The organism is Sphingosinicellaceae bacterium, from assembly GCA_019285715.1.
Classification (GTDB): domain Bacteria; phylum Pseudomonadota; class Alphaproteobacteria; order Sphingomonadales; family Sphingomonadaceae; genus Glacieibacterium.
Map to the genome: position 1 here is coordinate 3,296,372 of CP079108.1, position 115,343 is coordinate 3,411,714.

A 115,343-nucleotide genomic window follows, 5' to 3' on the forward strand; every position below is an offset into this window, starting at 1 on the left:
CGCGCGCCTCGCCGTGCGCTACGAGCCCGGTGAGTGGACCATTGATGCGGGCGGCGTTGTCCAGGACATCAACAGCGAAGACGGCCAGTACGCCGAGCGCGGCCTGCCCCGCCTGACCCGCCGCACCGCGCTCGCCCAGCCCTTCGACAACGACTACCGCCTCGGGCAGTTCGTGATTTCGCGGTCGTGGGGCAAAACCAAGCTCGTCTCCGCCAGCGGCATTGTCGACCACGACGTTACTGCCAGCTACGACTTCACCCCGACCGGCGGCCCGCTGACGATCTTCACCCAGGACAACCGGATACTGCTGCTGTCGAACGAGACCCGGCTGTCGCACACCGGCAGCGACGGGCAGGGCTGGCTGATCGGCGCCAGCTTCATCCGCAACGACGAGCGCCTGACCCGCAACCTCGGGCCGGTCGAGGCACCCGTCCGCATCATCGGCGTGCGCAACATCGTCAACGAGGGTGCGGCCTACGGTGAGGGCACCGTCGGACTGGGGCACCGACTGTTGCTGACCGTCGGCGGCCGGGTCAGCTACGACCGGCTGGTCGGCAAGACACTCGACCGCATCGCCGACAACGACTTCGAGTCCGGCCGCACCGAACTCCGCTTCCTGCCCTCGGCGGCGCTGGCGTGGCGGCCACTGGACGGCCTGCTGGTATTCGCGCGCTACCAGCAGGGCTTCCGGCCCGGCGGGGTGTCGGTGGCAACCGGTGGCGTGACCGGCGGCAACGAGGTCCAGCGCTTCCTCGCCGACCGCATCCAGACTGCCGAGACCGGGCTGCGCTACGATCCCGACGACCGCAACTGGAACCTCGCCGCGACCCTGTCCTACGCGCGCTGGCGGTCGATCCAGGCCGATCTCGTCGACACCTCGGGCCTACCGTATTCGACCAACATTGGCACCGGCAGGATTTTTGGCCTCGAACTTCACGGCAGCTGGCAACCTGTGCCGTCGCTGCGGCTGGAGGCGGCGCTGTTCAGCAACGACACCCGCCTCGTCAGCCCCGACACCAGCAACGGCGCAGCCCCCGGCGACCAGCTCCCCAACATCGCCGAACTCGGCAGCCGCGCCGCGGTGCACTGGACGCGGGCGCTCTCGGGCGACACGAAACTGCTCGTCGATGCCAGCGCGCGCTACGTCGGTCGCTCGCGCCTCGGCGTCGGCCCGACCCTCGATATCCCGCAGGGGCGCTACCTCGACACCGCCGCCAGCCTGCGCCTCGAACGCGGGCGCTACGGGGTATCGCTGCTGGCGACCAACCTGTTCGACACCGCCGGTAACCGCTTTGCCTTCGGCGACCCGTTCGGAGTCACCAGCCGACTGCAGGAAACCCCGCTGCAGCCGCGCACCTTCCGCCTCGGCCTCGACGCGCGGTTCTAGCCGTAGGCGGCGATCGGCACCGCCTCAGGCACCGGCGCGACTGGCCACGTCAGCCCTGCGACCCCCGCCACGGCCCGCGCCGCGCGCTCCGACGACGGCTCGTCGGTGAGGTCGAAGCTGCGCGCGAACATCGCCTCCTGCACCGGGCGATAGGCGGCACGGTGGATGCCGCGCGCGGTGGCCAGCGCGAGGCCGAGCTCGCCGACGGTGTCGATCACCGGCCCGGCGTCCCAGTGCGCGTAATTCGGGTCGCCGGCCCAGTCGACGTGGTGGCTGTTGAGGAACACGCAGGGCCGCGGTCGGCGCAGGAACTCATAGACCTGGCTGCTCGCGTCGCCGAGGTAAATGTCGGCCCGGTCGGTGTAGGCCATCGTCGTCGAGGCGCGGCTGCCGAGGTCGATGTGGATATTCGGCGCGCGCAGGAACCGCGGCTCGATCGCGCCCGCCCGGTCGAGCCGAAGCGGGTCGACAGTCAGCACGAAGCGCCGCTCGAACAGCATGCAGTGCGGCGCGAAGATTAGCTGGTAGCCGTCGTTCGCGGCGAACCAGTCGAGCACCGCGCGCCCGTCGCGGTACCACGACGACAGCGCCGGCGAGACGTGCGGATTGTACAGCACCACCGGCCGTTCGTCGTCGAGCAGGGGATGGGGCGGAGCATGGCCCCGGCAGGCGTCGAACTTCGGATAGCCGACGACCGACACCCGCGCCGGGTCGAGGTGCGCCTCGCCGAGCAGCCGCTCGCGGACCTTGTCGCCCGAGCACAGGACATGGTCGAAGCCGGCGCTGGCCTTGTCGAAGCCGATGGCGCGGTCGCCGGCGCCGTGGCGGGTATGGACGATCTTGAGCGCATCGAGGCCGTAGCGCGACTTCAGGACCAGCGAGGTCTTCTCGGCGACGACAAGTACGTCGAGGCTGCGGAAGAAATCCAGGTTGTCACCGTAGACCAGCAGCTTGGTCGCCGGCACGACGCTTTCGAGCAGCGCCGCCGCGACCTTGGCGCGGGTGGACTTCAGGAACAACTCGACGAGGCGAATGCGCCCCGTGATCTGCTTGCCGCCGAGCCGGACGACTTCCGCCGTCAGCCGCGGGTTGGTCGTCGCGACGATGATCTCGATGCCGAGGTCGGCACGCGCCAGCGCCAGCGCGATCGGCAGGCTGTGCGCGACCTGGTGGAGCTGGTCGTGATTGAACAGGAACCCGATCCGCATAACCCGAGGACGCCGCGGCGGCTATGAAGCCGCACCGGGGGCAAAGGCGCGGCGCTAGCCCGCTGCCCCCGCCCGGTTCGCGACCAGGTCCGCGACCACCGAAGGGTCCGCCAGCGTCGAGATGTCCCCCAGCGCGTCGACCTGGTTCTCGGCGATCTTGCGCAGGATGCGCCGCATGATCTTGCCCGAGCGCGTCTTGGGCAGGCCCGGCGCAAACTGGATCACGTCGGGCGCGGCGATCGGCCCGATCTCGTGGCGCACCCACTTGACCAGCTCGGCCCGCAGCGCCTCGTCGCCGGTCTCGCCGGCGTTGAGCGTGACATAGGCGTAGATACCCTGGCCCTTGATATCGTGGGGAAAACCGACGACGGCGGCCTCGGCGACCTTGTGGTGGAGGACGAGTGCGCTCTCGACCTCGGCCGACCCCATGCGGTGCCCGCTGACGTTGATGACGTCGTCGACCCGGCCGGTTATCCAGTAATCGCCGTCGACGTCCCGCCGCGCCCCGTCGCCGGTAAAATACTTGCCCGGGTAGGTCGTGAAATAGGTCTCGAAGAACCGCGCATGGTCGCCGTAGACCGTCCGCATCTGTCCCGGCCACGAGTCAGCCAGCACGAGGTTGCCCTCGGTCGCGCCCTCCAGCACCTTGCCCTCGGCGTCGACGATCTCTGGCTGGACCCCAAAGAACGGCTTCATCGCCGAACCCGGCTTGAGCGCGTGCGCGCCCGGCAGCGGCGTGATCATCGCGCCCCCGGTCTCGGTCTGCCACCAGGTGTCCACGATCGGGCAGCGGCCCTCGCCGACGATCTCGTGATACCAGCGCCACGCCTCCGGGTTGATCGGCTCGCCGACCGTGCCGAGCAGCTTCAGCGACTTGCGCGACGTCCGCGTCACCGGCTCGTCGCCCTCGCGCATCAGGGCGCGGAGCGCGGTCGGCGCGGTGAAAATGGTCGTCACTTGGTGCCGGTCGACGATCTCCCAGATCCGCGACGCGGTCGGCCAGTTCGGCACGCCCTCGAACATCAGCACCGTCGCGCCGTTCGCCAGCGGGCCGTACACGACATAGCTATGCCCGGTCACCCAGCCGACGTCGGCGGTGCACCAGAACACCTCGCCGGGCCGATAGTCGAAGACGATCTCATGAGTCATCGCGGCGTACAGCAGATAGCCGCCGCCGGTGTGCAGAACGCCCTTGGGCTTGCCGGTCGAGCCGCTCGTATAAAGGATGAACAGCGGGTCCTCGGCCCCCATCGGCTCGGGCTCGCAGTCGGCCGAATTCGAGGTCGCGGCGCTGGCGTAATCCACATCGCGCCCCGCCACCATCGGCACCTTGGTCCCCGTATGAGCGACGACCAGCACCGTCTCGACCGACGTGCACTGCAGCAGCGCCTCGTCCACGTTGGCCTTGAGCGGTACCGCCTTGCCCGCCCGCATGCCCTCGTCGGCGGTGATCACCAGCCGCGAGTCGCAATCCTGGATGCGCCCCGCAATCGCGTCTGCCGAGAAACCGCCGAATACCACCGAATGGATCGCGCCGATCCGTGCGCAGGCCAGCATCGCCACTGCTGCCTCCGGGATCATCGGCAGGTAGATCGTTACCCGGTCGCCCTTCTTGACGCCGTAGGACTTGAGCACGTTGGCCATGCGGCAGACATCGTGATGGAGTTCGCGGTAGCTGATCCGGCGCTGGTTCGACGGGTTGTCGCCCTCCCAGATGATCGCGATTTCCTCGCCGCGCGCCGCGAGATGCCGGTCGAGGCAGTTGGCCGAGACGTTGAGCACGCCGTCGCTGAACCATTCGATGCGGAAGTCGTCGGCCTCGAACGACACGTCGCGGACGCGGGTGGCGGGCTTGATCCAGTCGAGCCGTTTCGCCTGCTCGCCCCAGAACCTGGCGCTGTCGTCGCGCGCGGCTGCGTACATGCGGTCATAGCCGGCGGCATCGACCTTGGCGCGGGCCGCCCACTCGGCGGGGACCGGGTAGCTAGCGGGGGCGGCGGTCGGATCGGCGGCGGCGGTCGCGGTGGTCATGGCGGTGCTCCCCAAGAGCGAATGTCTTGCGGGGATGCACCCGGCGGGGAGTGCGGACAAGCCGTTCTTAGGTCGTAGCGATGTGAGCGCCTGCCCCTTCCCCCTCGTCATCCCCGCCGATGACGGGAAAGGATCGCCCCCCTACCGCGCGCACGCCGTCATCGGCACGCCCACATAATCGAGCTTGATCTCCGATATCGCCACCGCCCCGCCGCTCGCCGCGACCACGAACGGCGACGCCAGCTTCGTCATGTCGACACCCAGCTTGCCGAAGCACTGGAGGGGGATCACCACGCTGGTCCACGCGCCCGGCTTCGCTGCCGCCAGCGTCGCCGCGACCGAAATCGCGCCGCGCTTGCCCGCGGTGTCGACCATCGCCAGCGTCACCGGCCCGGTGAACGGAGCATCGACCCGGAGCTGGACCGTGACGCTAAGCTCGCCGTTGGTTTCGCGGCCGAGATCGAGCGGCTGCGGCGGCGTCAAGCGGAGCTCCGCCGGGCCGATCCAGGTGAAGCGGCGCGCGTCTTCCTGCGCCAGCCGGTCGATCGACGCTGCGGTCAGCCTGCCGCCATCGCCCAGCGACGTCGTCCACCCGGTCGGCAACTTGCCCTTGCCGAAGAACGTCCCTGCCGCGCCGCTGTCGAGCCCGGCCGGGCGCGTCTCGTCGAGTTGCGGCACCCGCCCCGGCTTGGCGTAGCTCAGCCCGTAGCCGAAGGCGAACAGCGGGTCGTAAGGCTTGTCGCGGCGGTTGAGGACGTACTGGTCGGGGCGTTTCGGCCACGAGAAACTCAGTCTGCCGCGGAAGTCGTGGTCGACGCTGCCGTCCGTCTTGCGGAACAACACGCCCGCGACCGCAGCCCCTTCGCTGCCCGGCAGGAAGGCGGCGACGAAGGCATCGGAGGCGTTCAGCTCGGCGTTGACCCACAACGGCCGGCCCGACAGGAACACCGCGACGACCGGGATGCCCGCGGCCTTGAGCTTGCGCAGCAGCGCGAGGTCGGACTTGTCGCCGGGGCTGTATTCGAGGTTGGGGATGTCACCCTTGAACTCGGCGTAGGGCTTCTCGCCGAACACCACGATGGCGGCGGCGGGTTTCGCGGTGAAGCTGCCGTCGGGAGACAGCGTCGCGTGGCCGCCGGCGGCGGCGACGGTCGACTGGATGCCGCTCCAGATCGAGTGGCCGTTAGGGAAGTCGCTGTTCGGCAGGTCCGCGCCCTGCCAAGTCAGCGACCAGCCGCCGGCCTGCTGGGACAGGCTGTCGGCACCCTTGCCGGCGACCAGGAACTCGGCTTTCGGCGCGAGCGGCAGCACACCCTCGTTCTTCAGCAGCACCAGCGACTCGCGCACCGCCGTCTGCGCTACGGCGCGGTGCTCGGCCGCACCGATTAGCTCCATCTTTCCAGCGAGTTGCCGCGACGATGGTCGCCCCCGCTCGAAGGTGCCGGCGCGCAGCTTGACCCGCAGGATGCGCCGTACCGCATCATCGAGCCGAGCCGCCGGAATGGTGCCATTACGGGCTTCAAACAGCGTATTGGCGTAAAGTTTCTGCCAATCGGGGCCCGAATACATGAACATGTCGAGCCCGGCGTTGATCGCGGCGGGGCAGTCCTCGTTGCTGCAGCCGGTGACCTGGCCGTGGCTGTTCCAATCGCCGACGACGAAGCCGTCGAAGTGCATCCGGTCCTTGAGGACACCGGTCAGCATGCTGGCGTTGCCGCTCATCTTGGCGCCGTTCCAGCTCGAGAACGACGCCATCACCGACTGGGTGCCCGCCGCGATCGCTGCCGGATAACCGCCGAGATGGACGTCGCGGAGTTCGGTCTCGGGGATGTGCGCGTCGCCCTGGTCGCGGCCAGAGGTGCCGCCGTCGCCTAGGAAGTGCTTGGTCGTCGCGATGACGTGGTCGGGGCCGAGGAAATCGGCGGCGCCGACCTTGCCCTGCAGCCCCTCGATCATCGCGGCGGCGTATTCGGCCTGGATCTGCGGCTCCTCCGAATAGCTCTCGTAGGTGCGGCCCCAGCGGTCGTCCTGCACAACCGCCAGCGTCGGTGCGAAGGTCCAGTCGAGGCCCGCGGCGGCGGTCTCGGCCGCAGTCACCCGCCCGATGTCGCGGAGCAACGCCGGGTCACGCGCCGCACCCAGCCCGATGTTGTGCGGAAACAGCGTCGCGCCGAAGATGTTGTTGTTGCCGTGGACCGCGTCGGTACCCCAGATCACCGGGATCTGCGGGCGGCCGTCGCTGCGCTTCATCGAGGCGTCGTAGAACCTGTCCGCAAGCTTCAGCCACTCGACCGGCGGCGCGATGACGTCGTTGTTGGGGTCCGAATTGCCGCCGTTGAGGACCGCTCCGATCTTGAAGGTCAGCAGGTCGGCGGGCGTGATGCTGGCGATGTCTACCTGGAGCAGCTGGCCGACCTTGTCCTCGATCGACATGCGCGCCAGCAATGCCTCGATCCGCGCCTCGACCTTGGGGTCGCGCAGCGGGCGCGCCGCGACGGTCGGCCACAGCGCCGGATGGGCCACAGGCGACAGCGGAGCGGGCGCGGTGCCGGGAAGCGCGGCGACGATCAGCAGCGCCGCACCGGCGCGCCAGGGCAATCTCACTTGGGCGCGCACCAAGGTTCTCCGGCCGCCAGCTGCTTCGCGTCGAGCTTAGCGACACCGCTCAGCACCGCGTCACCGGCATGACGCCCGACGCTCAGGCGGTAGCTTCCCGCCGCAAGCCGCCAGCCGTGCGCGGCGGCATCGAACCGCGCGATCGTACGCGGATCGACCGCGACCGTGACCCGGCGGGTCTCGCCGGGCGCCAGCGTGACGCGGCCCCAGCCAGCGAGGCGGCGCGTCGTGGTGCCGCCGCTGCCGGTCGCCTCGACATAGAGCTGCGGCACGTCGGTGCCCGCGACCTTGCCGGTGTTGGTGACGTCGAAGCTGACGCTCAGCGCCGCGCCGTCCGTAACCTTGAGGGCCTTGTAGCCGAAGCTCGTGTAAGTCAGCCCATAACCGAATGGGAACAACGGCTTGCGGTCCTTCAACTGGTACCAGCGGTAGCCGACGTCGGCGCCTTCCGGGTAATCGACCGGGAACGACGCGAGGCCGCTGTTCATGCCGAAGTCCTTGGACGTCGCGGCGGCGTCGATCTTCGCCAGTTCCGCCAGTCCGACGGCGACGGGGCGCGGGGCTTGCTTCGCGCTTTCGGGGAAGGTGATCGGCAGGCGGCCGCCCGGGTTGACGTCGCCGAGCACAATGCGCGCAATCGCCTCGCCGCCGCGCTGGCCGGGATACCAGGCCTCGATCACGGCGGGCACGTCAGCCAGCCACGGCATCGTCACAGGGCCGCCGGTCTCGAGCACGACGAGCGTCCGACGGTTACTCGCCGTGACCTTGGCAATCAGCGCATCCTGGTTGTCGGGCAGGTCGATGGTTGCGGTGTCCATCGCCTCGGTCTGCCACTGCGTCGCGAACACGACGACGAGGTCGGCACCCTTGGCGGCGGCCGCAGCGGCGGCAGGGTCGCGCCCGTCGATATAGCTGACCGTCGCGCCCGGCAGCAGCGCGCGGAATGCTTTGAGCGGCGACGACGCATGCCACGTGACGCGCGCAAACGACATCGCCGCGCCGGAGGTCAGCGGAATCTCGACCGGCGCACCGCCGACCGAGCGGACCTGCGACGAGCCGCCGCCCGACAGCACGCCGACATCGGCGTGGCCGCCGACGAGCAGGATCTTGCGCGCCGTCCTGGCCAACGGCAGCAGGCCGCCGTCGTTCTTGAGCAGGACGATGCCGGCCTCGGCGGTGCGCTGCGCGACCTTGGCGTGGGTCGCGTAGTCGATGCGTTGCGGCGCGGTCGGGGTCGGATCATCCATCAGCCCGCTGGCGATGACGCCGTAGAGGATGCGCTCGACCATGTCATCGAGGCGCTTCGCCGGGATCGCGCCGGAGGCCAGCGCCGTCTCGAAAGGCTTGGCGAAGAAGATCTGCTTGTCGAGTTCCTGGCCCGACTCCTGGTCGAGGCCGCTCATTGCTGCCTTGACGGTCGAGTGGACCGCGCCCCAGTCGGACATCACCCAGCCGCGGTAGCCCCAGTCGCGCTTCAACACGTCGTTGAGCAGCGGCGCGTTCTCGCAGGCATAATCGCCCGCGACCTTGTTGTAGGCGCACATTACAGAGCCGGGCTTGCCGTGCTCGATGGCGATCTGGAAGGCCAGCAGGTCGCTCTCGCGCAATGCCGCCGGATCGATGCGGGCGTCGAGCACCATGCGCCCGGTTTCCTGCGAGTTGAGCGCGAAGTGCTTGATCGTCGAGACGATGTGGTTGGACTCGACACCGCGGATCGCCGCGCCGGCCAACGTCCCCGCCAGCAGCGGGTCCTCGCCGAGATACTCGAAGTTGCGCCCGTTCCATGGGTCGCGGGTCAGGTTGACCCCGCCCGCAAGCAGGACGTTGAAGGTCTTGGCGCGCGCCTCCGCGCCGATCATCGCGCCGCCGGCGTAGGCGATCTCGGGGTCGAAGGTCGCGGCGGTGGCAAGGCCGGCGGGCAGCGCGGTGGCGACGTCGCCCTTGCGCTGCTCGATCTGGTTGGCGACACCGAGGCTGGCGTCGCTCTCCTTCAGGTTGGGGATGCCGAGCCGGGGGATGCCGGGGACATGCCCCGCCGACGGGATCATGCCGCCTGGCTTCGGCTCCTTGGCGAGCGGCGGGAAATAGCCGCGGATGAGCTGGAGCTTTTCGGCGCGGGTCATCGCCGCGACCAGTGCTTCGGCCCTCGCCTCGGGTGCCAGCGTCCGGTCCTGCCAGCGTAGCGTCAGCGCGGAGGCGGCGGTGCCGGCGAGAAGCAGTGTCAGCGCGAGCAGCGCGGCTCGCTTCGATCCGAAAAGTGGCGGCGACGCAGCACTGGGCTGCGCCGCCGCCGAGGACGATGATGCTACAAGGGGATAGTCGGACATCATCGCTCGAACCTCGGTTGGATGCAGGTCAGAAGTTGACGCGGACCCGGCCACCGAACGTACGCGGGGCCTGGAGGTTGGACAGGAACACCGGCGCATAGCGCGTTGGGCCGAAGGTCGATGCGTTGGTGCGGATGTGGCCGTCCTCGACGTTCTGGACGAAGCCTTCGATCATCCACTTGTCCTCGGCGGGCGTGTAGCGCAGCGCGATATCGCTGCGGGTGTAGGCCTTCTGCTTGTCGAAGTCAGACCCGTAATAGACCGGCACACCGTTGACGACGCGGTTGGTCCGGTCGCCGTCGAAGAAGCTCAGCCAGCTGCGCGTCTCGTAGTGGATGGTGCCGCGCGGCGTGATCGTGCCGCCGTTCGCGAGGTGGAAGTCGTGCTCGTAGGTCGCGGTCATCGAGAAGCGCGGCGCGTGAGCGAGTTCGTTGCCCTTCAGGTCGCGCTGGTTGAGCACGTTGCCGGCATCGTCGAAGCGTCCGTCGACGGTGATCAGCGTCTTCAGCTTGGTCTTCTGCACGGTCGCCGACACCTGCAGGCGGTCGTCGTCGGTCAGGTTGGCGACGGCTTCGGCCTCGAAGCCGTAGGCGGTCGCGCCCTTGGCGTTCTCGGTGACGATCTGCGAGGCGATGGTGTTGCCCGCGCTGTCGAGCGTGTTGCGGACCTGGTTGACCTGGTAGCCCTTGAAGTCGGAATAATAAGCCGCGAGGTTGAGGGTCAGCTTGCGGTCGAACAGGCGCGACTTGAGGCCGACTTCGTAGTTGGTGATCGTCTCCGGCCGCGTCGTCTCGCCGCCGTCCTGGATGTTACCACCCTTGAAGCCGGTGCTGACGCTGGCGTAGCCGAGCATGCCCGGCATCAGGTCGGCGTCGACGCGGGCGAGCCAGCTAAGCTTGTTCCAGTGGCCCTTCACGTCGTTGCTGGAGATCGCGAACGCGCCGCCCTGCGCGTTGAGCAAAGCCACCAGTTCCTCCGCCGTGGCGTGCGGGAACTGGCCGAAGATGTTGACGTTGCAGGGGCCGGTGTCCGGGCAGCCGAACGCGGTCACGTTGCGTCCGCCGACGTCCTGCTTGGTGTCGTGGGTGTAGCGCAGGCCACCGGTGGCGCGCAGCCAGTCGGTCGCATGCCACGTCACCTGGCCGAAGCCGGCGAGCGAGTCGATCTCGCGGTCGGCCTGGATGAAGCTGCCGACGAAAGCGCGGGTGCTGCTGCCGCGGTAACCGTCGCGCTGGTCGACGTCGAAGCGGATCTTGTTCTTCTCGTGGCTGTAATAAGCGCCGGCGATCCAGTCGATGACGTTGTCGCCCGACGACTTGAGCTGGAATTCGTGGCTCATCGAATCGTAGCGCGAGTTGATCGTCGCGTTCTGGCCGAAGCCGCCGAGGTACAGCAACTTGCCGGTCTCGGGATCGAAGCCGCCGGTCGGCGGCAGGGCGCCGGCATCGGCGTCGGTCTGGGTGCTGCCGCCGAGGCGCGAGAAGCCGGCGATGTAGGTCGCCTGGATGCCGTCGCTGATCTGGTAGTCGATCGTGCTGCGCAGCGCGACCGAGTAGCGGTCGGTGTCGGGGGCGGTGTCAGACAGCGTCGACCAGCGCCTGGTGCCGGCGCGGGGCGTCTGCAGCAGGCCGATGACCGGCGCGCCGTTGTCGAGGAAGCCCTCGGCGCTGAGGTTCCAGGTCAGCCGGTCGGTCGGCTTCCACAGCATGCTGACACGGCCGGTCTGCTGGTCGCGGGCGTAGTAGCGCTTGCCCGAGGTGATGTAGGCGGCGGGGTCGATGCCGGGCACGTTCGGGGCCGGCTGGTAGCTGGCATAGCCGTCGTTACGCTCGGTCGCGAAGGCGATGCGGAAGGCCAGATTGTCGGTGACCGGCAGATTGATCGCGCCGCGGCTGCCGAAGCGCTTGTAGTCGCCCGCGACCGCCTCGACGTAGCCGTGGACGCCGTCGAAGTTGGGCTTGGCGGTGATGAAGCTCAGCGCGCCGACGGTGGCGTTGCGGCCGAACAGGGTGCCCTGCGGCCCGCGCAGCACTTCGACGCGCTCGAGGTCATAGGCGAGCAGCGAGGCGCCCTGGGCGCGCGGGCTGTAGACGCCGTTGATGTAGATCGCGACCTCCGGGTCGGCGACTTCGGTGTAGGCGCTGTCGTTGCCGATGCCGCGGAGCGTCAGCAGCACTGCCGACTGGTCGCCTTGCTGGGTGAACTGCAGGCTGGGAACGAAGCGCGCGAGGTCGGTGACGTCGCGGACCTGCTGGCGGTCGAGGGTCGCCTGGCTGAACGCCGACACCGCGATCGGGGTCGACTGCAGGTTGGTCTCGCGGCGGGTCGCCGTGATGATGATGTCGCCGGCGTCGGCAACGGCGACGTTGGCCGGCGTGGCCGGGTTTTGGGCCTCGGGCGGCGGACCGGCAGGAGCGACCGTGGTCTGCGCCATGGCGGTGCCCGACAGCAGCGAAGCCGTCAATGAAATCGCAAGAACTCGGTAATTCATTCTCAATTCCTCCCGGAAACGCCCTCGATGTGGCTTGCCGGCTTCATCTTTCGCTCCGACATCGATGTCAAACGTCAATGACAGCGATGTCACGAAAATTAGTAAGGTGTATTTCCGAAGCCACAGTCCCGCTGTAAGGCTGGTGTCATGGGGAGCGGGGTGGCGAGCGACACGGCGGCGGGGGATGGTGCGCGGGTCACCGCGCGCCTGTTCATGCTGTCGATCGGGGTGTTCTTCATCGGCGGCTTCCTGACCGCGCTGGTCAGCCTGCTGGTGCCGCGCTTCAAGGCGATCGCCGGGATCGGCTATGCCGAGGCGTTGCTGGTGCAATTCGCCAGTCACGCCAGCTACCTGGTGTTCGCGGTGCCGATCACGCTGGTCATCGTTCGCTCCGGCTATATGCGCTCGATCGCCACCGGGCTGGGCATCATGGCGGTCGCCTGCCTGGCGCTGGCGGCGGCGAACTCGGCGCAAGCCTTTGCGCTGGTGCTCGGCGCGCTGCTGCTGCTGTCGCTCGGGATCACTTTCCTGCAGATCGCAGCCAACACTGTCGTTGCTGTCGTCGGACCCGCGACCGGCTCGGCGGCGCGGCTGACGCTGCTGCAGGGCTTCAACTCGCTCGGCACGGTGCTCGGGCCACTGCTCGGCGCGTCGCTGCTGCTCGGCGATACCAGCGCAGGGGCGGTCGGCTTGCCCTTCCTGATCGGAGCCGGCATCCTCGCCGTGCTGGCGCTCGCGTTCCTCGCGCAGCGCAACCTGCTGCCCAGGTCCCCATCCGAAGCCGACCACCGCCCTAGCCCCCGCCACCTCCGCGCCGCACTCCGGGACCGACGGTTGGTCGGGGGGACCGCGGCGATCTTCGCGTATGTCGGCGCAGAGGTCACCATCGGCGCTCTGCTGGTCAATTACCTGATGCGCACGGATATCCTCGGGGTCGGCCCGGTCGCTGCGGGGCGCATGGTCAGCCTGTACTGGGGTGGCGCGATGGTCGGGCGCTTTGTCGGTGCGGCGCTGCTGCAGCGCGTGTCGCCGCCGCTGGTGCTGGCGGCCAGCGGGGTCGCCGCGGCGCTGCTGACCGGCGTGGCAAGTTTCGCCACCGGCTGGACCGGAGCCGGGGCGCTGCTCGCGGTCGGCCTGTGCAATTCGGTGATGTACCCGACGATCTACGCGCTCGCGCTGCCCGCCGACCGCCGTGCCGCCCCGGTCGCGTCGATGCTGCTGTGCATGGCGGTGGTCGGCGGCGCAGTCATCCCGGTGCTGACCGGAGTCGCCGCCGATGCTGCCGGCCTCGGCCCGGCGCTGCTGCTGCCCGCCGTCTGCTACCTCGGCATCGCTGCCTTCGCGCGCAGCTGCCGGGCATGAGGCCGATCACCCTCAAGGACGTCGCGCTGCGGGCCGGGGTCTCACCCAAGACCGTGTCCCGCGTCATCAACGGCGAGCAGCACGTCCGCCCGGAGGTCCGCGAGGCGGTGCAGCGCATCGTCGACCAGCTCGACTACCGCCCCAACGCCTTCGCCCGCAGCCTGTCGAGCTCGCGTTCATACCTGCTCGGCCTGTTCCTCGACGACCCCGGCTCGGGCTATGCCGCCGACCTGCAGCTCGGGGCGCTGCTGCGCTGCCGCCAGCGTGGCTATCACCTGGTGGTCGAGCCGCTCGACGTGTCGGCGCCGACGTGGACCAGCCAGGTTCTCGACAGCATTCGCGCGCTGCGCATCGACGGTGCGATCCTGACTCCGCCGATCTGCGACGACCCGGCGCTGCTCGACCTGCTCGACAAGGAAGGCCTGCCCTACGTGCGGATCTCGCCACGCGGCGACCCCGAGCGCTCCGGCCTCGTCGAAATGGACGACCGCGCCGCCGCCGCCCGGATGACCGAATATCTGATCGGCCTCGGCCACCGCGACATCGGCTTTATCAAGGGTGACCCCGCGCATTCGGCCTCGCTCAAGCGCTTCGAGGGCTTTGGCGACGCCATGGCCAGGGCCGGACTGACCCCCCATCCGGACCACATCCGCGAGGGCGATTTCTCGTTCCGCTCCGGGCTGAACCTCGGCAGCGAGATGCTGTGCGCAGCGACGCTGCCGACGGCGATTTTTGCCAGCAACGACGACATGGCGCTCGGCGTGCTGATCACTGCAATCCGCCTCGGCATCGGCGTTCCCGACCGGCTGTCGGTGGCGGGCTTCGACGATGCCCCGACCTCGCGCGCGGCGTGGCCACAGATCACCACCATCCGCCAGCCCAAGGCCGAGATGGCGGCGGGCGCGGTCGATATTCTGGTTGATCCGCAATACCGGACCCACCCGACCGATGCCATCTTCAAGCGCCGCCTCGACTACGCGCTGGTCGAACGCCTGAGCACCGCCCGCCGAGCCTGAGCCGGCCACAGCCTGTCACCCGCAAGCCACAGTCGACGCTCGTTACAGGTGCGTAAGCGGAACGCCCGACCCGTTTCGTTGGTGTAGTGGCACACGCAACAAATGTTGCGGAAAAAGCCGCGACCGGGTGATGGATGGAATGTCCGGGCCCGAGCACCAAGGGGTAGGACGATGCACAGCAGAACTCTCGCGCGCTATTTCGCCACCGTCGGGCTGATCGCCGCCGCGGTCCCGGCTTATGCCCAGCTGACCACCGGCATCATCCGCGGCAGCATCAGCAACGCCGCTGCGCCCGCGCCCGGCGCGACCGTCGTCGCCACCGATGTCAGCAGCGGCTTCACGGCGCGCACGACTGCAGGCGCGAACGGCAATTATGCCCTGCCAGGCCTGCGCCCCGGCACCTACGACATCGCGTTCGACGCCGGCGGCGTGAAGACCGCGCGCCGCGTCACCGTCGGCGTCGGCCAGTCCGCGACCCTCGATATCGACGTCGCGCCGACCACCAGCGGTCCCGACATCGTCGTCACCGCCGGGCAGCTGGTCGAGACCAAGACCTCCGAGATCGGCACCAACGTCACCACCCGCCAGATCGAGAATCTGCCCCAGTCGAGCCGCAACTTCCTCAACTTCGCCCAGCTGGCGCCCGGCGTGCGGACCAGCACCAACGAGCTCCGCAAGACCTTCTCGGGCGGCGGCGTCAGCGAGGACCCCAACGGCGAGAACCTCGCCAGCCCGCAAATCAACGTCTTCATCGACGGCGTCAGCCTGAAGTCGAACATCCAGCAGGGCGGCCTCGTCGGGCAGGATTCGAGCCGCGGCAACCCGTTCCCGCAATCGGCGGTGCAGGAGTTCCGCGTCCTGTCGTCGAACTACAAGGCCGAATACGAGGACGCCGGCACCACCGTCATTACCGCCGTCACCAAGAGCGGCGGCAACCAGTTCCACGGCGAGGCCTTCGGTTTCTACCAGGACAAGAACCTGCGCGAGAAGGATTATTTCCAGAAGAAGAACGACCTTCCGAAGGACGATTTCAAGCGCAAGCAGTACGGCTTGTCGCTCGGCGGCCCCATCATCAAGGACAAGCTCAACTTCTTCGTGTCGTACGAGGGCAACGACGAGAACCGCGTCCAGACGGTGCTGCTCGGCAACCGGACGCCCGATAACATCACGCGCTTTGGCAAGTACGAGGGCAGTTTCCTGCAGCCGTTCCGCGAGAAGCTGGCGTTCGGCAAGCTCAGCTTCCAGCCCGACGACGTTAACACCGTGGAGCTGTCCGGCAGCTTCCGGCAGGACAAGGAGACCGCGGGCTTCGGCGGCGCGACTGCGCAGGAAGCCGCGTCGCTGACCAAGAACGACGTCTACACCGGCAATCTGCGCTGGCAGTACAAGCGCGAGGACTTCCTCAATGAGGCGACGGTCGACTATCTCTACTACCGGTTCCTGCCGACCTCGCTGAACCCCGATCTGGTCGGCCAGGATTTCCAGGGCGTCGTCCGCATCGGCGGTCGCGATACGGTGCAGAACGTCGTCCAGAAGGGCCTGACGCTGCGCGACAATGTCACGCTGTCGAACATCGATCTGTTCGGCGGCAACCACGTCATCAAGTTCGGCGGCAAGGTCTCCTTCCAGAAATACAGTGTAAACAACGACATCAGCGGCAACCCGCTGTTCAGCTACCGCATCGATGCGACGCAGAACGAGGACTTCACCCAGCCGTTCGAGGCGAAGTTCGGGCTCGGCGACCCGCAGGTCACCGCCAAGGATACCCAGATTGGCGTCTTCGCGCAGGACGACTGGGAGATCACGGACAAGCTGACCATGAACATCGGCCTGCGCTGGGACTATGAGAGCAACGCCAAGAACAACGGCTATGTCACCCCGCCCGATGCGGTCACCGCACTGCGCTCGCTGGAGACCAGCCTCGCCGGCCAGGGCAGCAACTACCGCGCCGACGACTACATCTCGACGGGCAACAACCGGAAACCCTATCTGAAGGCATTCCAGCCGCGCATCGGCTTCTCGTACGACCTGAACGACGACCAGCGCACGGTGTTCTTCGCCGGCTTCGGACGCTATTTCGACCGCACGCTGTTCCGCAACGCTGCCGAGGAAAGCCTGCTGCGCCAGTTCGTGCTGCGCACCTTCGAATTCTCCAAGGACGGTCTGCCGCGCAACAACCAGCCGACCATCCTGTGGAACGACAGCTACCTCAGCCGCGAGGGCCTGGAGGGCCTGATCGCGACCAGCGTCGCCCCGAACGGCGAGCTCCGCGTCATCCGCAACGACACCCGGCCGCCGCGCACCGACCAGTTCAGCATCGGCGTCCGCCAGAAGATCGGGCGGCTGCAGACCTCGCTCAGCTACCAACACATCAACGCCGACGGCCAGGTCGGCTATTTCCCCGCCAACCGCTCGGTCGCACGTAACGCCAGCGGATTTTACGACTTTATCGCGGTGCCGGGCTTCTCCAACGTCGTCGCACTAACCCAGGCTCGCGCCAGCAAGTACGACGGCATCTTCCTGACCGTCGACAAGCCCTACACCCGCGCCTCCGGCTGGGGCATGAACGTCGCCTACACGATGGCCTTCTCGAAGGAGCGCGGCTACTCGTTCAACTTCGACTTCCCCGACGTCGCCAGCCAGCCGTTCCGGCCCAACGCCGGCGACGAACGCCACCGCGTCGTCTTCTCCGGCATCGCCGACCTGCCGTGGGACGCGCAGATCTCGACCCTGATGGTGATCGGCTCAGGCCAGCCGTTCTCGGTCACCGATGCGAGCCGGGGTTTTGGCGAGAACCTGGTCATCGGCAACTACGGCAAGCCCAAGAGTTTCCGGCAGGTCGACGTCCGGCTGGCGAAGAATATCCGCTTCGGGGCTGACAAGGACGGCGAGGGCGGGTATCGCCTGCAACTCACCGCGGAGGTCTTCAACCTGTTCAACCGAGCCAACTTCGGCGGCTACGACAGCTTTATCGGACCCGGCGGCAACCCGAGCTTCGGGACCCCGAACGCGCTCGACGGCCCGCCGCGCAGCTTCCAGTTCGGCGCGCGCTTCACCTTCTGATGCCACCAGCGAGCGCCGGTCCCTGGGCGCTCGACCGCCGTACATTGCTTTCCGGGCTCGCCGCGACCGGCCTCGCGGCGACGCTGCCCGGCTGCCAGACCGTCGGCGAGAGCCTCGGCGCGATCAAGCGGGTCGTGTCGGGCGGCGGCGAGGTGCCAAAGGGCCCGGAGGTCGACGCCTTCCTCGATGACGTCCAGCGCCGCACCTTCAACTATTTCTGGGAAACCACCGAACTCAATCGCGGCCTCGCGCCCGACCGTTTCCCGACGCCGTCGTTCGCCAGCATCGCCGCGATGGGCTTTGCGCTGACCGGCTTCGTCATCGGCGTCGAGCGCGGCTACGCTCCCCGCGCGGAGGCCGCCAAGCGCACGCTGGCGATGCTCAAGTTCCTGTCCGCCGCGCCGCAGGGCCCCGAGGCCGACGACCGTGTCGGCTATTACGGTTTCTTCTATCATTTCCTCGATACTCGCGACGGCATGCGCTTCGAGAAGTGTGAGGTGTCGACGGTCGACACGGCGCTGCTGATGATGGGCGTGCTGCTGGCGATGACCTATTACGACGCGCCTGAGGAAGCCGAGATCCGCAAGCTGGCGGACGACCTGTACCGCAAGGTCGACTGGCGCTGGGCGATGACCCGCGGCGCGGTAATCTCGATGGGCTGGACCCCCGAGGCCGGCTTCATCGCCTACGACTGGGAGGCCTATAACGAGGGCATGCTGGTCTACATTCTCGGGCTCGGCGCCCCGGTCTATGCGCTCGAACCCGCCAGCTGGACCGCATGGAGCGCTAAGCTCGCGACCTACTGGACCGACTCCGGCGACCTGTCGCAGCTCCGCTTCGGGCCGCTGTTCGGTCACCAGTACAGCCACGTCTGGATCGATTTCCGCGAGATCCAGGACGCCTTCATGCGCACAAAGGGCATCGATTACTTCGAGAACAGCCGCCGTGCCACGGTTCAGCACCGCAATTACGCGATGGCCAATCCCGACGGCTGGCGCGGCTACGGGGCGAACCAGTGGGGCCTGACCGCCTGCGACGGCCCGACCGACATCGAGCTCGAGGTCGACGGCGCGAGCCGCCGCTTCCGCTCCTACTCGGCCCGCGGCGTCGGTGATTTCGACGACGGCACCATCGCCCCGACCGCGGCCGGCGGCTCGATGCCGTTCGCACCGGAGATCTGCCTGCCCGCGCTGATGGCGATGAAGGCCCGCCACGGCGACGACCTGTACGGCGCCTACGGCTTCCTCGATGCCTTCAACGAGACGTTTGTCAGCGAAATCCGGCTCAAGCATGGCCGCGTCGTGCCGGACAAGGGCTGGTTCGACGACGATTACATTGGCATCGACCAGGGTCCGATCCTGGCGATGATCGAGAACCACCGCACCGGTCTCATCTGGACCATCATGCGTCGCAACCCTTACATTCGCGCTGGCCTGACCCGTGCCGGCTTCACTGGAGGCTGGCTCAAGACGTCGGCCGCGCCCGCACAGGCCGCGGCATGATCAGCCGTCGCAACATCATAAAGCTCGGTGGTGCCGCCGCCGTCGGTGCCGCCCTGTCCCGCCCCGCCTTTGGCCTCGCACTCGGCCCCGGCCCCGCCGTGCCCCCCGCCGTCGACGCGCTGATCGCGCGCATGACCATCGCCGAGAAGGCCGGCCAGCTTACCCTGATGCCCTCAGCCATCGGTGGCGGCGCGGCGACCAAGCTCAACCCCGGCATCCCGTCGAGCATCACCGGGCAGCTTGCCGCCGCCCGCGCCGGGCAGCTGACCGGCATCTTCAACGGCGCCGGCGTCGACTGGCACCGCCGTCTCCAGCGGGAGGCGCTGCGCAGCCGCCTCGGCATCCCGCTGGTTTTCGCCGCCGACATCATCCATGGCCACCGCACCGTATTCCCGGTCCCCTTGGGTGAAGCCGCCAGCTTCGAACCCGACCTCGCCCGCCGCACCGCGCGCGTCGCCGCCACCGAGGCCGCCGCCGCCGGCATCGACTGGACCTTCGCACCGATGGTCGATATCGCCCGCGACGCCCGCTGGGGTCGCGGCGTCGAAGGCGCCGGCGAGGACGTCTACCTCGGGCGGCAGTTCGCTGCCGCGCGGGTCGCCGGCTTCCAGGGCGACGCGCTCACCGACAACGACGCGGTCGCCGCCTGCGCCAAGCACTTCGCCGCCTACGGCGCGGCCGAGGCCGGGCTCGACTACAACGGTGCCGACGTCTCCGAGCGGACCCTGCGCGAGACCTATTTCCCGCCCTTCGAGAGCGCCTTCGAGGCCGGTGCCGCAACCGCGATGGCCGCCTTCAACGACGTCGCGGGCGTCCCCGCCACCGCCAACCGCTGGCTGCTGTCCGACGTGCTTCGCGGCGAGTGGAACTTCACCGGGCTGGTGGTCTCCGACTATACCGGGGACGAGGAGCTGATCGCGCATGGCGTCGCCGCCGACGGGCGCGACGCGGCCCGCCTCGCGATACTCGCGGGCGTCGACATGTCGATGGCCAGCGGCCTCTACCTCCAGCATCTGCCCGGGCTGGTCGCCGACGGCCTCGTCCCAATGGGCCGCGTCGACGAGGCCGTTCGCCGGGTGCTGGCACTCAAGGCGCGCCTCGGCCTGCTCGAGGACCCCTACCGCCGCCTGTCCCCGAGCCGCGAGAAATCGAAGGTGCGGACTCCGGCCAACCTGGCGCTCGCTCGCGACGCCGCGCGCCGGTCGGTGGTCCTGCTCAAGAACGAGGGCGACCTGCTACCGCTGAAGACCGAAAGCCAGCGCATCGCCCTGATCGGGCCGTTCGCGTCGGGCCAGCATGATCTGATCGGGCCGTGGTGCGTCTACGGCGACGACAACCAGTCGATCGACCTCGCGACCGGGATCCGCGCCGCGCTCAAGGACCCCAAGCTGCTCACCGTCACCGAGGGCTCGAAAGTCGACACCGCGACCCGCGAAGGTATCCAGGAGGCGGTCCACGCCGCCCGCCGCGCCGACGTCGTGGTGCTCGCGCTCGGCGAGACCGCGAGCATGTCGGGCGAAGCCCAGTCCCGGACCAGCGTCACGATCCCCGCCGCCCAGATCGCGCTTGCCGAGGCCGTCGCCGCCGCTGGCAAGCCCGTCGTCGTGGTCCTCAAGAACGGCCGCGCGCTGGCACTGGACGGTGCAGTACTCGGCGCGCCGGCGATCCTCGTCAGTTGGTTCCTCGGCTCGGCGACCGGCCCGGCGCTTGCCGACGTGCTGTTCGGACTCCACGGCCCCTCGGCCCGCCTGCCGGTCAGTTTCCCGCGCGAGTCCGGGCAGGAACCCTATTATTACGACCACAAGCCGACCGGCCGCCCCAACCCTCCCGGGCCGCTGGAGGCGTTCAAGGCGCACTGGCAAACCGGGCCGCACGAGGCGCTGTTCCCCTTCGGACACGGGCTGACCTATGGCCGGATCGGCTACAGCGGGCTCGATGTCGGCGGCGGCAAGCTAGCGGCCGACGGTCGCCTCGCGGTGTCGGTCAAGGTCGCCAACACCGGCACCCGCGACGCCGAGGAGGTCGTGCAACTGTACATCCGCGACCAGGTCGCCAGCACCACGCGCCCGGTCCGCCAGCTCAAGGGCTTTCGAAAGGTCGCACTCGCCGCCGGAGCCAGCGCCACCGTCGGCTTTACGCTGAGCCGCGCCGACCTGCTGTACGTCGGCCTCGACGAGAAGCCGATCGTCGAGCCGGGCCTGTTCGACATCTGGATCGGGCCGTCGGCGGTCGGGGGGCTAAAGGGCAGCTTCGAACTGCTCGCCTAGAAACGCCGGGGTTTGATCGCCCTTCCCGCTCCTAGAACAGCTTGAACTCGACCAGCCTGACCTGCTTGCCCGCCTGCGGCTGCAGCACCACGCGCACCCGTCTCGCCTCCCGCTCTGGCCAGGGGATCCCGGTCACGCCATTTGGGAGCGGCGGGGCGCTCGTGTCGGCGGGAACCGAGCGCCACGCCCCGTCCCGCCAGGTTTCGAGCCGGTAGCTGGCGGGAGTCGCGAACGCCTTGCCATCGCCGAAGAACGCCAGCTCCGCCCCGGCCACCGGCATCGCGCGCCCGAGATCGACCGCGAACCACGCCTCCCCCGACCCCGCCTTGGTTTTCCAGCCATTCGGGCTTTCCGGGAAGAACATCACCCGCCCGTCGACGGCGTCATGGACCATCTCGGCGCTCGCATCGTTCGACGCGCTCGGCTTCGGGAACTGCCCCCGCACAAGCTCGACCGCGAGGTCGATCGGACGCGCGATCGGCGGCGGCGCGAGGCGCGTCACCGGCACGACGATCCGCGACAGCGTCGCCGCCGACCCCGCCAGCGCGCCGTCGACATAGACCGCAAGCCCGGCGCGACCACCGAAGCGCGTGCCGCCGCGGTCGTAGACGACGGTCACCAGATGCCCATGATACGGCACGTCCTGCGCGATGAACCAGCTCATCGCGACAGGGTCGCGCGGTGCGTCGACGGCGAGCGGATCGACCTCCAGCACGTCGCCCTCGCGCGGCCGGATTCCGACGACGCCGCCCAAGATCAGGTCGTCGAACCCCGAGTGGAAATAATGGTGGCTGCGCGCCAGCCCGACGATCGGCTTGCCCGTGGCGGGGTCATAGTCCTCCTCTAGATCAAGGCGGTCGCCTTGGAAATGCAGCCGCGCATACTGGCGCAGCAGCCGGATATACTCAGACCGGGTGACATCGTGCTGCCGGTAGTCCCGGATCAGATTGCCCATCGCGAGGAGAACCTGGGTCGTCTGGAACGGCCAGACCGGGCCGTTCCACTGACACTCGCGCAGGCCGGTCGGCTTGTCGTAGCGATATTGGCGCATGTAATATCGATAGCTCGGCTCGACCGTCCGCAATCCAAAGGCGCCGCCGAGTTCGGTGGGTGCGAGGTGCTTCCAGGCCGCGGCGTAGCGCGCCTCGTCCGCCGGCAGCCCGAAGGTCCACGGCAAATAGCCGACGAGTTCGCGGCCACGGATCGGGTCCCAGGCGCGGACTTGATCGTTGCCGACCTGGTACCGGTCGATGAAGTGCGTCAGGCCGGGGCTCCAAAGCGACGCCTCGAGGTGGTCGCGGAGGCTGGCGGCGCGGGCCGCATAATCGGCAGCGGTCGCGCTATCGCCAGACAACGCCGAGAGCCGTGAGATCGCGCGCGCGTTGGCGAACATGTAGGCGTTGATGGAAGGCCGGAACGCCTGCCCGCCCCTGAAGCCGTCGATGCCGCCCGACGCATCGATCGAACTGATGGTGTACTCGGTCGCGTCGAGCAACGGCTCGATCCAGTAGAGCTGCCGGTCGAAGTCGAAGCGCTCGTCCCACAAGGCGTACGTCTGGCGCATGACGGGGAGGTGCCTTGTCGCCGCCGTGAGGTCGCCGTCGACGAGGAAGCGCGCATAGGTCGCGTCGGCGATCGCCTCGCTGAAGTGCCGATCATTGCCACCCTGCTCGTGGAGGAAGTCAATGTAATCGCCTGCGTATCGCCGGTCGCGGAGCCATCGTCCCTCGGCGATATGGAAGCCCGAGGCGTCGTTGAGGCTGGCGTAGGGCTCGCGCTGCCAGCCGACGTCGTCGAGGAATTCGGTGGTGATGAAGCCGAGCGTGCCGAGATCGCGCTGGTGCGCACGGAACACCGCCCAGCGGTAATAATAGACCGAGTCGAGGGTCGCGTCAGACGAGGCGAACAGCGGGATGTTGACGCGGTACCAGGCGGCGTCGTTGCCGAAGCGTGCGCTCAGCACCGCCTCCGGGTCGAGCCGCTGGGCCGACTGCCCGCCCGGTGCGGCGGCGGTTACGCCCAACGCGAGGAGTCCGAGCGCCATGGTGCGTACCCACAGACGGGCAGAGAGCGCAAGGCGCACCGAATGCTTCACTTCTCTCGTCTCCGGCGCACAGGGATGGGCAGCCCGCCCAGCATAACGTGATAAATTAACATCACCCACCAATTTCTTGTCGGAGTAGTTCTGCCTTTCCGCTTGTTCTTCCCCTGAACGCGCTCTAGCGCTTGTCCAAGTAATGCGTGGAAGCCGGTTCAATCGGCGTCGCGGCCATTGGGGAGATTCGAATGATCGACAACCGGCTCATGAGGTCCGTCTCGACGCTGGCAATGGTGCTTGCGGTGACCGCGGCAGGCGGCGCCGCCGCCCAGACCACCGGCAGCGTCACCGACACCGCCCCCTCGACTTCGGTCAGCGATGCCCCGGGAGCGGCGCCGGGCCGCACCACCGCCGCTCCCGCCGCAGCCGACGACGAGATCATCGTCACCGGCGTCCGCGCCAGCCTGAAGACCGCGCAGGCGACCAAGCGCAACTCCATCCAGGTCGTCGACTCGATCGCGGCCGAGGACATCGGCAAGCTGCCCGACAACACCGTGTCCGACGCCCTCCAGCGCGTCACCGGCATCCAGGTGACGCGTGCCAGCGGCGAGGCAACTTCGGTCCAGCTCCGCGGCCTCCCGGACATCGAAACCTACATCAACGGCCGCGAGACCTTCACCGGCACCGGTCGCGGCGTCGCGCTGGCGGACATCCCGGCCGAGCTCGTCGCCGGCATCGACGTCTACAAGACCAGCACCCCGGACCAGATCGAGGGCGCCATCGCCGGCTCGGTCGACATCCGCCTGCGCCGTCCCTTCGACTTCGACGGCCTCCAGGTCGCCGGCGGCGCCCGCGCCATCTACGGCGACCAGGCCAAGAAGTGGAGCTACATCGGCAGCGGCCTCGTCAGCAACCACTGGACCAGCAAGAGCGGCCAGGAGTTCGGCGTGCTGATCGGCGCGTCCTACAATCGTCGCAAGTACGAGGACCAGATCGCCTTCAACTTCGGCTTCAACCCGCTCACCAGCGCCGCGACCGGCAACGCCCCGTTGCTGATCCCCGACACCGTCGGCGGCCAGGTCATCGACGGCGACCGCCGGCGCATCGGCGGCAACATCGCGCTGCAATGGAAGCCGACCCCCGACCTCGAGATCTACGCCGATGGCCTGTTCACCGGCTACCGCAACAACTACGACATCGACTTTTTCGTCGGGCTGCCCAAGGCTGGCGACGTCGTCGCGACGACGGTCCAGGCCGGTTCGCCGGGCTCCGAGACGGTCAACGGGGTCGCCGCGACGGTCACGACTCGCAACAACTTCACGATCAGCAGCGAGCAGACCTTCAAGCAGAAGACGGACGGTTACCAGGGCAACGTCGGCGCCCGCTGGCACACCGGCCCGGCGACCCTGTCGACCGAACTCACCTACGACTACAGCAAGGTGACCAGCCAGCAGCTCGTCCTCGATACCGCCTATGTCGTGCCGCAGGTCGACTATAACTTCACCGGGCGGACGCCGAGCATCAACTTCAACGGCTTCGACGTCACCAACCCTGCCATCCTCAACCTCAACACGCTGTTCGACAACAGCAACGAGGCGACCAGCAAGCACATCGCCTGGCGCGGCGACCTCAACTACGATCTCGGCGACGGCTTCTTCCGCAACTTCAAGATCGGCGCGCGCTACTCACGGCGTACCGGCGAGTCCGGCGGCACCAACGGCACCGGTTTCGGGCTCGGCTTCCTGCCGGGCTCGCAGTTCCCGGACCTGGCCAAGAACTCCGCCGACAGCATTATCGACGGCAAGCTCGGCGTCGACAATTTCGCGCTCGCGAGCAGCGGTTTCCTTCGTGACAACATCGAGCAGCTGCGGACCCTTGCCGGTCTCCCGGTCGCCGGTCGCGCCTTCGACCCTGCACTGTCGTTCAGCCTCAAGGAGCGCGTCTATGCGGTCTACGGCGAAATCGGCTACGGCTTCGACGCCGGCTCGGTTCCCATCTCGGGCGTGTTCGGCCTGCGTGCCGTCAATACTGTCACCGGTATCGAGGCGACCGAGCTCGACGCGAACGGCAACGAATTGCCGATCAGTGGCCGTCGCAACGACCTCGACCTGCTGCCGAGTTTCACCTTGAAGGCACAGCTGCTCGATAACGTCGTCGGGCGCGTCATCGCCGGCAAGTCGATCCTGCGTCCGCAGTTCGCCCAGCTCAACCCGGCGACCAGCCTGACCCAGCTCGGCATCACCGGGGGCGCTTTCGGCAGCGGCACCGGTGGCAACGCCGAGCTCAAGCCGGTCACCTCAAAGAACCTCGACGTGACCTTGGAGTGGTATTTCTCGAGCACCGGGTCGGTGACCCTCGGCGGTTTCTACAAGCGCCTCGACAATTACATCCAGACCTATGCGTCGCAGGAAGTCTTCAACGACCAGAACGGCCTGCCGCAGACTTTCCTGGTGGCTCGCCCCCGTAACGCCGGCAAGGGGACCCTCAAGGGCATCGAAGCCGGCTACCAGCAGTTCTTCGACTTCCTGCCGGGTCCGCTCGCCGGTTTTGGCGCGCAGGCCAATTTCACGCTGGCCGACGGCAAGGTCGCGGCCCCGCCGACAGCGACCGGGGCTGCCGGTGGCAATCAGGCGATCACCTCGACGTCGAAGTACAGCTACAACGTCGTCGCGATCTACGAGAAGTACGGTTTCTCGGCCCGGCTCGCCTACAACTGGCGCTCGAAGTACACCGACAGCTATTCGGATGCCTATGCCGGCGGCAAGATCGTGGTCGAGCCGCTCAAGTACCTCGACTTCTCGGCGAGCTATGCGGTGACCCCGGCGATCACCCTAACCGTCGACGCGACCAACCTGCTCAAGGAAACCTACCACGACAGCTTCGGCACCTCGGGGTACACGCCGCGCGACACCCGCCAGTACGACCGGACCTTCGGCGCGGGTGTCCGCGTCCGCTTCTAGTCGGGGGACCTGAGCGGGGTGGACGGAGCCTGACGATGATGTCGACGACAAGACTGTGGGCGGTGGTGGCAAGCAGCCTCATCGCCCACGCCGCCCCTGCCGCCAGCGAGCCGGCGACGGCGGGCGACGTCACCCCGGTCCACGATCCGTCGATCATCAAGGCGGCCGACGCCTACTACGTCTTCTCGACTGGGCAGGCCGCCGACGCCACCGGGCTGCTCCCGATCCGGACGTCGAAGGACCTCGTCAACTGGACGCTCGCCGGCAAGGTCTTCGACCAGATTCCCGCGTGGGCGAGAGCGCAGATCCGCGGCGTGAAGGGGCTGTGGGCCCCCGATATTTCGCAGGTCGGCGGCGCCTACAGGGTCTATTACAGCGCCTCGACCTTCGGCAGCAACACGTCCGCGATCGGGCTGGCGACCGCGACGACGCTCGATCCAAAGGCTCCCGGAGCGGGTTGGACCGACCAGGGCGTGGTGATTTCGTCGGGCCGCAAGGACGACTATAACGCCATCGACCCGGCCTTGTTCGTCGACAGCGACGGCAGCGAGTGGATGGTTTTCGGCAGCTTCTGGACCGGCATCAAGCTGGTCCGCATCGACCCCGCCACCGGCAAGGTCTCGACCACCGACCCGACCGTCCATGCGCTCGCCCGCCGGGTTCGCCCGGGCGCGATCGAGGCCCCGTACCTCGTCCACCGCGGCGATTATTATTATCTGTTCGCGTCGTTCGACTTCTGCTGCCGGGGCGCGGCGAGCACCTACTACACCGCGGTTGGGCGGTCGAAGGCGGTCACCGGCCCGTATCTCGACTACGACGGGAAGCCGATGCTCGATGGCTTCGCGCAGATCGTCCTGCACGGCGACCTCGACAAGACCAAGCGCTGGAAGGGGCCGGGGGGCGGCACGGTTCTCCACGACGGCGACAAATGGTACATTGTCCACCACGCCTACGACGCGCAGAACAAGGGCGTGCCGGCGCTGCGGGTGACCCCGATCGGGTGGACGGCGGACGGCTGGCCGGCACCGCGTTAATAATCCGCGACCGGCCAACCGTCAGCGCCCCAGCTGACCGGCGCGACGCGCAGCGTCGGCGCTCCGTGATTCTGCTTGTCATAGGCGTGGTAGACGACATAGTCCTTGCCGTCGGTGTCGTGCAGGAAGCCGGGGTGGCCGGGGCCGCGAAAGCGCTCCTTCTCCTGCAGGTCGGCACGGAGGAAGATGCTCCCCTCGCCGTCCATCAGCTTGCTGCCGTCCTTGCCGAGATACGGCCCGCGGATGTCCTTCGAGCGGCCGACGACGGTGTAATAGGTGCTGTTCACGCCCTTGCAGCAATAGTCGTACGAGGCGAACAGGAAGTAATAGCCGCCGTGGTCGACGATGAACGGGGCCTCGACCGGGGCCGGGCCGCCGACAGGGGCGTGGCGGCGGACGAGCGAGAACGGCTTGGCGGCGGGGTCGCGGGGCTTGCCGGTGGCGGGGTCGAGCGTGAACAGCTTGATCCCGGTCCAGAAGCTGCCGAGCGCCAGCCAGTGCTTGCCCTGCCGGTCGATGACATGGTTCGGGTCGATGGCGTTGAAGTCGTCGCTCTCGTTCGACATCACGACCATGCCCTCGTCCTTCCAGCCGTAGCCGGGGGCCTTGGGGTCGAGCGTCGGGCTGGTGGCCAGGCCGATCGCCGAGCGGTTCGAGCCGAAAGTCGAGACCGAATAATACAGGTGATAGCGGCCGTTCCAGAACGAGATGTCCGGCGCCCACATGTCCTTGCTGCCGGGGATGGCCGCGAGGGCCCAGTCCGGAACCTTGGCGAACAGCGGTGCCTGCGCGGTCCAGTTGACCAGGTCGGGCGAGGTCTTCGACGACAGCCCGGTGCCGAAGACGTAGTAGGTCCCGCCCTCGCGCGCGATTACCGGATCATGCGTCGGCACCAGGTCGCCGGTCAGGCGGTCGTTGAGCTTGCCCGCCGGCTGGGCGTTGGCGGTCGTCGACAGCAACACAGCCGCAAGCGCGCCCCGGATGAGGTTACGGTAGGCCATCGTCGTCTCCCCAAGTGTCGCTTGCGTCAGCGCAGGTCGAGCATCACCACCGACTTCGGCGGCAAGGTCACGGTCAGCGTGCCGTTCGCGAGCTGCGCCCCGTCGAAGGGGGCGGGCTTGACCGCTCCCGGCAGCTCGAAGCTGTTGAGCGCGTTCATCGCCGGCGCGGTCAGCACCTGGCCAGTGACGGCGCTAGCGGTCACCCCGGCCAGCGTCGTGGTCACCGTCACTGCCTTGTTCGGATCGAGGTTCGCCAGACCGACATGGACCTTGCCGCTCGTGTCCCGCACCGCCGAGGCACTGACCGCGGGCATCGTCCACTGATCCTTGTTGTACCACGGCGACTTGAGCTCGATCGGCAGCACCGTCGCGCCCATGTAGGGACGGTACATCGCGAAGACATGATAGGTCGGCGTCAGCACCATCTTGTCGTCCTTGGTCAGGATCATCGCCTGCAGGACGTTCACCATCTGGGCGATCGCGGTCAGCTTCACGCGGTCGGCATGATGCGCGAAGATGTTGAGGTTGACCGCCGCGACCAGGGCATCGCGCAGCGTGTTCTGCTGCTGGAGGAAGCCCGGGTTGGTCCCCGGCTCACCCGCGAACCACGTGCCCCACTCGTCGACGGCAAGCCACAGCTTCTTCTGCGGATCGACCTTGTCCATCTCGGCGCCGTGCCTGGTGATCAGCTCGTCCATGCGGCCGGTCTCGGACAAGGTCTCGGCCCAGCCGGTCTCGTCGAACTGGGTGGCGGAGGCGCGCGGCGGCCAGTGGCCGGGGATCGTGTAGTAATGCAGCGATAGGCCATCGACCTGCTTGGCGGTTTCGCGCGCCATCACGGCGGTCCAGTTATAATCGTCGGTGTTGGCGCCGCTCGCGATCTTTAGGATCTTGGTGCCTATCGGGGTTTTGATGAAGGTCGCGTAGCGCCGCGTCACGTCGGCGGCGTACTCCGGCCGCATGTTGCCGCCGCAGCCCCACAGCTCGTTGCCGATGCCGAAGTAGGGCAGCTTCCACGGTGCCTTGTGGCCGTTCCTGGCGCGCTCGTCGGCAAGGGTACCGCTAGGCGAGGTGATGTACTCGACCCACTCGGCCATTTCCTGCGGGGAGCCGTTGCCGACGTTGCCCGAGATATAGGCTCGGGCGCCGATCTGCTCGGCTAAGTCCATGAATTCGTGGGTCCCGACCGCGTTCGGCTCGGTGACGCCGCCCCAGTTGGTGTTGATCTTGACCGGGCGCTTGGCGCGCGGCCCGATGCCCTCCCGCCAGTGATATTCGTCGGCGAAGCAGCCGCCCGGCCAGCGGATGACCGGCACCTGCAGCGCCCGCAGCGCGCCGACGACATCGTTCCTGAAGCCCCGCGTGTTGGGGATCTTCGAGTTCGGCCCGACCCACAGGCCGCCGTAGATGCCGGTGCCGAGGTGCTCCGCGAACTGTCCGAAGATCTCGCGGCTGAAGACCGGGCCGGGCTGGTCGGCGTGGATGGTTAGCGCGGCGGTTACGGGTGCCTGCGCGGTAGCGGGAGCGACGGCCAGGGTCGCGAGGCCGAGCGCGAGGGCGATGCGCCATCCCATTCCGTTCACGCCATCAATCATCGAACGCCTCCACGATGTCGCGCTTGCCGCTCAGGAAGGCGTCCGCGACCAGGCGCAGGGGCGCGGTGTCGACCTCGCTGCGATGCTCGTGGACCAGGGTCGCGAAGCGCTCGTACAGCTCGGGATACTCGCGCTCCTCGAGGTGCTGGGTGCCGGTCGGCAGGTCCAGAACCGCGCCGCCCGACGACAGCTTGCAGGTGCCGGCGTCGGTCTCGACGGTGATGTCCCAACTCTGCGGGCCGGTCTGGCGCCAGTCGAGATCCATGGTGATCGCGGTGCCGGCGGTGTCGCGGAAGGCGAGGTCGGCGGCGATCGGCGCGGCGCGGTTGGCGGGCAGCGACAGCGTCGCGGACTTGAGAAAGAACGGGTTGGGCAGGATGTGCGTCGCGATCGACAGCGCGTTGATGCCGGGATCGAAGACGCCGAGGCCGCCCGCTTCCCAGATCCACGCCTGCCCCGGATGCCAGACCCGGACGTCCTCGCGCCAGACGATCGCGACCGACTTCAGTTTGCGCTCTGCCAGCCACGCTTTGGCCGGCTCGACCCCGGGGGCGAAGCGCGAATGCCAGCTCGCAAACAGCGTCACACTGGCCGTGTCGGCGATCGCTTCCAGCGCCGCGACCTCAGCCAGCGTCGCGCCCGGCGGCTTTTCGAGGAAGACGTGGAGGCCCGCGGCAAGCGCGGCGGCAGCGATATCGTAGCGGACCTGCGGCGGCGTGCAGATCGCCACCGCGTCGATCGGCGGGCCGCTCGCGATCAGTGCCTCGAGGGTCTTCTGGTGCGGGATGCCGGGTTCGCCGGGATCGTGCGGGCTGACCGTCGCAGTGAAGACGAAGTCGGGGTCCGCCTTGATCGCCGGGAGATGCTGGTCGCGCGCGATCTTGCCCATGCCGATAATGGCGATACGGATCGGGGCCATCTTCAGAGTGTCCTTACCGCACCGCCCGCGTCGGGCGTGGCGACCGCGAGGCGGCTGCGCAGCGGCAGGGTGAACGGCGCGGCCTCGATCTCGAAGACGTCGCCGGGCTGGGTGCGGATACCATCGGCGAACGACAGCGTCGCGGTGCCGAAGAAGTGGACATGGACGTCACCGGGCTGGCGGAACAGCGGGTATTTGAAGTGGTGCGCCTCGAGGTTCGACAGGCTGTGCGACATGTTCGCCTCGCCGCTGAGGAAGGGCTTTTCCCACAGCACCGCGCCGTCGCGGCGGATGCGGCTGGTACCGGCGAAATGCTCGGGCGGCGCGCCGACGAGCAGCTCGGGGCCGAGCGCCGCCTGACGGAGCTTGGAATGCGCGAGCCACAGGTAATTGTGGCGCTCGGTGACGTGGTCGCTGAACTCGTTGGCGAGACAGAGCCCGAGGCGATAGGGCGTCCCGTCGGGGCCGATCAGGTAGATTCCCGCTAGCTCGGGCTCCTCGCTGCCGTCCTGCGCGAACGACGGCGAGGTCAGCGCCTGCTCCGGCCCGACGAGGCTGGTGCCGTCGCCCTTGTAGAACCACTCGGGCTGCTGGCCGGTCTCGCCGTCGCCGGGCTTGCCGCCGGCCAGCCCTTCCAGGAACATCCGCATCGAGTCGGTCTGGGTCTCGGCGGCAGCGGCGTTGCGGTGCATCTGGTCCCGACCTTCCGCTGACCCGAGATGGGTCAGCCCGGTGCCGGTCATGGTCAAATGCGCCGGGTCGTCGTGGTCGATCGGGGCGAGGATTTCGCCCGCCGCGAGCGCTGCCGCGATGTCGACCGACGCCCCGGTACCGCACGCCGCGACCGCCGCCGCGAGGCCGGTGCCGGCGGTGATGGCGCGCATCGCCAGCTCCCGCATCGTGGTGACGCCGCTGACGAACGCCGCGCCGTCATCGGTCGCGGCAATCACCGAACGCACGCCCGCCGGGCTGCGGTGCTGCAGAAGGCGCAAGGTCATGCCGTAGACTCCGAGATCAGTTCGCGGAAATGCCGTCGATCAGGCGCGGCAGGTCGCCGCCATCGCGCAACGCCGCAGGGAGCAGGTCGGCGGCAAGATTCTGGTAGGACACCGGGCGCAGGAAGCGCTCGATCGCCAGGCTGCCGACCGAAGTGGTGCGGCTCTCCGACGTCGCCGGGAACGGGCCGCCGTGGACCATCGCGTGGGCGACCTCGACGCCGGTGGGCCAGCCGTTGGCGAGGATGCGGCCCGCCTTGCGCTCGAGCAGCGGCAGCAGGCGCGACGCCATCGGAACGTCCTCGGCATCCATCTGCAGGGTCGCGGTCAGCTGACCCTCGGCGTTGGCGAGAACCGACCTTAGTTCGGCCTCGTCCTTGCAGCGGACGACCAGCGACGCGGCACCGAAAATCTCGTGGCCGAGGCTCGGGTCACCCAGGAACTCGGGCGCGCCGGTCGCGAACAGCGCGGCACGGCCCCGGGCGACGCCCTCGCCGACCTTGCCCTGCGCCAGCGTCTCGACGTTGTCGTGCTTCAGCAGATGCTCGGTGCCCTGCTCGTAGGCGGCGTGGATGCCCGGCGTCAGCATGGTCGCGGCGCTCGCCTCGGCCATCGCGGTACGGGCGGCGGTCTCGAACGCGTCGAGCCCCTCGCCCTCTATCGCCAGCACGAGGCCGGGGTTGGTGCAGAACTGCCCCGCGCCCATGGTCAGCGAGCCGATGAAGGCGGTGCCGAGCGCCGCGCCGCGGGCCGCCAGCGCGTGCGGGAACAGCACAACCGGGTTGACGCTGCTCATCTCGGCATAGACCGGGATCGGGACTTCGCGCTGCTGCGCCAGCTTGACGAGGGCGAGACCACCACCGCGCGAGCCGGTAAAGCCGACCGCGGTGATGCGCGGGTCCTGCACCAGCGCCGTACCGAGGGCGTTGCCGGGGCCCTGAAGGTGCGAGAACACACCCGCCGGGAGGCCCGAGGCGGCGACCGCGGCTTGTATCGCACCGGCGATCATCGCGCCGGTGCCGGGGTGCGCCGGGTGGCCCTTGACGACGACGGTGCAGCCGGCTGCGAGCGCCGACGCGGTGTCGCCACCGGCGGTCGAGAAGGCGAGCGGGAAGTTGCTCGCGCCGAACACTGCGACCGGCCCGAGCGGGATCATGCGAAGGCGGAGGTCGGGGCGGGGCAGTGGCGCGCGGTCGGGCAGCGCGGGGTCGATGCGCAGGCCGAGCCAGGCACCGCGCTCGACGACGCCGGCGAACAGGCGGAGCTGGCCGACCGTGCGCCCGCGCTCGCCCTCGAGGCGGGGACGGGGCAGGCCGCTCTCGAGCATTGCCTGGACGATCAGCGCGTCGCCGAGCGCCTCGATCTCGGTCGCGATGCGGCGCAGGAAAGCAGCGCGGTCGGCGGTGCTGGTCTCGCGGTAGGTGTCGAACGCAGCCTCGGCGGCGGCACAGGCGGCGGCGACGTCGGCCGGACCGTCGACCTTGAACTCGGGGCCGACGGCTTCACCGGTATCGGCGGCGATCGAACGAAAAACAGACGCTGCCGAGGCCATCATCGTCACCTTGAATAGCTGATATTTGGAATACTCCGACAATAGGGTTAGACCTCGGGTAAGGCAAGATTGTCTTTCGGCCGACGCGCGGCGAGATTGCGCAAACGGCTGGGGCAGCGGAGGGAAAGTGGCGAAAACGACCGGCGATGCAGCGAGCGAAGCTGTGGCTAGTGAAATCGTGGCTGGCGAAGCCGCGTCCGGCGACCTCGGTGGCGGCGAGGCGGTCGTTGCCGGCGTGATTGCGAGCGGCGGCTACGGTCGCCAGCCGCGCGGTACCGGGCGGCGGCTACACGGCGCCATCGCCCACAAGCTCGGCGTCGCGATCCTGACGGGCGTTTACGCGCCCGGCGACCGGCTGTCGGGCGAGGTCGCCTTCTCCGAGGAACTCGATGTCTCGCGCAGCGCCTACCGCGAGGCGGTGCAAGTGCTGACCGCCAAGGGTCTGGTCGAGAGCCGCCCCAAGGCCGGAACCCGCGTACTGCCGCGCAACCGCTGGAATTTGCTCGACCCCGACGTGCTGGCCTGGGCCTTCACCGGGGACCCCGACCCGAGCTTCGTCCGCGGGCTGTTCGAACTCCGCGCCATCGTCGAGCCCGCCGCCTGCGCGCTCGCCGCCGAGCGCCGCGACCGCGCCGACTTGAAGGCGATGAAGGACGCGCTGACCGCGATGTCGCGCCACACGCTGGCAAGCGAGGCCGGGCGCACCGCCGACCGCGATTTCCATCACGCGATCCTGGCAGCGACCAAGAACGACGCGCTGGTCGTGCTCAGTTCGAGCATCGGGGCGGCGGTCAACTGGACCACGCAGTTCAAGCAACGCGCCCGCGCCCTGCCGCGCAACCCGATCCCCGACCACCGCCGGGTTTTCGATGCCATCGCCGCGCAGGACGGCCAGGCCGCCAGCGAGGCGATGCGGGCGCTGGTGGACCTGGCGCTCGAGGATACGAACCAGTCGATGGAGCCGTGACGGCTTAGGGGGCTGCTTCACCCGAGCAGAATTGTCATCCCGGGCTTGACCCGGGATGACAAGACCAGCCTCAGCCCACCACCCGGTCCGGCAGCGCGTGGGTCGGCTTCGCGCCCCATAGGGCATAGAACAGCACGTACAACTCGCACGCCGCGGTCAGCAGGAACGACGTCTGCAGGCCGTAATGATCCGCGAGCCAGCCCTGCACGATGACCAGCGCGCCGCCGGCGATCGCCATGATCAGCAGTCCCGAGCCCTCCTCGGTCAACGGCCCGAGGCCGCGGATGCCGAGCGTGAAGATCGTCGGGAACATGATCGAGTGGAACAGCCCGACCGAAATCAGCGCCCACATCGCGACGTGGCCGGTGGTGAAGGTCGCGACCAGCATGACGACGAATGCCCCGAGGCTGGCGAAGGCGAGCACCTTCTCGGCGGGGACGGTGCGCATGACGACGCTGCCAACGAGGCGCCCGACCATCATGCCGCCCCACAGGATGAACAGGTAATGCGACGCCTGCTCGTGGGTGAGGTTGCCGATCTCGGGCTGGCTGACGAAGTTGATGAACAGGTTGGCGACGCCGATCTCGGCGATCAGGTAGATGAAGATCGCCGGGATGCCGAAGACCAGGTTGCGGTGCGCCCACAGCGACTGGCCGGCGCGGTCGGCCTTCGACGAGCGCTCGGTCGCGGTGCCCATCGCCGGCAGCGGGAAGCGCGCGATGACGACGGCGAGCACGACCAGCACGGCCGCGACGATGAGGTAGGGAAGCACCACCGACTGCGCGTCGGCGATGCGCTCGGCCTGGGTCAGCACCGCGGTGCTGCCCGCCGCCGCGGTGCCCGAGGTCGAGCGCCCGAGGATCAAATAGCCGCCGAACAGCGGCGCCAGCGTCGCACCAGCGGAGTTGAACGCCTGCACGAGGTTGAGCCGCGACGACGCCGTCTCGGGCGGGCCGACGACCGCTACGTAGGGGTTCGCCGCGACCTGCAGCAGCGTGATGCCGCTGGCGATGACGAACAGCGCGAACAGGGTTACGCCGTAGGACGGGATGCGCGCCGCCGGGACCATCACTAGTGCGCCCGCCGCCATCATGCCGAGGCCGATGACCATGGCGCGCTGGTAGCCGACGCGCTCGATCAGCTTGGCGGACGGGATCGACGCGAAGAAATAGGCGATGAACCAGACGCTCTCGATCAGCGTGGTCTGGGTGTAGCTGAGGTCGAAGACGCTGCGCAGATGGGGCAACAGCGTATTGTTGATGACGGTGATGAACCCCCACATGAAGAACAGGCTGGCCAGCAATGTCAGCACCGGGCGGTAGCTCGCCTGCGGTACCGTACCCGCGGTCGCTGCCCCTGCTGCTCGTGCCGGAAGTGCCATGCGCGTCCCTTTCCCAAGTCTCGTCGGGCGTTCAATCGCCTGCGGGTCGTCTTGCCCTGCTTCTTATTGTCCGACTATATACCGCCAAGCGCAGCGTCAACGTCGAACGCTCGCACGGCTATTGGGGACGGTATGCGAAGTTTGATCCGGACGCACGCGCTACTCGCCATCGGTTTCGGGGCGGCACTGACGCTGACTCCTGCCACGGTCAATGCGGCCGAGGCGCAGCGCGCGCCGGCCGGGACGCTAAGCGACGGCACCAGGATCGAGCTGATCGCGCTGAGCAACAGCCACGGCGTCACCGCGCACATCCTGACCTATGGTGCGACGCTGCAGGGGCTGTCCGGCCCCGACCGGTCGGGCAAGGTCGCCGACGTCATGCTCGGCTACGACGCCCTCGCCTCCTACGTCGATCACCCGAACTATTTCGGCGTGACCGTCGGGCGCTATGCCAACCGCATCGCCAAGGGGAAGTTTACCCTCGACGGCAAGACCTACCAGCTGCCGCTCAACGACAAGGTCAACACCCTCCACGGCGGCGGCAAGGGCTTCGACAAGGTCGCGTGGCGGGTCACCAAGCTGACCAGCGGCCCGACCGCGAGTGTCGTGCTGGCACACCGCAGCCCCGACGGCGACGCGGGTTATCCAGGCAACCTCGATGTCACCACGACCTACTCGCTCGACGAAGCAGGCGCGCTGACCATCGCCTTCGTCGCCACCACCGACAAGCCGACCGTGGTCAACATGACCAACCACGCGATCTTCAACCTCGCCGGCGAAGGCGCTCCGGCGGGCACCTCGAACCACCTGCTGACGATCCCCGCGGCGGCGTTCACGCCGGTCGACGCGACGCTGATCCCGACTGGCGAACTGGAGCCAGTGGCGGGCACGGTGTTCGACTTCCGCAAACCCCGGCTGGTCGCCGACGGCATCCGCGACGGCAACGACCAGCAGATCGGCTACGGCCACGGCTATGACCACAACTTCGCCGTCGACGCCGGGTTGACCGCGACGCCGAAGCTGATGGCCCGGCTGGAGGATCCCGCCTCGGGCCGCGTCCTCGAAGTGCTGAGCACCGAGCCCGGCGTGCAGTTCTACACCGGCAACTTCCTCGACGGCACCTTCGTCGGCAAGCACGGTCACCTGTACCGCATGGGCGACGGCATCGCGCTGGAACCGCAGAAATTCCCCGACGCACCGAACCAGCCGAAGTTCGCCTCGGCCCGCGTCGACCCGGGCAAGCCCTACCGCCACGTCATGATTTACCACCTTTCAGTCCAGCCCTAATTCGGAAGCCCCTCGCGATGACCGATACGCCCACGAAGCTCCGCAGCCGCGCCTGGTTCGACAACCCCGCCAACACCGACATGACGGCGTTGTATCTGGAGCGCTATCTCAACTTCGGGCTCAGCCTCGAGGAGTTGCAATCGGGCAAGCCGATCATCGGAATCGCGCAGACCGGCTCCGACCTTAGCCCGTGCAACCGCCACCACCTCGTGCTGGCGGAGCGCGTCCGCGACGGCATCCGCGAGGCCGGCGGCATCCCGCTCGAATTCCCGGTCCACCCGATCCAGGAAACCGGCAAGCGCCCGACCGCGGCGCTCGACCGCAACCTCGCGTATCTCGGGCTGGTCGAGGTGCTGTACGGCTACCCGCTCGACGGCGTCGTGCTGACCATTGGCTGCGACAAGACCACGCCCGCCTGCTTGATGGCAGCAGCGACGGTCAACCTGCCCGCGATCGCGCTGTCGGTGGGCCCGATGCTCAACGGCTGGCACAAGGGCGAGCGCACCGGTTCGGGCACCATCGTCTGGAAAGCGCGGCAGCTGCTCGCGACCGGCGAGATCGACGATGCCGGGTTCATCAAGTTGGTCGCCTCGTCGGCCCCGTCGACCGGTTATTGCAACACCATGGGCACCGCGACGACGATGAATTCATTGGCCGAAGTGCTCGGCATGCAGCTGCCCGGTGCCGCCGCGATCCCCGCGCCGTACCGTGACCGGCAGGAGATCAGCTATTACACTGGCAAGCGCATCGTCGAGATGGTCGCGCACGACCTGAAGCCCTCCGACATCATGACCCGCGACGCGTTCCTCAACGCCATCGTCGTCAACTCGGCGATCGGCGGCTCGACCAACGCCCCGATCCACCTCGCTGCCCTCGCCCGCCACATGGGCGTCGAGCTGGAGCTGAGCGACTGGCAGACGCACGGCCATAAAGTGCCGCTGCTGGTCAACCTGCAGCCCGCGGGCGAGTTTCTCGGCGAGGACTTCTACCGTGCCGGCGGCGTGCCCGCGGTGGTCGCCGAGCTGATGCGCTCGAGCCTGATCCACGAGGACGCGCTGACCGCCAACGGCAAGACCATCGGCGACAACTGCCGCGACGCCGTGATCGAGGACGAGCGCGTCATCCGCACCATGGCCAAGCCGCTGCTCGAGGACGCGGGTTTCATCGTGCTGCACGGCAATCTGTTCGACGCGGCGATCATGAAGACCAGCGTCATCGGACCCGAGTTCCGCGACCGCTATTTGTCCGACCCCGCCAGTCCGATGGCGTTCGAAGGCCCTGCAGTCGTGTTCGACGGCCCCGAGGACTATCACCACCGCATCGACGACCCCGCGACCGGCATCACGCCCGAGACATTGTTGTTCATGCGCGGCACCGGCCCGATCGGCTATCCCGGCGCCGCCGAAGTCGTAAACATGCGGCCGCCGGCGTACCTGATCCGCGAAGGCGTCCACGCGTTGCCGTGCATCGGCGATGGCCGCCAGTCGGGCACCAGCGGCTCGCCGTCGATCCTCAATGCGTCCCCCGAAGCGGCCGCGAACGGCGGGCTGGCGCTGCTCCGCACCGGCGACCGTGTCCGCATCGACCTCGACCGCGGCACCGCCAACGTGCTGATCTCCGATGAGGAGCTCGCCGAGCGCCGCCGCGTGCTGATGGCGGCGGGGGGCTACAAGTACCCGGCCTCGCAGACGCCGTGGCAGGAAATCCAGCGCGCGGTCGTCGGCCAGCTCGACAAGGGCGCTATCCTGGAAGGCGCGGAGAAGTACCAGAAGATAGCGCAGACGATGGGGCTGCCGCGCGACAACCACTGAGCGGGAGTGGCGCCACCCCCGCTCCGGGGTGGGCGCTAGCCCTCGCTGACGTCGGCGATGGGCCGGTCGTCGCCGCGGGCGGTTTCCTCGTGCCACTTGCCGTCGGCGTCCTGCCAGCTGATCGGAACGGTGTCGCCGCCGAGCTGCTGCTCGGCCGCGACCGCGCGCGCGGCGGCCATCGCCTCGTCGTGGGTGCGGAAGGTCTCGGCGAAAACGTCGCCCAGCTTGTAGGTCCAGCCGCCGTCGTGCTCGACGACCTTGTAATGTACTTCGCTCATTGTCGCGCTCCGCTGTTCGGTTGAGCCTTCCTAGGCGTCCCGAGCGGTTCCGCCAATCTCAGACCGCGGCTTCCAGCAGTTTTGCGCGCCGCCGGGCGACGCTCGACCCGATGTTCATCGCCTCGCGGTATTTGGCGACGGTACGCCGCGCGATATCGAAGCCTTCCGCGCGGAGAACGTCGACCAATTTGTCGTCGCTGAGCGTGTCGTGCGGCGGCTCGGCGGCGATCAACCGCGCGATGCGGTCGCGCACTGCGGAGGCCGAAACCGCATCGCCGCCCTCGGTCGCCTGGATTGCGGCGGTGAAGAAGTAACGCAGCTCGAACAGACCGCGCTCGCACTGCAGATACTTGTTGGACGTGACCCGGCTGACGGTCGACTCGTGCATGCCGATTTCCTCGGCGATGGCACGGAGCGTGAGGGGACGGAGGTGGTGGACGCCCTTCTCGAAGAACGCCTGCTGTTGCTTGACCAGCTCGGTCGCCACTTTGACGATGGTGTTGGCGCGCTGGTCGAGCGCCTTCACCAGCCAGTTCGCCGACGTCAGGCAGTCGCTGAGGAAGGTCTTGGTCGCCTTGGTCCCGGTGCGCGTCAGTTCGGCATGGTAACTGCGGTCGACGAGGACGCGGGGCAGCGTCGCGGTGTTGAGCTCGACCCGCCACCCCGGCGCGCCGTCCTTGCTGCGGCCGCGCATGACGAAGACGTCGGCGACCACCGCTTGTGCGCTCGCGCCGCCGTACTTGAGGCCGGGCTTGGGATTATAGGTGCGGAGCTCGCGGACCATGTCGGAGATGTCCTCCTGGTCGACGCCGCAGAGGCGCTTGAGGGCGACCAGGTCGCCACGCGCCAGCACGTCGAGGTGCTTGAGCATGCAGGCCATCGCCGGGTCGTAGCGGTCGGCCTCGCGCGCCTGGATCGCCAGGCACTCGCCGAGTGTCCGCGCGCCGACGCCGGTCGGTTCGAAGGTCTGGATGACGGCGAGCACCTGCGCGACTTCGTCGGGGTCGGCGTCGAGGCGCTCCGCGACATCCTCGACATCGCCGATCAAATAGCCCGACTCGTCGATCAGGTCGATCAGATGGCGTGCGATCATCATCCGGACGCCGTCGAAAACTGCCGCCGCCTGCCCCACGAGCAGGTCGGTGAGGGAGGCCTCGGCCGCGGCGAAGCTGTCGAAGTCGGGGGCTTCGGCGGTTGCGCCCGAACCGGTCGCGACGCTGTCGCTGGCGGTGTCGTGGTGGAAGGTCTCGGCGCCGTAGTCGACGTCGAGCGGGGCCTCACTGGTGCCCTCGCCGGAGGCCACGAGCTGGTCGACACCGACGTCGTCGCTGAGCGCCGGGCCGGCGGCCTCCGCTTCGCTGCGGTCGTCGCTGCCGTCGTCGCCCGCCGTGTCGAGCAGCGGGTTGCGGTCCAGCTCCTCGCCGATATAGGCCTCGAGCTCGACGTTGGTCAGCGCCAGCAGCTTGATTGCCTGCTGGAGCTGGGGTGTCATCACCAGTTGCTGCGACTGGCGCAGGTCGAGGCGGGGCCCCAGGCTCATCCTTAATCGGTGCGCCGGGTCACAGGCTGAAGCCCTCGCCGAGGTACACGCGCCGCACGGTCTCGTCGGCGACCAGCGCCTCGGGAGTGCCCTCGAACAACACGCGGCCGTCGTAGATGATGCAGGCGCGGTCGACGATCTCGAGCGTCTCGCGGACATTGTGGTCGGTGATCAGCACGCCGATGTCGCGCTCGCGGAGCTGGACCACGAGGTTGCGGATGTCGGCGATCGAGATCGGGTCGATGCCGGCGAACGGCTCGTCGAGCAGCATGATCGAGGGGTGTGCCGCGAGCGCGCGAGCGATCTCGCAGCGCCGCCGCTCACCGCCGGACAGTGCCATCGCGGGAGCGTCACGGAGGCGAGCGATGTTGAACTCGGTCAGTAGCTCCTCGAGCCGGGCAGCGCGGACGACCTTGTCGGGCTCCGCGACCTCGAGCACGCTGAGGATGTTCTGGGCGACCGTCATGCCGCGGAAGATCGAGGTCTCCTGCGGCAGGTAGCCGAGCCCGAGTTGGGCGCGGCGATACATCGGCAAGGTCGTGATGTCGGTGCCGTCGAGCAGGATGCGACCCTGGTCCGGCATTGCCAGCCCCATCACCGAATAGAAGCAGGTCGTCTTGCCGGCACCGTTCGGACCGAGCAGCCCGACGACCTCGCCGCGGTTGACCGTCAGCGAGACGTCGCGGAGGACGACGCGCTTGTCATAGCGCTTGCCGATGGCGACCACGGCGAGCCCACGCTGGCTGGCAGCAGCCTCGGCCTCGGCTTCGCGCTCCATGACGTCGATGTCCGCCATCCCCGCTCCCGCAACTGGCCCGAAACATGCATGTCGGGCGAATACTCAACCGGTGCAATAGCCATTTAAGACGGTGATGCAAAGCTTGCCGCTGCGCGCGGCAGCCGAACTCCGCCCGGTGGGGCGCTACTTCGTATCCCGGGGTGGCACCACGAAGCGGCCCGAGACGCGCCCGCCGGTCGCCGGCGCACCGGGCTTGCCCTCGCCGCCCGCTCCCGCGCCGTCGAGGGTCGACCGGCCGCTGTCGAGGTCGATCGCCAGCCGCTGGCCGCGCAGGACCGACTCGCCCCGGGTCAGCACGACGTCGCCGATCATCGTCACCTGCTTCGTGGTGACGTCGTAGATGCCGTAGCGTCCGGTCGCCTTCTCGGTTGGCGAAGTCAGCACGACATTGCCCTGCGCATCGAGGCGCTTGACCTGCGGATCGCCGGTCGCCGGGCGGAGGTAGAAGATCTTCACGTTGTCGGCGTCGAGCTTCATCTCGGCCTGCCGGATCTTGACGTTGCCGGTCAGCACCGCCTGGTTTTCCTTGTCGTGAACCTCGATCCGGGCCGCGTCGAAATCGATCGGCGCATCGGTATCGTGGTTCTTCAGCGCCGACGCCTGCTGGGCGGCAACCGGCGCCGCGAGCGCGAGCATGAGCAGGATGGGGAACGTTTTCATCGGGCCGCCCGTCTCGCCGATGCGCCCAGAATGTGCAAGTGCGCGTGGCCGTCGAGGACCATGGTCTGGCCCTCCAGGTCGCCGGTCAGGCGATCGGATCGGAAGGTGCCGATCGGCAGCTTGCCGGTCACCGGCTGGTCGGTCTTGACGGTGCGGTCGATCAGGCTGACCTCGACGCCCTGGCTGTCGAGCGAATAGCCGGCGCTGCCGTCGACCTTGACCGGTCCGGCGATGTTGAGCTTGTCGTGGTCCATGTCGTACTTGCCCGACGGCGCGGTGACGTTGGCGGGGCCGTTGTCCATCTGCAGCGTGGCGTTCAGCGCCCGGAGCTCGACGATCGGCACGGCGCTCGAATGCTGGACCGCCCCGGCCGCGCGGATGATGAACGGCTGGCCCTTGCCGGTCTGGCCGCGGTAGGTCGCATTGTCGAGGCGGAGCCGGTCGTTGGCCATCTCGACCTTGTCCTTCGACAGCAGGAACGAGAACTCGCGCGCGCTGGTCAGCGGCCACACCACGATCAGCAACAACAGCCCGAGCGCGGCGAGTGGCAGCGCGACCTTGAGGATGGTGACGACGGCATCGCGGGGGCCGCCCGGCAGGGCGCCGCGCCGCCGCGCCTCGTCGAATGCAGCGCTGCCGACCATGCTCAGCTGTGCGCGAAGATGTCGACGTCGGGCCAGCCGGCGAGGTCGAGGCGCGACCGCCACGGCAGGAAGTCGAAGCACGCCTGCGCGAGTTCGCTCCGGCCCTCGCGCGCCAGCCGCATGTCGAGCACGTCGCGGGCCTTGTGGAGGAAGCGCACGTCGGAAGCGGCATAATCCTTCTGCGCGTCGCTAAGCTCCGCCGCACCCCAGTCCGACGACTGCTGCTGCTTGGAGATGTCGACGCCGACGGTGTCCTTGATGACGTCCTTGAGGCCGTGGCGGTCGGTGTAGGTGCGGATCAGCTTCGAGGCGATCTTGGTGCAGTACGCGGGCGTCGCGCTGACGCCGAGATACTGCTCGATCACCGCGAGGTCGAAGCGGGCGAAATGATACAGCTTGAGGCGGTTCGGGTCGGCGAGGACGCGCTTCAGAATGGGCGCGTCGTAGTTGCCGCCGGAGAAGCGCACGAGATGCTCGTCGCCCTGCCCGTCGCTGAGCTGGACCAGGCACAGCCGGTCGCGGTGCGGCAGCAAGCCCATGGTCTCGCTGTCGACAGCGATGGGCCCGGGAGCGAAGACGTCGGAAGGCAGGTCGCCCTCATGGAGGTAAACAGTCATCGGCAGCGGTTAGCAGGCCGACGCGCGCGCGCCTAGCGCCGCCGGCTCCGCGACCAGATATTGAGCGCCTCGACGCCGGCCGAGAACGCCATCGCGGCATAGACATAGCCCTTGTCGATGTGCGCCCCGAACCCTTCTGCGATCAAGGTCATGCCGATCATCAGCAGGAAGCCGAGGGCCAGCATGACGACGCTCGGGTTGCGCTCGATGAAAGCCGCAAGCGGCGTCGCCGCCAGCAGCATGGCCCCGACCGCGACGACGACCGCGACGACCATTACCGGCACGTGCTCGGTCATGCCGACCGCGGTTATGATCGAGTCGAGGCTGAACACCAGGTCGAGCGCAATGATCTGGCCGATCGCTGTCGCAAAGCCGAGTGTCACCGCACCGGCTACCGACGGCGGAGCGGGATCGACGCTATGGCCGATCTCCCGCGTCGCTTTCCAAACCAGAAACAGGCCACCCGCGATCAGGATCAGGTCGCGCCACGAGAAACCGTGTCCGAACGCCTCGAACAGTGGCTGGGTCAGCGTCACGATGAACGCCACGGTCGCGAGCAGCCCTAGCCTCAACCCGAGAGCGAGCCCAATGCCGATGCGCCGCGCCTTCACCCGCTGCGCTACCGGCAACTTGTTGGTCAGGATCGAGATGAAGATCAGGTTGTCGATCCCGAGCACGACCTCCATGACGATCAAAGTCAGGAGGGCGACCCAGGTTGCCGGCTGCGCGAACAGGTCGATCAAGCTTGCCATTCGCGCCTAGATGGGACGGCGCGCGGGCACCACAAGCTTACGGCTTCAAAACGACCTTCCGAAACTCGTCCTGATTATTGGCGAAGTTCTTATACGCCATCGCCGCGTCGGCCAGCGGCAAGCGGTGGCTGATGACAACACGCGGGTCGATCTCGCCCGCCTCGATCCGGGCGAGGAGCGGCTTGAGGTAACGGTGAACGTGGGTCTGGCCCATCTTGAAGCTCAGGCCCTTGTTCATCGCCGCGCCGAACGGCACGTTGTCGAGGAAGCCGCCATAGACCCCCGGGACCGAGACCGTGCCGGCCTTGCGGCAGGCGATGATCGCCTCGCGCAGGACGTGCGGTCGGTCGGTGCCGATGCCGATCGCCTGCTTGCCGCGGTCGATCAGGTTATCGAGCGACAGGCCGTGCGCCTCCATGCCGACCGCGTCGATGCAGCGGTCCGGGCCACGCCCGCCGGTCATCTCGCTGAGCGCGTCGAGGATGTGGACGGTCTCGAAGTTGAGACACTCGGCGCCCGCCTCCTCCGCCAACTTGAGGCGTGCAGGGCGATGGTCGATGGCAATGACGCGCTCTGCCCCGAGCATGAACGCCGAGCGGATCGCGAACTGGCCGACAGGACCGGCGCCCCAGATCGCGACGGTGTCGCCACGCTCGATGTCGCACTGTTCGGCGGCCATGTAACCGGTCGGGAAGATGTCGGTCAGGAACAGCACCTGATCGTCCTCGAGGTGGTCGGGGATGACCAGCGGCCCGGTGTCGGCATAGGGCACGCGAACATACTCGGCCTGGCCGCCGGCATAGCCGCCCGTCATGTGGCTGTAGCCGAACAGCCCCGATGGCGAGTGGCCCATCAGCGTGTCGGAGATGTCCTGATTATCGGCAGGGTTCGAGTTATCGCAGCACGACCACAGGTCCTTCTCGCAGAAGAAGCAGTTACCGCAGGCGATGGTGAACGGCACCACGACGCGCTGCCCGACCTTGAGAGCGTGGCCGTTGGCGTCACCATTCTTGTGCGCGCTGCCGACGTCGACAACTTCGCCCATGAACTCGTGGCCGAGGATGTCGCCTTTCTGCATCGTCGGGATAACGGCGTCGTAGAGGTGCAGGTCTGAACCGCAGATCGCCGTCGAGGTGATCTTGATGATCGCATCGCGTGGGTTGACGATCTCGGGGTCGGGGACGGTATCGACGCGAACGTCATGCTTGCCGTGCCAGGCGACTGCGCGCATTTCGTTGATCCTTCTTGAGCGATTAGCCGTCTCGGCTATGAATTCAGGACTTCGGGGCCTTGCTGACGAGCTCCGCGCGGTTGCGCGCATTGGTCGGGACCTCGCCCGCCTCGATCAGGCTCTTGAGGCGCTTCAGGTCGCGCCGCAGTTCGATGCCCGGCTCTTTCTGGGTCAGCTTGGCGGCGTAGCGCCCGAGGCTGCCGCCGACCGGCTCATAGGCGATCTTGGCGTGGATCTCGGTGCCGCGGCCGCCCGGCGCATCGCGGAGCTCGAACTCGGCGGCGTTCTGAACCTTGGCGTCCTTGTCACTCTCCCAGGCAAAGCGCTCGCCCGGTACATCCTCGGTGATCGTCGCACGGGTCTCGACCGGGCCGGTCGGGCCAGTGCTGGTGAAAACCAGGCGCTCGCCCTCGCTCGACGCTGTCTTGACGTTGACCATGAAGCTAGGCCAGCGCTCGACCTCGCGCAGCACTTCCCAGACGCGCTCGCGAGAAGCGTTCACGGTTACCGAACGCGGCGCCTTGGCAGCGCTCGACCAGCCGTGCTTGTCCGCATACTTCTGTTCGTCGGGCTCGGTGCCGAGCAGACGCTTGACCGGCGCGCTGCCGCTGACGCCGCGCGCCACCAAGGCACCGCCGATAAGGCCGAACAGCACGCCGACCGGACCCTTCGACTGGGTTGCGGCGACGCCGAAGATGCCGCCAAGCGCGACAGAAACGGCGCGCTCCGCAGCGCCTAGATTGGCGTAGGGAGCCTTGTGCGTGCCGCCGGGCGCGGCGTCGGTGAACTGCATTGAACGGGCTGGACTGGCCATGAGGTGTTGCCTTGCTGTCGCGTCGGCGGCTTAACCGCCCGCCCCGGAGGCGGTTCCGCCGTTTTCACGCTCGCAAGTCCTTCATTTTTAGGATACGCGGGGAAGTAGGGCCTTTAGATTCGGACGCGATGGTCGCGGGCGAAATGGTTCGGCGGGAACTGTAGCTGGCGGCACATCGTTCATGCGACGGAACATCGCAACACACTTGAAGATAAACGAAAGACTTGACTGAAATGAGCTTTGACAAGCGCGGGCGCGGGCCCGGACGTGGTGGTTTCGACAAGCGCGAGCGCGGCTTCGACCAGTTCGAAGGCGGCGGCGACCGATTCGGCGGCGGCGGCGGCGGTGGTGACCGTTTCGGTGGCGGCGGCGGCGATCGCTTCGGCGGCGGCGGTGGTGGCGGCTTCGGCGGTCGCCCGGCCGGCGGCGGCGGTGGCTTCGGCGGTCGCCCCGGTGGCGGCGGCGGCTTCAGCAACGGTCCGCGCCCACCCCGCGACATGGGTCCCGGTATCAACCTTGGCACCGCCAAGGGCACGGTCAAGTTCTTCAACGCCCAGAAGGGCTTCGGCTTCGTCGTCCGTGAAGACGGTGGCGAGGACGTGTTCGTCCACATCTCCGCCGTCGAGCAGGCCGGCCTGACCGGCCTCGCCGATGGGCAGCCGATGGAGTTCACCCTGACCGAGCGCAACGGCCGCGTCTCGGCGACCGACCTCGTTATTGACGGCGAGCCGATGCCGGTCACCGACTCGGCTCCCCCGCGCGACCGCGATGCCGGTGGCTTTGGCGGCCGCAACGACGGTCCTCGTGGCGGTGGCTACGGCGGTGCGTCGCGTGAATTCGCTGGCGGCGGCGGCGGTGGCGGTGGCAACACCGCTCCCGGTGAGCGCGTCGAAGGCACTGTGAAGTTCTTCAACGGCACCAAGGGCTTCGGCTTTATCCAGCGCGAAGACGGCGGCCCGGATGCGTTCGTGCACATCTCGGCGGTCGAGCGTGCCGGCATGGCCGGTCTCGGCGAAGGCCAGCGCGTCAGCTTCCAGCTCGAGGAAGATCGCCGCGGCAAGCAGGCGGCCGTGAACCTCGAGTCGCTGTAAGCTCGACTTCACCCGAACGAATGAAGGGCCCGCGGCAACGCGGGCCCTTTTTCTTTGACCCGGGTTGCGGGGTCGTTACCGTCGCCCGATGACCAAGCTCACCGTCGCCCACCACTTCGCCCCCGCTACCGGCCAGCTGCTCGCGGCCCACCCGCTCGTCGGCGAGATCAACGCCATCGACCTGTCGCGGCGCTGGAACCTGCCGCTCGATGCCGACGTGCTGTTCGTCCTCCACGAGCAGGGTGATGCACACCGCGAGGAGGACGAGAACAGCGCCCCGCCGCCGGGCTGGCCGGGCCGGGTCAAGTTCATCCAGATCGCCTCGGCAGGTCTCGACGGCTATCCCAAGTGGCTGTTCGACGGACCGCGAATCGCGACCGGTGCCGGCACCAGCGCCGGGCCGATCTCGGAGTTCGTGCTGGCGACGATGCTCGCCCACGAGAAGCGGCTGGCCAGCGTCGTGCTCCGTGACGGCGATACCTGGCCCGAGCCCGATAAAATGATGCAGAACCCGCTCGGCACGCTCGACGGCAAGACGCTCGGGCTGATCGGCATCGGCCACATCGGCGGGCGCGTCGCGAAACTGGTGAAGGCCTTCGGGATGCGCGTCGTCGCGCAGCGCCGCAGCACCGCCCCGGCGCCCGAAGGCATCGAGATCGTACCCCTCGACACGCTGCTGGCGCGTGCCGACACCATCGTCGTCGCCGCACCGCTGACGCCCGAGACCAGCGGGCTGCTGGACGCCGCGGCTTTCGCCAAGGTCAAGCACGGCGTCCACCTGATCAACATCGCGCGCGGTGGAATCGTCGATACCATGGCGCTGGTCGAGGCGCTCAAGTCGGGCAGGGTCGGGGCCGCGTCGCTCGACGTCACCGAGCCCGAACCGCTGCCGCCCGGTCACCCGCTGTGGAGCGCGCCCAATGTCCACATCACGCCGCACATCTCGTGGAGTTCGGCGGGCACTCCGGGACGGATCTTCAAGCTGTTCGCCGACAACGTCGGTAACTTCGCGGCGGGGAAGCCGCTGATCAACGAGCTGACCTGAGGTTCGCGGCTAGCGGATGCCGGTGATCTTGTGGGTCTGCAGGCTCAGCTCCCACACTGGGCGCGCGAGGCACAGCGCCAGCGCCGCCCGCGTGTTGGCGGCAACGTCGGGCCCGTCCATCGGCTGGAGCGCGAAGCGGCGGAACGGCAGCACCTCGAGCTCGCTCAGGTCGAAGCTCGGCTGCGGCCAGACCAGTTTGAGCTCGTCGCCGGCGCGGAGCTCGAACGGTGCCCCTGCCTTTGGGCTGACGCACAGCCAGTCGATGCCTGCCGGCGGAGTCCCGATGCTGCCGTTGGTCTCGACCGCGACCTCGAAGCCACGTGCATGGAGGGCGTCGACGAGGGCCTGGTCGAGCTGGAGCAGCGGCTCGCCGCCCGTGCACACGACCAGCGGCCGCCCGCCGCCGGGCCACTCCCCGGCAATCGTGTCGGCAAGCCGCGCGGCATCGACGTAGCGCCCCCCGAGGGTGCCATCGAGGCCGACGAAATCGGTGTCGCAGAACTTGCAGATTGCGACCGCACGACCGCTTTCCAGCCCAGACCACAGGTTGCAGCCGGCGAACCGGCAAAACACCGCGGCGCGCCCGCTATGGCGCCCTTCCCCTTGCAAGGTCAGGAATATCTCTTTGACAGCGTAACTCATGCGGGCACGAATCAAGTCGGCGGAACGCGGAGCGCCGTCGGCAGCGTGCCGGTGTCGTGGCGCGCCTCGGTGCCGGTGTCGGTGCGAGCGGCGGACAGATAGCCGCCGACGACGAACACGGCACCACCGACGATGTTGCCGAAGGTGACCAGCACCAGGTTCCGCACCACGCCCGCGAGCGCGATCGCGGGGTGCGGGTCGAGCAGGCCGAGCGCCAGCGCCGTCATGTTGGCGACTGAGTGCTCGAACCCGGCCGCGACGAAGGCGAGCAGCGCCCACGCCAGCACGATGCACTTGGCGGCGTCGCCCGACACCCGGCTGGCGGTCCAGATTGCAAGGCAGACCAGCCAGTTGCACAGGATCGCCCGGGCGATCAGCGCGACGGCATCGGCCTCGACTTTATGGGTTACGTAGGTGTTGAGGTAAGTGCCGCCGTCGGCGAGGACCGCGCCGCCGCCGCCCGCGATGAACACGCCCGCGAGGACCAGCGCGCCCGCGAGGTTACCGATCCAGACGACGACCATCAACGACAACGCCTCTGACAACGTCACGCTGCGCCGCGCCAGGCCGAAGCCGGTGTACATGACGTAGCCGGTGAACAGTTCCGCGCCGGCGAATACCGTCAGGATCAGGCCGATGCCGAACACCCCGCCGAGTACCAGTGGTCGCGCGCCCGGCGGCATGCCAGCCGCACAGCTCAGCGCCAGAATCATGGCGATACCGATATAGGCACCTGCCATCATCGCCCCGACGAAGAAACCGGCCGGCGCTCGCTCGAGCGACTCGGCCTTGTCGCGAGCGACCTCGGCAAAATGGACGATGGTCGGCTCGTACATGCTCAGGTCCCCGCTGCGGTGCTGCCGTAGATACCCTCGCGCCCGATGACGGTGTCGGCATCGTTCGCCGGGCCGGCTCGGAGCAGGCGTACCGGAACCGACTTGTACGATGGGGTCAGGCTCTCGGGATCACAATGTTCGAGCGCGATCAGCGGCTGCGTCTCGGGATAGTAAGATGCGCAGCAGCCATCGGGCACGTTGTAGCTGACCAGCGTCAGCTTCTGGACGACGCGGTCGGGACGGGCGTGTTCGAGCGCGGTGGCGACATCGACGACATCGCCCTCGGCCAGCCCCAGACGGGCCATGTCGCGATCGTTGATGAACAGTACGTCACGCCGTCCGAACACCCCGCGATAGCGGTCATCCAGGCCATAGATCGTGGTGTTGTACTGGTCGTGGCTGCGGATCGTCGTCAACCGCAGCACATCGGGCTCGGCGGTCGCCGCGTCCTCCTCGAGTCCCGAGAAGACGATGAAATTGGCCTTGCCAGTCGGCGTTTTCCAGATTCGCTGCTGCGCGGAATTGGGCAACTGGAAGCCGCCCGGGATCTTGATGCGGTCGTTGAAGGCCTCGAAATCGGGAATTACAGCTTCGATCTTGTCGCGGATCAGCGCGTAATCGCCGGTCAGCGCTTCCCAGTCGACGCCGCCCTTGGCCCCCAGCGTCGCGCGGGCGATGCCGGCAATGATGGCAATCTCCGACATCACGGTCGCAGCCGGTGCCTCGAGGAATCCGCTCGAGGCGTGAACCATCGACATCGAATCCTCGACGGTTATCGACTGCCGCCCGGTCGCCTGCATGTCGAGTTCGGTCCTGCCGAGGCACGGCAGGATGTAATTGTGCCGGCCGAGGAGCAGGTGCGTGCGGTTGAGCTTGGTCGTGATGTGGACCGCGAGATCGAGCTGGCGGAAGGCTTCGGCGCAGGCCTGAGGGTCGGAGGACGCGATCGCCAGGTTGCCGCCGAGACAGACGATCGCCTTCGACTTGCCGGCGCGCATCGCCGCGATTGCGTCGACAACTGAATGCCCTGGCTCCTGCGGCGGCTCGAACCCAAAAACCTCCCGCATCTTGTCGAGGAAGGGCTTGGCCGGGCGCTCGGTGATGCCGACGGTGCGGTCACCCTGGACGTTGGAGTGGCCCCGGAGCGGCGAGATGCCCGCCCCCTGGCGACCGATATTGCCCTTGAGCAGCAGCAGGTTGGCGATCTGCTGGACGTTGGCGGTACCGGTCTTGTGCTGGGTTATGCCCATTCCATAGCAGACGATCGTTGCCTGCGCCCTGGCATAGACCTCGGCAACGCTCTCCAGTTCGGCGCGGGTCAGCCCGCAGGCGCGTTCGATCGCATCCCAACGGCTCGTCGCGAGGTCGGCGGCGAAAGCCTCGAAGCCCGCCGTATGCCCGGCGATGAACTGGTGATCGAGCACCGGCGCGAAGTCTGCAGCCTTGGCCGCATCGTCCATCGCCACCAGCGCCTTGCAGATGCCCTTGAGCGCTGCCGCATCGCCGCCGACCTTGACCTGGAGATAGGTCGTCGCGATCGGCGTCGACCCAAAGGTCGCCATCTCGATCGGCGATTGCGGTGCCTCGAAGCGCTCCAGCGCGCGCTCCTTCAGCGGGTTGAGGACGATGATCGTGGCACCGCGCTTCGACGCATCGCGCAGCGAGGTCATCATGCGCGGATGGTTGGTACCCGGGTTGTGGCCCATCGACAGGATGAAGTCGGCATGATCGAAATCCTCGAGCGTCACCGTCGCCTTGCCGATGCCGATCGACTTGGGCAGGCCGACCGAGGTCGCCTCGTGGCACATGTTCGAGCAGTCGGGGAAGTTGTTGGTGCCGTAGATTCGCGCGAACAGCTGGTACATGAACGCCGCCTCGTTCGACGCGCGGCCCGACGTGTAGAACTCGGCCTCGTTCGGGCTCGCCAGCGCGTTCAGTCGGGCCGCGATGCCAACGAACGCCTCCGCCCATTCGACCGGCTCATAGTGGTCGGTGTCGGGGTTGTAGCGCAGCGGATGGGTCACCCGCCCCTGCCCCTCGAGCCAGTGGTCGGGCTGCGTCCACAGCTCGGCGACACTGTGCTCGGCGAAGAAGTCGGGCGCGACCCGCTTGGCGGTCGACTCCCACGCCACCGCCTTGGCGCCGTTTTCGCAGAACTCGAAGGCGGAAGTATGCTTGGGGTCGGGCCAGGCGCACCCGGGACAGTCGAAGCCGTCGGGCTGGTTCTGCTTGAGCAGCGCCTTGCCACCGGCAACCACCACCTGCTGGCGCTTCAGCACTTCGGCCACGGCCTTCAGCGCGCCCCAGCCGCCCGCGGGTGCGTTGTAGTCGACAATGCCGTTGGGTCGCTTGGTACTCATCGAGACGCCTTTACAAGGTTCATACGCCAACCGTGCCGCCGTAGCCATGAACGGATATTATACACATGGGTAGTCGACGAATTGCCGCCACCGGTCGGCAGCATCTGCCGCGCGCTTCACGTCACGAAAGGATTGTTGCATTGGGGGTCACCGCGACGCTGCGGTATGGAGCCTCGATGAACGCCCCCTACCCGCCGGCTGACGAGGGCGTCGCGCTTGCGCTTCCGACCACGCTTGCGACTTCGAGAACACCCGTGAACCCGTCACACCCGGCCGGTGGCTAGCCAGCGCCCCAGTGTCGACGAGGCACTGGCCCTGATCCACGCTGCAGCGACGCGCCTCGGCAGCGAACGCCGTCCGCTTGCTGCCGCACTCAACCATCGCCTCGCCGAGCCGGTCCACGCCCGGCTCTCGGTACCGCGCTTCGTCGCCTCGGCAATGGACGGATTCGCGCTCGCGAGCGCCGCGACCGAGGCCGCGCGACCCGACCGGCCGATCGAACTGGCAATCGGGTCCGACGCGTCCGCCGGACACTGGCCGTCGCCACTCGAACCCGGGACGGCGGTGCCGATCTCGACGGGAGCGCCGCTGCCGGCCGGAGCCGACACCATCGTCATCCGCGAGCACGCCCGCGTTGTCGGCAAGCGCCTGCTGGTCGACGCGCCGCTGGTGCGGTGGAACAACGTCCGGGCAACCGGCGAGGACGTCCAGGCCGGTACCGTGCTGCTGCCCGCCGGTGCGCGAGTCGGCGTCGACGCGGTCGGCGTCCTGGCTTCCGCCGGCATCGGCGAGGTCCCGGTCGTCCGTCGCCCGCGCCTGCTGTTGTTCACGACGGGCAACGAGATCGCCGCCACGTCCGCCGCGCTGGCCGATCCGGCCCTGATCCCGGACAGCAACGGCCCGATGACGGTCGCCTTCGCCGCGACGCTCGGCCTGTCGATCGATTATGCCGGTCCGGTCACGGACGACCTGCCGGCGCTCGTCACGATGCTGGCCCGCGCCCGCGACGGCGACGCCGACATCGTGCTGTCGACCGGTGGCGTCTCGGGCGGACGTTTCGACCTGGTGGCGCAGGCGCTGGCCGAAGTCGGCGCTGGCAAGGGCTTCCACGGGGTCCAGATGCGGCCCGGCAAGCCATTGCTGTTCGCCACGCTCGGCTCCGGCCGACTGTATTTCGGCCTGCCGGGCACACCGGTCGCGGCGCTGGTCGCGCTGCGCTTTTTCGTGCTCGCCGCGATCCGCGCCATGGCCGGTCTCGATCCCGAAGCCGGTCAACCGATCGAGGATGGCCCACCCGCTCGCCCCGGCACGACATTGTTCCTGCGCGATGCCGCCGACGGGCGCCAACTCGACCAGCGGCCGCATGTGCTGTCGAGCATTCTTCGCGCCGACCGCTGGCTGCGCGTCGACGACGCCGGCACCCGGGCTTATCCCAAGGAGCCGCCGTCACTATAGTGTAGGGAGCCGGCTCCTGTGCGGTAACATCACTTTATGACGAGACAACCCAACGATCCCACAGCCGAGAGCGTGCCGCTGTGGCGCAGCGATACGCGCGTCAGCTGGACCGCGACGGGCGCCGAGACCGCCGACCGTGCGCTCGCCGTCGAGACACCGGTCGCGCTGGTCATCGATGCAACGACGGTGGCCGTCATGATGGCGACGCCGGGCGATCTCGACGACCTGGTCACGGGTTTTGCCCTGACGGAACAGCTGATCGCCTCCGTCGCCGATATCGCGGATGTCGAAATCGTCGTGCAGCCCGACGGGATCGAGGCCCGGCTGTGGCTCGTGGCCGGGCGGGGCACCGCGAGCGCCGAGCGCCGCCGCGCCATCGTCGGACCGACCGGCTGCGGACTGTGCGGCATCGAAAGCCTGGCACAGGCGGTCGTCGTGCCGCCGCTGGTCACGGCCGCGGGGCCGCAGCCGACTCCCGCCGAGATTCTCGGCGCAATGACGGCGCTGTCGGCTGCCCAGCCGCTCAGCGCGACCACCCGCGCCAGCCACGCGGCGGCGCTGTGGCGACGTGGCCAACCCCTGCTGGTGCGCGAGGATGTCGGCCGCCACAACGCGCTCGACAAGCTGGTCGGGGCCGCGGCACGGGCCGGCATTGCCGCGGACGATGCCATGCTGCTGCTGACCAGCCGGGTGTCGGTCGAGATGGTCCAGAAGGCGGCGCGCCTCGGGGTCCCGGTTATCGTCGCGGTCTCGGCACCGACAAGCCTGGCGCTCGACTGCGCACGACAGGCCGGCATAACCTTGGTCGCCGTCGCGCGGCACGATGGTTTCCAACTGTTCAACCGGGGGGATCGGCTGGCGGCGCTGAACGCCGAAAGCCCTGCGGATGGCGCGATGCCACCGCGCGTGCTCGGTGCCGTGCTGGCCGGCGGGCGGTCCCGGCGGTTCGGCAGCGACAAGGCGGTGTCGCTCCTGCACGGCCAACGGCTGATCGATCTTGCCGTCGAAAGCCTGGCCCCCCATGTCGCCGCGGTCGTCGTCTGCGGTCGCCGGATCGACGGCTACGACTGCCTCGACGACCGCCCGGCCGCCGACCTAGGCCCACTCGGTGGCCTCGCCGCTGCCCTGCATCACGCCCGCGCCAATGGCTTCGACGGGGTGCTGACGACGGGGTGCGACATGCCGGCCTTCCCCGAAGCCACGGCGCGCTCGCTGATCGGCGCGACGCCGGCCATCGTCGCCGGCCAGCAGCTCGCGGCCTACTGGCCAACCGGTCTGGCGGACGCGCTCGACGACTATCTGGCGAGCAGCGAAAATCGTTCAATTCGGGATTGGGCGGACAGCCAAGGGCCCCGGGTCGTCCACGCGGCGGTACCGATACCGAATATCAACACGCCGGCCGACCTCGCGAACCTGACCGCGTCGACCACCGCCATGCATGCGACAGATGTCGCACCCGGGGGTGCCTAAAGTTGTTTTGAGGGGGCGTTCCCAAGGCTTTCAGGGCCTTGGGAATAGTCTGGTGCCAGGAAAGGAGAGGCAACCGCGCTCGCCAACCCATTGAAAACACACACTTAGAGAAGGACAGATGTTACGCTTGCGATGTTCTGGTGTAACACCTAGCTGTCGACAGCGATAGGTATAGACAGGGCCTCATCTGGTTTCACCTCCATCCACCCCTCCCTATCCTGAACTTACTCACACGATGCCAAGGTCCACACAGCGGGGAGCGAATGCATGTTGGCCACTGAACGTATGGAGTTACTCGAAAGGATTGGTGTCGAACTCCAATCTCGTTACACCTTCAGTGACATTGATGGCTTCTTTAGTGCTCTTAGCATCAACACTCAAGACTTCACATATGGCCAGAGTAAACGCGTCTATGTCAAAGACGTACTTCGTTATGCCTCTGAACCCCTACTGCTACGCGTCGCTGATGAGCTTGGGCTGGCTAGACTTGGTGGTGGCAAGACATACACACCGCGCCCACCGGCTAACTGGGAAGGTACGAGGCGGTTTCGCGTTTTCGTTTCACACATCAGTAAGAACAGGACGACGGCCACGGCTCTTAAGCAAAGCCTTGCCTTCTTCGCTATCGCCGGTTTTGTCGCTCATGAAGATGTCGTTCCCACGCTTCAATGGCAAGACGAAATTGAAAGGGCTTTAAGCACTATGGATGCCTTCGTCGCGATACACACATCGGGCTTTCGCGAGTCGACGTGGTGTCAGCAGGAAGTTGGCTTTGCGGTCGGTCGCGGCGTTAAGATCATATCGCTCAAGATGGGAGAGGACCCGACTGGGTTTCTTGGAAGACATCAAGCGCTTGCTTGCCGTAATCAAACGGCACAGACGGTTGCTCAGAAGGTCAACACCATACTGCTAGAGGACGCCGTCACGCACGATAAGCTTAAGGCCGCGCAAGACGAGTTATCGGCGCAGGTGCCGTTTTAGCTAGTAGTACAGCTCCACACTTCCTTCGAGCGGCGGGGCTACCAACAACAACCGCCAAGGGCTTTAGCCCTGTTTCTTGAATACGTGGGTGGCGTTGGTGTGGATGGGACCTTGACGTACGGGCGATGGGACCTAAAGACGTAGGGGCCTTGGCTCGGACCCGCTGGCGTGTCGCTCGGTGCCGCCGCGCTCACTGCTGTTGCTGAGGCTATCCTTCTCCCTCTCCCCACCCCCATATGGCCTACGTGGCCTCGCGACTCGCAAACAAAGGCATAAGTTGGCGATGGGTTGGAGGGGTTTGGGCGGGGATTGGAGGCAATGGCTAGCGGTGCCTAGTTTGAACATGCAATTAAGCCTGTTAATCTATCGAAATAGAAAGACTTAGAGAGTTGAGGGCGTCATGTTTGCGCGTACTGCACGTCACATTCATTGCGGTCCCTTGGAAGAACTAGCCCCGCTTGCAGTGCCCGGAGGCGACGTCTCCACGGCCCGCCCAAAGTGTCTCTCGAACAAGTCGCCTCGCCAGCCTTCAAGCCATTCGTCGCGTTCGGCGCTGCCAGTCGGGTGGGGGCACGTCACGGCATCATCGCCCCTTAAGCGAGCGTTGTACCCTGCCCAAAAAGCTGCTTCTACCATACGCAAAGGGCTCGATGCTGTACGGTAAGAGACTTAGTCTGGGGATCGTCTCATTGCGGTCCGCAAGCGTACATTCACGACAGGTCAACGCTGCCTTCGAGAGCCGGACCACCAACAACAACAGCGGAGGGCTTTAGCCCTGTTTCTTGAAGACGGGGTGTCGGTGACGTAGATGGTACCTTGCCGCAGGGGCGATGGGACCCAAAGCTTTCGGGTGCCTTGGTTCGCAGCCGCTAACGCGTCACTCGGTGCCGCCGCGCTCCCCGCTGTTACCGAGGTTATCCTCCTCCCCATCTCCATCTAACATGTTCGACGCCGCCTCGCGACTTGGGACCAAGGGGATTAGATGGCCAGTGGAGCGGAGTGCGGTTGCGAGCGCGGATTATGCTCGCTCCCGCGCCGCCCGCAGTCTCTTGATATAGTCCACTACGGCTTGAGGCTCATACGGTCTGGCGAGGTGAGGCCCTGTCTCACAAAGCTCCGCAGCCTCTTTTGCTGCCTTGTCGATGCTGCCCGCCAACCTAACTTCCAAAGCAGGATGGATCTTGCGAACCCAGTTGGCAAGCTCGAATGCGGATCGGCTGCCAATAGCTGCAACGTCGCAGAGGATAACGTCGATAGACATTGATAGCGAGTCAAGCGCCGTCATCGCTTCGTCGGTATTACCAGCTTCAACAACATCATAGCCACAGTGTCTCAAGTAGTGCGCGATGGCATGACGAGATACAATGTCCCCATCAACCACCAAGATCGACGATGACACTTCTTGTGTTTGCGAGAGACTACCCATTAGACCTCGGGTAAGAGAGTGTTGATAGCCCTCTCTACCTGAGCTATTGTGTAAGGTTTCTGTAGAAACAGTGTCGAGGTTTCGTAACTATAAGGTACGTTTATGAGGTGACCAGATGCCATGACGACCGGTAAGCTAGGATGAGCTTCTTGAACATATGCGAGAAGACCTAGTCCGTCTATCTTGCCTGGCATCCTTACGTCGCTAAACAATATGTCAACAGGAACGCCCGACTCTAGGATAGCAACCGCTTCATCACCGTTCAGTGCCTCAAGCACATTGTAGCCTTCATCCCGCAAGAAGTCGGCCACCCAATAACGAATAAGGAACTCATCTTCTACTACGAGAATGGTTTTCTCAATGCCAACCGGCGAGCATTCCTTCTCAATCTTCGTCAAGACATTATCCAGCTACATTACGCATAAGCAACGAACAAACGTGTGAACAAGCTAGCTGTTCCCAATGGCGTGTGGCCGCACATTCGTACCTTTGCGATGCTAAGTGTTCAACTGCCGACACACCTAGTCCGTTTTCTTGCGGAGTCTGTACGTTATCGTCCCGCGTGACGTGATCGGACCCTACACGATCTGCTCAGGCCTAATCCCGTTAAGGCCGGGACTACCAACAACAACAGCGAATGGCTTTAGCCCTGTTTGTTGAAGACGGGGGTGGAGGTAGCGTGGATGGTACCTTGCCACTAGGGCGATGGTACCCAAAGCCCTTGAGCACCTTCGCTCGGACGCCCCCCGTTCCCCCCGCTGCCGACGACGCTGCCTGCTTGGCGATCAGTCACCACCACCACTCCAAAGCGACGTTGCAGATTATTGACGAAGGCTGCTGCGGATGTCATTACATTCTTGTCTACGGTCGTAGACTGAAGTGTAACGGGATTGCCTGCTATGACGAAGTACGTTGCCTACTGCCGGGTCAGCACCACCAAGCAGGGGCACTCTGGCTTGGGTCTAGAGGCGCAAGAGGCGGCGATCAGTGCGTACCTCAAGCCCGGTGACGTGGTGATCACCCCCACCTTCGTTGAGGTCGAGAGTGGCAAGCGTAACGAGCGGCCTGAGCTTGCCAAGGCCCTGAGCTATGCGAAGCTGACCGGGTCAACGCTGCTTGTCAGTAAGCTTGACCGGCTATCGCGTAATACCAGCTTCCTCCTCACACTCATAGATGGCGGTGTCGAGGTTGCGTTCTGCGATCTCCCTACGGTCGGTGGGGCCTCAGGACGCTACCTGCTTACCTGCATGGTTGCTGTAGCGGAGCTTGAGGCTGGCTTGACCTCTGAGCGCACCAAGGCCGCCCTGAAGGCAGCGAAGGCCCGTGGCAAGGTCCTGGGTGGCTATCGGGCCGCCGCGCCTAAGGTAGACCCCTCGCTTGGTCGAGCTGCGAGGTCAGCCAAGGCCGCGGCGTTCGCCGGTCGTATCCGGGTGGTGGTCGAGGAGCTTCAGGCGCTTGGGGTGTCGGGGCTTGCGGCAACCGCTCGAAGCTTGAATGAGCGTGGTATCCCTACGCCCCGTGGGGGCCTGTGGACCGCAACGCAGGTGACGCGGGTCCTCGGCTAAGCACTCCATAACGGTTCTAGTTGTTACATCGGAGCACGTAGGTGCCGAGGGCTTGGCAGTAAACATATCCGGCAGGAGGTTGGCCAATTGGTTCGGCCCTAGGTGCCACGTAACCTTGCGATTGCTGACGTGTGCGGTTGGTCTGGTCCTGCATCTGGGAAGACCATCCTTGAAGCTGACTCGTGAGAGAGTCTACCTGCTGTGACTGCTGTGCCTGATAGGCTTGATATGCTTGGATCTGTTGAGGCGACATTTGGCTAAAGTCCGGTGCTGTCGCGCATCCCCCCACTGAAAGTGCAGACAAGGCGATCACGCACACGGTTGCGAACTTCATCAGCAATTACCCCCAAAAACGTATCGAGCTCACTACGGCAGCGTCGGCACACTGGCAACTCCGTTACGTCTAGGAAACGGTGGAGAGCGTCCGGTGTCGGCGGGGCTGACCGATGAGGGCGTCCCTAGCGGCTACAGGCTTCACTCACGTGGGAAGGAGAGCCGTACGCATCCGGTGAGGGCCGCAGGGTCGCTGCGACACGCTCAGGCGGCTTGAGCGAGCGGCACGTCTGAGGTGTCGGGTCGCCAGTTCCACGGGAGCAGTTCGGCGAGGCGCTGCTGTGGGAGGTCGGCGATGCGGGCGAGGACATCGGCGAGCCACGCTTGCGGGTCGATATCGTTGAGCTTGGCGGTGACGATGAGCGAGTACATGAACGCAGCGCGCTGTCCGCCGCGGTCGGAGCCGGCGAACAGCCACGACTTCCTGCCGAGGGCGACACCGCGCAAGGCTCGTTCGGCGGCATTGTTGGTCAGGCAGATCCGTCCATCGGCAAGGAACCGGGTGAACGCGGGCCAGTCCTTGAGCATGTAGTTGATCGCCACCGCGACCGGATTATGCCGGGCAAGCGTCGCACGCTGCTGGCGCAGCCAGTGTTCGAGCTCGGTTACGATGGGCGTGACGAGTTCCTGACGCACGGCGAGCCGCCCTTCGGCGGTCTTGCCGCAGATCGCGCGTTCGATGTCGAAGATACGGTCGATCCGCGCCACCGCCTCGAGCGCCAATGGCGAGATCACCGGGGCAATGTCGGGCTTGCGCTTCACCTGGGTGGCGACGTCGGCGAGAACGAAGAACTTGCGCCGTGCGTGTGCCCAGCACAGCGCGCGGGTGACCTGCCCGGCTGAGCGCCCCGGCTTGAACAGCTCGTTGTACCCGGCATAGGCGTCGGCCTGCAGGATGCCGTTATAGTGGGCCAGATGATCACGCGGATGCTCACCGCGCCGGTCGCGCGAGTAGTGGAACAGCGCTGCTGGAGGGGCTGGGCCACCGAATGGCCGGTCATCGCGGATATAGGTCCAGATGCGACCGATGTCGGTCTTGACCTTGGCCAGCACGGGCACCGTGGTATCGTCGCCGTGCAGGCGCTCGGCGGCGAGGACGTGGGCCTCGATCAACCGATGCAGTGGTTTAAGCGCGGCGGTGCAGGCGCCGACCTGGTCGGCCAGCGTCGACAGGCTGAGATCGACACCTTCATGCGCATAACGGTCGCGTTGCCGGTTTAACGGCTGGTGCTGCCCGAACTTCTCGAACAACAGCATCGCCAGCATACTTGCGCCGAACAGCCCCCGCGGGTGACGTGGAACGGTGCCGGCGGCTGGCTGACGCGCTCGCAGGCCCGGCAGGCGAAGCGCTCGCGCACCGTCTGGATGACCTTCCACCGGCGCGGGATCACCTCAAGGGTCTCGGTGACATCCTCGCCGAGCTTCGACAGGCGGTCCGAGCCGCAGCCGGCGCAGCAGGTCGGGCTCGGGATCACGACACGCTCGCGCGGCAGGTGCGCGGGCAGCGGTTGCCGCGACGGTAGGGCGCGGACGAACGCGGTGACGGTCGTGGTCTTCGCGGCAGCACGTGCGGCGGCGGCTTCGTCGGCAGCGGCGGTCGCCTCGGCCTCCTCGAACACCAGCTCCATCTGGTCGATCAATCGCCGGCTGCGCTCCGAACGCTGGCCGAACCGGTCGCGCTTGAGCATCGCGATCTGGAGCGCCTGAAGGGCGATGCGGGCCTCAAGGTCGGAGTTGATCGCGCGAGCGTTGGCGGCGTCGGCCCGGGCGACGGCGGCATCGCTTCGTGCCTCGTCAAGCGCCTGTCGGAGCGCAATAATATCGGCGGGAGACAACGCTTCCATCGCCCCACAACCTAGCAAAATCGCGAGGAACCGTGAAGCGTTTTGGCGTCGTCTGGCTTGGGAAAGACCCTATCCCGCAGCGCTTGGCCGCCATGTATGCTGCGGGTTACGCCAGTCGATGCCCTCCAACATGCACGCCATCTGCGACGCCGAGATCGCGACGACACCGTCGGTCGCGGAAGGCCAGACGAAGCGACCGCGGTCGAGCCGCTTCGCATAAAGCGACGTGCCGAGGCCGTCGTGCCACAGGATCTTCACTAGGCCACCGGTGCGTCCGCGGAAGATGTACAGGTCGCCCGCGTGCGGGTCGCGGCGCAGCCCCTGCTGCACCTGCAGCGCCAGCCCGTGCATGCCTTTACGCATATCGGTGTGACCGGTTGCGAGCCAGATCCGGACGCCACCCGGGACCGGGATCACCGCGCCAGCGACCGCAACACCGCCGTTACCAGCTTTGCCGGCGCGTCCGCCGCGATCCGCACGACCGAGCCACCGATCTCGACCAGCATCGCCGGCGGCGGTGATGATGCTGGCGCGACATCGCGGGGGTCGGCGCTGACAACGACCGGCGCAAAGCCCGCGCCCGCGTGGCCAGCGCCGTACAGGTCGCGACGCCACCGATAGATCTGGCTCGGTCGGACATCCGCGGCCCGCGCCACCTCAGCGACAATCGCGTCGGGCGCAAACGCCGCATCGATCAAGGCCCGCTTCTGCTCGTCGCTCCACTGGCGACGACGCTCGACACCCGAATATACCGTGACCTGGCCCATCGCACCGTCGCTAACACTGGTGCAAACACCGTCGCTTGCACCAGTGCTACGTCACCGCAGCCGTCAAATCACTCAAGGCGGCCCTCACCGGAAGCGTACGGAGAGCCTTGGAAGCCGCTCGCTCAGGATGCTGCCGCTGTGGTCGCGTGGCGTCGTGTGAAGGCAACCGGCATCCGTGACGTGGCGGCGGCATCCTTGGCTTGAGCATCGCGGTGACCGCGCGGACTACACATCTAGTGTGTCGTCGATCTCACAGTCGTCATCATCGATGGTGGAGATAGGAGTGTCGATGCCGTCAGCCATAAAGGCTAACATTTGCTTGATCCGTTCACGTGAAGCGGCCTCCTCCACCTCCCAGTACAACCGCTTGATGTGGGTGAGAGCCGTATTCACCGCATCAATCTTGTCTCCGTCGTGAGTGGCCTCATCATCAAAGCGTGTGTCACGGTTGATCGGTCGGTCGGGGTCGCGCTTGAACGCTTTCGCCCAGTACTCCTCCATCCAAACCTTGACGGTGTTAGCCGACAGACGCTGTCCCAATGATGAAGACAACTCGTCGGCTATTGTCCGGCGCGGCTTGATGCGGCCATCCTCGCGCAGGTGCAGCTTAGCCTTCATGTACATCGCGAAGATAGGTTTGCGATCGGCGGAGGTAAGCGGGAGGCCATTGCTAGCGTTAGCGTCGATAGCCCACGCTCGTGCAACGGATGCACTCATCTTCGCTACAACAGCCTTAATGGTCTCACGTCCTATGTAACGTGCGGCAGCGAGCCGATGGTAGCCATCTACGACGTGCATCTTGCCGCGTACGTTAGCGATCTTGATGGGGGGGAAGCTGGCACCATTCTCCATCTCCAACGCGTAGCGAAGCACCTGTTCGTAGTTCTCATCTCTCAGCTTGTAGCCCCTGTCGTGTAGGTGGTCGTCTACTCGGACGGTCGTAGGTTGCCATGTGACTTCGGGCTTAGGGATCATCTCGCACTCGCCTCACATGTAACCGTGAGTGAGAAGCAACAATTAGCCCCTATATATCAACGTGTTACAGTGAGGGTTTAGCTGATATTGGTCAAAATGACCACATAGGTAGAGACTGCATTGCTCTAGACATCCTCGAACCTCGTCTAAACCGTTGCAAACAAACAGATTTCCTGAATTCCAAGTGCAATAGTCGTTACGCGGTTTACGATTGAACATCCCCGGGGGGTTGCCTGTTGGTAAGAAGGCCTATGTTCCAATCCACCCCCGGCACCGGACGCCATCGCTGCGCGATCTGATAGGTTAGGCAGGGGGGCCGGTCACGTCGAACGATGGTCGTTTGGCAAGCTCGGCTGCCAGCGCCGACAGGGGATAGTGCCCGTACTTCTCACCCTCTGACTTGGCAGCGTGGCCTTGGATTACGTCGCGGGCGCTCGGGTCCATCCCCACCAGTCGTGCCGTCGTCTTGAACAGGTGTCTCCATCCATGGTTTGGACTTACCGCAGGATCATTGACACCCAGTCGGCGCACCCACGCTGCAATGTGTTCTCCTACCTTCTTGGATTGCCGGTTATCGACATCAGGTTTGCGCTGGCGAGACGGGTCATAGAACAGTCGACCCTCACCCTTGGCCGCGACCATCTTCAGGAAGCCTTGTTCGATCAACTGACGGTGAAGCGGCACAACCCTCGCGGTACCATCCTTTACGGTGCCCGCTTCGGGGGTGATCCTGATACACCAGATGTCTCCCTCTTGACGCACATCCTCCGCGCGGAGCTGACTTAGCTCATTCACCCGCGCACCCGTATGAGCACATAGCCACGGAACCCAACGCTGGGCCAACTTGCGCTCGACCGATAACTTCGGGTCCGGCGGGTCGAGAGCGGCACGTAGGATCGTCATTGCCTCCAACTCCGTAAAGCCGCGGTCGCGAAGCTTAAGCCGCTTGGGTACTCGGACTCGAACGGCTGTCGCGACGTTGGCCGTGATCAGTTCATTCTCCTCCCCCCATCCCAGCACTGTTTTAATCGCGGCGAGATACCCATCGTTCACTGTGCTCGCCGCAAGGATGTTCCCCCTAGTGTTCGGTTCTGACAGGAGCTTCTTTGTCCACTGCCGCACATCGGCTGCCGTGATGCGGCTCGCTTCATCATGACCCAGGAAGTGACTGAGGCTGGTTATGTAAGGTCGCCAATTTCGGACCGTCGAAGCTGAAGGCTTACGCTCGGCTACGTACCCGTCGAACAACGTCATCAATGCGGCAGAGGATGACGCTGGCTTCAATGTTAGCTGGCTGGCCGCTCGCGGTAGCAGAGTGGGGGTGACCGACCCGTGCCCATGATCGCGGGCGACGATCTCTTCCGCAACAGTCGTATGGGCAGTGACAAGCAACGAACACAGTCGGCGAAAACCTAGTGACGCCGGGTCAGCGCGGAGGCCTATCGCATTGATCAGCCCCAGCGCTTCCTCGCTGAACATAGCAACCGCCCTCGAGGTGTCGTTGTCATCGCGCTCGTCTTGCCACGCGTCCTCGTTACCTTGATGCTGTTCAAGGAGCTCGGCTGCCCTGCGGGTCGTAGGGCTCGGCCCATACCGGGTGACATCATCCGCTCGAAGGAGTCCCTCTCGGTACACATCAAGAAGGTGCGCCGTAGTTTCCGGGTCGAGATTGTCGGCAAGGGGAACGTTGCGACCGCGAGCCGCATCGATGAGGGCATTGGTCCTGACGGTCTCGGCTTGAGCCAGCCGTTTACCCTCTTCGCGACTCGTCGTGGAGAGCGAGTAGGTCCACGCTCCGCACCCAATCCGGCCACGAACATCAAGCGGTACAGTCCGCCGGAAGTAGTAGGTCGATCCCCGTCGTGAGAGGTGCGTACACATGGTCGTCACATCCTTACAGATGTAACACCCACCCGTCACTAAACCCTTGTTTTCAGGGCTTTCCCAAGGCTTTCAAGGCCTTGGGATGCTCTGGTGCCCAGGAAAGGACTCGAACCTTCACATCGTTACCAATACCAGCACCTGAAGCTGGCGCGTCTACCAATTCCGCCACCTGGGCAGGTTGCGAGGCGCGGGGGTTAGAGAGCGGGGGTGCGGTTGTCAACTTAGGCCGCCTGCGCCATGACGCCCGGACGACAGCCCCGGGCGGCTGAAGAGGAGCGGGCGTGGACGGATTGGTGGTAGTTGTCGGCGGTGGCGGGTTCGTCGGCCGGTATCTCGTCCAGGTGCTCGCCAAGACCGGCGTGCGCATCCGAGTCGTCTCGCGCAACCCGGAGGGCGCTTCGTTCCTGAAGCCGCTCGGCGGGCTCGGTGACATCCAGATCGTGCGCGGCAATGTTCGCGACGCCGCTTCGATGGCGCGCGCCTTCGACGGCGCGACCGCCGGGGTCAACCTCGTCGGCATCCTGGCGGAGGGCGGCAGCCAGCGCTTCGATGCCGTACAGGCCCGCGGTGCCGGTACGGTTGCCGAGGCGGCGCGCAATGCCGGCGTCGCGGCGTTCGTCCAGGTGTCCGCGATCGGGGCCGATGCGAACTCGCCGGCGGGCTATGCGCGCACCAAGGCGGCGGGCGAGGCGGCGGTGCTGAAGGCCCTGCCCCACGCGACCATCGTGAGACCCGGCATCGTGTTCGGGCGCGAGGACCAGTTCATCAATCGTTTCGCGGCACTGACGGCGCAGCTACCGGTGGTGCCCGTGGTGGCAGGCAAGACCCGCTTCCAGCCGGTCTATGTGCTCGACGTCGCGCACGCGATCGCGGCTGCGCTTGCCGATCCGGCCAAGTTCGGTGGCCAGGTCTATTCGCTCGGCGGGCCGCGCATCTACAGTTTCCGCGAGATCCTGACCTGGATCCGCGATCAGGTCCGGCCCGGCAAGACGCTCCTCGACATCCCCGACGCCGCCGCAGCGCTGATGGCGAAGCTCGGCAACTTTGTGCCCGGCGCGCCGATGACGCAGGACCAGTGGCTGATGCTCCAGCGCGACACCGTCGTGGTGCCGGGCGACCTCGGGCTTGCCGACCTCGGCATCGAGGCGACGCCGATGGAGAGCATCGCGCCCGCGTATCTCGAGCGCTACAAGACCGGCGGGCGCTTCCACCGCGATCCGCTCGTCGCCTAACCAACCTCCTCTCAGTCACCGGAGTAACGCGTGGAGCACTCGCTTCTCGACATCGTCATCATGGGTCTGGTCGAGGGCCTCACCGAGTTCCTTCCGGTGTCGTCGACCGGCCACCTGATCCTCGCGGGCGAGCTGCTCGGCTTCCACGGTCCAGACGACGCGATCTTCAACATCGCGATCCAGACCGGCGCGATCCTGGCCGTGCTGGTCGCCTACTGGCGGCGGTTCACGCTGGTGCTCGGCGGGCTGTTCCGCCGCGATGCCGGGGCCTGGGCATTCACCCGCAACGTCGTCCTCGGCTTCGTGCCGGCAGGCATTGCCGGCGTGCTGCTGATCAAGGCGGTCGAGGCGCTGCTCGAGAGCCCGTTGACGGTGGCGATCGCGCTGATCGTCGGCGGCGTCGCGATCCTGGTCATCGAGGCGATCTCGAAGCGGGTGACCGCGACCTCGGTCGAGGCGATGCCAGCGAAGACGGCGCTCGGCGTCGGAGCGATCCAGTGCCTCGCGATGATCCCCGGCGTGTCGCGCTCGGGGGCAACGATCATGGGCGGCCTGCTGCTCGGGCTCGACCGCAAGACCGCGGCCGAATTCAGTTTCTTCCTCGCGGTGCCGACGCTGGCAGGCGCGACGGTGCTCCTGCTGTGGAAGCACAAGGACACGCTTTCGGCGGGCGATATGAACGCCATCGCGATCGGCTTCGTGATTTCGTTCGTGGTCGCATTGGCCGTGGTGAAGGGCTTCGTCGCGGTCATCAGCCGCTACGGCTTCGGGCCGTTTGCGTGGTACCGGATCATCGTCGGCGGCGCGGCACTGGTCTGGCTGCTCAACCGATAGTACCGTTACAAGACTAATTGCCGCGCTCCAGCGGCGGAATGATTGCGAACTGAGATGAGCCGAACGGCGATAGGTCAATATAGCTGACCTATCGGCCAGAATGTGCGTGACACTCCACGGTTGACTTGTTAATGGCAGGTCGAAGGGAGCGCCGGTGGCCGAATCGACTATGCTCAAGTTCGTCGAGCGCACGCAGGCGTATCCGCCGAAGCGGGCCGCTCACGCGCGTTCCGACGACTTTCAGGAGATCGCTCCCGATTACCTGATCGAGCGTGCCGAGGAGCAGTCCGGCCGGTGCTCGCAGTGCGGCGTGCCGTATTGCCAAGTCCACTGCCCGCTCCACAACAATATCCCCGACTGGCTCAAGTTGACCGCCGAAGGCCGCCTCGAGGAGGCCTACGAGCTCAGCAACGCGACTTCGAACATGCCCGAGATCTGCGGGCGCATCTGCCCGCAGGACCGGCTGTGCGAAGGCAATTGCGTCATCGAGAAGGACTTCGGTTCGGTTACCATCGGAGCGGTCGAGAAGTTCATCACCGACACAGCGTGGGAGCAGGGCTGGGTCAAGCCCCTGCGGGTTATCGCCGATCGCGGTGGCCAATCGGTCGGCGTTATCGGTGCCGGGCCGGCGGGGCTGAGCGCCGCCGAGCAGCTCCGGGTCAAGGGCTATGAGGTCCACGTCTACGACCGCCACGACCGCGCCGGCGGCCTGCTGACCTACGGCATCCCCGGCTTCAAGCTGGAGAAGCACGTCGTCACCCGCCGGGTCGAGCGGCTCGAGGCCGGCGGCATCGTCTTCCACCTCGGCTTCGAGGTCGGCCGCGACGCGACGCTCGAGGAACTGCGCGGGCGCCACGACGCGGTGCTGGTCGCGACCGGGGTCTACAAGGCGCGCGACGCTGTCGTGCCGGGCATCGACTCGCCCGCGGTCGTCGACGCGCTCGACTATTTGATCCGCAGCAACCGGCGCGGCTTCGGCGACGATGTCGCGCTCGGCGATGGTCTCGACGCCGAGGGCAAGCACGTCGTCGTCGTCGGCGGCGGCGATACCGCAATGGACTGCGTGCGCACGGCTGTCCGCCAGGGTGCAGCCTCGGTGAAGTGCCTGTACCGCCGCGACCGCGACAACATGCCGGGCAGTCGCCGCGAAGTCGCCCACGCCGAGGAGGAGGGCGTCGAGTTCGTCTGGCTCAGCGCCCCCGCCGCGGTTGCCGACGGTGCCGTCCTCGCCGACCGCATGCGCCTCGGGCCCGCCGGAGCCGATGGCCGCCGTGCGCCCGAACTCCACGCCGACTGCCCGGGCGGCAGCCGTTTCCGCCTCGAGGCCGACCTGATCATCAAGGCCCTCGGCTTCGACCCCGAGGACCTGCCCGTCGCGTTCAGCGCCCCCGACCTCGGCGTCAACCGCTGGGGCACGCTCCGCGTCCTCGACAACCAGACGATGATGACCAGCCTCGACGGTGTGTTCGCGGCCGGCGACATCGTCCGCGGCGCAAGCCTCGTCGTCTGGGCGATCCGCGACGGGCGCGACGTCGCGACGGCGATGCACCGGTATCTGGCCGCGAAGTCCGACATGCTCAAGGTAGCCGCATGACCGTCCCCCAGGCCGAACGCGCCGAGGCTGAACGGCTGCGCATCGCTGAAGTCGGCATGTACCGCCCCGAGTTCGAGGGCGATGCCTGCGGCGTCGGGGTCATCGCCGCGACCGACGGGCGGGCTTCGCGCCGGGTCGTGACCCTCGCGATCGACGCGCTGAAGGCGGTCTGGCACCGCGGCGCGGTCGATGCCGACGGCAAGACCGGCGACGGCGCGGGCCTCCACGTCGAGATCCCGGTCGATTTCTTCCACGAGCACATCGAGCGCGCCGGGCACCGGCCCAAGCCGAACCTGACCGCCGTCGGCATGATCTTCCTGCCGCGCACCGACCTCGCGGCGCAGGAGACCTGCCGGACCATCGTCGAGAGCGAGATCATCGGCTTCGGCTACACCATCTACGGCTGGCGGCAGGTGCCGGTCGACGTCTCCGTCATCGGCGAGAAGGCGATGCTGTCGCGCCCCGAGATCGAGCAGATCATGATCGCCGGGCCGTTGCCCGAGGGTGGCGACGGCGCGCTCGACGTCGCGGCCAGCAAGGCGGCGTTCGAGAAGGACCTCTACCTGATCCGCCGCCGCATCGAGAAGGCGGTGATCGCGGCGCAGATCCAGGGCTTTTACGTCTGCTCGCTGTCGTGCCGGTCGATCATCTACAAGGGGCTGTTCCTCGCCGAGAGCCTGACCGACTTCTTCCCGGACCTCGCGGACGAGCGCTTCGTGTCGCGCTTCGCGATCTATCACCAGCGCTACTCGACCAACACCTTCCCCCAGTGGTGGCTGGCGCAGCCGTTTCGGACGATCGCCCACAACGGCGAGATCAACACTGTCCGCGGCAACAAGAACTGGATGAAATCCCACGAGATCCGCATGGCCGCGGCCGCCTTCGGCGCGCATTCGGAGGACATCAAGCCGCTGATCCCGGCCGGCGCCAGCGACACCGCGGCGCTCGACGCCGTGTTCGAGGCGATGGTCCGATCGGGCCGCGACGCGCCGACCGCGAAGCTGATCCTGGTGCCGGAAGCCTGGGCCAAGGACGACGAGCTGCCGCCCGCGCACCGGGCCATGTACGCCTTCTTCGCGTCGATCATGGAGGCCTGGGACGGGCCGGCGGCGCTGGCGATGACCGATGGCCGCTGGGTCGTCGCGGGCATGGACCGCAACGCGCTGCGCCCTATGCGCTATGCGCTGACCGACGACGGCCTGCTGGTCACCGGCTCCGAGGCGGGCATGGTCGCGATCCCCGACGCGTCGATCGTCTGCAAGGGCCGCCTCGGGCCGGGCCAGATGGTTGCGGTCGACCTCGACGGCGGCGGCAGCGGTGGCGACGGCACCTATTTCTACGGCGACCGCGACATCAAGGACCGCATCGCCGCCGAGCACGACTATCCGGCGCTGGTCGCAGGCTTCACCACCTTCGCCTCGATCCCCGGCCACGATGCGTCGCAGCCCGCTCCGGCTTATCCGCGCGAGGAACTGCGCCACCGGCAGATCGCCGCCGGGCTGACCATGGAGGACATGGAGCTGCTGCTCGCGCCGATGGTCGAGGACGCCAAGGAGGCGATCGGCAGCATGGGCGACGACACGCCGCTGGCGGTCATCTCCGACAACGCGCGGACGCTGAGCCACTTCTTCCGCCAGAACTTCAGCCAGGTCACCAACCCGCCGATCGACAGCTTGCGCGAGACCCGGGTGATGAGCCTGAAGACGCGCTTCTCGAACCTCGGCAACATCCTCGATCCCGACGCCACCCAGAAGGGCGTCATGGTGTTCGACACGCCGGTCATCACCAACATGGGCTGGGCGCTGATGCAGAAGTGCTTCGGCCAGCAGGCGGCGACGATTGACTGCACCTTCGACATCGCGTCGGGGCCAGCCGGGCTGAGGGCAGCCATCGAGCGCGTCCGCGAGGAAGCCGAGACCGCGGTTCGCTCCGGCAAGAGCCAGCTGTTCCTGACCGACGAAGCGGTCGGTCCGACCCGCGCCGGGATCACCATGATCCTGGCGGCAGCCGGGGTGCACACGCACCTGGTGCGCAAGGGCCTGCGCACCTACGCCAGCATCAACGTGCGCTCGGCCGAATGTCTCGACACGCATTATTTCGCGGTTTTGATCGGGGTCGGCGCGACCACTGTGAACGCCTATCTGGCGCAGGAGGCGATCGCCGACCGCCACGCCCGCGGGCTGTTCAAGGGCCGGACCTACGACGAGTGCGTCGCCCGCTACAAGAAGGCGGTCGAGGACGGCCTGCTCAAGATCATGGCCAAGATGGGCATCGCGGTGATCTCGTCGTACCGCGGCGGTTACAACTTCGAGGCCGTCGGCTTGAGCCGTGCGCTGGTCGCGGACTTCTTCCCCGGCATGCCCGCCAAGATTTCGGGCGAGGGCTTCGCCTCGATCCACCTCAATGCCCAGCTCCGTCACGACAAGGCGTGGGACGAGGCGGCGGGCGCGCTACCGATCGGCGGGCTGTACCGCTACCGCGCCAACTCCGAGGCGCACGCCTACCAGGCGAACCTGATCCACCTGCTGCAGGAGGCGGTCGCCCGCGACAGCTATTCGGATTACCTGCGCTTCTCGCGGGCGACCGCGGCGCTGCCGCCGATCTACCTGCGCGACCTGCTCGAGTTCAACTGGGCCAAGACCCCGCTGCCGACCGAAGCGATCGAGTCGATCACCGAGATCCGCAAGCGCTTCGTGACGCCGGGCATGAGCCTCGGCGCGCTCGGACCCGAGGCGCACGAGACGCTGGCGATCGCGATGAACCGCATCGGCGCCAAGGCCGTCAGCGGCGAAGGCGGCGAGGATGCCGAGCGCTATCACCCGCGCGCCAACGGCGACAACGCCAACTCCGTGGTCAAGCAGATCGCCAGCGGCCGCTTTGGGGTCACCGCCGAGTATCTGAACGCCTGCGAGGAAATCGAGATGAAGGTCGCGCAGGGTGCCAAGCCCGGCGAGGGCGGCCAGCTGCCCGGCTTCAAGGTCACCGAGCTGATCGCGCGCCTGCGCCACGCGACGCCGGGTGTCGGCCTGATCTCGCCGCCGCCGCACCACGACATTTATTCGATCGAGGACCTGGCGCAGCTCATCTACGACCTCAAGCAGATCAATCCGCGCGCCCGCGTCTGCGTCAAATTGGTGTCGTCGGCCGGTATCGGCACCGTCGCCGCCGGCGTCGCCAAGGCGCATGCCGACGTCATCCTGGTGTCGGGCCACGTCGGCGGCACCGCGGCGTCGCCCCAGACCAGCATCAAGTATGCCGGCACGCCGTGGGAAATGGGCCTGTCCGAGGTCAACCAGGTGCTGACCCTCAACGGCCTTCGCCACCGCGTCAAACTGCGCACCGACGGCGGCCTGAAGACCGGGCGCGACATCGTTATCGCCGCGATCTTGGGTGCCGAGGAATTCGGCATCGGCACCCTGAGCCTCGTCGCGATGGGCTGCATCATGGTCCGCCAGTGCCACTCGAACACCTGCCCTGTCGGCGTCTGCAGCCAGGACGAGCGCCTGCGCGAGAAGTTCACCGGCTCGCCGGAGAAGGTCATCAACCTGATGAGCTTCATCGCCGAGGAAGTTCGCGACATCCTCGCCAAGCTCGGCGTCCGCAGCCTCGACGAGGTTATCGGGCGCACCGAGCTGCTGCGCCAGGTCAGCCGCGGCGCCGAGCATCTCGACGACCTCGACCTGAACCCGATCCTCGCCAAGGTCGATGCCCCCGACGACGCAAGGCGCTTCGCGATCAGCACGTTCCGCAACGAGGTTCCCGACAGCCTCGATGCGCAGATGATCATCGACGCCGCGCATCTGTTTGAGCGCGGCGAGAAGATGCAGCTGACCTACAGCGTGCGGAACACGCATCGCGCCGTCGGCACCCGGCTGTCGTCCGAAATCCTGCGCCGCCTGCCCGGACAGGTGCTCGCACCGGGGCACATCCACATCCGGCTGCGCGGCTCGGCAGGGCAAAGCCTCGGCGCGTTCGCGGTGCCTGGTGTCAAGCTGGAGGTCTTCGGCGAGGCCAACGACTATGTCGGCAAGGGCCTGAGCGGCGCAACGATCGTCGTGCGCCCGATGGTGGCGTCGAAATTGGTCGCCTGCGACAACACCATCATCGGCAACACCGTGCTGTACGGCGCGACCTCGGGCCGGCTGTTCGCGGCGGGGCAGGCGGGCGAGCGCTTCGCGGTCCGCAACTCGGGCGCGACCGTCGTCGTCGAGGGCTGCGGCGCGAACGGCTGCGAGTACATGACCGGCGGCGTCGCGGTCATCCTCGGTGTCACCGGCGACAATTTCGGCGCGGGCATGACCGGCGGCATGGCCTTCGTCTACGACACGGACGGCAAGTTCGAGCGCCGCATCAATCCCGAGTCGATCGTTCTCCAGCGCCTCGGATCGGAGCATTGGGAGGGCGTCCTGCGCGCTCTCGTCATGGAGCACGCCGCCGAAACCGACTCGGTCCACGCCGCCAACATCCTGGCCGACTGGGAGCGCTGCCGCGACCGCTTCTGGCAGGTCTGCCCGAAGGAAATGCTCAGCCGTCTAGCGCATCCGCTCAACGACACTATATCGGTCGCTGTAGCAGCGGAGTAATACGGCATGGCGAGCAGGAACGACGGACTGGCCGAGATACTTGTCCAACTCGCGGCGAACTCGGCGACCCTGATCGAGCGGGCCCGGGCCAGCGGCATCTTCAAGGGACCGGAGACGGTCGATGCCAAGGCGACCACGGTCGAGCCGACCGCGTCCGTCGCCCCCGGTGACGCTGGGACGGTCAAGGCACTGCAGGACATCATCGTCCAGCAGGCCATGAAGATCCACGCGCTCGAGGCCGAGGTGCTGCGGTTGTCGAAGACGGCGGGCTGAGGCGGAGCTTCGCTCGGTTGGTCGTGCGAGCGAACGCGCGAGCCACTCCCCTTCACCGTCATGCTGGCGGACGCCAATCTAAATTGGGCGTCTGCTGTCCTATATTGTACCCGTCTGGTACAAATAGATTATGCCGGAGCTACGGCCCGATCTTTCTCATCACCAAAGTGCTGCGCCACGACCGTTTCACCCGGTGCACCGCGATCAGTGTCATCCCGCGCTTGACCCGCGACCCTGCTAAATGCGTAATCCGATCGCGGAGGTAGCTGGGTCCCGGGTCAAGCCCGGAATGACGAATGAGATTGATCGGACGCCGGATTTCGACCGTTTCCGAGCGACCGCACCGACCCGGTTGCAGAATTCGAAAAGCCGCGAGGGTATAAACTCTGACAACTCTCGTTCATATTCAGCAGCCGGCCCTGAGGCGGTCCAGCCTTAGAACGGCAGCTTGAACCCCGGCGGCAACGGCAACCCCGCGGTCATTTTCTGCATCTCGGCGTTGGCGACCTGGTCAGCCTTGAGCTTCGCGTCGTTGAACGCCGCGACAATCAGATCCTCGACCATCTCCTTGTCCTCGGCGCGAAACATCGACGGGTCGATATCGAGCCCGAGGATACGGCCCTTGGCGGTGGCGCGCACCTTGACCAAACCGCCGCCCGACGCGCCCTCGACCTCGTGGGCGTCGAGTGCGTCCTGCGCCTTCGCCATCTCGGACTGCACATTGGCAGCCGCCTTCATGATCTCGTCCATGTTCATCGGCTCGGGCTCCTAAGCATCGGCTACGCTGCGCTGATCATCGTCGGACGTATCGACCGTGACCTCGATCAGTTCCGCCTGCGGGAAGGCGGCGAGGATTTCGAGCACCGCCGGGTCGGCCATAACCGCCGCCCGCTCATCGGCGATGCGGCGTTCATACTGTTCGTGAAGGGTGGCACCACCACCGTCACGCGCCAGCGTCACCGTCCAGCGCTCCCCGGTCCAAAGCTTCAGACAAGCCATCACCCGCTGGGCGAAGTCGGGCGACAGCGATGGGCTGGTGGTGACGGTCAGCACCGGCGGGCTGAAGTCGACCAGCCGGACCTCGTCGCTCAGCAGCTGCGCGAGCCGTGGCTCGCGGTTGGCCGCGAACAGCTCGACCAGCGCCACGTAGTCGGCGGGTTGCGGCAGGGGCTCGGACTCGACGACCGGCGGCGGGCTCGGCTCACGGAGCTGCTGGACGGTCGCACCGGCCGGTCGCGACGGTTGAAGCGCGGGCGGCGCATCGGCCAAGTCGCCACGCTCGCTCAGCCGCCGGACCAGCTCGCCCGGATCGGGCAGCGCGCTGGCGTGGATGACCCGCAGCAGCGCCATCTCGGCTGCCTGGATCGGCACCGGCGCGCTCTGCACCTCGGCGAGGCCCTTGAGCAGCAGCTGCCACATGCGGTGGACGCTCGGGAAGCTCAGCGTCCCGGCCCAGCCGCGGATGGTGTCGCGCTCCTCGGCGCTCATCGACGCGTCGACGACGTCGGCGACCTTGGCGCGAGTGATGGCGTGGACCAGCTCGAGCAGCGCCTGCACGACCATCGCCGGGTCGGTGCCAAGGTCGTACTGGCCCTGCAGCGCCGCCAGCGCGCCGGGAGCATCGCCTTCGAGCAGCAGCCCCATGAGCGACCGGATCGCGCCCCTGTCGGACAGCCCGAGCATGTCGCGGATGGCATCGGCGCTGACCGCACCGCTCGAATGTGCGATCGCCTGGTCGAGGATCGACAGCCCGTCGCGGACCGATCCCTCGGCGGCGCGAGCGATCAGCGCCAGCGCCTCGGGCTCGGCGGTGGCGCCCTCGGCCTCGACGATCATGGCGAAGTGCGCGGCGAGCGTCTCGGCCGGGATGCGGCGCAGGTCGAAGCGCTGGCAGCGCGACAGCACCGTAACCGGGACCTTCTGGACCTCGGTGGTCGCGAAGATGAACTTGACGTGCGGTGGCGGCTCCTCGAGCGTCTTCAGCAGCGCGTTGAAGGCGTTCTTCGACAGCATGTGGACTTCGTCGACGATGTAGATCTTGAAGCGGGCCGAGACGCTGGCATAGCGCACCGCCTCAATGATCTCGCGGACGTCGTCGACGCCGGTGTTGGACGCAGCGTCCATCTCGATGACGTCGATATGGCGGCCCGCGGCGATGGCGACGCACGGCTCGCAGACCCCGCACGGCGCGATGGTCGGCCCGCCCTGACCGTCCGGACCGATGCAGTTCAGCGCCTTGGCGATGATGCGCGCCGTCGAGGTCTTGCCGACCCCGCGCACGCCGGTCAGCAGCCACGCCTGCGCCAGTTGCCCGCGTCGGATCGCGTTGCCGAGCGTGCGCACCATAGCGTCCTGCCCGAGCAAGGTGTCGAAGCTGGCAGGCCGGTATTTGCGCGCCAGCACCCGATATTCGGGCTTGGCGTCGTCGGGGATGAGCAGGGTATCCATGAGTCTCGCCGGTCTAGCGGTTCGAGGCCTCAGCGGAAAGGTGGGAGCCGGGAACGACCCAGCGCGAATTCGTTACGGCTGCTTCCTTCCGGACCTGACCGGGTTGGCGAGAGCACTGCCCGCCCGACTCCCATGCGCGATATGGGGGAAGTGCGCCGGGGAGGCAAGACTCAGCCGCGCAGCACCGCACCGATCTTGCCCGCAGCAGCCACCACCTTCGCCGCGACCGCCTCGATCTCGACGTCGGTCAGGCTGCGCTCGACGGGCTGGATGGTGACCGCGACGGCAAGGCTGACCTGGCCGTCGGGCACGCCCGCGCCGGCGAAGCGGTCGAACAGGCGGACGTCGGCGATCAGCGCCTTGTCAGCTCCTCTGACGGCACGGATGAGCGAGTCGGCGGGCAGGTCGTCGGCCACCACGAAGGCGAAGTCGCGGGTCAGCGCCTGCAGTGCCGGCGGGGTGAACACGGGGCGGCTGTGGCCGGTCGCACGTGACACCGGGACCGCGTCGAGGAACAGCTCGGCGACCGCGATCCGCCCCTTGAGGTCGAAGTCGACTGCCACCGACGGATGAAGCTCGCCGAACGCCGCGAGAATGGTCTTCTGACCGAGGCCGAGGCGACCGCTGCGACCGGGGTGATACCAGCCGTCGACGGGCGGCAGGACCATCAACCGCTCGATGGGTACTCCCGCCGCAGCGAGGCCAGCCAGCGCCTCCGCCTTGGCATCGAAGGCGTCGAAGCCGGTGGCGGCACCGCGCTGCCAGTCGCGGACGGTGCGCTCGCCGGCGAGGACCAGCGCCGCGGTCGAATGCTCGGCGTCGACAAGGTAGCGCTGTCCGAGCTCGAACAGGCGGATGCTGGTCTGGCCGCGGTCGAGGTTGCGCTTCGTTGCCGACAACAGGCCCGGTAGCAGCGACGGACGCATCACCGCGAGGTCGGTCGAGATCGGGTTGGCGAGCGTCCACGCGCCACCGCCGAAGGGGGCAGCCTGTGCGGGGGAGACGAAGCTCCAGGTGACGGCTTCGCTCAGGCCCCGCGCGGCGAGGCTGCGGCGGACGCGGCGTTCGAGCGACTGGGCCGGGGTCGCGGTCGGCTTGGCGACGCCCTCGGCGCGGGGGAGCGGGATCGAGGGGATGTGCTCGAAGCCGTGGATCCGGACGACTTCCTCGACGATGTCGGCCTCGCCGTCCCAACCGACGGTGACGTCGGAGCCGCCACCAATGTCGCGACGCCAGCTGGGCACGCCGACCTGCCAGACCGCGCCCTGCTCGACCCGGAAGCCGAGCCTGCCGAGGATGATCGACTGGGTCTCCTCGTCGACCGCGACGCCGGCGAGCGCGAGCGTCCGCGCCGGGCGATAGGCGACGACCTTGTCGGGCCGCGGGATGTGCCCGGCAGTGACGACCTCGGACGCCTCGCCGCCGCACATGTCCTGGACGAGGTGCGTCGCGAGTTCGAGGCCGGCGACGAGGAAGCCGGGGTCGACGCCGCGCTCGAAGCGGGCGCGAGCATCGGTGGTGATGCCGAGCGCGCGGCCGGTCGCGCCGATGCGCTCGGGGGCGAAATAGGCGCACTCGATGAGGACGTCGGTGGTGGTCTCCGACACGCCCGAGGCCATGCCGCCCATGATGCCGCCGATGTCGTGGACTTCGCGCGCGTCGGCGATGACGGTCATGCTGTCGTCGAGGGTGTAGGTCTTGCCGTTGAGCGCGGCGACGGTCTCCCCGTCGACGGCGCGGCGGGCGACAAGTGCGCCTTCGAGCTTGGCGACGTCGTAGACGTGAAGCGGGCGGCCGCGGTCGAGGCTCATGAAGTTGGTGATGTCGACCAGCGCGCTGATCGGCTTCTGCCCGACGGCACGCAGGCGGCGCTGCAGCCAGTCGGGCGAGGGGTCGTTGCTCACCCACCGGATGACGCGGCCGAGGAATGCGGGGCAGCCCTCGGCGTCGTCGGTGCGGATGGCGACCGGGCAGGCGAACTTGCCGGGGACCAGCTCGACCGGGCGGTCCTTGAGGGTGCCGAGGCCCTTGGCGGCGAGGTCGCGGGCGATGCCGGCGACGCCCATGCAGTCCTGCCGGTTCGGGGTGATCGCGACGTCGATGACCGGGTCGCCGAGCCTGGCCCAGGTCGCGTAGGCGGTGCCGACCGGCGCGTCGGCGGGCAGCTCGATGATGCCGTCATGCTCGTCGGACAGCTCGAGCTCGCGCATCGAGCACATCATGCCGTTTGATTCGATGCCGCGGATGGTGGTGACCTTGAGCGTCAGGTCGGAGCCGGGAACGTAGGTCCCCGGGCCGCCGAATACGCCCTTCATGCCGGCGCGCGCGTTCGGCGCGCCGCAGACCACCTGCATCGGTGGGCCGCTGCCTGTGTCGACGCTGAGAACCTGCAGCTTGTCGGCCTGCGGGTGCGGCGCGGCGGTCAGGACCTCGGCGATGGTGAACGGCGCGAGGCTCGCTGCGGGGTCGGTAACGCCCTCGACCTCAAGCCCGCACTCGGTCAGCGCGCGGACGATCTCGTCGAGCGACGCGGTGGTCTCGAGGTGGTCCTTGAGCCAGCTCAGGGTGAACTTCACGCGCCGACTCCACCGCTGAGGGTGGGTACGTCGAGCGCCCGGAAGCCGTAGTGCTTCAGCCAGCGCAGGTCGGCGTCGAAGAAGGCGCGGAGATCGGTCATGCCGTATTTGAGCATCGCCAGCCGGTCGATGCCGCAGCCGAAGGCGAAGCCCTGCCACTCGTCGGGGTCGAGGCCGCACGCCGCGATGACCTTGGGGTGGACCATGCCGGAGCCGAGGATTTCCAGCCACGACTCGCTGCCGCCGATGGTCAGCTTGCCGCCCGCCCACGAGCAGCCGACATCGACCTCGGCCGAGGGCTCGGTGAACGGAAAATAGCTCGGGCGCATGCGGAGCGTGACGTCGTCGACTTCGAAGAACGCCTTCACAAAGGTCTCAAGCGTCCACTTGAGGTGGCCCATGTGGATGCCGCGGTCGATGACCAGCCCCTCAACCTGGTGGAACATGGGCGTGTGGGTGGCGTCGCTGTCGGAGCGGTAGGTGCGGCCGGGCGCGATGATGCGGATCGGCGGCGCCTGGGTCATCATCGTGCGGATTTGCACCGGCGAGGTGTGGGTCCGCAGCAGCATCTTGCGGTCGCTGCCGGGTGCGTTCTGCGGGAAGTAGAAGGTGTCGTGCATCGCCCGCGCCGGGTGGCTTTCGGGGATGTTGAGCGCGGTGAAATTGTGCCAGTCGTCCTCGATCTCGGGGCCGGTGGCGACCGCGAAGCCGAGGTCGGCGAAGATCTCCGCGAGCTCGTCCATGACCTGGCTGACCGGGTGGATCGAGCCTTGCGGGGTCGCGGCGGCGGGCAGCGTCATGTCGAGGCGCTCGGTGGCGAGGCGGGCGTTCAGCGCGACACCCTCGAGCGCTGCCTTCTTGGCGGCGATGGCGGCGGTGACCGCCTCGCGCAGGCCATTGAGGCGCGGACCTTCGACCAGGCGCTGCTCGGGGCTCATGTGGCCGAGCGTCTTCATCAGCCCGGAGACGCTCCCCGCCTTGCCTAGCGCGGCGACGCGCACCGCCTCCAGCGCGTCGGGCGTGGCGGCGGCATCGATCTGGGCGAGGAGGTCGGACTGGAGATTGTCGATCATGGCGGTGTCTCTAGGGGAAAGCGGCGCACAAACGAAAGGGGCGCGGACTGCCGGCAAGCAGTCCGCGCCCCAAATCTTGCCGTAAGCCGAAGCTTCAGGCGGCGACGGTGACCGCGACGGGGCCGGTCTGCAGCGGCGCCTGGACGTCGAGGACGGCCCGGACCTGCGCGATGATCGCGCCGAATGCCTGCGGCTCGTTCATGGCGAGATCCGCCATGACCTTGCGGTCGAGCTCGATGCCCGCCAGCTTCACGCCGTGCATGAAGCGGCCGTAGGTCAGGCCGGTTTCACGAACCGCAGCGTTGATGCGCTGGATCCACAAAGCGCGGAAGCTGCGCTTGTTAACCTTGCGGTCGCGATACGCGTACTGGCCGGCCTTTTCGACCGCCTGGCGCGCAACGCGGATGGTGTTCTTGCGACGGCCGTAATAGCCCTTCGCCTGCTCGAGAACCCGCTTGTGACGGGCGTGGGACGTGACGCCCCGTTTGACGCGTGCCATCTGACGGCCTCCTTACTTCAGGCCGTACGGGGCCCACAGCTTGATCGTCGGGGTGTCCGACTTCGCAAGAACTGAGGTGCCGCGATTCTGGCGGATATACTTGGCGGTGTGGCCGATCAGGCGGTGACGCTTGCCGGCGACACCATGCTTGACCTTCCCGGAAGCGGTGATCTTGAAGCGTTTCTTCACACCGCTCTTGGTCTTGAGCTTGGGCATTTCGGTCTCCTAAGGACGCGCTTTCGAATCGCCACGGCAGCCCAATACGGCCGGGCGGTTCAGTTTCGCGAGGCGCGGGCTATAGAGAGGTTCGCCCGTCGCGTCCATAGGTCAGGCCGGGCGGGCGTCCCGACGCCGCGGCGAGCGCCCGGAGCCGGCTGTCGACTCCGGTCATCAGCACGCGGTTGCGGGCGGCGGCAAGGGCGTTGAGCGCGGCGGCGGCCTCGAGATCGGCGCGCGGCGGCAGGGGATCGTCGCGGACGGCGCGCAACGCATCGAGCTTGGCCCCGGTCGCGGCCTCGATGCGGTCGGCGTCCTCACTGTCGAGCGCCAGCAGCTCGTCGTGCAACGCCGCCATCAGCAGCGCGAAGTTGGCGCTCACGAACTACGCGCCCGGCAGGTCGAGCGCGATCATCTTGCCGGCAATCGCCTCCGGGTCGGGCTTGTAGATGCCATCGGCGATCGCGGCGCGCAGGCGCACGACCTTCGCTCCGTCGACCGGGGGCGAGGCGGCGAGAGCGCGGGCCGCGACCGCCGTGCCGGACAGGTTGAGCGGTTCGGAGGCACGGGCAGGCTCGGCGGGGCGCTGGACGGCTTCGGAGCGCTGCGGCTGGGTGCGTGCCGCGGCCACAGCCTCAAGGGCAGCGAGGCGACTGGTGTTGGTGACGACGGGCACGGTCATTGTCTGCTCCTTGGACCGCACGGGATAACGGCGGGCCTCCGATGAGCTTTAACGGCCTCCGCCGTCCGCATTAAAGCCCGGTAACCATAGTTGTCCGTCGTCGCCGACCAGCGCCTGCAGCCGCTCGCCGGTGGCCTTGTTGTGGAGGCGCACGCGGGCGCCTACCGCGCCGTCCGAATCGGCGACCGCATCGACGGTGATCCGAAAGCCGGGGCCGGCGGCGGTGACGGGGACGACGTCGCCGCGGCGGATGAGGGGGGCGGGCGGGAGCGTGGCGGCGGCGAGGACGAGTGCAATGAGCATAGGGGGTCTCCTGTGTGCAGCACTCTGCAAGGACCGCGCCACTTCCCTCGCCCGCTTGCGGGAGAGGGCGAGAGACGCACCCGCAGGCGCGGCCCGGGGAGAGGGTGTCTCGATGGGCAAGGTCACTTGAGAATCGAGCGCGGACGGGGTCACTCGGCGATCTGGCCTCTTACAGTGACACACCCTCTCCCCGGGCCACGCTGACGCGTGTCTCTCGCCCTCTCCCGCAAGCGGGCGAGGGAAGCGGCAGCCGCTCGCCACCAATCGGCAATCCCTTGCCGCTTTGCACGAGCCATCGCCGCCCTCCCCCTCGCAGCCCCCACTTGGCACACCCCTTGCACAGCGAGGCCCATGACCACGGACTCCCTCTTCGGCATCGACGGCCGCGTCCTCCAGCTCCGGCAGGAGCGGCTGGGCCTACTCGCCTCGAACATCGCCAACGCTGCGACCCCCGGGTTCAAGGCGCGGGACATCGACTTCAAGGCAGCGCTCGCGGGAGCCACGGACGCGACGCGCTACCGGGTCCCGGTCCAGTCCTCGCTCGACGGCAACACCGTCGAGCTGTCGGTCGAGCAGTCGCAATTCGCCGAGAACGCGGTCCACTACCGCACTGCGCTGAGCTTTCTCGGCGGGCGCGTCGGGACGATCATGGCGGCGCTGAACGGCGGCGGCGAATGAGTGCGCTGTCGGTCTTCGACATCGCCGGGCGCGCCATGTCGGCGCAGCTGGTGCGGCTCAACACGACGGCGTCGAACCTCGCCAACGCCGGCAGCGTCGCCGGGTCCGAGGCCGCCGCTTACCGCCCGCTCAAGCCGGTGTTCGCGACCCGCTACGACGGCGGCCTCGCCACCGTCGATGTCGAGCGCATCGCCAGCGGCACGGCTCCGCCCGAACGCCGCCACGACCCCGCCCACCCGCTCGCCGATGCCAACGGCGACGTCTGGGTGGCGAACGTCGACGTCAACCAGGAGATCGTCGAGATGACCGAGACCGCGCGCCAGTACGCCAACAATGTCGAGGTCATGGCCACCGCCAAGACCCTGATCCTCGACACGTTGAGGATGGGCAAGTGAGCACGATCCCGCCGATCGCACCGCCGCAGACGACTCCGCTGCCGGTCCACAAGACCGTGCTCGGGCAGAGCGATTTTCTCGCGCTCATGGCGGCGCAGTTGAAGAACCAGGACCCGACCAAGCCGGTCGACAACGCCGAGTATGTCTCGCAGCTCGCGCAGTTCAGCCAGATCAGCGGCCAGTCGCAGGGCAACGCCACGCTCGCCGACATCGCCAAGAAACTCGACGCGCTGATCGCCGCCACCACGCCAGCGAAGGGATAGAGCCATGTCGTTCTTCACCAGCCTGACCGGGCTCAACGCGGCCCAAACCGAGCTTGCGACGGTGTCCAACAATATCGCCAACACCGGCACCAACGGCTTCAAGCGCAGCCGCGTCACGTTTGGCGACATCATCGCCAGCTCGCCGCTGCAGAACCCGTCGCGGATCGTCGGGTCTGGCGTCGCGGTCAAGTCGATCGCGCAGCAGTTCCAGCAGGGCGCGATCGAGACCAGTGACTACGCCCTCGACCTCGCGGTCAGCGGCCAGGGCTTCTTCGTCGTCAAGAGCGCCAACGGCGATGCGCAGGTCGCGTTCACCCGCAACGGCGCGTTCAGCGTCACGCCCGACCGTTATGTCGTCGATGCCTCGGGCCGCCGGGTCCAGCTTTTCCCGACGACCAACGACGGCAGCGTGCTGACCACCGAGCTCGGCGCCACGGTCAGCGCCAAGCTGCCGCTGACTTCGGGCTCCCCCCAGGCGACCGGCACGATCAAGCTGGCGGTCAACCTCCCCTCGGATTCCGAAGTCATCCCGGCGAAGGCGATCTACACTGCGACCAACCCCTATGTCTTCGACCGCTCGAACCCGTCGACGTTCAACAAGTCGACTTCCGAGACGATCTACGATTCACTCGGCAACCCGCTCGCGGCGACGATCTACTACGTCAAGACCGCGGTGCCGGCGGGTGCCGATCCGGACCACCACTGGACTGCCCATGTCTTTGTCGGCGACACTGAACTGACGCAGGTGGGCGTCGCCGGCATGTCCATGACCTTCGACAGTGGCGGCGTGCTGACCGCGCCGACGACGCCCGCGGTGTTCGACGCCTTCCAGCCGCTCGGCGGCGGCGACCCGCAGGTGCTGGCCATCGACCACGGCATCGCCACGACCCAGCAGTCGGGCGCGTTCGCAGTCACTGCCGTCAGCCAGGACGGCTTCCAGACGGGGCAACTGGAGAGTGTCTCGGTCGACACCTCGGGCAAGCTCCAGGCGAGCTATTCCAACGGCGAGATTCACGTCATCGGCAAGGTCGCGATGGCGATTTTCTCGAACCCGCAGGGGCTCAAGCAGATCGGCGACGCGACCTATGTCAGCAGCCCGCTGGCCGGGCCGGCGCTGACCGGCGAGGGCGGCAAGAACGGCCTCGGCCAGATCATGTCGGGCAGCCTCGAACGGTCGAACGTCGACCTGACGGCGGAACTCGTCGGGCTGATCACCGCGCAGCGCAACTTCCAGGCGAATGCGAAGGCGATCGAGACCAGTTCGACGTTGCTGTCGACGATCGTGAACATGCGCAGCTGATGACGCGCTCCCGCCCTCTCGCTGCTGATAACGCCCCCGACGGGGCCGTCTCGCCGGCAATGAGCTATGAATACGGAACCCGGTGTTCATGGGTCCCCGCCGGCGCAGAGGCCGCACCCGGACGAGCGGGAATGACGATCTCGCGTCCACCCGTACTGCTGCCGATCACGATCCTGTTTTCGGCGGGTTTCCCATGGACCGCCTGATCTACTCCGCCCTGTCCGCCATGCGGGCCCAGCAGGCCGCACAGGCGGTCACAGCGAACAACCTCGCCAATGCCGGCACCACGGGCTTTCGGCGCGAACTGTCGTCGCTGTCGGCGCGCTGGCTGCAGGGCTCCGACGACACCACCCGCGTCCAGACCGACGACGTCGTCGCGACCGCGCAGCTGGAGGCCGGGCCGGTGACGGTGACCGGCGGCGCGCTGGATGTCGCGATCGACGGCAGCGGCTGGCTCGCGGTCGAGGCGAAGGACGGCGGCGAGGCCTACACGCGTCGCGGCGACCTCCACGTAACCGCGGCGGGACGGCTCGAAACCGGCGACGGGCTCGCGGTGATGGGCGAGGCCGGGCCGCTGACGGTGCCGACGAGCGGAGCATTGAACATCGCCCCCGACGGCTCGGTCAGCGCCAACGGTGTCGCGGTCGGGCGGATCAAGCTGGTCGATGCCGACCCCGGGACACTGGCCAAGCGCGGCGACGGCCTGTTCGGCGGCGAAGTGCTCGACGCGGATCCGGCGGTGCGCGTGCGCTCGGGGGTGCTGGAGGGCAGCAACGTCCAGACCGCGGCCAGCCTCGCCGAACTGCTCGAGCAGTCGCGCGGCTTCGAGACCAACGCCAAACTGATGCGGATCGCGCGCGACATCGACGAGGGCGGCACCCGCCTGATGCGCCTCGACAACTAGGGAGCTAGCAGCATGTCATCAGCCCTTCAGATCGCACGTTCGGGCCTCGACGCGCTCGATGCGCGGATGAAAGTGATCTCGAACAACCTGGCCAACGTCAACACGACGGGTTTCAAGCGCGACCGCGCCAGCTTCCAGACCCTGATGTACCAGACGACGCGGCCCGCCGGCGCTCCTGCCGGGGCAGACGCGCAATACGCCGCAGGGCTCGGCACCGGCACCGGTGTCCGCGTCGCGGGGACCGAGCGCATCCACATCCAGGGCGCGCTGACCCAGACCGACAACGCGCTCGACCTCGCGGTTGAGGGCAGCGGCTTCTTCGCAGTAACTCGTCCCGACGGGACGCTCGCCTACACCCGCGACGGCGGCTTCAAGCTCGACCCGACCGGGCGGCTGGTGACCGGCAGCGGCGACCGGCTGACGCCCGAGATCACCACCCCCGACGGCGCGACCCAGATTACCATCGCCGCCGACGGCACGGTTTCCGCGCTGGTGCCGGGCAGCACCGACCCGCAGCAGCTCGGTCAGGTCCAGCTGACGCGCTTCCTTAATCCGGCCGGGCTGCAGCCTCTCGGCGAGAACCTCTACGCCGAGAGCGCGGGCAGCGGCGCGGCGCAGGCCGGGGTCGCGGGGGCAGACGGCATGGGCGCGGTCCGGCAGGGCGCGCTCGAAGGCTCGAACGTCTCGACGGTGCAGGAACTCGTCGACATGATCGAGACCCAGCGCGCCTATGAGGTCAACGCCAAGGTCATCAACGCCGCCGACGAGATGTCGCGCTACGTGAACCAGAATGTTTGATGGGGTGGCGACATATCGCTCGACTTGTCATCCCAGAGAACGCCGGGACCCAGTTGCGCCACGGGCACTGCGATCCCGTTTGGGGAGTAGCTGGGTCCCGGCGTTCGCCGGGATGACAATGTCGGGCCTGACCGCATGCGCCCTAGACCCCTTCCCCCCCGCCCCGCCGGTCCCGCCGTCGCTCGCCGTCGCCCCTCTACCGCGCGCGCCGACCGGCAGCCTGTACTACGCCGGGCACTTCGCCGCTCTCGCCAGCGACAACCGCGCAAGGCGCACCGGCGACCTGCTGACCATCCGCCTCGTCGAGCGCATGCAGGCGCACAAGTCCGCGTCGGCGGACGCATCCCGGGACGGCAAGACCAGCATCGACCTGCCGCAGGCGAAGCCGTTCAGCTACATCCCCAAGGGCTGGCTCGGCGGCGGCAGTTCGCAAAGCTTCAAGGGCACCGGCACCGCCGCGCAGGACAACCTGCTGTCGGGGGAGATCAGCGTCACCGTCCAGGGCATCGAGGCCAACGGCGTGCTCCGTGTCGCCGGCGAAAAGCGCCTGACCCTCAACCGCGGCGAGGAACAGGTCCAGCTGACCGGCCTCGTCCGCCCGGAGGACATCGGCGCCGACAACAGCGTCGCCAGCACGCGGGTCGCCGACGCGCGGATACGGTACGCGGGAACCGGCCAGGTCGCGGACCAGAGCCGGCAGGGCTGGCTGGCGCGGTTCTTCAGCAAGGTGACGCCGCTGTGAGGGGGCGGATCACCGCCGCTATTTCGATTGTCATCCCCGCGCAGGCGGGGACCCATGAACTTTCGTTCGAGATTAAAGGCCGAAGCTTGTGTGCATGGGGCCCCCGCCTGCGCGGGGATGACAAAGATATTCGGCGCACTCCTCCTCCTCATTCTCGCCGCAGCCACCCCCGCCCACGCCGACCGCATCAAGGACATCGCCACTTCGGCGGCGTTCGCTCCAACTCGCTCACCGGCTACGGCATCGTCGTCGGCCTGTCGGGTACCGGCGACGACAACCTCGAATACACCGTCCAGAGCGTCCGCAGCGCCGCCGCCCGGCTCGGCGTGACCCTCCCGCCGGGCATCGCGCCCGGCCTCAAGAACGCCGCCGCGGTGATCGTCACGGCCGAACTGCCGGCGTTCGCCAAGCCCGGCCAGCGCCTCGACGTCACCGTGTCGGCGCTCGGCAAGGCCAAGTCGCTGCGCGGCGGCACGTTGTTGCTGTCGCCGCTCGTCGGTGCCGACGGCGAGGTCTATGCGCTGGCGCAGGGCAACCTCGCGGTCGGCGGCTTCGGGGCGGAGGGCCGCGACGGGTCGAAACTGGTGGTCAACACGCCGTCGTCGGGGCGGGTGCCGAGCGGGGCCAGCGTCGAGCGTGCGGTCGACAGCCCGTTCGCGACCGGCGACGCCCTCACCCCGCATTGCCTCGCCTGATTTGCTCCCGCGGCGGGGGTCGTTGCCTCATTTAAAATGCTCTCGAGATTGTTCGGGAGCGAGCTATGAGGACGGTGAGCATGGCAACGCGTACGGAGCTGGTCGCTGCGATCAGCGAACGGTACCGATCGGCTGATCGAGCAAGCAAGGGCCGGGTGCTGGACGAGTTCGTTGCGGTGACGGGATTTCACCGCAAGCATGCGATGCGGCTGATGCGGGCGGGCCCCGCGGTCACGACGGCGAACGTCCGCATCGAGCGTCGGATCTACGACGAGGCGGCCCGGACCGCGCTTATCGTGCTCTGGGAGGCGGCGGATCGGCTGTGCGGCAAGCGATTGCGACCGCTCATTCCGATCCTGCTGGAGGCGATGGAGCGCCATGGCCATCTGGACTTGGCGCCGGCGGTGAGGTCGCAGCTGACGAAGATGAGCGCGGCAACGATCGATCGCGTGCTTCGCGCCGCAAAGGCCGGTAATCGCAAACCGCGGCGACGTGGTGTCGCGGGAACGGCGCTCCGGCAAAGCGTACCGATCAGGACGTTTGACGACTGGGACAATCCGGCACCGGGGTATGTCGAAGCCGATCTCGTATCGCACAGCGGTCCGGTCGCGAAGGGAAGCTTTGCGTGGACGTTCACGTTGACTGACATCGCGACCGGCTGGACTGAGTGCGCGCCGCTACTGGTTCGCGAGCAGACGGTGCTCGTCGCGGTGCTTAGCGAGGTGCGCAGGCTGATGCCGTTCCCGCTGCTGGGGTTCGACACTGACAACGATAGCGTCTTCATCAACGAGACGGTGCGCGATTACTGCGCTGCCTCCGACATCGCGTTCACGCGCTGCCGACCCTATCGCAAGAACGACCAGGCATGGGTGGAGCAAAAGAACGGATCAGTCGTGCGCCGCCTGGCTGGCTATCGTCGCTTCGAGGGGCTGGAGGCGACCGTTGCGCTGGCTGAGCTGTACGCGGCGTCGCGCCTGTTCGTGAACTTCTTCCAGCCCTCGTTCAAGCTGGCCGAGAAGCACCGCGACGGTGCGCGGGTTCGCAAGCGCTATCATGCACCAGCGACGCCCTATCAGCGGTTGCTCGACGATCCGCGGGTATCTGATAAGACCCGGACACGCGTGCGTGCGATCTTTGCCGACCTCGATCCCGTCCGCTTGCTGCGCGATATCAGGGCGGCCCAACAGCGGCTGGTCGCCCTTGCCGACATGGTCAGCCCAGTACCGGTGAGCGAGCAGCCCGCGGCCCCACCATTGGACGCGTTCCTCTCCAGCTTGCAAACGATATGGCAGGGCGGTGAAGCGCGACCGACTGCATCCAATAAACCGGTCATCAAGCGCGGTCGTCGCCGTCCCGATCCGCTGATCGAGGTGAGCGAGCAGTTGAAGCGCTGGTTCGAGGACGAGCCGTGGCGCACCGGCAGGGAGCTGCTGGAAAAACTTCAGGTCGAGCGGCCCGACAACTATCCCGATGGCCTGATCCGTACCGTCCAGCGCCGCCTTAAGGTCTGGCGGTCCGAATACGCTCACGCACTGGTGTTCACTCATTCCGGGCTGGCGGCGGAATCTCCTACGGATACGGCGATGCCGGTGTCGGTGCTAGTCGAAGGTTGATGGGACGCTGCTCCGCTTCGCCTACGGCTCCGCTCCACAGCGTCCCATCAACCGGGAATCGACCTCGCCTGGTGATCGGCGTAGGGGAACACTCTGGTGAGGCAACGGCATCACCGCTCGGGAACATCTTCTCGTGAGGCAACACGACCCTCGACCTGAACGACGCGGATTTCACGACGGCCGCCTCGGTTGCGCGCGTCATTGCTGCAAGCGGGGCCGTCGCCAGCGCCGTCGACGCGACCACCGTGCGGATCGTGGCGCCGCCCGAACTTGCGGCGCGCATCGCGCTCGCCAGCCGGATCGAGGGTCTGGACGTGCCGGTCGATGCCCCCCCGGCGCGGGTCGTCGTCAACGCGCGCACCGGCACGGTCGTGATCGGGGCGGGGGTGCGCGTGCTGCCGACCGCGATCGCGCATGGCAACCTCACCGTGCGCGTCACCGAAGCCGCGACCGCGAGCCAGCCCGAGGCGCTGTCCGGCGGCCGCACCGTGATCGTGCCGCGGTCGCGCATCGACATCGAGCAGTCGCCGGCGCGGATGGCGCTGTTCGCGCCCGGCGTCGCGCTCGCCGACATCGTGCGGGCGGTGAATGCGCTCGGGGCCGCACCGGGGGACCTGGTGGCCATCCTCGAGGCGCTGAAGGCGGCGGGTGCGCTCAGGGCCGAGCTGGTGGTGATATGATTGTTCCGGTTACACAGTCCGCCGTCGCGCCGGTTGACCCCAAGGCGGCCAAGGTCGCCCGCGATTTCGAGGCGCTGTTCATCGGCCAGCTCCTCCACGCCGCCCACGCCGCCAAGCTCGCCGACGATCCGCTAGCGGGCAACGACACCAGTTTCCGCGACCTCGGCGACCGCCAGCTCGCGCAGAGCCTCGCCGCCGCGGCTCCGCTCGGGGTCGCCAAGCTGCTCGCCGGGCGGCCGAAGTGAGTGACCTGCTCGCCATTGGCGCGGCGGGGCTTGCCGCCTACCGCGCAGCGCTGTCGGTGGTCGGCGACAACGTCGCGAACGCAGACTCACCGGGTTACGTTCGGCAAACGGTGATTCTCAAGGCCGCGCCGCGCGCCGGTGCCGGTGGTCCGCTGTCGCTGAGCGCCGGGGTCGGCAGCGGGGTCGATGTCGGGTCGGTCGCGCGCGCCTGGGACGCGCTCAAGGCTAACGCGGCCCGCAATGCCGGCAGCGATGTGGCGCGGCTGACGACGCGGGGCGACTGGCTGACCCGGCTGCAGACGCTCGTCGGCGGCGCAGCGGGGCAGCTCAACACCGCGCTCGGGGGCTTCTTCGACGGCGCGCAGGCACTGACCGCGAACCCGCTGTCGACCGCGGCACGCACTATCTTTCTCGACCGCGCCGACCAGGCCGCGAGCGGCTTCCGCGACACCGCCGGCGGCATCGCCAGCCTGGCGGGCGACCTTGCCGCGACCACCAAGGCCGCGACCGCAGAGGTCAACGGGCTGACCGGGGCAATCGCGCGGGTCAACGACGAGCTCCGTCGCGCCGGCGGCCGCGATACCAACGCGCTGCTCGACGAGCGCGACAGGCTGCTCGGGCAGCTCGGCACCTACCTCAAGGTCGGGGTGGTCGAGGGCGTCGGTGGCATCGTCACGGTGACGCTCGGCGGCGGTGCGAACGCGCCGGCGCTGGTCAGCGGCGGCACCGCAACGCGCATCGGCGTCCGCGACGGTGCCAACGGCGCCGAACTCGTCCTCGACCCGACCCACGAAGCGCGCGCGGTCCGCCTCCCCGCCAGCGGCAGCCTTGCCGGGCTGATCGAGGCGGCGCGGCAGATCCGCACCACCGCGGCCGACCTCGACGGGCTGGCGACGCGCTTCGTCGACGCGGTCGACGCGGTCCAGACGAGCGGCGTCGACGTCGCGGGCAACGACGGCACGTCGCTGTTTGCGCGGACGACCCTGCTGGTCGCCGCCGGCCGCGCCAACGCCGGGACCGCGACGATCGAGGTTGCCGTCGCCGACGGCGCGACGCTCGACCCGCTCGGCTATGTCCTGCGCCGCGACGCCGGGCAGTGGACATTGTCGCGGGCGGATGGCTCGGGCACAGTGACCGGGGCGGGGCCGCTCAGCCTCGACGGCGCGACGGTCACGCCCGCACCGGGCGCGCGTGACGGGGATGCCTTCGTGCTGGCGACGGCGAGCGGCGCCGCGGGCCTCGCATTGCGCCCGCTCGCGCCCGGTCAGGTCGCGGTGTCGTCGCGCTGGCTCGGCGACGCAGCGGCGAGCAATTCCGGCACCGGCAAGCTCAGCCTCGGCCTCGACGGAGCCGCCGCCGGGCTGCCGGCCCGCCCGGCCTACACGATCCGCATGCTCGACGCGGTCAATGGCGAGATCGTCGATCCGGCCGACGGCACCGTCCTGGCCACGGCAGCGGTCGCCGGCGGGCAGGTCGCTGGCACGGGGTTCACGTTCACCATCACCGGGGTGCCGGTCGCAGGCGACAGCTTCCGCATCGTCCGCGCGCCCGCGAACAGCGCCGACACCGGCAACCTGCGCGCGCTGCTCGCGAACCGCGCCGGGGCTGGGGTCGAGGACGGTCTCGACGCTTCGGTCGCGGGGCTGGCGAGCCATATCTCGGAGACCAAGCGCCTCGCGGACGCAGCGACCGCGGTCGCCAACGACGCGACGAAGGCGGCGGACGCGATCTCCGGGGTCGACCTCGACCGCGAGGCCGCGGAAATGGCGCGCCTCCAGACCGCGTACAAAGCCAACGCACAGGTCATCGCCGCGGCGCGCGAGATGTTCGACACGCTGTTGCAGGCGGCTCGCTGATGCAGGTCAACACCCGCGTCAGCCACGACATGCAGGTCGCGCGGCTGGCCGACCTGCAGCACCAGCTCGAGGGGGCGCAGAGCCAGATCGACAGCGGCAAGCGCTTCGACGCGCCCTCCGACGACCCGGTCGCGAGCGGCATCGCGACCCGGCTGCGGCGGACCCAGGCCGAGGGGCTGGCGCGCGGCACCGCGATCGACGCCGCCGCAAGCCGGCTGGCGACCTCCGACACGACGCTGGGGGCGGTGGCGACCCTGCTGCAGCGCGCCCGCGAGATCGGACTGGCAGCGGCCAACGTCACCCTCAACGCCAGCGACCGTGCGACGCTGGCGATCGATGCGAAGCAGCTGGGCGAGCAACTGCTCGACCTGGCCAACACCACCGGCGCCGACGGCACGCCGCTGTTCGGCGGGGCGAGCGGGCGGTCGCCGGCCTTCGCGCGCGATGCGACGGGAGCGGTCGCGTGGACCGGCTTCGGTGGTGGCGGCGTCGTGGCGCTCGGCTCGGTCGTCTCGGCCGACAACGGCGGACCCGCGGCGTTTATCGGTGCCGGGGTCGCTGCGGGAGCAGGGGCGGTCGCCAGCGGCGACGCCTTCGCACTCATCGACAGCCTCCAGGCCGCCCTCGCCGCGCCTGACGCGACGCGGGCAGCGGTTCTCGCCGCGGTGCTCGGCGGGCTCGACGCGTCGGTCTCGCGGGTCGCCGACGCGCAGGCCGCGGTCGGCGTCCGCGCCGCCCGCCTCGAGACCGAAACTACCCGGCTGGCGGCTGCCGACCTGCGCATCGAGAGCGACCTGACCAAGGTCGAAGGCGTCGACATGCCGTCGGCGATCGCCCGGCTGCAGCGCCTTTTGACGGTGCTCAACGCGTCCCAGGCGAGCTTCGTCAAGCTGGCCAGCCTCAGCCTGTGGGACAAATTATAGAGAGCACACCCCAAATAATCCGGCGCAAGCCCGGGCCGCCCGAGCCGTAATCACACTCGACGACGCGGCAATCATGCCCGGGAAGCGGGGGGACGCATGGTCTCGGTCATCGGCCTCGTTGTGCTGCTCGTCATGGTGTTCGGTGGCTTTGCGTTGACCGGCGGCAACATCATGGTGGTGCTGGAAGCTCTCCCGCATGAGCTTCTCATCATCGGTGGTGCTGCCGCCGGCGCAACGCTGATCTCCACCGACATCACCGGGATCAAGGCGATCGGCGGCGGCTTCGGCGCGATCGTCCGTGGCCCCCGCTACAAGCGCGAGGACTATTCGGCGGCGATCTACCTGACCGCGAAGTTGATGAAATTGCTCAAGACCGAGGGCGCGATCGCGGTCGAGCCCCATATCGAGAACCCGCAGACGAGCTCCATCTTCGCAGCCTACCCGCAGTTCCTGAGCGACAAGGTGTTCATCCACCTGCTGACCGACACCCTCCGCCTGCTGGTGGTGTCGACCGGCGGGGTCGGCGCCAATGCCGTCGAGGAGGTCATCGACACCGCGATCGAGACCCACCACGCCGATGCCTATCTGCCGGTCGAGAGGCTAACGACGCTGTCGGACGCCCTGCCGGCGCTCGGCATCGTCGCGGCGGTGCTCGGGGTGGTCAAGACAATGGGCTCGATCGACAAGCCGCCATCGGTGCTCGGCGGCATGATCGGGTCGGCGCTGGTGGGCACGTTCCTGGGGGTGCTGCTCAGTTACGGCATCGTCGGGCCGTGCGCGACGCGGCTGAAGTCGGTGCTCGATGCGGACGGCGAGATCTACCAGGTCATCCGCCGGGTCATCATCGCCAGCCTCAAGGGCCAGCCCCAGCCGATGGTGATCGAGGCGGCGCGCACCGCGATCAAGCCGGCGAACCAGCCGAGCTTCGGCGAGGTCTTCGACGGGATGCGGGCGAAGTGAGGGGCAGCAAGGCCCTCTCCGCGACCCTCCCCCAGAAATGGGGGAGGGAGCAGAGGACCATCATGCTGCTCCCTCTCCCACTGCTGGGAGAGGGGCGGGGAGAGGGTTCTTCACCCCGCACCACCCCATGAAATACGAGCCCCCCGCCAATTTCGAACCTGAAGTCGTCATCCGCTGGAAGAAGCAGAAGCACGCGCCCCATCACGGCGGCGCGTGGAAGATCGCCTATGCCGACTTCGTCACTGCGATGATGGCGTTCTTCCTGCTGCTGTGGATAATCGGCGCAACCAACGAGGACCAGCGCAAGGGCATCGCCGACTATTTCACGCCGACCGTTATCCAGATGAAGAACTCGGGCGGCTCGAACGGCGTCATGGGCGGGCGTTCGCTGATGGTCGAGGACGGGGTCGCGCCGCACCCGGCGACGCGCGGCCGGCGACCGACCCCGACCAGCGGCGGCGGGGGCGGCGGTCCGCTCGAGACCGAGACGACCTCTCCCGACAAGGCGACCGCGCCAGGGGCCCAGCGCAAGGCCGACGAGGAGAAGTTCAACAAGGTCGAGCGGATCATCAACGCGCGACTGGCGGGCGACCCGACGCTCAAGGGGCTCAAGGGGCAGATCCGATTTGTCCGGACCCGCGACGGGCTCCGCATCGACATGGTCGAGCGCGCCGACTTCTCGATGTTCGCCAGCGGGACGAGCGTCTACACCGGCGAGGCGGCAGCACTGGTGCGAACCGTGGCGAAAGCGCTGACCGGCGTCCCGAACGGCCTGACGGTGAGCGGGCATACCGACGGTGCCGCCTACAGCGCCGGGGGCTCCAACAACTGGACGCTGTCGACGGCGCGGGCGGACGCAACGCGGCGGACGCTGTCGGCTTCCGGGATCGACAGCAACCGCTTCCGCCGCATCGACGGCGTCGCCGATACCGATCCGTTCAACCCTGCCGACCGCCTCGACCCGCGCAACCGGCGGATCAGCGTCACGTTGCTGTACCGGCAGGCAGAGGTGTCTGCTCGCTGACCTAGTAAGGGGCGAGGCTCTGGGTCGCGCCAGCTGCCCCCTTGGCGGTCAGCGTCCCCGGGGCCTGGCCCTGCTCGACCCACGCCGCCAGCGCACCGAGCCAATCGACCTGGCTCGGCGATGCGCCGCCGCCGCAATGGAGCATCCCGGGCACGAGGTAGAGCCGGTGGAAATCGGCGACGTCGCCGTATTTCTTCCGAAGCGCGGCGGTGTAGGCGATGCTGTACTCAGGCGAAATCGCCGGATCGTTCCAGCCATGGTACTGGATCAGCTTGCCGCCGTGGGTGCGGAATGCGGTCAGGTCGGGGTCGGTCGAGTTGACCACGCTGGCAAATGTCTCGCTCTTCACGAAGTCGGCGCGGGTCATCCCGGCGACGCTGAACTTTGGATCGCCGCGGACGACGTAGCCGAACCAGTTGGCGGCAAAGCCTTCGGGGCGGTCGCTGGCACCGGTGGCACCGGCGTTGCGGCCGAGCAGCCAATTATCCCAGCTACCGGGCTGGGCCTCGGCCCCGGGCTTGAGGCCGGGCAAGTGCTTGCCGGTCGCCGGGTTGACGACGCCGCGGTAGATCGCGCGCACGGTGGCGACTTCGGACTTGGTCAAGCACTGGTCGCTGGCCGCGCCCTTGCACAGCAATACGGCGGGATCGAAGCGGCACGATGTCGGGTCCGCAACCCAGCCGCCGCCGCCGCACGCCTTCAGCGCCGCTGCCTGCAGCGCCGGAAGCTTCGCCTTCGACAGCATCGCGCCCGGCACCCGCGCCTTCTGCTCGAGGACCGCTGCGCTCGCCTGCAGGCTGGTCCAGTCGCTGGCGGCGGCCCCGGCGACGATACCGTCAAAGTCGCGCGGGTAGCGCTGCGCGGTCATCAGTGCCTCGCGCCCGCCGTCGGAACAGCCGAAGAAATACGACTTCTTTGGCGGCGATCCATACGCCGCGAGCACCGCCTTCGCTGCGTCGGTGGTCACCTTGACCGCGCGCGAGCCGAAATCGATCAGCTTTTCAGGATGGCCGAGCGCCCAGCTGGCGTCGGTGCTGTCTGTCGACTGGTGGCCGTCATCGGTCCCGGCCACCGCATAACCCGCCGCCAGCCCGAGGCCGAGCGAGCCGTACGGGATCTTGCCGGCAAAACCGCCGTTGCCGACCTGCAGGTACTTGCCGTTCCAGCCTGAGCCGGCGGGAATCCACAGCTCGATGCGGATGGCGGAGTCGGTCGTCGGCTTTGCGATGATGGCGACCCGGCAGAAATCGCGCGGCTGCTTGAGCGGCTCGGCTCCGGCCGGGACGGCGGTCGCGGAAGTGACGCTCGCACCGGGAATCGTCGTCGCGGCCAGCGCCGAGCAGTCGACCGCCGCCGCCGGTGCGGCGACCAGTGCCGCGATGCCCGCGAGCCAGGAATAGCGCATCTTCGTCCCCTCTTCGTGTCGTCCGAACGCTATCCCGCCGGCTGGCGCCCGGCTAGTCCCGCGCCAGCACGCCGCGCGCGAACAGGTCCTGCTGCCGCGCCAGTTCATCCGCCAGCGGCTTGTACGCAGTGCGATCTGCGTCGGGCGTGAACCCGGCAAACAGGCCGTTGGGGCAGTGGCGGTCGTTGTCCCAGCCGCGGTGACTGAGCACCGGATAGAGGCAGATGCCCTCGACCGGCACCCCGCTCACCATCGCGCTCGCGGCTTCGTCGGCGATATAGTGGAGCCACGGCGCCCGGAAGACGCCCTCGGTGCCGGTCTCGGCAATCACCACCGGCAGGGCGTAGCGCGCGTGGACGTCGGCGAGCATCTCGCGCAGCGGCTTGAACAGCACGTCGCCAAGGAAGACGTGGCGACCGTTGTCGATCCACTGGTTGTTGAAATAGTAGTTGACCCCGATTGCATCGACCGTGCCGGGCCGACCGCCGAGTTCGGGGCGCTTGCGGCCGATCAGCATGTCGACCGCTTCGTGCTGCCCCTCGCGGTGATCGGCGGCGACGCGGACGTGCTGCTCAAGTGGCGACTGCGGGATAATGTTGATCAGCGGCTCGGCGGACATGAAGCGCGCGTTCGGAGCGACGGCACGCACCGCATCGACCGCGGCGAGATACATCCGCACCAGCTGCGCCTTGAGCTCACCGCCGCGGCCCCGCGCGAACGGATTCAGATAGCCGACGTCGCCGCCGCCCCAGCTGTGGAAACTGATCTCGTTGACCGGGCAGAACCATAGCGGACCATCGCTCTCGTCGCGGATGACGGCGGCGGCGGCTCCGCAGAACTCCGCGAAGCGCTGGATGAATCCCGGGCTCCAGATATCGGCACCGTTGGGCCAGCCGTAGTGAAAAAGGTCCCATACGACGTCGGCACGGGCGGCACGGGCGGCGCGGAGCTGGGGCAGCAGGCTCGACCAGTCGTACTGGCCGCGGCGGCGCTCGACCAAGTGCCAGCGGACACCGTCGCGGGCGGCGTGGATGCCATGTGCCGCGAGCAGGCGGTAATCGCCATCGGCCTGCACGTCGTGGCCCGACAACGCGATCAGGTCGAGACGGATGCCATCGGCGCGCTTTTGGGTCGAACATTCGAACCCGCCGAGGAAGAATGACTTGAACAAGCTCATTACGGCGTGGCCCTTCCATGGGCGTTGCGCCGCCGCAAGCTTGCGGTGGACGGTGGCTGCAGCCCCGCAGGCCGTAACGCCGCGCGGTTGACTTGAGACCCGGCGCGAGCGACGGTGCGCAAGCCTTGTCGGCGTCCGCATAATCTGGTCGGCGCCATTGGGGGACAGAGGACATTCGGGTGGAAGACGACGTTAGCGACGGCGCATTGGCCTCGAGCCCGGCGACCGTATCCGGGCGAAAAACGGCGCCCGATCGGATCGGTGCGCGGCTCGCCGCAGCACGGGTCGCCGCAAAGCTCGAGCTCATCGACATCGCCCGGGAGACGCGCGTGCCGCTGCGTCACCTCAAGGCGATCGAGGCCGATGCCCACGACGAGCTGCCGGCCATGCCGTATGCGGTCGGCTTCGTGAAGTCGCTGGCGCGCGCTGTTGGCATGGACCCTGACGAGGCCGGGCAACGCTTCCGCGCCGAGACGACGATGATCCCGCACACACCGATGGCGGCCTCGCTGGAGCCGCTCGACGAGCGCCGCCTGCCGTCGCGCGGCATGGTCATGGCGAGCGTCGCCGGCCTCGTGCTGCTGCTTGGTGGGTTGACCGCTTATGGGGCGGGCTGGTTCGACACGCCGGTCCATTCGACCGTGGCTGCGACGACGGCTGGCAACACCACCGCGCCCGTCGAGCTGGCGCCCGCGCCCGGTACCGATGGCGCGCCGCTGGTCTCGGGCGATACCGCCGTGACGCCTGCTGCAGCCACGACCGCCGTCTCGCCCACCGCCGCCCCGGCCGCCGGAGCCAGCAGCGGGGTTACCATCGTCGCCTCGGACGACGCCTGGATCCGCGTCTATCGCACCTCGCCGACCACCGGTCGCCCCGAGGCAGTCAAGACCGGTCTGATGGTCAAGGGCGAGCGCTACAATGTCCCTGCCGAACCTGGCCTCAAGCTGTGGACCGGGCGCGCTGGCGCACTCCACCTGACGGTCGATGGTCGCACACTGCCGCCGCTCGGTGGTCCTGCCGAAACCGTCCGCAACGTCAGCCTCGACGCGCCCGCGCTGCGCGCCCGCCTCGTTCCAGCCAGCGCGACCGCCGCCACCGCCCCAGCGCCGAACCCGAGCGTCCGATGAAACTCCTGCTGATGGTGGCGGCCCTCGCCACAGCCATGCCTGTGCTCGCCCAGAACAGCATCACGGTGCCCAGCGACCCGGTGATCGTCAAGCGCATCGGCAAGCTCGAGTCCGAGATGAAGGCGGTCCAGCGCAAGGTCTTCCCCGGCGGCGATCCGCGCTTCTTCGAGCCCGAGGTCCAGCCCGCCGCGCCCGCCCCGACCGAGACCGTCGGCACTCCCGCGACCGCGCCCCTGACCGATCTGACTGCGCGCGTTGGCGAGCTCGAGGCGCAGTTGCGGACGCTGACCGGCCAGGTCGAGGCCAACCAGTTCAAGGTTCGGCAGCTCGAGGATGGGCTCGCCAAGTTCAAGGGCGACGCCGAGTTCCGGCTTTCGGCGCTCGAAGGCAACGGGCCTAAGCCAGCACCGCAGGATGCCGGCGTCGGTGCCAGCCCGGCCCCCAACGACACCGCTCCCGTCGTGCCGGAGAAGCCCGAGGCAGCCCCCGGCCCCAAGACTGTCGAGGAGCAGTGGCGCTCCGCCTACGCGCTCGTCGTGGCGAAAAAATACGCCGATGCCGAGACGGCGCTGACCGACTTCCTGAGCGCCAATCCCAAGGCAGTGCGGGCGTCCGATGCACAATACTGGCTCGGCAAGAGCTATGCGTCCGACAAGCAGCACGCCGCCGCTGCGAAGGCCTTTCTCGACGGCTACCAGAAGTATCCCAAGGGCGCGCGGGCACCCGACAGCCTGCTCGGGCTGAGTCAGGCGCTGATCGATCTCAAAAAGCCGGCGCAGGCGTGCCAGTCGCTGGGCGAGCTTGACGCGGTCTACGGTGCCAAGCTGAGCCCGGCGCTGAAGGCGCAGGCTGAAAAGGCGCGCACCGCGGCGAAGTGCAAGGCGTAGGCGACGCCGTCGAACGCCTGATCGGGCGGCCGCTCCGCGTCGATGAACGCGTCGCGCTCGCGGTCTCGGGCGGCCCGGACAGCCTTGCGCTGCTGCTCCTCGCCCACGATGCATTCGGTTCGCGCATCGTCGCGCTGACCGTCGACCACGCGCTCCGCGCCGGCTCCGCGGGCGAAGCGGCGATGGTCGCGATGATGTGCACGCGCCTCGACGTCGAGCATGTGACGCTGTGCTGGACCGGGATCAAGCCGAGCGCCAACCTGCAGGCGGAGGCGCGGCAGGCCCGGTATGCCCTCATGGGCGACTGGTGTGCGGCCCACGGCGTGGCGTGGCTGCTGACCGGCCATCACGCCGACGACCAGGCGGAGACGCTGTTAATGCGGCTGGCGCGCGGCAGCGGCAGCGGCGGGTTGGCGGGCATCCGCGCGGTGCGGGCGCTCGGGAACGGCGTCACCCTCCTCCGCCCGCTGCTGGGCGAGCGGCGTACGAGCCTGGGGGCGATCGTCGCGGCGGCGGGCCTGACCCCCGTCGACGATCCCGCCAACCGCGACCCTCGCCATGATCGCACCGGTGCTCGCACGACGCTCGCCGCCACCCCGTGGCTCGATCCCGGGCGCCTCGCCGCCGCCGCCGCCCACCTCGCCGAGGCTGAAGCCGCACTCGACTGGGCGGCGGGGCTTGCGTGGGACAGCCGCGTCGAAGCCGGCTCCGGTAATGTCGTGGTCGATGCTGCCGGACTACCGGACGAGCTGCTGCGAAGGCTCGTCGCACGCGCCTTCGCCAGCTTCGGCGAGGCCCCCGATGGCCCGCGACTCGACCGCCTGATCATTCGTCTTGCGGTCGGCGGGGCTGCGACATTGGGGTCCATCAAGGGCCGTGGCGGGGTAAAATGGACATTTAGCCGCGTCGCGCCGAGGGTAAAACCCTAACGAATGGCGCAACCGGCGATTGCACCCGGCCGTAACACGCCTATCTTGTCGTGGTACATGAGTGCGTCCTGCCTGTTCCGAAAGTCCGCCCGATGAACGAACCCAAGCGTCCACAGTCGCCCTGGTTGAAGAGTATCGGCCTATGGGCAGCGATCCTGCTCGCGCTGGTCGTCGTCGTGAACGTCCTGCAGGGGCCGTCCACGAGCGCAACCGGCTCGGCGCTCGCTTATTCCGACTTCCTGACCAAGGTCGACGAGGGCAGCGTCAAGGGCGTCGAGTTCCGTGGCGGCGACATCCAGGGCCGGACCACCGGCGACGAGGCGTTCCGCACCACCATCCCGCCGATGGGCGACCCGCAGCTGATCGAGAAGCTCCGCGCCAAGGGCGTGCATTTCGATGCCAAGCCCGAGGAGCAGCGTGGCTTCCTGGCGCAGCTGCTGCTCTCGATGCTGCCGTTCGTCCTGATGATCGGCATCTGGATCTTCGTCATGCGCCAGATGCAGAATGGCACCGGGCGCGGCGCGATGGGCTTCGGCAAGTCGCGCGCCAAGCTGCTCGTCCCGAAGGAAGGTCGCGTCACGTTCGAGGACGTCGCCGGCATCGACGAGGCGCGCGAGGAACTTCAGGAGATCGTCGATTTCCTCAAGGACCCGCAGAAATTCCACCGTCTCGGCGGCAAGATTCCGAAGGGTGCGCTGCTCGTCGGCCCTCCGGGCACCGGCAAGACGCTGCTGGCGCGCGCCATCGCCGGTGAAGCCAATGTGCCGTTCTTCAACATCTCGGGCTCCGACTTCGTCGAGATGTTCGTCGGCGTCGGCGCAAGCCGGGTCCGCGACATGTTCGAGCAGGCCAAGAAGTCGTCGCCCTGCATCATCTTCATCGACGAGATCGACGCTGTTGGTCGCTCACGCGGTGCCGGCCTGGGCGGTGGCAACGACGAACGCGAGCAGACGTTGAACCAGCTGCTTGTCGAAATGGACGGCTTCGACGCCAACGAAGGCATCATCATCGTCGCGGCAACCAACCGCCCCGACGTTCTCGACCCCGCGCTGCTGCGTCCGGGCCGCTTCGACCGCCAGGTAGTGGTCGGCCGTCCCGACATCGAGGGCCGCGAGAAGATTCTTGCCGTCCATATGCGCAAGGTGCCGCTCGCGCCCGACGTAAATCCGCGCGTCATCGCGCGCGGCACCCCGGGCTTCTCGGGTGCGGACCTCGCCAACCTCGTTAACGAGGCAGCGTTGCTTGCGGCCCGTCGCGGCAAGCGACTGGTCGCAATGGCCGAGTTCGAGGATGCCAAGGACAAGGTCCTGATGGGCGTCGAGCGCAAGTCGATGGTGATGACCGACGATGAGAAAAAGATGACCGCCTATCATGAGGCCGGCCATGCCGTAGTCTCGATGCACGAGGCGGCCAGCGACCCGATCCACAAGGCGACGATCATCCCGCGCGGCCGTGCGCTGGGCATGGTGATGCGCCTGCCTGAGCGCGACAACTACAGCTACCATCGCGACAAGATGTACGCGAACCTGTCGGTCTCGATGGGCGGGCGCGTCGCCGAGGAAGTCATCTTCGGGCACGACAAGGTGTCGTCGGGCGCGTCGTCGGACATCAGCTACGCCACCGACCTCGCCAAGAACATGGTCACCCAGTGGGGCATGTCCGACAAGCTCGGGCCGCTCAAGTACGGCGACAACCAAGAGGAAGTGTTCCTCGGCCACTCGGTGACCCGGACGCAGAACGTGTCGGAGGAAACGGCTCGGATGATTGACGCCGAGGTCAAGGCCATCGTCATCGCCGGCTACGACCGAGCCAAGCATGTGCTGACCGAAAACATCGACCAACTGCACAGGCTGGCGGCTGCCCTGCTCGAACTCGAGACATTGTCGGGCGACGAGATCAAGCGCGTGCTGGCGGGCGAGACGGTCGACCGCGCCGCGACGATCGGGCGGCTCGCCGCACCAACCCCGATCGGCGTATCGGCAATCCCCAAGACGGGTCGCCGCGGCGGCTTCGGGGAGCCTGCACCGCAGGTTTGAATATTCAGGCTCGACTACCCGACATCCCCGCGAGAGCGGGGATGTCGTCGTTTCGGGCTCAGAACCGCATCCGGTAGCTCGCCTCGATCTGCGCATTCGCATCGCGCCGACCGGGAGTATTGGGTGAATCGGTCTGGTAACGGACCTCTAGCCCAACGTCCCCATAGGCCGTCGGAACTTCTGCGCCGGTCGTTAGCAGCGCGAACTTTTCATGATCGCGCGATACTCGGTAACTAAAGGACCCGAACTGCACGCCCTGAATGAAGATCGGCAGGGGCGGGTCGCCGAGGCTGAACAGGTTGAGGTCGACCTTGCGCGCCGACGCATACCAGCGCCGATTCTTGGTATCGGTCAGTGAGAAAGCCGCAACTAGGTTGCGGCTGTCGCCGTCGGTCCAGTAGCCGATCGGCTGGGCCCGATAGGTGAACCCGTCGGTATAGAGCGAGTTGTTGTACAGCGAGAAAGGGTAACGGCGGCGGCTCTTCAGGGCATTCTCCAGGGGTGTGCCGTGGAACAGCTGGCTCGCGAGCGTGTCTGCGTATTCGATGTTGAACTGCCAGCTGACACCCTTGCTGCCCCATGGCCCGGAGAAGGTACCGCCGACCTGCCGCGCGTATTGCTCGAGGATGATATGCTGGAAGTCCTCGGCTTCGACCTCGAAATACAGCTTGGCCGAGACTTTGCCGAAGCGCCGGACATAGCTTGCGTCGTAGCCAGCGAGCTGGTTGCCGGCCTGGGCGAGATAGTCCTTGAGGGTGCCGCTGGTGGGATTATCGGCATTGCCGATACCAATGAATGAGTTGCTGATCTGCTTGAAGCCGCAGGCGTGGCCCTGACCACAAAGCTGCTGGGCGCGGTTGAGTCCGATCTCGAGACCCCGCGCCGGCTCGAAGCTGAGGCGCGAGCCGACCGTGATGATGTTGCGGTAGTCGGCGCGCGGGCCATTCAATACGCCGGCGAAGATCTCAAAGCGCATTGGCCCGAGCCAGCGCAGCACCGGGAAATCGATCGGGTATGGCATCAGGCGCTTGATGCCGACCTTGGGGAAGGGTCGCGCCGAGTTCGAGAACAGCAGGGCGCCGTCGTGGCCGGGGCCGTACCATTGCTCGGTATAGCCGCCGTAGACCGCCCAGTTACCGAGGCGCACGGAGACCTCGCTCGGCTCGAAGTTATAGTGCGGGCCGACCTGGTTACCACTGCGGTAGCCGGCACCCAAAGTGACACTGACGACGTCGGTGTTGAACGACACGGCGCCCGAGACGTCGGCCTTGCCGCGTGCCTCGCTGCCGAAGTCGCGTGCTGTCGCGACGCCGCTGGTGGCGCGGACATTGGCTTCGATCGTCACCCGCTTGCGGGCGAAATCGTCGAGCTTCTCGAGCCGCGACACCGCCGCGTCGAGATAGGGGTCGAGGGCGCGCCCGTCGCGGGCATTGTCGAGCGCCGGCTCGATCTGCTCCCACGGCAGCGGCCACGAATCGACCGGTCCGCGGATAAGGCCGGCGGCCTTGAGCAGGTCAACGTCCTGGCGCAGCTGCTTGTCGCCGACGTCGGCGAATGGTCCCGCCAGTGCGGGTGCCGACGACGCCAGCAGCGCCGCCGCCAAGACCCAATTTCGCAGTCGCATGCCGTTCCCCGCCCTGAACTTTTCCCGGTCCTAGCGAGTTTGGCGGTCGCTGTCAGGCGGCGTCGTATAAACAGGCTGGCGTCGTGTCGATCAGCCGGGACGTGTGGCTATCGCGCCGACAGCGGCGATGCGCTCGACCCCGGCACGGGCATAGACGGGCCGGTCGAGCTCCTCGCCAAAGATGTCAGGATCGAGCTCGCGGTAGCGAAGTGTGCACCCCGCCGCTGCCATCGCTTCGGCCAGGTCGGCGCGGAAGCCGTCGATGCCGCCGACGATGGCGGTCCCGGTGTAGAGCAGCAGGCGACCGCCGGGAGCGAGCCGTGCGGCGATCGCGGCCGCCATGTCGAGCGACAGTTGCGAACCGAGCCGGTCGCCGCCGTGGCGATAGGCGCGCTTGGCCTCGTCGATGATGAACGGCGGGTTCGCCAGCGCGAGGTCGATCGGCGCTTTGAACCCTGCCAGCGCGTCGCCCTCGAGCGCCTCGACCTCGAGATTGGCGTAGCGCGCATTGACCCGCGCCAGCTCGAGCGCCGCGCCGTTTATGTCGGTCATCACCAGCCGCGCCGGCAAGGCTAGGCTTGCGGCGACGGTCAGACCGACACCGCTGCCGGTACCGACGTCGATCACGGTGCGGCACAACGAGTCGCGCGCCAGTTCCTCGACAATGAAATCGGCAAACCGGTAGCTGTCGGGACCAAAGAAGACGGCGTCGCCGTCGCTGGTCGGATAGGCGGAGTGGAGAAACAGCCGGCCGCGTAGCCGCGACACCCGGATGCTGCTGCGCCAACCCTGGGCGGTTTCCGTGATCGCGCCCGTACGCTGGAGGATGTCGCGGACCGCGGCAGGGAGGTCCCCGGGCGGCACCGTGCGGCTCCAGCCGAGCAGGTCACGGAGGTCGTAGCCGACGGCACTGCGCGCCATGATCCGCGCATGAGTGGCCGGGGTCGGTGCGACGAAGCGGTAGTCGGTAGCATCAAGCGCACCGAGGAGGTCGAGCAAGGCGTGGGCGTCGTAACGATCGGTCATGCGGCGCTGACACGCGCGGTGGACCGAGATGGTTCCTTGCACGGGTTGAAGGCGCGCGTAGAGTGCCGCTCAAATCTGGGGAGATGACGATGGCAACGGCAGCGAAGACGGTCACCGCGGCCACACCGCAGGCCTGGGACGAGCGCGATGCGGCGGCCATGCTGGCCCTCCTCCACCGCCAGCGTGCCGCCTTCACCGCCGAGCTGCCGGTCACCGCCGCGGTACGCAAGGACCGGCTGAAGCGCGCCATTGCCCTCGTCATCGCCGGCAAGGACCGGTTCGCAGCGGCGCTGTCGGAGGACTTCGGCCACCGCTCGGTGCCGATGTCGATGATGACCGATATCGTCGCCTCGGTCGGGCCGCTGAAGCACGCGCTGAAGCACTTCGAGGCGTGGTCGAAACCAGAGAAGCGCGCCGTGATGTTCCCTCTCGGGCTGCTCGGGGCGCGGGCGCGGGTCGAGTTCCAGCCGAAGGGCGTCATCGGGATCATCAGCCCGTGGAATTTCCCGGTCAACCTGACCTTCGCGCCACTGGCGGGCGTGCTCGCGGCAGGCAACCGGGCGATGATCAAGCCGTCGGAGTTCACGCCGGTGACCTCGGCGCTGATGAAGGAGCTGATCGCTGCCGCCTTCGACGAGGCCGAGGTCGCGGTCGTTACCGGCGGCCCTGAGCTCGGCCGCGCGTTCAGCGAATTGCCCTTCGACCACCTGATCTTTACCGGCAGCACCGCGATCGGCCGGCACGTCATGGCGGCGGCGGCAAAGAACCTGGTGCCGCTGACCCTCGAACTCGGCGGCAAGTCGCCGACGATCGTGTCGCGCAGCGCCAACACGGCGCGGACGACCGAGCGGATCGCGCTCGGCAAGATGATGAATGCCGGGCAGATCTGCCTCGCGCCCGACTATCTGCTGGTGCCGCGCGAGGACGAGGCGAAGATCGTCGACGGCCTGAAGGCGGCGGTCGCGACGATGTACCCGACGCTGCTGTCGAACCCCGACTACACCAGCGTCATGGGCGCCCGGCACCGCGAGCGGCTCGAGGCGCACGTCGCCGACGCCACCGCCAAAGGGGCGAAGGTAACCGTCGTCAACCCGGCGAACGAGGACTTCACCAAGCAGAACACCAACAAGATGCCGCTCCACATCCTGCAGGGCGTCACCGAGGACATGACGGTGATGCAGGAGGAGATCTTCGGGCCGCTGCTGCCGGTGATGGCCTACGATAAGCTCGAGGGCGCGATCGACTACGTCAACGCCCACGACCGGCCGCTCGGCCTGTACTGGTTCGGCGAGGATGCGGGCGAGCAGCGCGCCGTGCTCGACCGGACGATCTCGGGCGGCGTCACCGTCAACGACGTCGTCTTCCACGTCTCGATGGAAGACCTGCCGTTCGGCGGCGTCGGCCCATCCGGGATGGGCAGCTACCACGGCCTCGACGGCTTCCGCGCCTTCAGCCACGCCAAGGCGATCTACACCCAGCCGAAGATCGACGTGGCTGGCGTCGCCGGCTTCAAGCCGCCGTATGGGGCGAAGACGGCAAAGTCGATCGCGGGACAGTTGAAGGGCTAGGTGCCGGGTCGGACAGGCGTGCTCGGGCTGTCGAAGTGACGCCATCATCGGTCACCCCGAGGCCGGGGGATCGCAATCAGGCCGGCGAATATGAACGAGAGTTGTCAGAGTTGAGACCCTCGAGTGTTTTGCAAATTCGGCGAGCGTGTCGAGCAGTGTGCTGAGATGGTCGTAGATTCAATGGTTTCGCGGTCTCAAACGATGAGAAAGATCACGGTCTAAGACTTAGGCGATCCCTCATTGTACCAGTCAGGTGAGATGTAGGACAGCGGTGAATTCCGGCACTGCGGGCGGCGCCAACGGCCGTGTCGTGCGGCCTGTGACCGCGCGCATTATGCTGGCGAACGCCAGCACCCAGCGTGGTGCAAGCCCCCACCCCCGCGTCTCGCACCAACGTGGGTGCTGGCGTTCGCCAGCATGACGGCGGAGAGCGGTGAGTGAGGAGCGCCGCAACCGAGGTGAACAGACTTAGACCGCCCACGGATCGTAGCTCCCGAAGGTCCACACGTGACCGCCGGGATCGCGGACGTCGTAGCTGCGACCGCCGTAATCCTGGTCCTTGACGCCCACAATAATATCGGCTCCGGCAGCCACTGCCCGGGCGTAGTGGGCGTCGGGATCGTCGAGGCTGACCGAGATCGAGCCGGTGACGCCGCCGAGCTTCGCGGGTGTATCGATGCCGTAGATGTTGCCGGGACGCAGCGTCGAGACCATCACCATGTTGTCGTCGAGCAGCAGCTGCGCGTGTGCGACGCCGCCGGCACCGTCGTCGTAGACCGCGTGGCGGGTGAAGCCGAACGCCGTCACCAGAAAGTCGATCGCCGCGTGGGCGTCCGCGTATTGCAGGGTCGGGATGATCGCGTGGCGCATGGCAGGTTCCTTGGTTGTGGGAGTGACTTAATCGGCACCAAGCTCCGCCCGCTTGGACGGAATTGACCTCAGCGCTCGGCCAGGCCGCCGCCGCCCGGCAGCGTTGCCGCCAGCCACGCCCGCGGCGTCATCCCGGCATAGCGTCGGAAATCGCGGAGCATGTGGGGCTGGTCGAAATAGCCCGCGTCGAGCGCCCGCGTCGTCCAGTCGAGCGCCCCGCCCTCGACCCGCTTGATCAGCCTGTCGAAGCGCACGACCTGCGCGAACGCCTTGGGGGGCAGGCCGACCTGCTCGCGAAAACGCGCGATGAAGTGACGCTGGCTGATGCCGGTCGCCAGCGCCAGTGCGCCGACCGACTGGAGCGGGTCGGCGGTCAATTGTGTCCACGCCCACTCGACGGCGCTGTCGGCGTCGCGGGCGCGACCGAGGCGATCGCCGACGAACCGTTCGAGCAAGGCAAAGCGCGCCTCCGTGTCGGCGGCCTCGACGAGACGCGCGCCGAGCTCGCGCGCGACCACGCTGCCGAGCACCGCCGCCAGCCCGGCAACCTCACCGGCCAGCCTGCCGAGCGGCACGCCGAGCAGTCGAATCGCGCCGAGCGGTGACAGCGCGACCTGTACGCCAGCCTGGCTGCCGCCGCTTTCCGACAGGGCGAAGCGCTCGTGGAGACCCGCGATGAAGCCCTCGCCGGCGCCGAAGACATGGCGGATGCCGAAGCCGTCGACGATGCCTATCGGCTCTCCGAGGTTGACGATGAGAACCGGGGCCGGATGCGGCAGCTCGCGCCGCACGTTGAACGAGCGCGTCGTCTCGGCATAGTCGACATTGCTCACGACATGCGGGCAGAAGGCTGCGGGTGCGGCCCGCCGGCTGAAGCGCCACCAGTCGTCGCCGTGGCGGTGCTCGAGCGTGACGATGGGGTCGACACCGGCCATGGTGGGAGAATATGCGCGGGCGGAACGTTCGCCAAGCCTATCGCCCTTTCGCCGGGACGCGATTCGCATTACATAGCGAAGCTACGTCACCCAGGAGACACTGCCATACCACCGCCCCCGCGCCGCAATATGAACGCGCCCGCGCCGATGAACGGCCCGCGCTACGACGAATTCATCACCGCACCCAAGGTGCGCGTGATCGATCAGGACGGCGAAAATCTCGGCGTCCTCTACACCAAGGAAGCGATCGCCACTGCCCACGAGGTTGGCCTCAACCTCGTCGAAGTGTCGCCGGGCGCCGATCCGCCAGTGTGCAAGATCCTCGATGTCGGCAAGTTCAAGTACGAGGCCCAGAAAAAGGCCGCTGCCGCCCGCAAGAACCAGAAGACGCAGGAGATCAAGGAAATCAAGATGCGTCCGAACATCGACGACCACGATTACGACACCAAGATGAAGGCCGTCGCGCGCTTCATCGAGGAGGGCGACAAGGTCAAGCTGACGCTGCGCTTCCGGGGCCGCGAACTGAGCCACGGCGAGCTCGGGTTGCGCCTGCTCGAGCGGGTTCGCGACGACGCAGCGGACTATGCCAAGGTCGAGCAATTGCCCAAGATGGAAGGCCGTCAGATGCTGATGGTCATCGCGCCGCGCTGAACCGAGCGATTTACCTAGGTAGAATCGGTCGAATCAGTCCGTTGCGGCATTGCGTGGCGTTCCCGTTACGCTAAGGTTTCACCCAGGACGCGGACGGGTCGCCAGCTTCGGCGGCTCGCCATAGCGACCGATAAGGGAACGAGGGGAGTTCAATGGCATCACCACCGAAAAAGCCCGCAGCCAAGGCTGCGGTAAAGGCCCCCAAGGCCGCCAAGGATCCGTCGGCACCGAAGCCGGCGCGCAACATGGATGCCCTGCAGAAGCCACTGACGCCGTCGCCTGAACTCGCCGAGATCGTCGGTGCCGGTCAGTTGCCGCGCGGCCAGGTCGTCAGCAAGGTCTGGGACTATATCCGGAAGCACAACCTCCAGAACCCGGCCGACAAGCGCGAAATCCTTGCCGACGCCAAGCTGAAGAAGGTTTTCGGGCGCGACAAGTGCACGATGTTCGAAATGAACAAGTACCTGGCGCAGCACCTGAAGTAGGTCGCAGCGCGGCCGCGCGCAGCAGAAGGAACGCACTTAGCGTTCGTCTGCTGCGCGCGGACTCGCGCAAGACCGGCCGGCTAGTTAGCGGCGGTGCCGCTAAATTCGTCCGAAGTCAGCCGCGGCTTTGCCGTGGCTCTTTTTTTGCCTTTCTGACTCTCTGCACCCGAGAGCGCGCAGCCAGCCCCTCCCCTACCGGTCGTTCCGCGCCTCGCGCTCCGCCTTGCGGCGTTCCTTCGCCATCTTGCGGTCGTGCTTGGCCTGGTCTTCCCCGAGATGGCGCTCACGCCGCCCCCGGTTGCGATCAGCCTCGGACTGGCTGACGGTCAGCTTGTCGACGGTCCAGCCCGCGACCTGGAACGGTGCCTTGACCACGGCGACCGCGGTCGACACGCAACCCCCCAGGGCAACGAGCAGCAGCATCGGCGCTAGACGGTAAAGCTTTCCCCGCACCCGCAGCTCCCCTTGGCGTTGGGGTTGGTGAACACGAATGCCGCGGTGAAGTCGTCCTCGCGCCAGTCCATCGTGCTGCCGATCAGGTACATCAGCGAGCCACCGTCGACGTATAGCGTGCCGGCGGGCGTCGGCACCGCCTCGTCACCGGGCTTGGGCTCGGCGACGTAGGACAGGTCGTAGGCAAGGCCCGAGCAACCGCGCTTCGGCGTTGTCAGGCGAACGCCGGCCGTGCCTTCGGGAGCCTTCGCCATGAGCGCCGCGATGCGCTCGACGGCATTCGGCGTGACCAGGATCGGCGCGGGCCGCTCGCGACGGACACGCGGCGCAGTGATGACGGCGGCGTCCATCAGAGCATCCCCATTTCGAGCTTGGCCTCGTCGGACATCTTGCCCGGGTCCCAGGCAGGATCCCAGACGAGGTTGACTTCGGCGGTCGCAATACCGGGCACGCTCATTACGCGCATCTCGACCTCGCCCGGCATGGTCTCGGCGACCGGGCAGTTGGGCGTGGTCAGCGTCATTGAGACGACCGCGTGGCCCTCGTCGAGATCGACCCCGTAGATCAGGCCGAGGTCATAGATGTTGACCGGGATTTCCGGGTCGTAGATCGACCGCAGCGCCTCGATGACGTTCTCGTACAGCTCGCTACCGGGGCCGTCGGAGGAGGCCTCGGCTGGCTTGGTGCGCAGGAAGCCTTCGAGGAAGTCGGGCTCGCGTGCCCCGCCGACGGGCGCATCCATAGAACTACTGCCGACCGCCGGAGCCTTGGCGACCTCAGGGGCAGCCTCGACTTCCTCGATGCTGAACGTCCGCTCGTTCATCCGAAAATCCTCGTTACGCGCTTCATACCGTCGAGCAGCCGCTCGACATCGTCGTCGCCGTTGTAGACCGCGAAGCTCGCCCGCGCCGTTGCCGGTACCCCGAGCACGCCCATCAAGGGCTGTGCGCAGTGGTGGCCGGCGCGGATGGCGACGCCGCTCTCGTCCAAGATAGTGCCGATGTCGTGGGGATGCACCCCGTCGAGCGCGAACGAGACGATGCCGGCGGACTCCTCCGGTCCGAACACGCGGACCGAGTTGAAGTGGCGCAGGCCGTCGCGCGCCAGCATAGCCAGACGGCGTTCGTGCGCGTCGATGACGTCGAGCCCGATCGCGTCGACGTAGTCGATCGCCGCCGCCAGCCCGATCGCTCCGACGATGTGCGGAGTGCCCGCCTCGAAACGCTGCGGTGCGGGCGCGTAGGTCGAGCGCTCGAAGGTCACCGTCTCGATCATCGAGCCGCCGCCCTGCCACGGCGGCATGGCGTCAAGGAGCTCGCCCCGCGCCCACAGCACGCCGATGCCGGTCGGACCGTAGAGCTTGTGGCCCGAGAAGACGTAGAAGTCGGCACCCGAGGCCTGCACGTCGATGGCGATGCGCGGCGCGGCCTGGCAGCCGTCGACGAGCAGCTTGGCTCCGACAGCGTGTGCGGCGGCGGCGATCCGCCCGATGTCGGCGACGCTGCCGAGGACGTTGGAGACGTGGGCAATTGATACTAACTTTGTGCTTATACGCAGTAATGCGATCAGCGCGTCTTCGTCGATGCGGTGGTCGGCGGTCAGCGGGGCGACGTCGATCTCGATGCCAGTCCTGTCCCTAAGTAGCTGCCACGGCACAATATTACTGTGATGCTCGAGCGCCGAGATGACGATGCGGTCGCCGGCCTTCAGGCTGTTGCCCCAGGAATTGGCGACCAGGTTGATCGCCTCGGTCGCGCCGCGGACGAACACCACTTCCGATGCGCTGCGGGCGTTGATGAAGCTGGCCACGGTCTGGCGAGCCGCCTCGAAACGCTCGGTCATGGTGGCGGAGCGCGCGTACACGCCGCGGTGGACGGTCGCGTATTCGGGGCCGTAAGCGCGGGCGATCGCGTCGATTACCACGCCCGGCTTCTGCGCGGTTGCGGCGGAGTCGAGGTAGGCCCAACCGTCGGCGAGGCCAGGGAAATCGGCGCGTCTACTCTCCCCTTTAGGGGAGGGTGCGAGAGACGGCGAAGCCGGCCCGCGGGTGGGGGTCTCCGGGTTTGTGGCGAAGGACCCACCCCCGGGGCCGGGGCTAAAGGGCGCCGTCTCTCCGCGCCCCTCCCCTGAAGGGGAGGGGGAAAAGCGGGCGTCCATCACGACGTCTGCTCCAGCCACCCGATCGCCTCGTCCATCATCGCCTCGCGCATGGCCTCGTCGCGTACGCCGTCGAGCGCGTCGCCAATGAACGCGCGGGTCAGCAGCGCCTTCGCTGCCGCCGGGTCGACGCCGCGGCTTTGCAGGTAGAACAGGGCGTCGCGGTTGAGCTCGCCGACGGTCGCGCCGTGGGCGCATTTGACGTCGTCGGCGTAGATTTCGAGCTCGGGCTTGGCGTTGGCGGTCGCGGTGCGGGCGAGCAGCAGCGCCTTCACCGACTGCGAGGCGTCGGTCTTCTGCGCATCGCGGGCGACCGCGACCTTGCCGAGGTAGCTGCCGACGGCGCGGTCGTCGACGACGGTGCGGACCGTCTGCGCCGAGGTGGCGTTGGGGGCGACGTGGCGCATCGTCGTGACGATCTCGAGCGTCTGCGCGCCCCTTGCGAGGATGACGCCGTTGAGCGCGAAGTCGGCGCCGTCGCCGAGCGTGACCTCGACCGCGATGCGCCCGAAGCGGCTGCCGTGGCTGAGGATATCGAGCTGCGCCGACGCGCCCGCGGCGATGTCGAGGGTGTACAGCTGGGTCGTCACCGACGCGATATCGCGGGCCTGGACGATGCTCAGGTCGAGCCGTCCGCCGGTCGCGACCGACATCGCGACGCGGTCGTTGCGCCAGCCTGCGCCGATCAGCCGCTCGGTCAGGACGCGAGTCTCGCCCGCGCCGACGACGATCTCGCGGGAGGCACTAACGCCTTCCGGCCAGACCTCGCCGAGCGCGGCCAGATCGCTGTAGCGCCAGGCCTCGTCGCGGCGGGTGGGGAGCGCGCTCATGCCGCCTGCCTCACATAGCCCTCGCGCTCGAGTTCATGAGCGAGCTCCGGGCCGCCGCTGCGCTCGATGCGACCAGCGACCAGCACGTGGACGCGGTCGGGGACGACATAGTCGAGCAGGCGCTGGTAGTGGGTAATCAGCAGCGTTGCACGGGTCGGCGAGCGCAGCCGGTTGATGCCGTCCGACACCACCCGCAGCGCGTCGATGTCGAGGCCGGAGTCGGTCTCGTCGAGCACGGCGAGCTTGGGCGCGAGCACGGCCATCTGGACCATCTCGTTGCGCTTCTTCTCGCCGCCGGAGAAGCCGACGTTGACCGGCCGCTTGAGCATGTCCATCGACAGGCCGAAGCCCTCGGCCTCGACCTTGATCAGCTTCATGAACTCGGCCCCCGACGCCTCCGCCTCGCCGCGCTGCTTGCGCTGGGCGTTGAGGGCGGTGCGCAGGAAGGCGAGGTTCGACACGCCGGGGATCTCGACCGGATATTGCAGCCCGAGGAACAGGCCGGCGGCGGCGCGCTGGTGCGGTTCGAGCGCGAGCAGGTCCTGGCCGTCGAAGGTGACGCTGCCCGACGTGACCTCGTAGCCGGCACGGCCTGCGAGGACGTAGCTCAGCGTCGACTTGCCGGCGCCGTTCGGCCCCATGATGGCATGAACCTCGCCCGCGTTGACGGTCAGCGTCAGCCCGTTGAGGATCGACTTGCCGTCGACGGTGGCGTGGAGGTCGTTGATCTCGAGCACTTAACTGGCCTTCTTGTCGGAATATTTGCGGGTGACGATGGTCGCGTTGGCGCGGTCGCGGAGTTCGTCGTCGGCGACCCGGAGCGAGCGTTCGGCGACTTCCGCGGTGACCACTGGGTCGCCGCCGCGCGCCATTTCCGCCGCCTGCACCTTGGCGACGGCGGTGGCGCGTTCGGCGATACATGCCTTCATGGCGCGGTCGGTCAGGGCAGCGGGCTGGTCGGCGGCGATGTCGACGGAGGCCGCGGCCTTGTCGACGCAGGTCGCGTAGGCAGCCGAGGCTGCATCGGCGGCCGCTTGCGTCGGGTTAGGGGCGGCGGTCGCGGTGGGTGCGGGCTTGCTGCAGCCAGCGAGAGCAACCAAAAGCAATGGCAACAAGTTATTTGCTCGCATGGTTGCCAACGTATGATTTCATTATCTGCGCTTGCGCAATCAGTCCGTCAGCAAAAACTTTGCGGCCGTAAGTATCGCCCTGCGGTTCGTAGGCGAAAGCGCCAAAACAGTTGACAAGACCAGCGACAATATAGGCTGTCGCAGAAAATTCGGCTGGGCTGCCACCGATACGGATGCTTACGAGATAGTGTTTCGGACTAACCCTGAACGGCTCGCTCGGAAATTGCGCGAGGCGCTCATTCATCATACCAACGTCAGCCGTTCGGTCCTCGGCGTTTTCGCCAGTCAAGCCGACCGCAGGCGGGTAAACTTCGCCTTCGAGATATGCGTCTTGGCCATCGACCTCGGCGAGTATTCCGTCGCCGACAATCTCCCCGTCCCGCGCGACAGGAAATCGCTTCAGCTTAACGGGATAGCCATGCTGAGCGAGGCATTTCTGCATCGCGGGAGCAGCCGGCCATTGTTCGCTCGCGACGTAAAAGTCGACGCTCACCCGACGCTCCCCTCCAGCGAAATCCCGAGCAACTTCTGCGCCTCGACCGCGAACTCCATCGGCAGCTGCTTCAGCACCTCGCGGCAGAAACCGTTGACGATCAGCGCGACGGCTTCCTCGGCGTCCAGCCCGCGCGACTGGGCGTAGAACATCTGGTCGTCGCTGATCTTGGAGGTGGTGGCCTCGTGCTCGATCTGCGCGCTCGGGTTGCGGACCTCGATATAGGGCACCGTGTGGGCACCGCTCAGCGAACCGAGCAACAGCGAGTCGCACTGGGTGAAGTTGCGGACGCCCTCGGCCGACGCCGCAACGCGGACCAGCCCGCGATAGGTGTTGTTCGAGTGGCCGGCGCTGATGCCCTTGCTGACGATCGTGCTCCGGGTGTTCTTGCCGAGGTGGATCATCTTGGTGCCGGTGTCGGCCTGCTGGCGGTTGTTGGTGACCGCGACCGAATAGAACTCGCCGATCGAGCCGTCGCCGGACAGCACGCACGACGGGTACTTCCAGGTGATCGCGCTGCCGGTCTCGACCTGGGTCCAGCTCACCTTCGACCGCTTGCCGAGGCAGTTGGCGCGCTTGGTGACGAAATTGTAGATGCCGCCGACGCCGTTGGCATCGCCCGGGTACCAGTTCTGCACGGTCGAATATTTGATCTCGGCATCATCGAGCGCGATCAGCTCGACGACCGCGGCGTGGAGCTGGTTCTCGTCGCGCATCGGGGCGGTGCAGCCCTCGAGGTAGCTGACGTGGCTGCCCTTGTCGGCCACAATGAGCGTGCGCTCGAACTGCCCGGTGTTCTGGGCATTGATGCGGAAATACGTCGACAGCTCCATCGGGCAGCGGACGCCTTCCGGGATGTAGACGAACGTACCGTCCGAGAAGACCGCCGAGTTGAGGCAGGCGAAGTAATTGTCGCGCTGCGGCACGACCGAGCCGAGCCACTTGCGCACGAGGTCCGGGTATTCCTTCACCGCCTCGCTGATCGAGCGGAAGATGACCCCGGCGCGCTCCAGTTCGGCGCGGAAGGTCGTGGCAACCGAGACGCTGTCGAACACCGCATCGACCGCCACCCGGCGCGAGCCCTCGACACCCGCGAGCATCTTCTGCTCCTCGATCGGGATGCCGAGCTTTTCGTAGGTACGGCGGATCTCGGGGTCGAGCTCGTCCAGCGACGCCAATGTGGGCTTGGCCTTGGGCGCGGCGTAGAAATACATGTCCTGATAGTCGATCGGCGCGATGTCGAGCTTGGCCCAGTCCGGGGTCTCCATCGTCAGCCACAGGCGATACGCCTTCAGGCGCCAATCGAGCAGCCACTGCGGCTCCGATTTCTTGGCGCTGATGTAGCGGACGGT

99 protein-coding genes, 1 tRNA gene, 1 other RNA gene and 1 pseudogene (2 of these 102 running past the window's edge) are annotated in these 115,343 nt (G+C 67.5%); 44 read left to right on the top strand and 58 right to left on the bottom strand.

The window, feature by feature from the left end:
- Positions 1-1,387, top strand: partial view of a TonB-dependent receptor gene (locus KX816_15085; GenBank protein QXQ08605.1) — the 3' portion only. It extends 890 nt beyond the left edge of the window; the window shows 1,387 of its 2,277 coding nt (coding positions 891-2,277); its start codon lies beyond the left edge, outside the window; its stop codon occupies positions 1,385-1,387.
- On the opposite strand, the gene KX816_15090 is transcribed toward KX816_15085, so the two are convergent.
- The 5 genes from KX816_15090 to KX816_15110 all read right to left on the bottom strand — a co-directional run bounded on the left by KX816_15090 (position 1,384) and on the right by KX816_15110 (position 12,060).
- Positions 1,384-2,595: a hypothetical protein gene (locus KX816_15090; protein ID QXQ05546.1), complete on the bottom strand. Its 1,212-nt coding sequence runs from the start codon at positions 2,593-2,595 to the stop codon at positions 1,384-1,386. The two genes, KX816_15085 and KX816_15090, sit on opposite strands and share 4 nt — an antisense overlap.
- A gap of 54 nt (positions 2,596-2,649) precedes the next feature.
- Positions 2,650-4,626 carry an acetate--CoA ligase gene (gene acs / locus KX816_15095; protein ID QXQ05547.1) on the bottom strand — a complete coding sequence of 659 codons (1,977 nt, stop codon included), beginning with the start codon at positions 4,624-4,626 and terminating at the stop codon, positions 2,650-2,652.
- A gap of 141 nt (positions 4,627-4,767) precedes the next feature.
- A complete protein-coding gene (locus KX816_15100) occupies positions 4,768-7,230 on the bottom strand; it encodes an exo 1,3/1,4-beta-D-glucan glucohydrolase (GenBank protein ID QXQ05548.1) in 2,463 nt (820 codons plus the stop codon).
- A complete protein-coding gene (locus KX816_15105) occupies positions 7,227-9,569 on the bottom strand; it encodes a beta-glucosidase (protein ID QXQ08606.1) in 2,343 nt (780 codons plus the stop codon). The genes KX816_15100 and KX816_15105 overlap by 4 nt, the downstream gene beginning before the upstream one ends.
- Before the next feature lie 28 nt (positions 9,570-9,597).
- Positions 9,598-12,060 carry a TonB-dependent receptor gene (locus tag KX816_15110; protein QXQ05549.1) on the bottom strand — a complete coding sequence of 821 codons (2,463 nt, stop codon included), beginning with the start codon at positions 12,058-12,060 and terminating at the stop codon, positions 9,598-9,600.
- Positions 12,061-12,207: 147 nt separating this feature from the next.
- Here KX816_15110 and gluP point away from each other — a divergent pair, with 147 nt between their 5' ends.
- The 5 genes from gluP to KX816_15135 all read left to right on the top strand — a co-directional run bounded on the left by gluP (position 12,208) and on the right by KX816_15135 (position 21,270).
- A complete protein-coding gene (gene gluP, locus KX816_15115; protein QXQ05550.1) occupies positions 12,208-13,422 on the top strand; it encodes a glucose/galactose MFS transporter in 1,215 nt (404 codons plus the stop codon).
- Positions 13,419-14,438, top strand: coding sequence for a LacI family DNA-binding transcriptional regulator (locus KX816_15120; protein ID QXQ05551.1), 1,020 nt, complete (start codon positions 13,419-13,421; stop codon positions 14,436-14,438). The genes gluP and KX816_15120 overlap by 4 nt, the downstream gene beginning before the upstream one ends.
- 171 nt (positions 14,439-14,609) lie before the next feature.
- Positions 14,610-17,501, top strand: a complete 2,892-nt coding sequence (locus KX816_15125) for a TonB-dependent receptor (protein ID QXQ05552.1) — start codon at positions 14,610-14,612, stop codon at positions 17,499-17,501.
- On the top strand, positions 17,501-19,003 hold the full coding sequence (locus KX816_15130; protein QXQ05553.1) for a Tat pathway signal protein: 1,503 nt from the start codon (positions 17,501-17,503) through the stop codon (positions 19,001-19,003). Before KX816_15125 ends, KX816_15130 begins: the two co-directional genes overlap by 1 nt.
- Complete coding sequence (locus tag KX816_15135; protein QXQ05554.1) at positions 19,000-21,270, top strand: glycoside hydrolase family 3 C-terminal domain-containing protein; 2,271 nt, start codon at positions 19,000-19,002, stop codon at positions 21,268-21,270. Before KX816_15130 ends, KX816_15135 begins: the two co-directional genes overlap by 4 nt.
- Positions 21,271-21,301: 31 nt before the next feature.
- Here KX816_15135 and KX816_15140 read toward each other — a convergent pair whose 3' ends face one another.
- Positions 21,302-23,314: a discoidin domain-containing protein gene (locus KX816_15140; GenBank protein ID QXQ05555.1), complete on the bottom strand. Its 2,013-nt coding sequence runs from the start codon at positions 23,312-23,314 to the stop codon at positions 21,302-21,304.
- Positions 23,315-23,556: 242 nt separating this feature from the next.
- On the opposite strand from KX816_15140, the gene KX816_15145 reads away from it, so the two are divergent.
- Both KX816_15145 and KX816_15150 read left to right on the top strand, forming a co-directional pair.
- A complete protein-coding gene (locus KX816_15145) occupies positions 23,557-26,268 on the top strand; it encodes a TonB-dependent receptor (GenBank protein ID QXQ05556.1) in 2,712 nt (903 codons plus the stop codon).
- 35 nt (positions 26,269-26,303) lie between these two features.
- On the top strand, positions 26,304-27,302 hold the full coding sequence (locus tag KX816_15150) for an arabinan endo-1,5-alpha-L-arabinosidase (protein QXQ05557.1): 999 nt from the start codon (positions 26,304-26,306) through the stop codon (positions 27,300-27,302).
- Here the strand turns inward: KX816_15150 and KX816_15155 are convergent.
- From KX816_15155 to KX816_15175, 5 genes are read right to left on the bottom strand one after another with little or no spacing between them, the layout of a single operon-like run.
- Complete coding sequence (locus KX816_15155) at positions 27,299-28,303, bottom strand: arabinan endo-1,5-alpha-L-arabinosidase (GenBank protein ID QXQ05558.1); 1,005 nt, start codon at positions 28,301-28,303, stop codon at positions 27,299-27,301. The genes KX816_15150 and KX816_15155 overlap by 4 nt on opposite strands.
- A gap of 26 nt (positions 28,304-28,329) precedes the next feature.
- Positions 28,330-29,877: an alpha-N-arabinofuranosidase gene (locus KX816_15160; GenBank protein QXQ08607.1), complete on the bottom strand. Its 1,548-nt coding sequence runs from the start codon at positions 29,875-29,877 to the stop codon at positions 28,330-28,332.
- 13 nt (positions 29,878-29,890) lie between these two features.
- On the bottom strand, positions 29,891-30,817 hold the full coding sequence (locus tag KX816_15165) for a Gfo/Idh/MocA family oxidoreductase (protein ID QXQ05559.1): 927 nt from the start codon (positions 30,815-30,817) through the stop codon (positions 29,891-29,893).
- Between the two features lie 2 nt (positions 30,818-30,819).
- Entirely contained in the window at positions 30,820-31,815 is a 996-nt protein-coding gene (locus KX816_15170; protein QXQ05560.1) for an FAH family protein, read from the bottom strand.
- Between the two features lie 16 nt (positions 31,816-31,831).
- A complete protein-coding gene (locus tag KX816_15175; GenBank protein ID QXQ05561.1) occupies positions 31,832-33,367 on the bottom strand; it encodes an aldehyde dehydrogenase (NADP(+)) in 1,536 nt (511 codons plus the stop codon).
- Between the two features lie 232 nt (positions 33,368-33,599).
- Between KX816_15175 and KX816_15180 the strand changes: the two genes are divergently transcribed.
- Complete coding sequence (locus tag KX816_15180) at positions 33,600-34,331, top strand: FadR family transcriptional regulator (protein QXQ08608.1); 732 nt, start codon at positions 33,600-33,602, stop codon at positions 34,329-34,331.
- Positions 34,332-34,401: 70 nt separating this feature from the next.
- On the opposite strand, the gene KX816_15185 is transcribed toward KX816_15180, so the two are convergent.
- Positions 34,402-35,712, bottom strand: a complete 1,311-nt coding sequence (locus KX816_15185) for a sugar MFS transporter (GenBank protein ID QXQ05562.1) — start codon at positions 35,710-35,712, stop codon at positions 34,402-34,404.
- A 132-nt stretch (positions 35,713-35,844) separates the two neighbouring features.
- Here KX816_15185 and KX816_15190 point away from each other — a divergent pair, with 132 nt between their 5' ends.
- The gene (locus KX816_15190; protein QXQ05563.1) at positions 35,845-36,999 is read left to right on the top strand and encodes a galactose mutarotase; all 1,155 of its coding nucleotides are present in this window, start codon (positions 35,845-35,847) and stop codon (positions 36,997-36,999) included.
- 17 nt (positions 37,000-37,016) lie between these two features.
- Positions 37,017-38,810: a dihydroxy-acid dehydratase family protein gene (locus KX816_15195; protein ID QXQ05564.1), complete on the top strand. Its 1,794-nt coding sequence runs from the start codon at positions 37,017-37,019 to the stop codon at positions 38,808-38,810.
- Positions 38,811-38,845: 35 nt separating this feature from the next.
- On the opposite strand, the gene KX816_15200 is transcribed toward KX816_15195, so the two are convergent.
- The 9 genes from KX816_15200 to KX816_15240 form a co-directional block, all read right to left on the bottom strand.
- Entirely contained in the window at positions 38,846-39,088 is a 243-nt protein-coding gene (locus KX816_15200) for a DUF2188 domain-containing protein (protein QXQ05565.1), read from the bottom strand.
- A gap of 58 nt (positions 39,089-39,146) precedes the next feature.
- Positions 39,147-40,628, bottom strand: a complete 1,482-nt coding sequence (gene rpoN, locus KX816_15205; protein QXQ05566.1) for an RNA polymerase factor sigma-54 — start codon at positions 40,626-40,628, stop codon at positions 39,147-39,149.
- Positions 40,629-40,647: 19 nt separating this feature from the next.
- Positions 40,648-41,424 (bottom strand): LPS export ABC transporter ATP-binding protein, encoded by a 777-nt coding sequence (lptB, locus tag KX816_15210; protein QXQ05567.1) that lies wholly within the window; start codon positions 41,422-41,424, stop codon positions 40,648-40,650.
- Positions 41,425-41,550: 126 nt separating this feature from the next.
- A complete protein-coding gene (locus KX816_15215) occupies positions 41,551-42,087 on the bottom strand; it encodes an OstA family protein (GenBank protein ID QXQ05568.1) in 537 nt (178 codons plus the stop codon).
- Positions 42,084-42,731, bottom strand: coding sequence for an LPS export ABC transporter periplasmic protein LptC (gene lptC / locus KX816_15220; protein ID QXQ05569.1), 648 nt, complete (start codon positions 42,729-42,731; stop codon positions 42,084-42,086). The genes KX816_15215 and lptC overlap by 4 nt, the downstream gene beginning before the upstream one ends.
- A 2-nt stretch (positions 42,732-42,733) precedes the next feature.
- Positions 42,734-43,348: a ribonuclease D gene (locus KX816_15225; GenBank protein QXQ05570.1), complete on the bottom strand. Its 615-nt coding sequence runs from the start codon at positions 43,346-43,348 to the stop codon at positions 42,734-42,736.
- A 32-nt stretch (positions 43,349-43,380) separates the two neighbouring features.
- Entirely contained in the window at positions 43,381-44,100 is a 720-nt protein-coding gene (locus tag KX816_15230; protein ID QXQ05571.1) for a TerC family protein, read from the bottom strand.
- A 37-nt stretch (positions 44,101-44,137) separates the two neighbouring features.
- Positions 44,138-45,331, bottom strand: coding sequence for a glutathione-dependent formaldehyde dehydrogenase (locus KX816_15235; protein QXQ05572.1), 1,194 nt, complete (start codon positions 45,329-45,331; stop codon positions 44,138-44,140).
- A gap of 43 nt (positions 45,332-45,374) precedes the next feature.
- Complete coding sequence (locus KX816_15240; GenBank protein QXQ05573.1) at positions 45,375-46,145, bottom strand: SRPBCC family protein; 771 nt, start codon at positions 46,143-46,145, stop codon at positions 45,375-45,377.
- A 233-nt stretch (positions 46,146-46,378) separates the two neighbouring features.
- On the opposite strand from KX816_15240, the gene KX816_15245 reads away from it, so the two are divergent.
- Both KX816_15245 and KX816_15250 read left to right on the top strand, forming a co-directional pair.
- The gene (locus tag KX816_15245; GenBank protein QXQ05574.1) at positions 46,379-47,236 is read left to right on the top strand and encodes a cold-shock protein; all 858 of its coding nucleotides are present in this window, start codon (positions 46,379-46,381) and stop codon (positions 47,234-47,236) included.
- 88 nt (positions 47,237-47,324) lie between these two features.
- Entirely contained in the window at positions 47,325-48,281 is a 957-nt protein-coding gene (locus tag KX816_15250) for a glyoxylate reductase (NADP(+)) (GenBank protein QXQ05575.1), read from the top strand.
- A 9-nt stretch (positions 48,282-48,290) separates the two neighbouring features.
- Here KX816_15250 and queE read toward each other — a convergent pair whose 3' ends face one another.
- Genes queE through KX816_15265 form a run of 3 tightly spaced genes read right to left on the bottom strand, consistent with a single transcriptional unit; the run spans position 48,291 to position 52,119 of the window.
- On the bottom strand, positions 48,291-48,923 hold the full coding sequence (queE, locus tag KX816_15255) for a 7-carboxy-7-deazaguanine synthase (protein QXQ05576.1): 633 nt from the start codon (positions 48,921-48,923) through the stop codon (positions 48,291-48,293).
- Between the two features lie 11 nt (positions 48,924-48,934).
- Positions 48,935-49,759, bottom strand: coding sequence for a formate/nitrite transporter family protein (locus KX816_15260; GenBank protein QXQ05577.1), 825 nt, complete (start codon positions 49,757-49,759; stop codon positions 48,935-48,937).
- A 2-nt stretch (positions 49,760-49,761) separates the two neighbouring features.
- Positions 49,762-52,119 (bottom strand): FdhF/YdeP family oxidoreductase, encoded by a 2,358-nt coding sequence (locus tag KX816_15265; GenBank protein QXQ05578.1) that lies wholly within the window; start codon positions 52,117-52,119, stop codon positions 49,762-49,764.
- A gap of 276 nt (positions 52,120-52,395) precedes the next feature.
- Here KX816_15265 and KX816_15270 point away from each other — a divergent pair, with 276 nt between their 5' ends.
- The 3 genes from KX816_15270 to KX816_15280 all read left to right on the top strand — a co-directional run bounded on the left by KX816_15270 (position 52,396) and on the right by KX816_15280 (position 56,025).
- Positions 52,396-53,574, top strand: coding sequence for a molybdopterin molybdotransferase MoeA (locus KX816_15270; GenBank protein ID QXQ05579.1), 1,179 nt, complete (start codon positions 52,396-52,398; stop codon positions 53,572-53,574).
- 36 nt (positions 53,575-53,610) lie between these two features.
- Positions 53,611-55,044, top strand: coding sequence for a formate dehydrogenase accessory sulfurtransferase FdhD (fdhD, locus tag KX816_15275; GenBank protein ID QXQ05580.1), 1,434 nt, complete (start codon positions 53,611-53,613; stop codon positions 55,042-55,044).
- A gap of 267 nt (positions 55,045-55,311) precedes the next feature.
- Positions 55,312-56,025, top strand: coding sequence for a toll/interleukin-1 receptor domain-containing protein (locus KX816_15280; GenBank protein ID QXQ05581.1), 714 nt, complete (start codon positions 55,312-55,314; stop codon positions 56,023-56,025).
- Between the two features lie 426 nt (positions 56,026-56,451).
- Here KX816_15280 and KX816_15285 read toward each other — a convergent pair whose 3' ends face one another.
- The 3 genes from KX816_15285 to KX816_15295 form a co-directional block, all read right to left on the bottom strand.
- Positions 56,452-56,661 carry a hypothetical protein gene (locus KX816_15285; protein QXQ05582.1) on the bottom strand — a complete coding sequence of 70 codons (210 nt, stop codon included), beginning with the start codon at positions 56,659-56,661 and terminating at the stop codon, positions 56,452-56,454.
- Positions 56,662-57,043: 382 nt separating this feature from the next.
- The gene (locus KX816_15290) at positions 57,044-57,451 is read right to left on the bottom strand and encodes a response regulator (protein QXQ05583.1); all 408 of its coding nucleotides are present in this window, start codon (positions 57,449-57,451) and stop codon (positions 57,044-57,046) included.
- The gene (locus KX816_15295; GenBank protein QXQ08609.1) at positions 57,451-57,840 is read right to left on the bottom strand and encodes a response regulator; all 390 of its coding nucleotides are present in this window, start codon (positions 57,838-57,840) and stop codon (positions 57,451-57,453) included. Before KX816_15295 ends, KX816_15290 begins: the two co-directional genes overlap by 1 nt.
- A 510-nt stretch (positions 57,841-58,350) precedes the next feature.
- Here KX816_15295 and KX816_15300 point away from each other — a divergent pair.
- A complete protein-coding gene (locus KX816_15300; protein QXQ05584.1) occupies positions 58,351-59,016 on the top strand; it encodes a recombinase family protein in 666 nt (221 codons plus the stop codon).
- A 537-nt stretch (positions 59,017-59,553) separates the two neighbouring features.
- On the opposite strand, the gene KX816_15305 is transcribed toward KX816_15300, so the two are convergent.
- From KX816_15305 to KX816_15330, 6 genes are all read right to left on the bottom strand, one after another.
- Positions 59,554-61,193 (bottom strand): IS66 family transposase gene (locus KX816_15305; protein ID QXQ05585.1). Its coding sequence is split into 2 segments (ribosomal slippage): positions 59,554-60,641 and positions 60,641-61,193, totalling 1,641 coding nucleotides; the frame shifts between segments, so codons are not numbered across the junction.
- 69 nt (positions 61,194-61,262) lie between these two features.
- Positions 61,263-61,610 carry an IS66 family insertion sequence element accessory protein TnpB gene (gene tnpB / locus KX816_15310; GenBank protein QXQ05586.1) on the bottom strand — a complete coding sequence of 116 codons (348 nt, stop codon included), beginning with the start codon at positions 61,608-61,610 and terminating at the stop codon, positions 61,263-61,265.
- Positions 61,607-61,960: a transposase gene (locus KX816_15315; protein QXQ05587.1), complete on the bottom strand. Its 354-nt coding sequence runs from the start codon at positions 61,958-61,960 to the stop codon at positions 61,607-61,609. Before KX816_15315 ends, tnpB begins: the two co-directional genes overlap by 4 nt.
- 225 nt (positions 61,961-62,185) lie before the next feature.
- Entirely contained in the window at positions 62,186-62,935 is a 750-nt protein-coding gene (locus tag KX816_15320; GenBank protein QXQ05588.1) for a ParB/RepB/Spo0J family partition protein, read from the bottom strand.
- Positions 62,936-63,238: 303 nt separating this feature from the next.
- On the bottom strand, positions 63,239-64,414 hold the full coding sequence (locus tag KX816_15325) for a tyrosine-type recombinase/integrase (GenBank protein ID QXQ05589.1): 1,176 nt from the start codon (positions 64,412-64,414) through the stop codon (positions 63,239-63,241).
- 493 nt (positions 64,415-64,907) lie between these two features.
- Positions 64,908-64,994, bottom strand: a tRNA-Leu gene (locus KX816_15330).
- Between the two features lie 106 nt (positions 64,995-65,100).
- Here KX816_15330 and KX816_15335 point away from each other — a divergent pair.
- From KX816_15335 to KX816_15355, 5 genes are all read left to right on the top strand, one after another.
- Positions 65,101-66,051: a complex I NDUFA9 subunit family protein gene (locus KX816_15335; GenBank protein ID QXQ05590.1), complete on the top strand. Its 951-nt coding sequence runs from the start codon at positions 65,101-65,103 to the stop codon at positions 66,049-66,051.
- Positions 66,052-66,081: 30 nt separating this feature from the next.
- Positions 66,082-66,885, top strand: coding sequence for an undecaprenyl-diphosphate phosphatase (locus KX816_15340; protein QXQ05591.1), 804 nt, complete (start codon positions 66,082-66,084; stop codon positions 66,883-66,885).
- A 154-nt stretch (positions 66,886-67,039) separates the two neighbouring features.
- Complete coding sequence (locus KX816_15345; protein ID QXQ05592.1) at positions 67,040-68,479, top strand: NAD(P)-dependent oxidoreductase; 1,440 nt, start codon at positions 67,040-67,042, stop codon at positions 68,477-68,479.
- Positions 68,476-73,062 carry a glutamate synthase large subunit gene (gltB, locus tag KX816_15350; GenBank protein ID QXQ05593.1) on the top strand — a complete coding sequence of 1,529 codons (4,587 nt, stop codon included), beginning with the start codon at positions 68,476-68,478 and terminating at the stop codon, positions 73,060-73,062. Before KX816_15345 ends, gltB begins: the two co-directional genes overlap by 4 nt.
- 6 nt (positions 73,063-73,068) lie before the next feature.
- On the top strand, positions 73,069-73,335 hold the full coding sequence (locus KX816_15355; GenBank protein QXQ05594.1) for a hypothetical protein: 267 nt from the start codon (positions 73,069-73,071) through the stop codon (positions 73,333-73,335).
- Between the two features lie 435 nt (positions 73,336-73,770).
- On the opposite strand, the gene KX816_15360 is transcribed toward KX816_15355, so the two are convergent.
- From KX816_15360 to KX816_15405, 10 genes are all read right to left on the bottom strand, one after another.
- The gene (locus KX816_15360; GenBank protein ID QXQ05595.1) at positions 73,771-74,091 is read right to left on the bottom strand and encodes a YbaB/EbfC family nucleoid-associated protein; all 321 of its coding nucleotides are present in this window, start codon (positions 74,089-74,091) and stop codon (positions 73,771-73,773) included.
- 12 nt (positions 74,092-74,103) lie between these two features.
- Positions 74,104-75,783: a DNA polymerase III subunit gamma/tau gene (locus KX816_15365; protein ID QXQ05596.1), complete on the bottom strand. Its 1,680-nt coding sequence runs from the start codon at positions 75,781-75,783 to the stop codon at positions 74,104-74,106.
- Positions 75,784-75,820: 37 nt separating this feature from the next.
- Positions 75,821-75,917, bottom strand: an RNA gene (ffs, locus tag KX816_15370) — signal recognition particle sRNA small type.
- 36 nt (positions 75,918-75,953) lie between these two features.
- Positions 75,954-78,359, bottom strand: coding sequence for a phenylalanine--tRNA ligase subunit beta (gene pheT / locus KX816_15375; GenBank protein QXQ05597.1), 2,406 nt, complete (start codon positions 78,357-78,359; stop codon positions 75,954-75,956).
- Positions 78,356-79,432, bottom strand: coding sequence for a phenylalanine--tRNA ligase subunit alpha (gene pheS / locus KX816_15380; protein QXQ05598.1), 1,077 nt, complete (start codon positions 79,430-79,432; stop codon positions 78,356-78,358). Before pheS ends, pheT begins: the two co-directional genes overlap by 4 nt.
- A 94-nt stretch (positions 79,433-79,526) precedes the next feature.
- Positions 79,527-79,931, bottom strand: a complete 405-nt coding sequence (gene rplT, locus KX816_15385) for a 50S ribosomal protein L20 (GenBank protein QXQ05599.1) — start codon at positions 79,929-79,931, stop codon at positions 79,527-79,529.
- A gap of 12 nt (positions 79,932-79,943) precedes the next feature.
- Complete coding sequence (gene rpmI / locus KX816_15390; protein QXQ05600.1) at positions 79,944-80,147, bottom strand: 50S ribosomal protein L35; 204 nt, start codon at positions 80,145-80,147, stop codon at positions 79,944-79,946.
- Between the two features lie 79 nt (positions 80,148-80,226).
- Positions 80,227-80,529 (bottom strand): hypothetical protein, encoded by a 303-nt coding sequence (locus tag KX816_15395; protein ID QXQ05601.1) that lies wholly within the window; start codon positions 80,527-80,529, stop codon positions 80,227-80,229.
- Between the two features lie 3 nt (positions 80,530-80,532).
- The gene (gene flgM / locus KX816_15400) at positions 80,533-80,829 is read right to left on the bottom strand and encodes a flagellar biosynthesis anti-sigma factor FlgM (protein QXQ05602.1); all 297 of its coding nucleotides are present in this window, start codon (positions 80,827-80,829) and stop codon (positions 80,533-80,535) included.
- A 48-nt stretch (positions 80,830-80,877) separates the two neighbouring features.
- Positions 80,878-81,132 carry a flagella basal body P-ring formation protein FlgA gene (locus KX816_15405; protein ID QXQ05603.1) on the bottom strand — a complete coding sequence of 85 codons (255 nt, stop codon included), beginning with the start codon at positions 81,130-81,132 and terminating at the stop codon, positions 80,878-80,880.
- 351 nt (positions 81,133-81,483) lie between these two features.
- Here KX816_15405 and KX816_15410 point away from each other — a divergent pair, with 351 nt between their 5' ends.
- The 15 genes and pseudogenes from KX816_15410 (at position 81,484) to KX816_15480 (ending at position 94,208) form a co-directional block, all read left to right on the top strand.
- Positions 81,484-81,810 carry a flagellar basal body protein gene (locus KX816_15410; GenBank protein QXQ05604.1) on the top strand — a complete coding sequence of 109 codons (327 nt, stop codon included), beginning with the start codon at positions 81,484-81,486 and terminating at the stop codon, positions 81,808-81,810.
- Complete coding sequence (flgC, locus tag KX816_15415; protein QXQ05605.1) at positions 81,807-82,205, top strand: flagellar basal body rod protein FlgC; 399 nt, start codon at positions 81,807-81,809, stop codon at positions 82,203-82,205. The genes KX816_15410 and flgC overlap by 4 nt, the downstream gene beginning before the upstream one ends.
- Positions 82,202-82,468: a flagellar biosynthesis protein FlgD gene (locus KX816_15420; protein QXQ05606.1), complete on the top strand. Its 267-nt coding sequence runs from the start codon at positions 82,202-82,204 to the stop codon at positions 82,466-82,468. Before flgC ends, KX816_15420 begins: the two co-directional genes overlap by 4 nt.
- A 4-nt stretch (positions 82,469-82,472) precedes the next feature.
- Positions 82,473-83,768: a flagellar hook protein FlgE gene (locus KX816_15425; protein ID QXQ05607.1), complete on the top strand. Its 1,296-nt coding sequence runs from the start codon at positions 82,473-82,475 to the stop codon at positions 83,766-83,768.
- Between the two features lie 193 nt (positions 83,769-83,961).
- Entirely contained in the window at positions 83,962-84,672 is a 711-nt protein-coding gene (flgF, locus tag KX816_15430) for a flagellar basal body rod protein FlgF (GenBank protein QXQ05608.1), read from the top strand.
- A 12-nt stretch (positions 84,673-84,684) separates the two neighbouring features.
- A complete protein-coding gene (gene flgG / locus KX816_15435) occupies positions 84,685-85,470 on the top strand; it encodes a flagellar basal-body rod protein FlgG (GenBank protein ID QXQ05609.1) in 786 nt (261 codons plus the stop codon).
- A 118-nt stretch (positions 85,471-85,588) separates the two neighbouring features.
- A complete protein-coding gene (locus KX816_15440) occupies positions 85,589-86,212 on the top strand; it encodes a flagellar basal body L-ring protein FlgH (protein QXQ05610.1) in 624 nt (207 codons plus the stop codon).
- A 117-nt stretch (positions 86,213-86,329) separates the two neighbouring features.
- Positions 86,330-86,907 (top strand): annotated as a pseudogene (locus KX816_15445) (flagellar basal body P-ring protein FlgI).
- Between the two features lie 65 nt (positions 86,908-86,972).
- Positions 86,973-88,520, top strand: a complete 1,548-nt coding sequence (locus KX816_15450) for a DDE-type integrase/transposase/recombinase (GenBank protein ID QXQ05611.1) — start codon at positions 86,973-86,975, stop codon at positions 88,518-88,520.
- Positions 88,521-88,675: 155 nt separating this feature from the next.
- Positions 88,676-89,200 carry a flagellar basal body P-ring protein FlgI gene (locus KX816_15455; GenBank protein QXQ08610.1) on the top strand — a complete coding sequence of 175 codons (525 nt, stop codon included), beginning with the start codon at positions 88,676-88,678 and terminating at the stop codon, positions 89,198-89,200.
- A complete protein-coding gene (locus KX816_15460; GenBank protein ID QXQ05612.1) occupies positions 89,197-89,445 on the top strand; it encodes a hypothetical protein in 249 nt (82 codons plus the stop codon). The genes KX816_15455 and KX816_15460 overlap by 4 nt, the downstream gene beginning before the upstream one ends.
- Positions 89,442-91,301, top strand: coding sequence for a flagellar hook-associated protein FlgK (flgK, locus tag KX816_15465; GenBank protein ID QXQ05613.1), 1,860 nt, complete (start codon positions 89,442-89,444; stop codon positions 91,299-91,301). The genes KX816_15460 and flgK overlap by 4 nt, the downstream gene beginning before the upstream one ends.
- The gene (locus tag KX816_15470) at positions 91,301-92,224 is read left to right on the top strand and encodes a hypothetical protein (protein QXQ05614.1); all 924 of its coding nucleotides are present in this window, start codon (positions 91,301-91,303) and stop codon (positions 92,222-92,224) included. The genes flgK and KX816_15470 overlap by 1 nt, the downstream gene beginning before the upstream one ends.
- Positions 92,225-92,320: 96 nt before the next feature.
- Positions 92,321-93,184: a flagellar motor stator protein MotA gene (gene motA, locus KX816_15475; protein QXQ05615.1), complete on the top strand. Its 864-nt coding sequence runs from the start codon at positions 92,321-92,323 to the stop codon at positions 93,182-93,184.
- A 127-nt stretch (positions 93,185-93,311) separates the two neighbouring features.
- Complete coding sequence (locus KX816_15480; GenBank protein ID QXQ05616.1) at positions 93,312-94,208, top strand: OmpA family protein; 897 nt, start codon at positions 93,312-93,314, stop codon at positions 94,206-94,208.
- Between the two features lies 1 nt (position 94,209).
- On the opposite strand, the gene KX816_15485 is transcribed toward KX816_15480, so the two are convergent.
- Both KX816_15485 and KX816_15490 read right to left on the bottom strand, forming a co-directional pair.
- On the bottom strand, positions 94,210-95,613 hold the full coding sequence (locus KX816_15485) for a tannase/feruloyl esterase family alpha/beta hydrolase (protein QXQ05617.1): 1,404 nt from the start codon (positions 95,611-95,613) through the stop codon (positions 94,210-94,212).
- A gap of 52 nt (positions 95,614-95,665) precedes the next feature.
- Entirely contained in the window at positions 95,666-96,790 is a 1,125-nt protein-coding gene (locus KX816_15490) for a hypothetical protein (protein ID QXQ05618.1), read from the bottom strand.
- A gap of 179 nt (positions 96,791-96,969) precedes the next feature.
- On the opposite strand from KX816_15490, the gene KX816_15495 reads away from it, so the two are divergent.
- The 4 genes from KX816_15495 (at position 96,970) to ftsH (ending at position 101,769) form a co-directional block, all read left to right on the top strand.
- Positions 96,970-97,917 (top strand): helix-turn-helix domain-containing protein, encoded by a 948-nt coding sequence (locus KX816_15495; protein QXQ05619.1) that lies wholly within the window; start codon positions 96,970-96,972, stop codon positions 97,915-97,917.
- Positions 97,914-98,804: a tetratricopeptide repeat protein gene (locus KX816_15500; protein QXQ05620.1), complete on the top strand. Its 891-nt coding sequence runs from the start codon at positions 97,914-97,916 to the stop codon at positions 98,802-98,804. The genes KX816_15495 and KX816_15500 overlap by 4 nt, the downstream gene beginning before the upstream one ends.
- Positions 98,792-99,733, top strand: a complete 942-nt coding sequence (gene tilS / locus KX816_15505) for a tRNA lysidine(34) synthetase TilS (GenBank protein QXQ05621.1) — start codon at positions 98,792-98,794, stop codon at positions 99,731-99,733. Before KX816_15500 ends, tilS begins: the two co-directional genes overlap by 13 nt.
- Positions 99,734-99,825: 92 nt before the next feature.
- A complete protein-coding gene (gene ftsH, locus KX816_15510; protein ID QXQ05622.1) occupies positions 99,826-101,769 on the top strand; it encodes an ATP-dependent zinc metalloprotease FtsH in 1,944 nt (647 codons plus the stop codon).
- Between the two features lie 58 nt (positions 101,770-101,827).
- Here the strand turns inward: ftsH and KX816_15515 are convergent, their stop codons facing one another.
- A complete protein-coding gene (locus KX816_15515) occupies positions 101,828-103,393 on the bottom strand; it encodes a capsule assembly Wzi family protein (protein ID QXQ05623.1) in 1,566 nt (521 codons plus the stop codon).
- A 90-nt stretch (positions 103,394-103,483) separates the two neighbouring features.
- Positions 103,484-104,419: a methyltransferase gene (locus KX816_15520; GenBank protein ID QXQ05624.1), complete on the bottom strand. Its 936-nt coding sequence runs from the start codon at positions 104,417-104,419 to the stop codon at positions 103,484-103,486.
- 83 nt (positions 104,420-104,502) lie between these two features.
- On the opposite strand from KX816_15520, the gene KX816_15525 reads away from it, so the two are divergent.
- A complete protein-coding gene (locus tag KX816_15525) occupies positions 104,503-105,987 on the top strand; it encodes a coniferyl aldehyde dehydrogenase (GenBank protein ID QXQ05625.1) in 1,485 nt (494 codons plus the stop codon).
- A 468-nt stretch (positions 105,988-106,455) separates the two neighbouring features.
- Here the strand turns inward: KX816_15525 and KX816_15530 are convergent, their stop codons facing one another.
- Both KX816_15530 and KX816_15535 read right to left on the bottom strand, forming a co-directional pair.
- Complete coding sequence (locus KX816_15530; protein ID QXQ05626.1) at positions 106,456-106,857, bottom strand: VOC family protein; 402 nt, start codon at positions 106,855-106,857, stop codon at positions 106,456-106,458.
- 68 nt (positions 106,858-106,925) lie between these two features.
- Positions 106,926-107,792 carry a helix-turn-helix domain-containing protein gene (locus KX816_15535; protein QXQ05627.1) on the bottom strand — a complete coding sequence of 289 codons (867 nt, stop codon included), beginning with the start codon at positions 107,790-107,792 and terminating at the stop codon, positions 106,926-106,928.
- A gap of 129 nt (positions 107,793-107,921) precedes the next feature.
- Between KX816_15535 and infC the strand changes: the two genes are divergently transcribed.
- On the top strand, positions 107,922-108,443 hold the full coding sequence (infC, locus tag KX816_15540; protein QXQ05628.1) for a translation initiation factor IF-3: 522 nt from the start codon (positions 107,922-107,924) through the stop codon (positions 108,441-108,443).
- A 245-nt stretch (positions 108,444-108,688) separates the two neighbouring features.
- Positions 108,689-108,928: an SWIB/MDM2 domain-containing protein gene (locus tag KX816_15545; GenBank protein QXQ08611.1), complete on the top strand. Its 240-nt coding sequence runs from the start codon at positions 108,689-108,691 to the stop codon at positions 108,926-108,928.
- 192 nt (positions 108,929-109,120) lie between these two features.
- On the opposite strand, the gene KX816_15550 is transcribed toward KX816_15545, so the two are convergent.
- The 9 genes in view from KX816_15550 to sufB are tightly spaced (at most 5 nt apart) and all read right to left on the bottom strand, a layout consistent with a single transcriptional unit that may run on beyond the window.
- Positions 109,121-109,351, bottom strand: a complete 231-nt coding sequence (locus tag KX816_15550; GenBank protein QXQ05629.1) for a hypothetical protein — start codon at positions 109,349-109,351, stop codon at positions 109,121-109,123.
- Positions 109,352-109,356: 5 nt separating this feature from the next.
- Entirely contained in the window at positions 109,357-109,731 is a 375-nt protein-coding gene (locus KX816_15555; protein QXQ05630.1) for an iron-sulfur cluster assembly accessory protein, read from the bottom strand.
- On the bottom strand, positions 109,731-110,204 hold the full coding sequence (locus KX816_15560; GenBank protein ID QXQ05631.1) for an SUF system Fe-S cluster assembly protein: 474 nt from the start codon (positions 110,202-110,204) through the stop codon (positions 109,731-109,733). Before KX816_15560 ends, KX816_15555 begins: the two co-directional genes overlap by 1 nt.
- Positions 110,201-111,538: a cysteine desulfurase gene (locus tag KX816_15565; GenBank protein ID QXQ08612.1), complete on the bottom strand. Its 1,338-nt coding sequence runs from the start codon at positions 111,536-111,538 to the stop codon at positions 110,201-110,203. Before KX816_15565 ends, KX816_15560 begins: the two co-directional genes overlap by 4 nt.
- Positions 111,538-112,368: a SufD family Fe-S cluster assembly protein gene (locus tag KX816_15570; GenBank protein ID QXQ05632.1), complete on the bottom strand. Its 831-nt coding sequence runs from the start codon at positions 112,366-112,368 to the stop codon at positions 111,538-111,540. Before KX816_15570 ends, KX816_15565 begins: the two co-directional genes overlap by 1 nt.
- Positions 112,365-113,105: a Fe-S cluster assembly ATPase SufC gene (gene sufC / locus KX816_15575; protein ID QXQ05633.1), complete on the bottom strand. Its 741-nt coding sequence runs from the start codon at positions 113,103-113,105 to the stop codon at positions 112,365-112,367. The genes KX816_15570 and sufC overlap by 4 nt, the downstream gene beginning before the upstream one ends.
- Positions 113,106-113,480: a hypothetical protein gene (locus KX816_15580; protein QXQ05634.1), complete on the bottom strand. Its 375-nt coding sequence runs from the start codon at positions 113,478-113,480 to the stop codon at positions 113,106-113,108.
- A 4-nt stretch (positions 113,481-113,484) separates the two neighbouring features.
- Positions 113,485-113,991 carry a hypothetical protein gene (locus KX816_15585; GenBank protein ID QXQ05635.1) on the bottom strand — a complete coding sequence of 169 codons (507 nt, stop codon included), beginning with the start codon at positions 113,989-113,991 and terminating at the stop codon, positions 113,485-113,487.
- Positions 113,988-115,343, bottom strand: partial view of a Fe-S cluster assembly protein SufB gene (sufB, locus tag KX816_15590; GenBank protein ID QXQ05636.1) — the 3' portion only. Its footprint extends 153 nt past the window's final position; the window shows 1,356 of its 1,509 coding nt (coding positions 154-1,509); the start codon falls outside the window, past its right edge — the gene reads right to left on this strand; the stop codon is at positions 113,988-113,990. Before sufB ends, KX816_15585 begins: the two co-directional genes overlap by 4 nt.

Bases quoted from the DNA above. Each gene is read 5' to 3' on its own strand.
- KX816_15090 (QXQ05546.1), bottom strand. From the start codon at position 2,595: ATGCGGATCGGGTTCCTGTTCAATCACGACCAGCTCCACCAGGTCGCG.
- acs (QXQ05547.1), bottom strand. From the start codon at position 4,626: ATGACCACCGCGACCGCCGCCGCCGATCCGACCGCCGCCCCCGCTAGC.
- KX816_15105 (QXQ08606.1), bottom strand. From the start codon at position 9,569: ATGTCCGACTATCCCCTTGTAGCATCATCGTCCTCGGCGGCGGCGCAG.
- KX816_15110 (QXQ05549.1), bottom strand. From the start codon at position 12,060: ATGAATTACCGAGTTCTTGCGATTTCATTGACGGCTTCGCTGCTGTCG.
- gluP (QXQ05550.1), top strand. From the start codon at position 12,208: ATGGGGAGCGGGGTGGCGAGCGACACGGCGGCGGGGGATGGTGCGCGG.
- KX816_15120 (QXQ05551.1), top strand. From the start codon at position 13,419: ATGAGGCCGATCACCCTCAAGGACGTCGCGCTGCGGGCCGGGGTCTCA.
- KX816_15125 (QXQ05552.1), top strand. From the start codon at position 14,610: ATGCACAGCAGAACTCTCGCGCGCTATTTCGCCACCGTCGGGCTGATC.
- KX816_15130 (QXQ05553.1), top strand. From the start codon at position 17,501: ATGCCACCAGCGAGCGCCGGTCCCTGGGCGCTCGACCGCCGTACATTG.
- KX816_15135 (QXQ05554.1), top strand. From the start codon at position 19,000: ATGATCAGCCGTCGCAACATCATAAAGCTCGGTGGTGCCGCCGCCGTC.
- KX816_15140 (QXQ05555.1), bottom strand. From the start codon at position 23,314: ATGGCGCTCGGACTCCTCGCGTTGGGCGTAACCGCCGCCGCACCGGGC.
- KX816_15145 (QXQ05556.1), top strand. From the start codon at position 23,557: ATGATCGACAACCGGCTCATGAGGTCCGTCTCGACGCTGGCAATGGTG.
- KX816_15150 (QXQ05557.1), top strand. From the start codon at position 26,304: ATGATGTCGACGACAAGACTGTGGGCGGTGGTGGCAAGCAGCCTCATC.
- KX816_15155 (QXQ05558.1), bottom strand. From the start codon at position 28,303: ATGGCCTACCGTAACCTCATCCGGGGCGCGCTTGCGGCTGTGTTGCTG.
- KX816_15160 (QXQ08607.1), bottom strand. From the start codon at position 29,877: ATGGGATGGCGCATCGCCCTCGCGCTCGGCCTCGCGACCCTGGCCGTC.
- KX816_15165 (QXQ05559.1), bottom strand. From the start codon at position 30,817: ATGGCCCCGATCCGTATCGCCATTATCGGCATGGGCAAGATCGCGCGC.
- KX816_15170 (QXQ05560.1), bottom strand. From the start codon at position 31,815: ATGACCTTGCGCCTTCTGCAGCACCGCAGCCCGGCGGGCGTGCGTTCG.
- KX816_15175 (QXQ05561.1), bottom strand. From the start codon at position 33,367: ATGATGGCCTCGGCAGCGTCTGTTTTTCGTTCGATCGCCGCCGATACC.
- KX816_15185 (QXQ05562.1), bottom strand. From the start codon at position 35,712: ATGGCACTTCCGGCACGAGCAGCAGGGGCAGCGACCGCGGGTACGGTA.
- KX816_15190 (QXQ05563.1), top strand. From the start codon at position 35,845: ATGCGAAGTTTGATCCGGACGCACGCGCTACTCGCCATCGGTTTCGGG.
- KX816_15195 (QXQ05564.1), top strand. From the start codon at position 37,017: ATGACCGATACGCCCACGAAGCTCCGCAGCCGCGCCTGGTTCGACAAC.
- KX816_15200 (QXQ05565.1), bottom strand. From the start codon at position 39,088: ATGAGCGAAGTACATTACAAGGTCGTCGAGCACGACGGCGGCTGGACC.
- rpoN (QXQ05566.1), bottom strand. From the start codon at position 40,628: ATGAGCCTGGGGCCCCGCCTCGACCTGCGCCAGTCGCAGCAACTGGTG.
- lptB (QXQ05567.1), bottom strand. From the start codon at position 41,424: ATGGCGGACATCGACGTCATGGAGCGCGAAGCCGAGGCCGAGGCTGCT.
- KX816_15215 (QXQ05568.1), bottom strand. From the start codon at position 42,087: ATGAAAACGTTCCCCATCCTGCTCATGCTCGCGCTCGCGGCGCCGGTT.
- lptC (QXQ05569.1), bottom strand. From the start codon at position 42,731: ATGGTCGGCAGCGCTGCATTCGACGAGGCGCGGCGGCGCGGCGCCCTG.
- KX816_15225 (QXQ05570.1), bottom strand. From the start codon at position 43,348: ATGACTGTTTACCTCCATGAGGGCGACCTGCCTTCCGACGTCTTCGCT.
- KX816_15230 (QXQ05571.1), bottom strand. From the start codon at position 44,100: ATGGCAAGCTTGATCGACCTGTTCGCGCAGCCGGCAACCTGGGTCGCC.
- KX816_15235 (QXQ05572.1), bottom strand. From the start codon at position 45,331: ATGCGCGCAGTCGCCTGGCACGGCAAGCATGACGTTCGCGTCGATACC.
- KX816_15240 (QXQ05573.1), bottom strand. From the start codon at position 46,145: ATGGCCAGTCCAGCCCGTTCAATGCAGTTCACCGACGCCGCGCCCGGC.
- KX816_15245 (QXQ05574.1), top strand. From the start codon at position 46,379: ATGAGCTTTGACAAGCGCGGGCGCGGGCCCGGACGTGGTGGTTTCGAC.
- KX816_15250 (QXQ05575.1), top strand. From the start codon at position 47,325: ATGACCAAGCTCACCGTCGCCCACCACTTCGCCCCCGCTACCGGCCAG.
- queE (QXQ05576.1), bottom strand. From the start codon at position 48,923: ATGAGTTACGCTGTCAAAGAGATATTCCTGACCTTGCAAGGGGAAGGG.
- KX816_15260 (QXQ05577.1), bottom strand. From the start codon at position 49,759: ATGTACGAGCCGACCATCGTCCATTTTGCCGAGGTCGCTCGCGACAAG.
- KX816_15265 (QXQ05578.1), bottom strand. From the start codon at position 52,119: ATGAGTACCAAGCGACCCAACGGCATTGTCGACTACAACGCACCCGCG.
- fdhD (QXQ05580.1), top strand. From the start codon at position 53,611: ATGACGAGACAACCCAACGATCCCACAGCCGAGAGCGTGCCGCTGTGG.
- KX816_15280 (QXQ05581.1), top strand. From the start codon at position 55,312: ATGTTGGCCACTGAACGTATGGAGTTACTCGAAAGGATTGGTGTCGAA.
- KX816_15285 (QXQ05582.1), bottom strand. From the start codon at position 56,661: ATGGTAGAAGCAGCTTTTTGGGCAGGGTACAACGCTCGCTTAAGGGGC.
- KX816_15290 (QXQ05583.1), bottom strand. From the start codon at position 57,451: ATGGGTAGTCTCTCGCAAACACAAGAAGTGTCATCGTCGATCTTGGTG.
- KX816_15300 (QXQ05584.1), top strand. From the start codon at position 58,351: ATGACGAAGTACGTTGCCTACTGCCGGGTCAGCACCACCAAGCAGGGG.
- KX816_15315 (QXQ05587.1), bottom strand. From the start codon at position 61,960: ATGGGCCAGGTCACGGTATATTCGGGTGTCGAGCGTCGTCGCCAGTGG.
- KX816_15320 (QXQ05588.1), bottom strand. From the start codon at position 62,935: ATGATCCCTAAGCCCGAAGTCACATGGCAACCTACGACCGTCCGAGTA.
- KX816_15325 (QXQ05589.1), bottom strand. From the start codon at position 64,414: ATGTTCAGCGAGGAAGCGCTGGGGCTGATCAATGCGATAGGCCTCCGC.
- gltB (QXQ05593.1), top strand. From the start codon at position 68,476: ATGACCGTCCCCCAGGCCGAACGCGCCGAGGCTGAACGGCTGCGCATC.
- KX816_15355 (QXQ05594.1), top strand. From the start codon at position 73,069: ATGGCGAGCAGGAACGACGGACTGGCCGAGATACTTGTCCAACTCGCG.
- KX816_15360 (QXQ05595.1), bottom strand. From the start codon at position 74,091: ATGAACATGGACGAGATCATGAAGGCGGCTGCCAATGTGCAGTCCGAG.
- KX816_15365 (QXQ05596.1), bottom strand. From the start codon at position 75,783: ATGGATACCCTGCTCATCCCCGACGACGCCAAGCCCGAATATCGGGTG.
- pheS (QXQ05598.1), bottom strand. From the start codon at position 79,432: ATGATCGACAATCTCCAGTCCGACCTCCTCGCCCAGATCGATGCCGCC.
- rplT (QXQ05599.1), bottom strand. From the start codon at position 79,931: ATGGCACGCGTCAAACGGGGCGTCACGTCCCACGCCCGTCACAAGCGG.
- rpmI (QXQ05600.1), bottom strand. From the start codon at position 80,147: ATGCCCAAGCTCAAGACCAAGAGCGGTGTGAAGAAACGCTTCAAGATC.
- flgM (QXQ05602.1), bottom strand. From the start codon at position 80,829: ATGACCGTGCCCGTCGTCACCAACACCAGTCGCCTCGCTGCCCTTGAG.
- KX816_15405 (QXQ05603.1), bottom strand. From the start codon at position 81,132: ATGCTCATTGCACTCGTCCTCGCCGCCGCCACGCTCCCGCCCGCCCCC.
- KX816_15410 (QXQ05604.1), top strand. From the start codon at position 81,484: ATGACCACGGACTCCCTCTTCGGCATCGACGGCCGCGTCCTCCAGCTC.
- flgC (QXQ05605.1), top strand. From the start codon at position 81,807: ATGAGTGCGCTGTCGGTCTTCGACATCGCCGGGCGCGCCATGTCGGCG.
- KX816_15425 (QXQ05607.1), top strand. From the start codon at position 82,473: ATGTCGTTCTTCACCAGCCTGACCGGGCTCAACGCGGCCCAAACCGAG.
- flgF (QXQ05608.1), top strand. From the start codon at position 83,962: ATGGACCGCCTGATCTACTCCGCCCTGTCCGCCATGCGGGCCCAGCAG.
- flgG (QXQ05609.1), top strand. From the start codon at position 84,685: ATGTCATCAGCCCTTCAGATCGCACGTTCGGGCCTCGACGCGCTCGAT.
- KX816_15440 (QXQ05610.1), top strand. From the start codon at position 85,589: ATGTCGGGCCTGACCGCATGCGCCCTAGACCCCTTCCCCCCCGCCCCG.
- KX816_15450 (QXQ05611.1), top strand. From the start codon at position 86,973: ATGAGGACGGTGAGCATGGCAACGCGTACGGAGCTGGTCGCTGCGATC.
- KX816_15460 (QXQ05612.1), top strand. From the start codon at position 89,197: ATGATTGTTCCGGTTACACAGTCCGCCGTCGCGCCGGTTGACCCCAAG.
- KX816_15470 (QXQ05614.1), top strand. From the start codon at position 91,301: ATGCAGGTCAACACCCGCGTCAGCCACGACATGCAGGTCGCGCGGCTG.
- motA (QXQ05615.1), top strand. From the start codon at position 92,321: ATGGTCTCGGTCATCGGCCTCGTTGTGCTGCTCGTCATGGTGTTCGGT.
- KX816_15480 (QXQ05616.1), top strand. From the start codon at position 93,312: ATGAAATACGAGCCCCCCGCCAATTTCGAACCTGAAGTCGTCATCCGC.
- KX816_15485 (QXQ05617.1), bottom strand. From the start codon at position 95,613: ATGCGCTATTCCTGGCTCGCGGGCATCGCGGCACTGGTCGCCGCACCG.
- KX816_15490 (QXQ05618.1), bottom strand. From the start codon at position 96,790: ATGAGCTTGTTCAAGTCATTCTTCCTCGGCGGGTTCGAATGTTCGACC.
- KX816_15500 (QXQ05620.1), top strand. From the start codon at position 97,914: ATGAAACTCCTGCTGATGGTGGCGGCCCTCGCCACAGCCATGCCTGTG.
- ftsH (QXQ05622.1), top strand. From the start codon at position 99,826: ATGAACGAACCCAAGCGTCCACAGTCGCCCTGGTTGAAGAGTATCGGC.
- KX816_15515 (QXQ05623.1), bottom strand. From the start codon at position 103,393: ATGCGACTGCGAAATTGGGTCTTGGCGGCGGCGCTGCTGGCGTCGTCG.
- KX816_15520 (QXQ05624.1), bottom strand. From the start codon at position 104,419: ATGACCGATCGTTACGACGCCCACGCCTTGCTCGACCTCCTCGGTGCG.
- KX816_15525 (QXQ05625.1), top strand. From the start codon at position 104,503: ATGACGATGGCAACGGCAGCGAAGACGGTCACCGCGGCCACACCGCAG.
- KX816_15530 (QXQ05626.1), bottom strand. From the start codon at position 106,857: ATGCGCCACGCGATCATCCCGACCCTGCAATACGCGGACGCCCACGCG.
- KX816_15535 (QXQ05627.1), bottom strand. From the start codon at position 107,792: ATGGCCGGTGTCGACCCCATCGTCACGCTCGAGCACCGCCACGGCGAC.
- infC (QXQ05628.1), top strand. From the start codon at position 107,922: ATGAACGCGCCCGCGCCGATGAACGGCCCGCGCTACGACGAATTCATC.
- KX816_15545 (QXQ08611.1), top strand. From the start codon at position 108,689: ATGGATGCCCTGCAGAAGCCACTGACGCCGTCGCCTGAACTCGCCGAG.
- KX816_15550 (QXQ05629.1), bottom strand. From the start codon at position 109,351: ATGCTGCTGCTCGTTGCCCTGGGGGGTTGCGTGTCGACCGCGGTCGCC.
- KX816_15555 (QXQ05630.1), bottom strand. From the start codon at position 109,731: ATGGACGCCGCCGTCATCACTGCGCCGCGTGTCCGTCGCGAGCGGCCC.
- KX816_15560 (QXQ05631.1), bottom strand. From the start codon at position 110,204: ATGAACGAGCGGACGTTCAGCATCGAGGAAGTCGAGGCTGCCCCTGAG.
- KX816_15565 (QXQ08612.1), bottom strand. From the start codon at position 111,538: ATGGACGCCCGCTTTTCCCCCTCCCCTTCAGGGGAGGGGCGCGGAGAG.
- KX816_15570 (QXQ05632.1), bottom strand. From the start codon at position 112,368: ATGAGCGCGCTCCCCACCCGCCGCGACGAGGCCTGGCGCTACAGCGAT.